General features: G+C 66.4%; 92 protein-coding genes and 1 tRNA gene (1 of these 93 cut by a window edge). 54 read left to right on the top strand and 39 right to left on the bottom strand.

What is annotated here, in order from left to right:
* Positions 1 to 438: 438 nt before the first annotated feature.
* From DND132_RS18875 to DND132_RS12785, 7 genes are all read right to left on the bottom strand, one after another.
* A complete protein-coding gene (locus DND132_RS18875; protein WP_014323175.1) occupies positions 439 to 2,733 on the bottom strand; it encodes a PAS domain S-box protein in 2,295 nt (764 codons plus the stop codon).
* Between the two features lie 102 nt (positions 2,734 to 2,835).
* On the bottom strand, positions 2,836 to 3,711 hold the full coding sequence (locus tag DND132_RS12810; RefSeq protein ID WP_014323174.1) for a zinc dependent phospholipase C family protein: 876 nt from the start codon (positions 3,709 to 3,711) through the stop codon (positions 2,836 to 2,838).
* 137 nt (positions 3,712 to 3,848) lie between these two features.
* On the bottom strand, positions 3,849 to 4,652 hold the full coding sequence (locus tag DND132_RS17770) for a helix-turn-helix domain-containing protein (RefSeq protein ID WP_014323173.1): 804 nt from the start codon (positions 4,650 to 4,652) through the stop codon (positions 3,849 to 3,851).
* 12 nt (positions 4,653 to 4,664) lie between these two features.
* On the bottom strand, positions 4,665 to 5,048 hold the full coding sequence (locus DND132_RS12800) for a cupin domain-containing protein (RefSeq protein WP_014323172.1): 384 nt from the start codon (positions 5,046 to 5,048) through the stop codon (positions 4,665 to 4,667).
* A gap of 65 nt (positions 5,049 to 5,113) precedes the next feature.
* Positions 5,114 to 5,686 carry a GrpB family protein gene (locus DND132_RS12795; RefSeq protein WP_014323171.1) on the bottom strand — a complete coding sequence of 191 codons (573 nt, stop codon included), beginning with the start codon at positions 5,684 to 5,686 and terminating at the stop codon, positions 5,114 to 5,116.
* Entirely contained in the window at positions 5,683 to 6,456 is a 774-nt protein-coding gene (locus DND132_RS18870; protein ID WP_014323170.1) for an HD-GYP domain-containing protein, read from the bottom strand. The genes DND132_RS12795 and DND132_RS18870 overlap by 4 nt, the downstream gene beginning before the upstream one ends.
* A gap of 3 nt (positions 6,457 to 6,459) precedes the next feature.
* Positions 6,460 to 7,320 (bottom strand): NmrA family NAD(P)-binding protein, encoded by an 861-nt coding sequence (locus DND132_RS12785; protein ID WP_014323169.1) that lies wholly within the window; start codon positions 7,318 to 7,320, stop codon positions 6,460 to 6,462.
* Between the two features lie 228 nt (positions 7,321 to 7,548).
* Here DND132_RS12785 and DND132_RS12780 point away from each other — a divergent pair, with 228 nt between their 5' ends.
* A complete protein-coding gene (locus DND132_RS12780; RefSeq protein ID WP_014323168.1) occupies positions 7,549 to 9,252 on the top strand; it encodes a hydantoinase/oxoprolinase family protein in 1,704 nt (567 codons plus the stop codon).
* A 3-nt stretch (positions 9,253 to 9,255) separates the two neighbouring features.
* The gene (locus tag DND132_RS12775; RefSeq protein WP_014323167.1) at positions 9,256 to 10,590 is read left to right on the top strand and encodes a histone deacetylase family protein; all 1,335 of its coding nucleotides are present in this window, start codon (positions 9,256 to 9,258) and stop codon (positions 10,588 to 10,590) included.
* A gap of 627 nt (positions 10,591 to 11,217) precedes the next feature.
* On the opposite strand, the gene sppA is transcribed toward DND132_RS12775, so the two are convergent.
* Positions 11,218 to 12,114 carry a signal peptide peptidase SppA gene (sppA, locus tag DND132_RS12770; protein WP_337998554.1) on the bottom strand — a complete coding sequence of 299 codons (897 nt, stop codon included), beginning with the start codon at positions 12,112 to 12,114 and terminating at the stop codon, positions 11,218 to 11,220.
* 18 nt (positions 12,115 to 12,132) lie between these two features.
* Complete coding sequence (locus DND132_RS12765) at positions 12,133 to 13,977, bottom strand: 30S ribosomal protein S1 (RefSeq protein ID WP_014323165.1); 1,845 nt, start codon at positions 13,975 to 13,977, stop codon at positions 12,133 to 12,135.
* Between the two features lie 361 nt (positions 13,978 to 14,338).
* On the opposite strand from DND132_RS12765, the gene DND132_RS12760 reads away from it, so the two are divergent.
* Both DND132_RS12760 and DND132_RS12755 read left to right on the top strand, forming a co-directional pair.
* Positions 14,339 to 14,887, top strand: coding sequence for a hypothetical protein (locus tag DND132_RS12760; protein ID WP_014323164.1), 549 nt, complete (start codon positions 14,339 to 14,341; stop codon positions 14,885 to 14,887).
* A 6-nt stretch (positions 14,888 to 14,893) separates the two neighbouring features.
* Positions 14,894 to 15,319, top strand: a complete 426-nt coding sequence (locus DND132_RS12755; RefSeq protein WP_014323163.1) for a pyrimidine dimer DNA glycosylase/endonuclease V — start codon at positions 14,894 to 14,896, stop codon at positions 15,317 to 15,319.
* A gap of 502 nt (positions 15,320 to 15,821) precedes the next feature.
* On the opposite strand, the gene DND132_RS12750 is transcribed toward DND132_RS12755, so the two are convergent.
* On the bottom strand, positions 15,822 to 16,763 hold the full coding sequence (locus DND132_RS12750) for a spermine/spermidine synthase domain-containing protein (RefSeq protein WP_014323162.1): 942 nt from the start codon (positions 16,761 to 16,763) through the stop codon (positions 15,822 to 15,824).
* Positions 16,745 to 17,152, bottom strand: coding sequence for an adenosylmethionine decarboxylase (speD, locus tag DND132_RS12745; RefSeq protein WP_014323161.1), 408 nt, complete (start codon positions 17,150 to 17,152; stop codon positions 16,745 to 16,747). The genes DND132_RS12750 and speD overlap by 19 nt, the downstream gene beginning before the upstream one ends.
* 406 nt (positions 17,153 to 17,558) lie before the next feature.
* Here speD and DND132_RS12740 point away from each other — a divergent pair, with 406 nt between their 5' ends.
* Positions 17,559 to 17,975 carry a secondary thiamine-phosphate synthase enzyme YjbQ gene (locus DND132_RS12740; RefSeq protein WP_014323160.1) on the top strand — a complete coding sequence of 139 codons (417 nt, stop codon included), beginning with the start codon at positions 17,559 to 17,561 and terminating at the stop codon, positions 17,973 to 17,975.
* 94 nt (positions 17,976 to 18,069) lie between these two features.
* Positions 18,070 to 18,146 (top strand) — tRNA-Arg (locus DND132_RS12735).
* A gap of 318 nt (positions 18,147 to 18,464) precedes the next feature.
* On the opposite strand, the gene DND132_RS18785 is transcribed toward DND132_RS12735, so the two are convergent.
* The 3 genes from DND132_RS18785 to DND132_RS17765 form a co-directional block, all read right to left on the bottom strand.
* Positions 18,465 to 20,612, bottom strand: coding sequence for a methyl-accepting chemotaxis protein (locus DND132_RS18785; RefSeq protein WP_014323159.1), 2,148 nt, complete (start codon positions 20,610 to 20,612; stop codon positions 18,465 to 18,467).
* Between the two features lie 218 nt (positions 20,613 to 20,830).
* The gene (locus tag DND132_RS12725; protein WP_014323158.1) at positions 20,831 to 21,940 is read right to left on the bottom strand and encodes an NADH:flavin oxidoreductase/NADH oxidase; all 1,110 of its coding nucleotides are present in this window, start codon (positions 21,938 to 21,940) and stop codon (positions 20,831 to 20,833) included.
* A gap of 151 nt (positions 21,941 to 22,091) precedes the next feature.
* On the bottom strand, positions 22,092 to 24,272 hold the full coding sequence (locus DND132_RS17765) for a sensor histidine kinase (protein WP_050813982.1): 2,181 nt from the start codon (positions 24,270 to 24,272) through the stop codon (positions 22,092 to 22,094).
* A 143-nt stretch (positions 24,273 to 24,415) separates the two neighbouring features.
* Here DND132_RS17765 and DND132_RS12710 point away from each other — a divergent pair, with 143 nt between their 5' ends.
* The 5 genes from DND132_RS12710 (at position 24,416) to DND132_RS12690 (ending at position 29,265) form a co-directional block, all read left to right on the top strand.
* Positions 24,416 to 25,831 (top strand): LuxR C-terminal-related transcriptional regulator, encoded by a 1,416-nt coding sequence (locus DND132_RS12710; RefSeq protein ID WP_148266996.1) that lies wholly within the window; start codon positions 24,416 to 24,418, stop codon positions 25,829 to 25,831.
* A 129-nt stretch (positions 25,832 to 25,960) separates the two neighbouring features.
* The gene (locus DND132_RS12705; RefSeq protein ID WP_014323155.1) at positions 25,961 to 26,911 is read left to right on the top strand and encodes a hypothetical protein; all 951 of its coding nucleotides are present in this window, start codon (positions 25,961 to 25,963) and stop codon (positions 26,909 to 26,911) included.
* Positions 26,895 to 27,821, top strand: a complete 927-nt coding sequence (locus tag DND132_RS12700; protein WP_014323154.1) for a hypothetical protein — start codon at positions 26,895 to 26,897, stop codon at positions 27,819 to 27,821. Before DND132_RS12705 ends, DND132_RS12700 begins: the two co-directional genes overlap by 17 nt.
* A 27-nt stretch (positions 27,822 to 27,848) precedes the next feature.
* Entirely contained in the window at positions 27,849 to 28,700 is an 852-nt protein-coding gene (locus DND132_RS12695; protein ID WP_014323153.1) for a hypothetical protein, read from the top strand.
* Positions 28,701 to 28,944: 244 nt separating this feature from the next.
* On the top strand, positions 28,945 to 29,265 hold the full coding sequence (locus tag DND132_RS12690; RefSeq protein ID WP_148266995.1) for a hypothetical protein: 321 nt from the start codon (positions 28,945 to 28,947) through the stop codon (positions 29,263 to 29,265).
* Between the two features lie 56 nt (positions 29,266 to 29,321).
* Here DND132_RS12690 and DND132_RS12685 read toward each other — a convergent pair whose 3' ends face one another.
* From DND132_RS12685 to cooS, 3 genes are all read right to left on the bottom strand, one after another.
* Positions 29,322 to 31,340, bottom strand: a complete 2,019-nt coding sequence (locus tag DND132_RS12685; protein WP_014323151.1) for a methyl-accepting chemotaxis protein — start codon at positions 31,338 to 31,340, stop codon at positions 29,322 to 29,324.
* A gap of 110 nt (positions 31,341 to 31,450) precedes the next feature.
* Entirely contained in the window at positions 31,451 to 32,260 is an 810-nt protein-coding gene (locus DND132_RS12680; protein WP_014323150.1) for an ATP-binding protein, read from the bottom strand.
* 297 nt (positions 32,261 to 32,557) lie between these two features.
* On the bottom strand, positions 32,558 to 34,435 hold the full coding sequence (cooS, locus tag DND132_RS12675) for an anaerobic carbon-monoxide dehydrogenase catalytic subunit (RefSeq protein WP_014323149.1): 1,878 nt from the start codon (positions 34,433 to 34,435) through the stop codon (positions 32,558 to 32,560).
* Between the two features lie 431 nt (positions 34,436 to 34,866).
* On the opposite strand from cooS, the gene DND132_RS12670 reads away from it, so the two are divergent.
* Positions 34,867 to 35,118, top strand: a complete 252-nt coding sequence (locus tag DND132_RS12670) for a glycosyl transferase (protein ID WP_014323148.1) — start codon at positions 34,867 to 34,869, stop codon at positions 35,116 to 35,118.
* Here DND132_RS12670 and DND132_RS12665 read toward each other — a convergent pair whose 3' ends face one another.
* Positions 35,119 to 35,775 carry a Crp/Fnr family transcriptional regulator gene (locus tag DND132_RS12665; protein WP_014323147.1) on the bottom strand — a complete coding sequence of 219 codons (657 nt, stop codon included), beginning with the start codon at positions 35,773 to 35,775 and terminating at the stop codon, positions 35,119 to 35,121.
* A 130-nt stretch (positions 35,776 to 35,905) separates the two neighbouring features.
* Between DND132_RS12665 and DND132_RS12660 the strand changes: the two genes are divergently transcribed.
* The 13 genes from DND132_RS12660 (at position 35,906) to selD (ending at position 45,185) form a co-directional block, all read left to right on the top strand.
* The gene (locus DND132_RS12660; protein ID WP_014323146.1) at positions 35,906 to 36,697 is read left to right on the top strand and encodes a substrate-binding periplasmic protein; all 792 of its coding nucleotides are present in this window, start codon (positions 35,906 to 35,908) and stop codon (positions 36,695 to 36,697) included.
* A 5-nt stretch (positions 36,698 to 36,702) separates the two neighbouring features.
* On the top strand, positions 36,703 to 37,323 hold the full coding sequence (locus tag DND132_RS12655) for a class I SAM-dependent methyltransferase (RefSeq protein ID WP_014323145.1): 621 nt from the start codon (positions 36,703 to 36,705) through the stop codon (positions 37,321 to 37,323).
* A 58-nt stretch (positions 37,324 to 37,381) separates the two neighbouring features.
* Complete coding sequence (locus DND132_RS12650) at positions 37,382 to 38,107, top strand: TerC family protein (protein WP_014323144.1); 726 nt, start codon at positions 37,382 to 37,384, stop codon at positions 38,105 to 38,107.
* A 145-nt stretch (positions 38,108 to 38,252) separates the two neighbouring features.
* Positions 38,253 to 38,786: a TlpA family protein disulfide reductase gene (locus DND132_RS12645; protein WP_014323143.1), complete on the top strand. Its 534-nt coding sequence runs from the start codon at positions 38,253 to 38,255 to the stop codon at positions 38,784 to 38,786.
* A gap of 6 nt (positions 38,787 to 38,792) precedes the next feature.
* Positions 38,793 to 39,251, top strand: coding sequence for an N-acetyltransferase (locus DND132_RS12640; protein ID WP_014323142.1), 459 nt, complete (start codon positions 38,793 to 38,795; stop codon positions 39,249 to 39,251).
* A gap of 16 nt (positions 39,252 to 39,267) precedes the next feature.
* Positions 39,268 to 39,798 carry a hypoxanthine phosphoribosyltransferase gene (gene hpt / locus DND132_RS12635; protein ID WP_014323141.1) on the top strand — a complete coding sequence of 177 codons (531 nt, stop codon included), beginning with the start codon at positions 39,268 to 39,270 and terminating at the stop codon, positions 39,796 to 39,798.
* Positions 39,799 to 39,831: 33 nt separating this feature from the next.
* Positions 39,832 to 41,073 (top strand): DUF3426 domain-containing protein, encoded by a 1,242-nt coding sequence (locus DND132_RS12630; protein WP_014323140.1) that lies wholly within the window; start codon positions 39,832 to 39,834, stop codon positions 41,071 to 41,073.
* Between the two features lie 311 nt (positions 41,074 to 41,384).
* Entirely contained in the window at positions 41,385 to 41,687 is a 303-nt protein-coding gene (locus DND132_RS12625; protein WP_014323139.1) for an AtpZ/AtpI family protein, read from the top strand.
* Entirely contained in the window at positions 41,659 to 42,072 is a 414-nt protein-coding gene (locus tag DND132_RS12620) for an ATP synthase subunit I (protein WP_014323138.1), read from the top strand. Before DND132_RS12625 ends, DND132_RS12620 begins: the two co-directional genes overlap by 29 nt.
* Positions 42,073 to 42,098: 26 nt before the next feature.
* On the top strand, positions 42,099 to 42,821 hold the full coding sequence (gene atpB / locus DND132_RS12615) for a F0F1 ATP synthase subunit A (RefSeq protein ID WP_014323137.1): 723 nt from the start codon (positions 42,099 to 42,101) through the stop codon (positions 42,819 to 42,821).
* A gap of 74 nt (positions 42,822 to 42,895) precedes the next feature.
* Positions 42,896 to 43,204, top strand: coding sequence for an ATP synthase F0 subunit C (locus tag DND132_RS12610; RefSeq protein WP_014323136.1), 309 nt, complete (start codon positions 42,896 to 42,898; stop codon positions 43,202 to 43,204).
* 114 nt (positions 43,205 to 43,318) lie between these two features.
* Positions 43,319 to 43,951 (top strand): redox-sensing transcriptional repressor Rex, encoded by a 633-nt coding sequence (locus DND132_RS12605; protein ID WP_014323135.1) that lies wholly within the window; start codon positions 43,319 to 43,321, stop codon positions 43,949 to 43,951.
* A 184-nt stretch (positions 43,952 to 44,135) separates the two neighbouring features.
* Complete coding sequence (gene selD, locus DND132_RS12600; protein ID WP_014323134.1) at positions 44,136 to 45,185, top strand: selenide, water dikinase SelD; 1,050 nt, start codon at positions 44,136 to 44,138, stop codon at positions 45,183 to 45,185.
* Here selD and DND132_RS17760 read toward each other — a convergent pair.
* The gene (locus tag DND132_RS17760; RefSeq protein ID WP_014323133.1) at positions 45,182 to 48,283 is read right to left on the bottom strand and encodes a PAS domain S-box protein; all 3,102 of its coding nucleotides are present in this window, start codon (positions 48,281 to 48,283) and stop codon (positions 45,182 to 45,184) included. The genes selD and DND132_RS17760 overlap by 4 nt on opposite strands.
* 145 nt (positions 48,284 to 48,428) lie before the next feature.
* Here DND132_RS17760 and rocD point away from each other — a divergent pair, with 145 nt between their 5' ends.
* Positions 48,429 to 49,655, top strand: coding sequence for an ornithine--oxo-acid transaminase (gene rocD, locus DND132_RS12590; protein ID WP_014323132.1), 1,227 nt, complete (start codon positions 48,429 to 48,431; stop codon positions 49,653 to 49,655).
* A gap of 464 nt (positions 49,656 to 50,119) precedes the next feature.
* On the opposite strand, the gene metW is transcribed toward rocD, so the two are convergent.
* From metW to DND132_RS12550, 8 genes are all read right to left on the bottom strand, one after another.
* Positions 50,120 to 50,722, bottom strand: a complete 603-nt coding sequence (metW, locus tag DND132_RS12585; RefSeq protein WP_014323131.1) for a methionine biosynthesis protein MetW — start codon at positions 50,720 to 50,722, stop codon at positions 50,120 to 50,122.
* Positions 50,719 to 51,900: a homoserine O-acetyltransferase MetX gene (metX, locus tag DND132_RS12580; protein WP_041915800.1), complete on the bottom strand. Its 1,182-nt coding sequence runs from the start codon at positions 51,898 to 51,900 to the stop codon at positions 50,719 to 50,721. Before metX ends, metW begins: the two co-directional genes overlap by 4 nt.
* Positions 51,901 to 51,979: 79 nt before the next feature.
* A complete protein-coding gene (locus tag DND132_RS12575) occupies positions 51,980 to 52,390 on the bottom strand; it encodes a MarR family winged helix-turn-helix transcriptional regulator (protein ID WP_014323129.1) in 411 nt (136 codons plus the stop codon).
* Between the two features lie 11 nt (positions 52,391 to 52,401).
* Positions 52,402 to 53,151: a sulfite exporter TauE/SafE family protein gene (locus tag DND132_RS12570; protein WP_014323128.1), complete on the bottom strand. Its 750-nt coding sequence runs from the start codon at positions 53,149 to 53,151 to the stop codon at positions 52,402 to 52,404.
* Positions 53,152 to 53,270: 119 nt separating this feature from the next.
* Positions 53,271 to 53,672 (bottom strand): rhodanese-like domain-containing protein, encoded by a 402-nt coding sequence (locus DND132_RS12565; protein ID WP_014323127.1) that lies wholly within the window; start codon positions 53,670 to 53,672, stop codon positions 53,271 to 53,273.
* Positions 53,673 to 53,675: 3 nt separating this feature from the next.
* The gene (locus tag DND132_RS12560; protein ID WP_014323126.1) at positions 53,676 to 55,088 is read right to left on the bottom strand and encodes a mechanosensitive ion channel family protein; all 1,413 of its coding nucleotides are present in this window, start codon (positions 55,086 to 55,088) and stop codon (positions 53,676 to 53,678) included.
* 22 nt (positions 55,089 to 55,110) lie between these two features.
* A complete protein-coding gene (locus DND132_RS12555) occupies positions 55,111 to 55,974 on the bottom strand; it encodes a 4-hydroxybenzoate octaprenyltransferase (protein ID WP_014323125.1) in 864 nt (287 codons plus the stop codon).
* A 13-nt stretch (positions 55,975 to 55,987) separates the two neighbouring features.
* Positions 55,988 to 56,431, bottom strand: coding sequence for a DMT family transporter (locus DND132_RS12550; protein WP_014323124.1), 444 nt, complete (start codon positions 56,429 to 56,431; stop codon positions 55,988 to 55,990).
* A 216-nt stretch (positions 56,432 to 56,647) separates the two neighbouring features.
* On the opposite strand from DND132_RS12550, the gene DND132_RS12545 reads away from it, so the two are divergent.
* Both DND132_RS12545 and DND132_RS12540 read left to right on the top strand, forming a co-directional pair.
* Positions 56,648 to 57,007, top strand: a complete 360-nt coding sequence (locus DND132_RS12545) for a TraR/DksA family transcriptional regulator (protein ID WP_014323123.1) — start codon at positions 56,648 to 56,650, stop codon at positions 57,005 to 57,007.
* A 48-nt stretch (positions 57,008 to 57,055) separates the two neighbouring features.
* Complete coding sequence (locus tag DND132_RS12540; protein WP_014323122.1) at positions 57,056 to 59,485, top strand: glycosyltransferase; 2,430 nt, start codon at positions 57,056 to 57,058, stop codon at positions 59,483 to 59,485.
* A gap of 257 nt (positions 59,486 to 59,742) precedes the next feature.
* Here DND132_RS12540 and DND132_RS12535 read toward each other — a convergent pair whose 3' ends face one another.
* Together DND132_RS12535 and DND132_RS12530 are read right to left on the bottom strand one after the other, a co-directional pair.
* Complete coding sequence (locus tag DND132_RS12535; protein ID WP_014323121.1) at positions 59,743 to 62,253, bottom strand: cytochrome ubiquinol oxidase subunit I; 2,511 nt, start codon at positions 62,251 to 62,253, stop codon at positions 59,743 to 59,745.
* A gap of 3 nt (positions 62,254 to 62,256) precedes the next feature.
* Positions 62,257 to 63,300, bottom strand: coding sequence for a hypothetical protein (locus DND132_RS12530; protein WP_014323120.1), 1,044 nt, complete (start codon positions 63,298 to 63,300; stop codon positions 62,257 to 62,259).
* A gap of 184 nt (positions 63,301 to 63,484) precedes the next feature.
* Here DND132_RS12530 and DND132_RS12525 point away from each other — a divergent pair, with 184 nt between their 5' ends.
* The 6 genes from DND132_RS12525 (at position 63,485) to DND132_RS12500 (ending at position 74,985) form a co-directional block, all read left to right on the top strand.
* Complete coding sequence (locus tag DND132_RS12525; protein WP_014323119.1) at positions 63,485 to 65,662, top strand: methyl-accepting chemotaxis protein; 2,178 nt, start codon at positions 63,485 to 63,487, stop codon at positions 65,660 to 65,662.
* 95 nt (positions 65,663 to 65,757) lie between these two features.
* Positions 65,758 to 66,528 (top strand): type III pantothenate kinase, encoded by a 771-nt coding sequence (locus DND132_RS12520; protein WP_014323118.1) that lies wholly within the window; start codon positions 65,758 to 65,760, stop codon positions 66,526 to 66,528.
* 333 nt (positions 66,529 to 66,861) lie between these two features.
* Positions 66,862 to 67,683: a hypothetical protein gene (locus DND132_RS12515; protein ID WP_014323117.1), complete on the top strand. Its 822-nt coding sequence runs from the start codon at positions 66,862 to 66,864 to the stop codon at positions 67,681 to 67,683.
* Between the two features lie 47 nt (positions 67,684 to 67,730).
* A complete protein-coding gene (locus DND132_RS12510) occupies positions 67,731 to 67,982 on the top strand; it encodes a hypothetical protein (RefSeq protein WP_014323116.1) in 252 nt (83 codons plus the stop codon).
* A gap of 44 nt (positions 67,983 to 68,026) precedes the next feature.
* The gene (tyrS, locus tag DND132_RS12505) at positions 68,027 to 69,301 is read left to right on the top strand and encodes a tyrosine--tRNA ligase (protein ID WP_014323115.1); all 1,275 of its coding nucleotides are present in this window, start codon (positions 68,027 to 68,029) and stop codon (positions 69,299 to 69,301) included.
* Between the two features lie 170 nt (positions 69,302 to 69,471).
* Positions 69,472 to 74,985: a preprotein translocase subunit SecA gene (locus DND132_RS12500; protein ID WP_014323114.1), complete on the top strand. Its 5,514-nt coding sequence runs from the start codon at positions 69,472 to 69,474 to the stop codon at positions 74,983 to 74,985.
* On the opposite strand, the gene DND132_RS12495 is transcribed toward DND132_RS12500, so the two are convergent.
* The 4 genes from DND132_RS12495 to DND132_RS12480 form a co-directional block, all read right to left on the bottom strand.
* Positions 74,982 to 75,725, bottom strand: a complete 744-nt coding sequence (locus tag DND132_RS12495) for a hypothetical protein (protein ID WP_014323113.1) — start codon at positions 75,723 to 75,725, stop codon at positions 74,982 to 74,984. The two genes, DND132_RS12500 and DND132_RS12495, sit on opposite strands and share 4 nt — an antisense overlap.
* Positions 75,726 to 75,961: 236 nt before the next feature.
* Positions 75,962 to 78,082: a hypothetical protein gene (locus DND132_RS12490; RefSeq protein WP_014323112.1), complete on the bottom strand. Its 2,121-nt coding sequence runs from the start codon at positions 78,080 to 78,082 to the stop codon at positions 75,962 to 75,964.
* Positions 78,083 to 78,088: 6 nt separating this feature from the next.
* The gene (locus DND132_RS12485; protein ID WP_148266994.1) at positions 78,089 to 79,114 is read right to left on the bottom strand and encodes a hypothetical protein; all 1,026 of its coding nucleotides are present in this window, start codon (positions 79,112 to 79,114) and stop codon (positions 78,089 to 78,091) included.
* A 64-nt stretch (positions 79,115 to 79,178) separates the two neighbouring features.
* Positions 79,179 to 80,480, bottom strand: coding sequence for a hypothetical protein (locus DND132_RS12480; RefSeq protein WP_014323110.1), 1,302 nt, complete (start codon positions 80,478 to 80,480; stop codon positions 79,179 to 79,181).
* 334 nt (positions 80,481 to 80,814) lie between these two features.
* Between DND132_RS12480 and DND132_RS12475 the strand changes: the two genes are divergently transcribed.
* Positions 80,815 to 81,990 carry a sigma 54-interacting transcriptional regulator gene (locus tag DND132_RS12475; protein ID WP_014323109.1) on the top strand — a complete coding sequence of 392 codons (1,176 nt, stop codon included), beginning with the start codon at positions 80,815 to 80,817 and terminating at the stop codon, positions 81,988 to 81,990.
* Here DND132_RS12475 and DND132_RS12470 read toward each other — a convergent pair.
* Positions 81,987 to 83,051, bottom strand: coding sequence for a hypothetical protein (locus DND132_RS12470; RefSeq protein ID WP_014323108.1), 1,065 nt, complete (start codon positions 83,049 to 83,051; stop codon positions 81,987 to 81,989). The two genes, DND132_RS12475 and DND132_RS12470, sit on opposite strands and share 4 nt — an antisense overlap.
* 13 nt (positions 83,052 to 83,064) lie before the next feature.
* Complete coding sequence (locus tag DND132_RS12465) at positions 83,065 to 87,564, bottom strand: NACHT domain-containing protein (protein WP_014323107.1); 4,500 nt, start codon at positions 87,562 to 87,564, stop codon at positions 83,065 to 83,067.
* 458 nt (positions 87,565 to 88,022) lie between these two features.
* Between DND132_RS12465 and DND132_RS12460 the strand changes: the two genes are divergently transcribed.
* From DND132_RS12460 to DND132_RS12400, 13 genes are all read left to right on the top strand, one after another.
* Entirely contained in the window at positions 88,023 to 88,760 is a 738-nt protein-coding gene (locus tag DND132_RS12460; RefSeq protein WP_014323106.1) for a hypothetical protein, read from the top strand.
* Positions 88,757 to 89,236, top strand: a complete 480-nt coding sequence (locus tag DND132_RS12455; RefSeq protein WP_014323105.1) for a hypothetical protein — start codon at positions 88,757 to 88,759, stop codon at positions 89,234 to 89,236. Before DND132_RS12460 ends, DND132_RS12455 begins: the two co-directional genes overlap by 4 nt.
* Before the next feature lie 416 nt (positions 89,237 to 89,652).
* Positions 89,653 to 90,228: a hypothetical protein gene (locus DND132_RS12450; RefSeq protein WP_014323104.1), complete on the top strand. Its 576-nt coding sequence runs from the start codon at positions 89,653 to 89,655 to the stop codon at positions 90,226 to 90,228.
* 21 nt (positions 90,229 to 90,249) lie between these two features.
* Positions 90,250 to 91,188, top strand: a complete 939-nt coding sequence (locus DND132_RS12445) for a hypothetical protein (protein ID WP_014323103.1) — start codon at positions 90,250 to 90,252, stop codon at positions 91,186 to 91,188.
* 12 nt (positions 91,189 to 91,200) lie between these two features.
* A complete protein-coding gene (locus DND132_RS12440; protein ID WP_014323102.1) occupies positions 91,201 to 91,575 on the top strand; it encodes a hypothetical protein in 375 nt (124 codons plus the stop codon).
* 9 nt (positions 91,576 to 91,584) lie between these two features.
* Entirely contained in the window at positions 91,585 to 92,193 is a 609-nt protein-coding gene (locus DND132_RS12435) for a MotA/TolQ/ExbB proton channel family protein (RefSeq protein ID WP_014323101.1), read from the top strand.
* Entirely contained in the window at positions 92,190 to 92,648 is a 459-nt protein-coding gene (locus tag DND132_RS12430; RefSeq protein ID WP_014323100.1) for an ExbD/TolR family protein, read from the top strand. Before DND132_RS12435 ends, DND132_RS12430 begins: the two co-directional genes overlap by 4 nt.
* Before the next feature lie 24 nt (positions 92,649 to 92,672).
* Positions 92,673 to 93,584: a hypothetical protein gene (locus DND132_RS12425; RefSeq protein ID WP_014323099.1), complete on the top strand. Its 912-nt coding sequence runs from the start codon at positions 92,673 to 92,675 to the stop codon at positions 93,582 to 93,584.
* A gap of 14 nt (positions 93,585 to 93,598) precedes the next feature.
* Complete coding sequence (locus DND132_RS12420) at positions 93,599 to 94,054, top strand: hypothetical protein (protein ID WP_014323098.1); 456 nt, start codon at positions 93,599 to 93,601, stop codon at positions 94,052 to 94,054.
* 52 nt (positions 94,055 to 94,106) lie between these two features.
* On the top strand, positions 94,107 to 94,715 hold the full coding sequence (locus DND132_RS17755) for a lytic transglycosylase domain-containing protein (protein ID WP_014323097.1): 609 nt from the start codon (positions 94,107 to 94,109) through the stop codon (positions 94,713 to 94,715).
* Positions 94,712 to 95,218 carry a hypothetical protein gene (locus DND132_RS18550; RefSeq protein WP_014323096.1) on the top strand — a complete coding sequence of 169 codons (507 nt, stop codon included), beginning with the start codon at positions 94,712 to 94,714 and terminating at the stop codon, positions 95,216 to 95,218. Before DND132_RS17755 ends, DND132_RS18550 begins: the two co-directional genes overlap by 4 nt.
* Before the next feature lie 41 nt (positions 95,219 to 95,259).
* Positions 95,260 to 96,831: a PcfJ domain-containing protein gene (locus DND132_RS12405; protein ID WP_014323095.1), complete on the top strand. Its 1,572-nt coding sequence runs from the start codon at positions 95,260 to 95,262 to the stop codon at positions 96,829 to 96,831.
* Positions 96,832 to 96,989: 158 nt separating this feature from the next.
* Positions 96,990 to 102,863, top strand: coding sequence for a DUF3320 domain-containing protein (locus DND132_RS12400; protein ID WP_014323094.1), 5,874 nt, complete (start codon positions 96,990 to 96,992; stop codon positions 102,861 to 102,863).
* 219 nt (positions 102,864 to 103,082) lie between these two features.
* Here the strand turns inward: DND132_RS12400 and DND132_RS18340 are convergent, their stop codons facing one another.
* On the bottom strand, positions 103,083 to 103,349 hold the full coding sequence (locus DND132_RS18340; RefSeq protein ID WP_014323093.1) for a hypothetical protein: 267 nt from the start codon (positions 103,347 to 103,349) through the stop codon (positions 103,083 to 103,085).
* 122 nt (positions 103,350 to 103,471) lie between these two features.
* Complete coding sequence (locus DND132_RS12395; protein ID WP_014323092.1) at positions 103,472 to 105,670, bottom strand: ATP-binding protein; 2,199 nt, start codon at positions 105,668 to 105,670, stop codon at positions 103,472 to 103,474.
* Positions 105,671 to 106,101: 431 nt separating this feature from the next.
* Between DND132_RS12395 and DND132_RS12390 the strand changes: the two genes are divergently transcribed.
* The 3 genes from DND132_RS12390 to DND132_RS12380 all read left to right on the top strand — a co-directional run bounded on the left by DND132_RS12390 (position 106,102) and on the right by DND132_RS12380 (position 107,783).
* Positions 106,102 to 106,584, top strand: coding sequence for a hypothetical protein (locus DND132_RS12390; RefSeq protein WP_014323091.1), 483 nt, complete (start codon positions 106,102 to 106,104; stop codon positions 106,582 to 106,584).
* 366 nt (positions 106,585 to 106,950) lie between these two features.
* Entirely contained in the window at positions 106,951 to 107,439 is a 489-nt protein-coding gene (locus tag DND132_RS12385) for a hypothetical protein (protein WP_014323090.1), read from the top strand.
* Positions 107,436 to 107,783 carry a hypothetical protein gene (locus tag DND132_RS12380; protein WP_014323089.1) on the top strand — a complete coding sequence of 116 codons (348 nt, stop codon included), beginning with the start codon at positions 107,436 to 107,438 and terminating at the stop codon, positions 107,781 to 107,783. The genes DND132_RS12385 and DND132_RS12380 overlap by 4 nt, the downstream gene beginning before the upstream one ends.
* Before the next feature lie 121 nt (positions 107,784 to 107,904).
* Here DND132_RS12380 and DND132_RS12375 read toward each other — a convergent pair whose 3' ends face one another.
* Together DND132_RS12375 and DND132_RS12370 are read right to left on the bottom strand one after the other, a co-directional pair.
* Positions 107,905 to 108,903 carry a hypothetical protein gene (locus tag DND132_RS12375; RefSeq protein ID WP_014323088.1) on the bottom strand — a complete coding sequence of 333 codons (999 nt, stop codon included), beginning with the start codon at positions 108,901 to 108,903 and terminating at the stop codon, positions 107,905 to 107,907.
* 18 nt (positions 108,904 to 108,921) lie between these two features.
* Positions 108,922 to 109,146: a hypothetical protein gene (locus DND132_RS12370; RefSeq protein WP_014323087.1), complete on the bottom strand. Its 225-nt coding sequence runs from the start codon at positions 109,144 to 109,146 to the stop codon at positions 108,922 to 108,924.
* A 289-nt stretch (positions 109,147 to 109,435) separates the two neighbouring features.
* On the opposite strand from DND132_RS12370, the gene DND132_RS12365 reads away from it, so the two are divergent.
* The 3 genes from DND132_RS12365 to DND132_RS17750 all read left to right on the top strand — a co-directional run.
* On the top strand, positions 109,436 to 110,524 hold the full coding sequence (locus tag DND132_RS12365) for an AAA family ATPase (protein WP_014323086.1): 1,089 nt from the start codon (positions 109,436 to 109,438) through the stop codon (positions 110,522 to 110,524).
* 2 nt (positions 110,525 to 110,526) lie between these two features.
* Entirely contained in the window at positions 110,527 to 113,565 is a 3,039-nt protein-coding gene (locus DND132_RS12360; protein ID WP_014323085.1) for a HEAT repeat domain-containing protein, read from the top strand.
* A gap of 761 nt (positions 113,566 to 114,326) precedes the next feature.
* Positions 114,327 to 115,343: the 5' portion of a sigma-54-dependent transcriptional regulator gene (locus DND132_RS17750; protein ID WP_014323084.1), read on the top strand. Its footprint extends 561 nt past the window's final position; only the first 1,017 of its 1,578 coding nucleotides appear in the window; it begins with the start codon at positions 114,327 to 114,329; its stop codon lies beyond the right edge, outside the window.

Raw genomic sequence — 115,343 nt, 5'->3', positions numbered from 1 at the left:
ATGCCTTCCGCCGTGCCGGTGTGCGATTTCGTCCGGGAAAAACGGGTGAGAATCTGTGCCGCTTCACGAAACGCCGTGCGCCGTTTCCCCCGCCCGAAATCGCGGAGTTGTTTTTGGGAAGACGCTTACGCCCTGAGACATACCCCTCTGCCGCCGCCCGCCAACCGGACCTGTCCCCCCTTGGAGCGATTCGGGTGGGCAGCACCCGACAGCGGCTCTCTCCCCCGCGCTCGCACGTCGTCAGGCTTTCGAGAGTGGGTCAGCCGTACATTTTCTTCCGAGGGGCTTTCACCGCAGCGTGCCTCAGCTCTTAGGCCGAGCTTGCTCGGTCTTAGAGATGACGACAGCAGCGATAGCCGTCTACGTGAGGATGAAAGCCCCCCGGAAAAAATGTGCGGATGGCCCGCTATCGGAAGCCGCGCCCCCCCCCAATACCAGCTACTGCGGCAGGGTGACGATGACGCTCGTCTCGCCGGGAGTGCCGGTTTCGACGGCGATGTCCCCGCCGTGGGTGCGGGCGATGAGCCGGGCGGAGTAGGTGCCGAGTCCGGAACCGCGGGCGGGGCTGGAGGTGGAGTATTTGTCGAAGAAGGTCTCGCGCACGGACAGGGGCACTTCGCCCTGATTGCGGATGGTGATGGTCAGGTGGTCGGTCCTTTCGAGGACGATGGACACGGAGCCGGATTCCGGGGAGGCCTCCAGGGCGTTGGTGGCGAGGTTGCAGAGCATGGAGCGGAAGAGCTCGGCGTCGGCGGACACGGGCAGGGTGCCGTCCGCCTCGCCGCCGCGCACCTCGATGCCCACGCTGATGCCCTTTTCGATGATGTGCGGCAGGCATTCGGCCTTGATCTGTTCGAGGACGTCGAGGACGTCCACGGTGGTGCGGTCGAGGACGTAGGTGCCGCATTCCATCTTGTAGAGGTCCAGGGAGCGGTTGATCAGCTCAAGCATGGTCGTGCCCGCGCTCTCGATGGTGGCCAGCATGGCCTCCTGGGAGGCGTCGAGGTTGCCGTGACGCCGGATCTCGTCGGGCAGGCCGATGACCGCGCCGAGCGGGGTCTTGAGGTCGTGGCGGGCCATGCGTTCCATGTCCTCGCGCAGGGCCTCGGCCCGCTTGCGGTCCGTGATGTCGCGGCTGACCCCCTGGAGACCGATGCGTTCGCCCTCTTCCGAGAAGAGGATGCCCAGGTGCGATTCGAGCCAGACCGAGGAGCCGTCCGCGCAGGTGAATTCGAGGTCTTCGGTGATGGAGGCGAGCTGGCCCTGGGTCTCGGCCAGGTCGTCGAGCACGCGGAGGGAGTCCTGAAAGCGGGTCTTGGCGGCCGGGGTGAGGAAGTCCCGGATGGGGCGGCCGAGGACGTCGGGCCGCTTGAAGCCGCGCACGGCCTCGTCCGAGGGGCTGACGTAGGTGAAGCGGTAGTCCGCGTCCAGCCCCCAGATGATGTCGGTCACGTTTTCGGCCAGCAGCCGGTACTGCTTTTCGCGCTGGCGCAGGGCCTCTTCCATGAGCTTGCGGTCGGTGATGTCGGTGCCCACGCAGAGCAGGCCGACGGTGGTCCCGTCCTTGGAGCGCACCGAGTCGTTGGCCCAGGCGACCCAGACGATCTCGCCGTTCTTGCGCACGTTCATGGTCTCGTTGAACGGGTGGGCCGAGGGGTTCATGAGCAGCCGGTCGAGGTAGCGGCGCATGGACCGCCCCTCGAGACTCTTGCGCGGGACCAGGGTGCCGACCAGGGGCCTGCCCAGGAGTTCGCCGGGCCCGTAGCCGTAGAAGTCCTCGGCGTACTCGTTGCAGAAGACGATGTCGCCGGCCATGTTGATGCGGATGATGATGGACTTGGCGCTGTGCACGAGCTGGTAATAGCGCTCGCGGTCCTTGAGGCGGCCCATGAGGATCACGCCCAGGGCCCAGAGGCTCATGGGCAGGACGACGATGGCCAGGAGGCCGAAGCCGAGGATGGCGTTGCGGTTGGGCGAGCCGCCCCAGCCGCCGCTCGGCGCCGCGGCCAGGAGCCATTCGCCCGAGGGCACGTGGATGATGCGGACGACCGGGTCCATGTCGAAGACCACGGGGTCGCCCGCGAGCATGGGTTCACGGTCCTCCTCGGAAATCTTCTCGCGCAGGGCCAGAAGCACGTCGCCGGGCACGCCGATACCCACGTTGCGGAACAGGGCCGGACCGTCGAGGTGGACGCTGATCATGCCCCAGTAGCTCGCCGGGAGCGCCTTGTCGGGCAGGAAGACCGGGGCCAGGATGACGATCTCGTCCATGTCCGGGGCGCGTTCGTCCAGGGCCAGGATCTGCCGCCGCCCTGTGGACTTGGCCCGCTTGAGCAGGCTGCGCACGGCCACGGGGCCGGTCTGGGCCAGGGAGCGGCCGAATCCCTTGCCCGCGCTCCAGGAGGGGTAGGCGTGGGAGATGACGTCGTTCCGGGCCAGCTGGAGGGAGCGCACGGCGGACATGTTCACCAGCAGGGCGTCCGCCAGGACCGCGAACTGGGCCTGGCTCGGGTCCGGGTTGACCTTGAGGAAGGCCTCCATGGCGCTGGCCAGGTGGATGCCCGAGCCGATGGCCGAATCCAGACCGGCCTTGGCCTCGTTGAGGGCCTGGACCACCTGGGCGCGGACCTTCTGGCCGTGATTGTCCTGATCCGCACGGTAGCCGACATAAACCATGACGGCGACCATGAGGCCGATGATGGGCGGGATCAGAAAGGTGATGCGTCTGAGCATGGAAACAGCCATCCGTTGTCACGGCCGGGGATCGGGCCGCGTGGCCCCCAGTATAGCAAAAGGGCGGCCGAAAGGAAACGAAGGAGCCGGTTCCGCGATGGGTCAGCCCCCGACACGGGCCAGGGCGTTGTTCCGGTCCACGGCGGGACGCGGGATGGACAGCAGGGATTCGTCCGGGAGGAACGGTCCGGCGGTCCGGCGTTGCAGGCGCAGGTCGCGCACACGGCGGAGGTTGCCGCTGCCGATGGGGTCGAAGGCCACGGCCGGGGAGCGATCCGGTCCGTTGAGAAAATCGAAGACCAGGTTTTCGGACAGGGAGAACATGTCGTCGAGCTGGCGGTTGACCCGTGCGGAGTGAAGCAGCCGTTCGGCCAGGCGCAGGGAGCCGGTCCAGGACTTGCGGCCGGTCACGGACAGGCTGCCCTTGAGCAGCTGCTTCTTGACCAGGAAGGGCAGGCGGCGGCGGTCCATGGCCAGGAGCAGGCTGTCGTCCTGGGCGCGGTTGGGCATGCGCAGCAGGTTGAGCGCGGTCTCCTGCTCGGTCCGGAAGCGGCGGTCGGCCTGGGCCTCCACGTAGACGTGGGACAGGTTGGAGCCGGACTTGATGGCGGCCAGGGCGTTGGGCACGAAATAGTTGTGGGCGACCACGTCGGCGGCCAGGTGGGTCAGGTAGCCGTAGGCGTAGGCCGTGACGCGCGGGGTCGGGGCGGAGCGGAGGAGCTTGAAGCCGGTCACCCAGTTGTGGCTGTGGCCGGGCTTGATCCGGGTGCCCTTGCCGATGAAGATGTCGGCGGACAGGGCGCCGTAGAGAAAGGCGTCGCGGTGGTGCGCGAGGAGCGCGCCCAGGAGCGGCGGCAGGCAGCCCAAGTTGGCCAGCACGGCGTTGCCGAGGGCCAGGTGCACGCCGGGACCCCAGGCAAGGGCCTGGTCGGGCATGAGGGCCACGAAAAGGCAGGCGAGGATCAGGGCAAGCTTCATCGGGTCGGGTCTCTCCGAGGGGAAACGTAAGGTTCTGGCCCGAAAAGTCAACGATAATCGTGCAACGATCCCCCGCCCTCCGGGCCGGGATGCGGGCAACTCCCCGTCCCGGCTGGACAAAGGGGAGGAGCGGATTTTCAGCCTTTTTTCGCGGCGGACACCCCGGCGGCGAAAACCCCGGGCGTCATGCCCATGACCTTGCGGAAACAGCGGGTCATGTGGCTCTGGTCCGAGAACCCCGCCTCGGCCGCGCTCTCGGCCAGCCCCATCCCCCCGCGGATGCACGCCTTGGCCAGGCCGACCCGCCTCAGGACCTGGTACTCGTGGGGAGGCATGCCAACGGTCCGGGCAAAGAGCCGGTTCAACCGGCAGGGGCTGCACCCGGCGAGCCCGGCCAGGTCCTCGAGCCGCACGTCCTCGGCGCAGGCCGCGTCCAGGTGGCGGCGGACCAGGGCGATGCGCTCCGGTTCAGCCGGGTCGACGTCGGACCGGTCGCCTTCACGGCACAGGGGCTCCATGACCGCGAGCAGGGCCGCCTGCCGCTCCAGGTGCGAAGCCGCGCCCCGGGCCAGATCGGCCAGCCGGAGCACGTCCCCGAACCGGGCGGGGTCGTCGATGACGCAGGGGGCGTCCGGGGCCAGGCAGGGGGCCAGCCCGGCGGTTTCGAAACAGGCCGGGGCCAGGCTGACCGTGACGGAGTCGCTCTCCCCGGCGTCCGGGCAGGCGTGGGCCAGCCCGGAGGGGATGACCAGGACCTGCCCGGCCGAGGCCTCGCGGCGGCCGTCAGGCGTCTCGATGGCCCGCACCCCGGACAGGACCGCGCCCACGCACACGGACCGGTGGGCGTGGCGCGCGGTGGTCGGCGGCGGGCCCGCGTGGCGGACCACGCCGACCCCTTTCAGGCCCGGTATCTCGCGGTATTCGGTGCTGCGGTCGGCCATGAACGTCCTCTGTCAGAGCAGGGCGGGTACGAATTTGGCCAGTAGGCAGAGCCCGTCCTCTCCGGCCCGGACACGGTGCGCGGCCTTCAGCGGCATGACCGCGATCCTCCCCGGCACATAGGGGATGGCGCGCCCTTCGAGCAGGCACTCCCCGCTGCCCGAGGCCACCTCGTGCAGCTCCCAGCTGGTCTCGTGGACATGGTCGCCGATTTCCGAACCGGGTTCAAGCCGGACCAGGTGGACGCTGAAGGCGCCGCCGGTCTCGGCCCCGGTGAGCAGGTGCTTGAGGGCCACCCCGGCAAAGGCCGGGTGTTGGTGCCACGGCAGGTCGGCCGCGGATTTGGCCGCGCCGTCCGCGATCACGGCCCCGGTATCGAACAGGGAAAAGAGTTGCATGATGCCTCCTTGGTTTTTCAGGAGGATAGGATACCGGGCGCGACCGGTCTTGCACGATCTTGCCGTCAGTTGCCCGCCGCCCGGGCCAGGGCCACGATCCGCTGCACGAATTCGGTCTTGCCCCCGGTGTAGGCCTCGCGGTCGTCGGGATAACGGGCCAGCAGGTCCCGCTTGAGCCGCTCGTAGTCCGCCGCCGCGTCCGGATGGGCACGGAGGTGGTCGCGGAAGAGCAGCCCCTCCCACAGGGTCGAGTCGGCCACGGTCATGTGGATGTGGTGGGTGCGCTCGCCGATCGGCCCGCGCCGGATGAACCAGGGATAGTGCGGCGGGGTCGCCCCCTCGGGCTGGGGCCGCCAGAACGCGTCGCAGCCCTGCCCCTCCAGGATGGGCATGGCTTCGCGCCGGGCCCGGTCCAGGTCCGCGACCTCCACGAGCACGTCCACCACGGGCTTGGCCCAGATGCCGGGGATGGCGGTGCTGCCGAAGTGCTCCACGCGCACGACCAGCCCCTCGGGCAGGCAGGCGAGCAACCGTGCCTTCTCCTCCTCGAACAGGCGCGGCCAGGCCGGGTCCGGGGGGACCAGCCTGATGCGGTCCCGCAGGACGCGGGCGACCTTCTCTTCCAGGGTCTCGGTCATGCCGCGCCCGCCGGGCCGCCCTCCTCCACCTCGAGGATGAAGGTCTCCACCAGGTCCGGGTCCAGGGCGGTCCCGGCCAACCGGCGCAGGGTCTCGAAGGCCGCCTCGGCGGACCGGCCCCGCTGGTAGGGGCGGTCCGTGGTCATGGCGTCGAAATAGTCGGCCACGCAGAGGATGCGCGCGCCCAGGGGAATGGCCTCGCCCGCAAGCCCGCGCGGGTAGCCCGAGCCGTCCATGAGTTCGTGGTGGGCGTAGACGTATTCCAGGGCCGGGCCCAGGAAGTCGAGGTTCTTGAGGATGTCGCGGCCCCACTCCGGGTGGCGGTGGATCTCGTCGACCATCTCCCGGGTCAGGGGCGTGTCCTCGCTGGAAAAGATGCGGTCGGAAAAGCCGATCTTGCCGATGTCGTGCAGGGTCCCGGCGACGCGGATGCGCTCCACCTCGTCCGCGGGCAGGCCGAGCCGCTGGGCCAGCCGCCGGGCGTAGACGCCGACCCGCTCGCCGTGGCCCTCGGTGTAGGCGTCGCGCGCGCCCAGCGCATGGGCCACGGCCGTGATGGTGTTCACGGTGTCGCGCCGGATCTTGGCCAGGAGCTGCTCCAGCCGGTCCTCCCTGGCCTCGATCTTGGCCAGCATGACGGCCACGGCCTCGGCCAGCTCCTGGATTTCGGGGTCGTACTCCGGACCGGTCAGGGCATGAATGCCGTCGGCGGGACCGCCCGCCGAGATGGTCCGGATGACCCGCAAAAGTTCCTCGCGGCCCTTGGGCACGGGCTACCTCCAGGCGTCCGCGTGTTCAAGCACGAAGCCCTCGAAGGTCCGCGCCGGGGTGCCGGTCAGGTACTCCACGGCCTGGGTCACGTTGCCCATCATGCCGAGCTTGATGACCCGGCTCAGGGACACCAGCATGTTGCGGTTCCACTCGGACACGCCCGCCGCGTCCAGGGCCGCGATGTACGCGTCCTCGTCCACCGGGGCGTACTCCAGCGCGATCCCGGCACCCTCGGCGATGATGGCGGCCACGTCCCCGAGGGTCAGCCCGCGCGGGCCGGTCAGGGCGTAAAAGGCGTTGGTGTACCCCTCGTTGTCGTTGAACAGCCGGGCAGCGCAGGCCGCGATGTCGCGCACGTCGATGTAGCTGACCTTGTACGCCTCCTCGGGCAGGATCAGGGCCCCGGACCGGACCATGGGGGCGAGCACGGTGCTGAAATTCTGCATGAAGGAGTTGGCCCGCAGCACGGTGAACGGGATCTTGGAATCCTCCACGAACTGGTCGATCATGCCCTGCTCGCGGCCCAGTCGCCAGTGGGCGTCCGACGACGCGCCGTACCCGCTCAGGCGGACGATGTAGCCGATGCCCGCCTCCTTGGCCGCATCCACGGCCAGCCGCCCGAACCGGGCCATCTTCTCGTCCATGGGCACGGACAGGAACAGCCGGTCGCACCCGGCCATGGCCGCGACCATGGACGCCTTGTCCGCGAAGTCGTAGACCCGCGCCTCCACGCCCGAGGCCGCCAGGCGTTCGGCCTTGTCCGGGCCGTGCACGCCGGCCACCACGGCCGCCTTGTCGGGAAGTGTATCGATCAGGGCCGAGCCCACGTTTCCGGCCGCGCCCGTGATGAAAATCTTGCTCATGAAACCGCTCCTTCCCCCGGCGGCCGCATCCGGCACGCGGGGATTTTCCTTGTGACGCCCGCACGCTACACGAAGATGGCAGGGAAAGGCAAACCCTCCCCGCCCGTTCCCGGAATCCTTCGGCGACCATTCCCCGAGCCGATTCGACCATTGACCGAATGGACACTTGCGCGGCGCGCCCAAGGGGGGTAACCCCGGAATGAAGCCAGACTAAACCATGGAGTGGAAATGCTACTAGGAATCGACGTGGGCGGCACCCACACCGACGCGGTCGCCATCGACATCGGGGACAGGCCCACGGTGGCCGCCTCCTGCAAGGTGCCCACCCGACACGACGACCTGCTCTCGTCCGTGACCGAGGCCCTGGCCACCATCCTCGAGCGGATCGACCGCAACGCCGTCACCCAGCTCAACCTGTCCACCACCCTGTCCACCAACGCCATCGTCCAGAACAAGACCGAGGACGTGGGCGTCATCGTCTCGTCCGGGCCGGGCATCGACCCGCACAACTTCATGCCCTGCAAGGACTTCCACGTCATCGACGGGTCCATAGACCACCGGGGCAACGAGGTCCGCGCCCTCAGCTCCCGCCAGCTTGCCGAGGCCGTGGACGCCTGCCGCGAGAACGGCGTGCGCGTCTTCGCCGCGGTCTCCAAGTTCTCCACCCGCAACCCGCGCCACGAGAACCTCATCCGGCGCACGGTCTGCAACTGCAAGTCCGTGGACGTCTGCGAACACGCCGACTTCGTCACCCTGGGCCACCAGCTCGGCGGGGCGCTCAACTTCCCGCGCCGGGTGGCCACCGCCTACTTCAACTGCGCGGTCTGGCGGCTGTACAACGCCTTCGCCACGGCCGTGGAAAAGGCCCTGGACGAGATGGGCCTCGGCCACGTCAAGGTCAACGTGCTCAAGGCCGACGGCGGGACCATGCCCCTGCCCCAGTCCCGGACCCTGCCCGTGCAGTCCATCTTTTCCGGCCCGGCCGCCTCGGTCATGGGCATCATCGCCCTGACCGACATCTTCCACGACTCGATCATCCTCGACATCGGCGGGACCACCACCGACATCGCGGTCTTCGCCGACGGCGCGCCGCTCATCGAGCGCGAGGGCATCGACATCGGCTCCCACCCCACCCTGGTCTCGGCGCTCAAGGTCCACTCCATCGGCATCGGCGGCGACTCGGCCATCTCCGTGGTCGGCCCCGAGGTCCGCGTGGGGCCCAACCGGCTCGGCCCGTCCGTGTGCCTGGGCGGCGACCGCATCACCCTGACCGACGCCCTGAACTGCACCGGGGCCTGCAAGGTGGGCGACGTCGAGGCCTCGCGCAAGGCCATGGAGGCCTATGCCTCGGCCCGCACCCTGACCGCCGACAAGCTGGCCGAGGGGGCCGTGACCTACGCGGCGAAGGCCATCCAGGACGCCACCCGCGCCCTGGTGGACGAGATCAACTCCAAGCCGGTCTACACCATCCACGAACTCCTGGAAGGCAAGAAGATCGTGCCCAAGAAGATCTACCTCATGGGCGGCCCGGCCGAGGCCATGAAGGACGAGCTGCGCGACCGCTTCCAGCTGTCCACCGAGGTGCCCGACAACTTCGACGTGGCCAACGCCATCGGCGCGGCCCTGACCCGGACCACCTGGGAACTCGAACTCTTCGCCGACACCCAGCGCCACGTCCTGTTCATCCCCTCCCTGTCCTACCGCGAGAACGTGCCCTCCAGCTACGACCTGGAGGACGCCAAGCGCGACGCCGCCAACCAGCTGACCATGCAGCTCGACTCCATGGGCGTGTTCCTCAAGGGCGAGGACGCCCAGATCACCCACGCCTCGAGCTTCAACATGGTCGAGGGGTACGACCAGGTGGGCCGGAACATCCGCGTCAAGTGCCAGGTCCGTCCCGGCGTAATCAAGACCTTCGGGGAGGGCCGCTAAACCATGCTCAAGTCCAAGAACAGCCTCGGCATCATCTTCTTCCCGGCCTTTGACTGGGCCATCTCGCCCACCCACCCCGAGCGCCAGGAACGGCTTCTCTACACCCAGGACCAGCTGCGCGAGGAGGGCCTCTTCGACATCGAGGGCATCACCGAATACAAGCCCGACGTGGCCGCCGTGGAGGACGTGGAGCGCGTCCACTTCTGCTTCCCGGACGTGCCCTCGGTGGCCACCCGCTCGCACCTCATCTCCGCGGGCGGGGCCATGAAGGCGGGCGACCTGGTCATGGAGGGCAAGACCGACCGGGCCTTCGCCATGGTCCGCCCCCCCGGACACCACGCCATGAAGGTGGTCCACGGCTCGCGCGGCTTCTGCACCATCAATATCGAAGCCATCATGATCGAGCACATCCGGGAGAAGTACGGGCACAAGCGCATCGCCATCGTGGACACCGACTGCCACCACGGCGACGGCACCCAGGACATCTACTGGCACGACCCGGACACCCTGTTCATCTCCCTGCACCAGGACGGCCGGACCCTGTACCCCGGCACCGGCTTCCCGCGCGACCTGGGCGGGCCCAACGCCATGGGCCGGACCCTGAACATCCCCCTGCCGCCCAACACCTCGGACGAGGGATTCCTCATGGCCGTCGAGCGCGTGGTCCTGCCCATCCTGGAAGACTTCAAGCCGGACCTGGTCATCAACTCCGCCGGACAGGACAACCACTTCTCCGACCCCATCACCAACATGAACTTCTCAGCGGGCGGCTACGCGGCCATGAACGACATGCTCAAGCCGGACATCGCCGTGCTCGAGGGCGGCTACTCCATCCAGGGAGCCCTGCCCTACGTCAACCTCGGCATCTGCCTGGCCATGGCCGGGGTGGACTACTCCTTTGTCCGCGAACCCAACTACAACGCCGAACGCATCCGCCAGGACGCCCGGACCACCGCCTACATCGAGGAACTGTGCAAGCAGCTCCCCGCCCTGTACTTCGACCCGCCCGAGTTCGTCTCCAAGGGCGACAGCCGCCAGGGCGTCATCACCGGCGACCGCTACGTCCGCCACAAGCAGATCTACTACGACACCGACGGCATCAACGAGGTCCAGCAGGAATCCGTGACCCTGTGCAAGGAGTGCCGGGGCCTCTACAAGGTCGAGACCCGCGCCGACTCCGGCCCGCTCTGCCTGGGTGTGGAAATCCCGGTCAACGCCTGCCCCGAATGCCGCGCCAAGGGCTACCAGACAGTGGAGGACGCCCAGATCAAGGGCACCTACCGCTACATCCAACTCATCAACCGGCTGGACAAGGAATACCTGCGCTACGGATTCTGACGAAGACATGCGTCGGGGAATGCGTCGGGGGAATGCCTCCGGCGGCCCCTTCGGGGAGACCAGGGCGCTGCCCTGGACCCGGCAGGGAGCAAGGCCCCCTGCACCCCCATCGCCTCGCTTGCGCTCGGGGGCCGTGCGGTGGCGGTGTGCGATTCCGGGCAGAAAAAACGGATGGAACGGCGTGCTTCTTCACCGAAAGAAGCACGCCGTTTTTTCTGCCCGAAATCGCGGGGGTTGTTCTTTTAATGAAGGGGATAGCGCCCCAAGAACCACGACTTTTCCCGGCTTTTACCAACGCCGCGAAACAAATTTAACGGGTTCCGCCGACCTCGTCGGCGGCGTTGGGCAACCGTCCCGAAGGGTTCGCGCCGGACGGCCCTGCGGGGCCCGTGGCCGTCCGGCCAATCCCCCCGCGAAGCAGCACCGGCCCTTCCCACCTCGCTCAACCCGCACGTCTCCCCGCGTCCGCACGCCCCCGCCGAAGGCACACAAAAAGTTTGGGAGCGTCCAGAGAACCCTTTTTAAAGGGTTCTTTGGCGGGGTCGGGGGCAGCGCCCCAGCGGGTCCAGGGCAGCGCCCTGGCGGGGTCCGGGGCGGAGCCCCGGCCGCCGGAGGCATTCCCCGGCTCTATTTGTAGTAGAAGGACCAGCCCTGTTTGAGGCTGGAGGAGAGGTCGATCTTGAGGGCGCCCATGAGTTCCTGGACAAAGGTCCGTTCCTCTACGGGTCCTTCGATGACGGCGGCGCGGCCCTCGATGCCGGTTTCCTTTTTGAGTTCCTCGACGGCGTCGGCTTGGGTGCCGAGGCGATCGATGAGCCCGAGGGCCAGGGCCTGTCGGCCGGTGACGGCGCGTCCGTCGGCGATGGCGGCGATGCGGGCGCGTTCCATGCCGCGCGCCTCGGCCACGTCGTCCACGAACTGGTCGTGGAGGTCCTGCATGAGTCCGAGCATCTGTTCGCGCTGGGCGTCGGTGAGGTTGCGCAGGGGGGTGCCCGCGGCCTTGAATTTGCCGGTGGTCAGGACTTCGGGCCGGATGCCGAATTTCTCCATTGCGTCGGCCACGGTGACGAACTCGGCCATGACGCCGATGGAGGCGGTGATGGAGCCGGAGTTGGCGAAGATGAGCCGGGCCGGGCAGGAGGCGTAGTAGCCGCCGGACGCGGCCACGGTGCCGTAGGAGGCGATGACGGGTTTGACCTGGTTGAGCCGCTTGACGGCGGCGTAAATTTCCTGGGACGGGGCGATGGAGCCGCCGGGGGAGTCCACGCGCAGAAGCACGCCCTTGACCGAGTCGTCCTCTTCGAGGCTACGGATGAAGCGGACCACGCGGGAGGAGTCGAGGATCATGCCCTCGACGTGGACGATGCCGATCTTGTCGCCGGACAGGGCGAGGGAGCCGGGGGTCCAGCCCAGGGCGCGGAAAAAGGCCATGACCCCCGTGATGAGGGCCATGGCCAGTATGATCATCAACACCCCGAACAGGAAGGGGTGGCGCTGGGAGAAACGGTCTTTGGTTCCTGCCATGCGCATGACGTTTTTTCCTTACTTGGACTCTTCTTCCTCGGCAGCGGCCTCTTCGGCCGGAGCTTCGGCAACGGTCTCTTCGACCTGGGCTTCGGCCTCGGCGGCCTCTTCCTCTTCGGCAGCGGCCAGGGCGTCGCCCGCGGCTTCCTCAAGCTTCTCGCGGAGCAGGTCGCCCAGGGTGGAGCCGGCGGACACGCTGTCGCCGCCGAAGGACTTGGACTTGCCGCCTCCGGAGGTGCGGGCGGGCTCTTCCTTGGTCTGCTTGATGGACAGGCCCAGGCGGCGCTCGTCGGCGGACACGTGGATGACCTTGGCTTCGATGGTGTCGCCTTCCTTGAACATCTCGGAGGGGGACTTGATCTTCTTGCGGCTGATCTCGGAGACGTGGACCAGGCCTTCGATGCCTTCCTCGACCTCGACGAAGAGGCCGAAGTCGGTGATGTTGGTGACCGTGCCGGTGACCTTCTGGCCCACGGGGTACTTGGCCGGGACCTGGGTCCACGGGTCTTCGGTCAGCTGCTTGACGCCCAGGGTGAACTTCTCGTTCTCCTTGTCCACGGTGAGGACCTTGGCCTGGACGGAGTCACCGACCTTGTAAACCTCGGAGGGGTGGCGGATCTTCTTGGTCCAGGAGATGTCGGACACGTGGATCAGGCCGTCGATGCCCTCCTCGATGCCGATGAACACGCCAAACTCGGTGATATTCTTGATGGCGCCTTCGAGGACGGTGCCCTCGGGGTACTTCTCGGCGACCACATCCCACGGGTTGGGGGAGATCTGCTTCATGCCCAGGGAGATGCGCTTCTTGTCCGGGTCCACGCCGAGGACGACCACATCGACCTCTTCGCCGACCTTGACCATCTGGGACGGGTGACGGAGCTTGCGGGTCCAGGACATCTCGGAGATGTGGACCAGACCTTCCACGCCGTTCTCCAGCTCGACGAACGCGCCGTAGTCGGCCAGGTTGGTGATGACGCCGGTGAAGCGGGAACCCTCGGGATACTTCTCGGCGATGTTCTCCCACGGATCGGGCACGAGCTGCTTGAGGCCCAGGGAGACCTTCTGGCCTTCGCGGTCGAAGTTCAGGATCTTCAGTTCGAGATCGTCGCCCAGGGAGACCATCTCCTTGGGATGCTTGATGCGCTTCCAGGACATGTCGGTGATGTGCAGCAGGCCGTCGAGACCGCCGAGGTCGATGAACACGCCGTACTCGGTGATGTTCTTGACCTTGCCCTGAACCACCTGGCCCTCTTCGAGGGTCTCGAGCAGCTTTCCGCGCTGTTCGGAACGCATTTCCTCGAGGAGCACGCGGCGGGAGACGATGACGTTGGAGCGGCGGCGGTTGATCTTCAGGATCTTGAAGTCGAACTCCTGGTTGACCAGGGCGTCCATGTCGGGAACGGGGCGCAGGTCCACGTGGGAACCGGGCAGGAAGGCCTCGACGCCGCCGAGATCGACGGTGTAGCCGCCCTTGATGCGGCGGACGATGCGGCCGATGACCTCGCCGTCCTTTTCCTGAAGCTCTTCCAGTTTATCAAAAAGCTGCATCCGCTTGGCCTTGTCGCGGGACAAGTAGATGGTGCCTTCGGCTTCGTTCTTGCGGGCGACGAACACATCGACCTTCTCACCGACGGACACGGACACGGTGCCGTCCGGCTCGGTGAATTCGGAGACCGGGATCTGGCCTTCGGACTTGAAGTTGACGTCGACGAGCACGTAGTCCTTGTCGACCTTGACCACTTCGCCGGAGACGATGGTCCCTTCGTCCAGATCGCCGAAATCGGAGTTCAGATACTCGTCGAGCGCGTCGGCGAAATTCATTTCCATTTCGGGCATTTCAACAGATTCTTTAGTTTTTTCCATGGGTTACCTCCACAACGGACCTCGGACAAAATAGTTTTAACGTATATTTTCAAGATGAGGGTTCCGTGCTGGCGGGTCATCGTTTCCGAGGCAGGCGAGCCCCGTTCGCTCGGTCGGCGCTTGCGGCCGAACCCGACATCTTTACGCTCCGTTAGGGGAAAATGAGCAATTCAAACAAGTTATGAATCAACTCTTCTCCCATACTAAGAAGAGTCATGTACGTAGCGGAAATAGCTCACCCTGTAAACCCTTTTCTGGCAAGGATTCGGCACCGGTTCCGAGCTGTTCCGGAGGCACGCACCCTTTGCCTATCCGGACCGAGTTGTGTAGGGTGCTGTCAGACTGTGACACGGAGGTTGGAATGGACGACACGCGCTTTGAACTCTACCTGACGGAGGCCCGGGCCGGATGGCTGGAGGCCCGTCTGGTGTCGGGCGATTCGCACTACGACCTGAGCGTCAATTCCAATTTTTCCGAGCCCATAAAGGACCTGTTTCGCTGCCTGTGCGACGTGCGCGGGCTGGACGCCCCCACGGACATGGAGGTGGACTACCGGCACACCGAGTTCGAGTGGGGCGGCGAGGGCTGGCTGTACTACTGGGTGGTCACCCCCAGGCCGGACGGCGTGCTCGGCATCAGCGTGGACTTCAAGGGCAAGCGCGAGGTGGACGGCGAGGAGTACCCGGTCTGGAAGATCGAGACCGAGACCACCTGGGAAAAGCTCGCCCGACAGGTCTTCACCCAGGCCTCGGAGATGCTCTGGATGTACGGCTTCACCGGCTACTACGCCCGCTGGCAGAAGGATTTCCCGGCGGGCGACATGATGCGGCTGGGCCACCTGCTCCACGGCCAGCCCGCCGACACCAACGACTTTTCCCGCGAACTGGGCTACCTGGCCGAGACGAGGTAGGCCGCCATGCGGCTGTGGACCGTCCACCCCCGGTTCCTGGACACCAAGGGGCTCACGGCCGTCTGGCGCGAAGGCCTGCTCGCCCGCAAGGTCCTGCGCGGCGAAACCAGGGGCTACACCCGCCACCCCCAGCTCGTCCGCTTCCGCAACCACCCCGATCCGCTCGCGGCCATCGACGCCTACCTGGCCGTCATCCTTGCCGAATCCCGCAACCGGGGCTACCATTTCGACGCCACCAAGATCGACGAACGTGCCCAGGCCGCGCCCATCCGCGAGACCACCGGCCAGCTCGACTACGAGTGGCGCCACCTGCTCAACAAGCTCAAGGAACGCGCCCCGGAACGTTTTGAGGACTCCCGTCTCCTGAAACCGGCCCCGCACCCTCTCTTCGTCCTCGTCCAGGGCGATGTCAGGGAGTGGGAGAAACGGTAGCTGCTTCCGAGAGCGGGCCATCTGCACATTTTTCCGGCCGCGCCAATCCTCACGTAGACGGCTACGCTGCGGTTGTCGCGGCCGGGAAAATGCACAGCTGCCCCACTCTCGACAAATCCGCAGGACAGCGGATTTGGACGTTGCGGTCTTTCCGCAACGCCCCGAAGGGGTGAGCCCCAGGACGGGGCGAATCAAAGCCTAGTTCTAGCGCGGAAAGCCGCTGTCGGGTGGCTGCGCTAGCCGAATCGCTCCAAGGGAAATAACCAAATTAACGGCCTCATGGTGGACTGAAGTTCATTCCATTGCGCCCCACCCCGCGAAGCGGCGATAAAAAGTTTAGGAAGGTGAGGGGGATGGGGGTCCGGGGGAAGGGGGAGAGGGAAACCCTTTTCAAAGGGTTCCCTCTCCCCCTTCCCCCGGCCGCCGGAGGCATCAAAAAAGTCGGGCCTGGCCGGTGCGTGCGCACCGGGCAGGCCCGACTTTTTGCATGTTGCCTTCGGGTCTACGACTTGACGCCGGTGCCGGTGTAGCGGGCGGGGTCGTGGAGGGTGGACAGAGAGTCGCCCTGGGCGACCTTGTCGCGCAGGTATTTGGGCGGGCTCATGAGTCCGCGCAGGGCGATGCCGTCGAAGAACTTGAGCGGGCCGTCCACGTTTTCGGCCAGGAGGGCGTCCACCTTGGCGGGTTCCGGGTCGGTGTCGAGGGGTTTGAGGGAACCCAGGGCGAAGCCGAGCGGGACCACGTAGGTGGGGGTGCAGGAGAAGAAGTGGGTGACGTGTTCGAACACGGTGCCCAGGGTGCGCACGATGCGGGCGTGGCCGTCGTCAAAGGGCGGCGTGACCGGTCCGGCCTGGATGACGAACACGCCGCCGGGGGCCAGGGCCTCGCGGCAGGTGGTGAAGAACTCGCGGGTGAAGAGGTTCATGGCCGGGCTGTCCTCGAGGGGATCGGACAGGTCGCAGATGATCACGTCCCAGGAGCCGCCCTCTTTTTCGAGCACCTCGAAGGCGTCGCCGAAGCGGATTTCGGCGCGGGGGTTCTGGAAGCAGCCCTGGTGGATGGCGGCCAGGTGTTCCTGGCAGGCGTCGTACACGACGCGGTCGATCTCCACCTGGACGGCCTTTTCCACGGACCGCCACTTGAGGACCTCGCGCACGGCCCCGCCGTCCGCACCGCCCAGGACCAGGACGCGCCGGGGCGCGCCGTGCTGGTACAGGGCGGTGTGGACGAGCGGCTCGTGGTAGAGGAACTCGTCGCGTTCGGAGACCTGCCACTTGCCGTCGAGGACCAGGCCGGTGCCGAAGGTCCGGGAACGGACGATGGACATCTCCTGGTATTCTGTGCGCTTGAAGTCGAGGATCTGCTCCACCCCGTGGAGGTGGACGTCGTCCTCGGTCATGTATTCGGTGATCCAGTAATCGCTACTCAGCTTCGAGCCTGCCACAGGGTCGCCTCCTCTTTCGGGGTCAGGGGATGGTGACAGCCGCAGCCGTTGCCTCGCGGCAGCACGGTCAGTGTGTGGTCCGAGGCCTGGAATTCGCGCACGAAGTAGTCGCAGGCGATACGGGGCCGGGCGGTCTGGCCGCAGGTGAAGATATCCACGGCCGCATAGCCCGATTCGGGCCAGGTGTGGATGGAAATGTGGGATTCCGCGAGCAGGGCCAGGGCCGTTACGCCCTGCGGCTCGAACTTGTGACTTGTTATGTCGAGCAGGGTGGACATGGCCCGCTGGGATGCGGAGACCATGGTCTCGAGAATGAATTGCTCGTCGTCGAGCAGATGGGAAGGACAGCCTTTGAGTTCAAGAATGCAATGCACACCGACAGTGTTCATTCATGACACCTCGTGAGTAAATGGTTAGTGACCGAAACACCTCCTAGCCGTACGGGCCGGGCCGTTTGCCCTGCCTTCAACTAAACACATAAAACCCCCTTGGTACGGTTGGCGCGCGCCGACATGGCGCGAACCCGGCGGAAGCCGCGTCCGGGGGGGTGCATACCCCAGGGGCGTTCCGCGCTCCCGCCGCCGCCCGGACAGGTCAATCCGTGCCGCGACAGGCCAATGGATGGAGCTTGTATACAATCATTTCGCGAATGCAAGCATTATTTTCTGCATTCGACGAATCGTGACACGACCCGCGCCGGGCCTGGGTTTGCGCCGCACGGACCACGGCAAGCGCGCCGGACCCAGGCCGCAATTTGCCGTGGTCCCGAAACCCGGATCGTGATAGGAAGGGGGCATGAAATCGTATCGCAAGGAACTCTTTTACGAAATTCCGACGCGGCGCGCCTTCGTGAACATCACCGAAGACGTGGAGGTGTGCCTGCGCGAGTCGGGCATCCGCGAGGGACTGTGCCTGGTCAACGCCATGCACATCACGGCCTCGGTGTTCATCAACGACGACGAGTCGGGCCTGCACCACGACTACGAGGTCTGGCTGGAGCGGCTGGCCCCGCACGAGCCGGTCTCGCAATACCGGCACAACGGGTTCGAGGACAACGCGGACGCGCACATGAAGCGCCAGGTCATGGGCCGCGAGGTGGTGGTGGCGGTGACCGAGGGGCGTCTGGACTTCGGCACGTGGGAGCGCATCTTCTACGGCGAGTTCGACGGCCGCCGCCGCAAGCGGGTCCTGGTCAAGATCATCGGCGAATGACGCATCCCCGGAGAATGAGCCCTCCCCTGCGCATGCCGCCCGGCCGAATATCCTTGACCTCTACGCCCAGCCTTTATTAAGGAGTCTTCCACGCGCGCCAGTAGCTCAGGTGGATAGAGCATCGGCCTTCTAAGCCGACGGCCGTGGGTTCGAATCCTACCTGGCGCGCCACTCAATATTGCGATGCGGCGCCGTCAGCCGCGTTGCCGCAAAGACCTCAGACCCTTGCGTATGATGATACGCGGCGGCCCTGAGGTTTTTTTTGCGCCTTGCTGCCGGCACCGGTTCCGGACCGTCGCGTGCGCCCGCGACCCGTGCCCTGCCCCCATCGTCGGTTTGGTGGCGATCCGGCCGTGGGCATGCGCCGCATCGGTCCGCACGCCGGGGAGGGATGCCCCGAAGGACGGAAAGGCAAGGGGGCGGAACCTTGCGGCCCCGCCCCCGGATGATTGGTTGAATCGGTCTGATTGGTCGGACCGGCCCCTTTGGCTAGAAGCGCTCGAAGTCGTCCCGGCCTTCCGGGTCCATGTCCAGGGCCAGGCCCTGGGGGCGGGCCGGGGCGGACTTGGACTGGGGGATGGCCGCGGGCCTGTTCCTGACCACCTTGGTGGCGGTGCGCGGCATGCCGCGTTCCTCCACGTGGAAGAAGGCCATGACCTCCTGAAGGTGCTTGCCCTGGCCGGCCAGCTCCGCGCTGGTGGAGGCCATCTGCTCGGCCGCCGAGGCGTTCTGCTGGATGACCGTGTCGAGCTGGGCGATGGCATGGTTGATCTGGCCCGCGCCCGCGTTCTGCTCGTTGCTGGCCGCGGTGATCTCCTGGACCAGGGTCGCGGTCTTCTCGATGTCGGGGACCAGGCGCTTGAGCATCTCGCCCGCCTTCTCGGCGACCTCCACGCTGCTGCCGGACAGCTCGCTGATCTCGGCGGCGGCAGCGCCGCTCCGCTCGGCCAGCTTGCGGACCTCGGCCGCCACCACCGCGAAGCCCTTGCCGTGTTCGCCCGCCCTGGCGGCCTCGATGGCCGCATTGAGCGCCAACAGGTTGGTCTGGCGGGCTATTTCCTCGACGATGGAGATCTTCTCGGCGATGCTGCGCATGGACGCCACGGTCTGTTCCACGGCCTCGCCGCTGACCCGCGCGTCGTCGGCCGCCTTGGTGGCCAGGGTGTCGGTCTCCTGGGCGTTCTGGGCGTTCTGGGCGATATTCGAGGTCATCTCCTCCATGGACGAGGTTATCTCCTCGATGGAGGCGGCCTGCGTGGTCGCGCCCTCGGACACGGACTGCGATGACGCCGACAGTTCCGTGCTCCCGGACGCCACGCTCTCGGAGGCGGACTTGACGTCCACGACCACGCCCTTGAGCTTGTCGGCCATGTCCTTCAGGGTCCTCGACAGGACGCCGATTTCATCCTTCTGCTTGACGTCGATGCGGTTGTCCACGAAGTCGCCGCCCGCGATCTTCTCGGCGAAGGCCACGGCCTTGCGCACCGGCGCAACCAGGCTGTTGGCCAGGAACCAGAGGACCAGGCAGGCCAGGAGCACGATGACCGCGCCCGCGCTCACGCCGATGACCACGTTGTTTTGCGAATTTTCGGCCATGACCTCGGCCAGGTGCCGGGCCTCGGCAAAGACCACGTTGCGGTCCACCTCGATCAGGATGCCCCAGGGGGTCCCGGTGCGGCCCAATTCGATGGGGGCGCTGACGTCGACGGTCTTCCTGCCCGGCGTCATGTCGGCATAGGACTTGCTGCCCTGAATGCTGTCCACGATCTTTTTCCAGTCGCCCTGGTAGACGTCCTTGAACGGCCTGCCCACCGAGTCCGGATTACGGCTGTCCGCGACCACGATGCCGAGATAGCTGACGACCTGCACGCGGGCCTCGCCGCCGTACAGGGACTTGGCCACCTCCTCGCTCAGCTGCTGGATGAACTTGAGCCGCAGGTCGGTGCCGGCCACGCCCAGGAACTTCCCGTCGGCCACGATGGGAGCGGACATGGTCGTCAGCCACTCCTGGCGGCCCTGAACGATGTACGGGAAGGGATCGAGAATGTTTTCCCTGCCCCGCTCGCGGGGGAACAGGTACCAGCCGCCCTTGGTCACCCCGTTGGGATGCTTGGAGGCGTCCTCGTACCCGACCAGGGCCTGGCGCGCGATGCGGCCGCTCTCGTCGCGGTTCCAATAGGGCACGAACCGCCCGGTGGCGTCGTGGCCCGACTCCTTGTCCCCGGCGTGGAGGGCGTCCTGCCCGTCCAGGGCCTCGGGCTCCCAGGCGCTGTAGGCCCCCAGAAATTCCGTGTTGTTCTCAAGCACCCTGAGCAGGATGTCGTTGAACGCGGTCCGCAGGTTGAACGAAGCCCCCGCGCCCGAGGCCTTCCTGACCGCATTGAAGGCGTCGGCGATGGTCCTCGCGGTATCCAGGTTGATGTTCAGTTTCCGGCTGATGGTCCCCGCCTCGCGCTGGGCCACGGCCATCAGGCTCTGACTCGTTTCCTTCTCGATCAGTTCGTTGACCTTTTCCCCCACGAACCGGTCCGACCGCGACTGGGAAAACATCTGGATGCCGACCAGCACCACCACGGTCGTCAGGAGACATCCTCCCGCCATGACGACGATCTTTGTCTTGATGGATTTGAACTGCATTTCCTCTCCTGCCGTTAAAACTTCATGTACACTGATCCCTTCCAGGCCAGTTCCCCTCACCGAAGCCATTTGTCCCGACAGTACCCGGACAAAATGTCTTCAGCTATTATTTTAACGCAACGGTAACATGCTATCCCCGCCCCGGCGGCCGCGACGCAAAAACGCCCCGGAGGCCGAGGCTTCCGGGGCGTTGTCCCGCGTGGTCGCGTGCGAACCGTCTACCGCTCGTCGCTGGCCCGGTAACGGTCCAGCCAGTGGGCATAGGACGGGGGGAGGGTCGTCCGGGCCGGGTTTTCGACGCCCAGGGCCCTGGCCAGCTCGTAGGGATAGTGGGGGTTGACCAGGTGCCGGTGGCCGAGCATGACCAGGTCCATCTGCTCGCGGGCCAGGACGTCGCGGACCAGCTCCGGGGTGTCGATGTTCCAGGCCGAGGACACCGGGATGCCCGCCTCGTTGCGGATGCGTTGGGCATAGGGCGCCAGCAGGGCCGGGCCCCAGGGTATGTTCGCGTCCGGGGTGGAAAAGCCCAGGCTGACGTCGAGCAGGTCCAGCCCCAGGGAGCGGAAGTCGCGGGTCAGGCTGACCGCGTCCGCCAGGGTCGCCTCGTCGCGGCCGTCGAATTCGATGACCCCCAGGCGCGCGGTCAGGGGCAGCCGCTCGGGCCAGACCTCGCGCACGGCGGCCACGGTCTCGCGCAGGAACCGGCCGCGCCCGGCCAGGTCGCCGCCGTACTCGTCGGTGCGCTTGTTGGCGTGCACGGACAGGAAGCTTTGTCCCAGGTAGCCGTGGGCGAAGTGCAGCTCCAGCCACTCGAACCCGGCACCCAGGGCGCGGCGCGCGGCCGCGACGAAGTCCGCCTGGACGCGCCGTATGTCCGCCGGAGTCATCGCCCTGGGCACGCGCGGCAGGTTGGCCCCGAAGGGAATGGCCGACGGAGAGATGGTCTCCCAGGCCTCGGGGTCGTCCTCGGCCATGTGGTCGTCGCCCTGCCACGGCACGTGGGCGCTCGCCTTGCGGCCCGCGTGGCCGATCTGGATGCCGGGCACGGCCCCGGACCGCCTGATGGACGCCGCGATCCCGGCCAGGGCCTCGGCCTGGGCGTCGTTCCACAGGCCCAGGCAGGCCGGGGTGATGCGCCCCTCGGGCGAGACCGCCGTGGCCTCGACGATGACCAGGCCCGCCCCGCCCCGGGCCAGGGACGGATAGTGGACCTCGTGCCACTGGTTGGGCATGCCGTCCACGGCCTGGTACTGGCACATGGGCGGCACCACGATGCGGTTTTTCAGGGTGATGTCCTTGAGCGTGAACGTGTCGAATGCATTGGCCATGATTGCCTCCACTCCTGGCAAGAGGGTTGTCGTCGCATGGTGGGGCGGGGTCCGAAAGCCGGGCCGCGAACGGTCCCGTCTTCCAGGATAAGCACGCGGCCGGGTTCTGTCACGGCCCGTGCGGAAAAACCGCGCGGCGGCGGGCGGGGGATCAGGCCTCGGGCAGGAGGATGGAGATGGTCGTCTTGTCGGCCTCGTCCGAGGTGTCGAGGTGCAGGCCGTAGCCCATGACGTCGGCCATGAGCTTGGAGGAGTAGGTGCCCAGGCCGGTGCCGTGCTTCTTGCCCCAGGTCTTGTACTTCTCGAAGAACCGGCCCCGGATCGCCGCCGGGACGGCCCCCCGGTTGCGGATGCGGATGACCCGGCAGGGGACCCCCTCCAGGCGCACGGACACGGTCCCGCCGTCGGGCGAGGCGTCCACGGCGTTGGCGATGAGGTTGGAGAGCATGTGGTAGAGCAGGTCCTTGTCCGAACGGATGCGGCACTCCGGCCCGTCCTCGGCCCGCTCCGTGGACATGTCCAGGGTCACGCCCCTGGCCCGGGCGAGCCCGGCGTGGTCGTTGAGCACCGTGCGCATCACCTTGGCCACGTCCACCTCGGCCGGGACGTATTCGTAGACCCCGGTCTCCATCTTGAACAGATCCAGGGAGTGATCGACCATGCGCAGGATGCGGTATCCCGTGCTCTCGACGAGCCGGACCAGCATCTCCTGTTGCTCGGTCAGGTTGCCGCCCTCCAGGAGCAGCTGTGGGATGCCGATGATCCCGTTGAGCGGGCTCTTGAGGTCGTGACGCATGATCTGCTCCACGTCCTCCTTGAGTTTTTCCAGGTCCTTGCGGTCGGTGATGTCCTCGAAGGTGGCCACGTGGTTGACCAGCGCGCCCCGCCGGTCGGTCACGGGCGCGACGGTGACGTGCTCCCACAGCCGGTCCCCCCTGCCGGTGCGCCGGGACACGTCCCCCTGCCAGACCCGCCCCTGGCCGAGGGCCTCGCGGGCCTCGCGCACGGCGGGGCCGTCCGGGTCGTCGCCCAGGAACAGACCGATGTCGCGGCCCAGGGCGTCCACCCCGATGATCCCCCGGCCCTGGTAGAAGGCCGTGTTGGCGTACTCGACGGCCCCCCCGGCGGAGGTCACGACGATACCGATGGGGCTACTCTCCACGGCCCGCTGGAGCTGTCTGAGCTCAAGCTCGTGCCGCTTGCGCGCGGTCACGTCCCGGTCCACGCCCCGGTAGCCCCCGGTCCGGCCGTCCGGGGCCGGAATGGGCACGCCGCGCGTCTCCATGACCACCTCCCGCCCCCGGCCGTCCAGGAAGACGCTCTCGCGCAGAAGCGGGGCCGCGCTCTCGGCGGCCCGGCGGAAGGCCTCGCCCGCGCCGGCGGCCTGGTCCTCGGGCATGAAGTCGAAGGGCCGCCTGCCGAGCATGTCCTCCGGCGCGTAGCCGAGGATGGCCCGGGCCCGCGGGCTGACGTAGGTGTAGCGCAGCTCCTCGTCCACCTCCCAGATGAGGTCCCGCGAGCTCTCCACCAGCCCCCGGAACTTGGTCTCGGAATCCTGCAGGGCCCGGAACAGGACCGCGTGGGGCGCGGTGATGCCCGTGGCCACCAGGGCACGGTAGATGAAATAGAAGGAGAAGAGCTTGAAGTAGTGGCCCACCAGGTTCGAGAAACCGTAGTTGCTGATGTACACGGTGAAGGCCAGCTCCGAGAGGATGGTGCACCCCAGGGACCAGACCAGCCAGCGGAAGACCACCGGGTCGAACCGGTCGCGCGTGCGGAAGAGCAGCCAGCCCGCCGCCGCGAGGATCAGGCAGATGACGTATTCGCTGATCTTCTTGAACGGGGTCAGGCCGACCCCGTCCACAAAGCAGACCGGGAAGACCTTCCACCAGAAGATTGCGGCCACGATCACGGCCGTGAACGCGAAATAGGCCGAGAACACCCGGACCGCGTTCACGGTCCGGCTCTCCCTCAGGAACCAGAACGCGGCCAGCAGGGAGAGGCTCTCCATGTAGCGCGTGGCGATCCACACCTGGTTGGCGTAGTAGTCGTAGTCCGTGAAGATGCCCATGCCCTTGTAGGACAGGGTGTGCAGGAGGTCGAGGAAGGCCACGAACAGGTAGGCGATGGCCAGGAAGAGCAGGTAGTTGCTCTTGATCACCTGGCGCGAGTTCCAGCCGATGGTGAAGATGCCGAAGGCCACCACGATGGAGAACATCTCGACCATGGTGTGGAAGAGCAGGTAGTTCTTCAGGCTGGCCAGATAGAGCCCGACCAGGACGACGGTGGCCATGGTCAGTTTGAAGAAGATGGATGTGGACGTCGTGCGCACGCGGCTCCCGTGGTCTCCCTGGCCGCCGCTCGGCGCGGTCGGTCTTTTTATTCCCATCGGTTGTACCCAATTGCCGCGTCCGAGACAATGATAACCGGATGGCGATTGCGCGACGTGCGGGGGTTTGGCTGCGGGCGCTTAGTGTGCTACAGGGGCTCATGGCCTGCTGCCGGAACAAACTGGACGCCAACGGTCTGACGGCCGTGCTCGCCTTCGGGCTGCTCGTGGGCTGGGTGGTCTCCCTGCTCTACGAGGGGCCGCTGCTCTATTCCCTGGCCCTGGGCAAGGGCGTGGACGGCGGGGTCATCGACGCGGCCAACCTGCTCCTGCTCGCCGTGGGGCTCCTGGCGGCCATCCCCGTGGCCGTGGCCTCGCCCGAGGCGTGCCGCAGGCTCCTTTTGGGCGCGGCGGCCGCCTGCTTCGCCGGGACCCTGCTGCTGCCGGTCCTGCCCGGCCCGTACCTGTACGGGCTCTTCCCCCTGCTCTCCCTGCTGGCCGGGGCGTCCATGGCGGCCTGGGGCCACCTGCTCAAGAGCGCGGTGCCCAGGCCGGGCCGGCCCCTCATCGCGCCCCTGGCCATGACCCTGGCCTGCCTGGTCCTGACCCCGGCCCACGCCCTGACCGCCCTGGTCGCCCCGCACTGGGGGTTCGCCCTGGCGATCTCGGCCCTGGCCGGATACTGCCTGCTCCTTTCCCGCCTGCGCGTGCCCGCACGCACGGCCTGCCCGCCCGAGCTGGACGCGCCGGGCTACGTCCTGCGCCACTTCCTGGTCCTGTACCTGTCCATCTTCCTGATCACCATGAACGCGGGCTTCATGTTCCAGGCGGTCTACCCCCTGTTCGCCCGGCACCTGGTCCTGTCCAGCCTGTACACCAACGCGCCCTACGTGGCCGCGGTCCTGGTCTGCGCCGCCTTCCCCGGCTTCAAGCGCCTCCAGACCCTGTACGCCGGGCTGGCCCTGTGGGGCCTGTCCCTCATCCTGCTGACCAACCTGGACCAGTCCGTGCCCTCCTTCCTGGCGGTCATCACCGGCATGCTCTTCGCGGCCGGACTGTTCGACTACTTCTGGTGGTCCATCTTCACCACGGACCTCGACTCGGTGAAGAACCCGGCCACCCTGGTGGGGTCCATCCTGGCGGCCACCATCCTCGGCTCCCTGACCGGCGGCCAGCTGACCAACCTGCTGGCCTCGGGCGGCATGCTCCCCTTCGACATGGCCCAGTGGGGGCTCATCGCCATCCTGGCGAACATGGTCCTCATCGGCGCGGTCAACAGGCGGCTGGCCCCCATCCTGGTCAACCAGCAATTCCTGGAGGAGGACCAGGGACCCTCGGCCGAGGAGCTGCGGCTGGGCATGATCCGCGAGAAGCTCTCCCCCCGCGAGATGGACGTCTTCCTGCTCCTGCGCGACGGCTGCGCCAACAAGGACATCTGCGACAGCCTGCACATCTCCATCAACACGGTGAAGACCCACAACCGCAGGATCTTCGCCAAGCTCGGCCTACGCGACCGGGCCGAGCTCCAGCAGCAGTTCCCGCCCACCCGGCTGCCCAATTGACCCCCGACAGCCAAAATATCCAGTAATCATCGTCAAATCACCCCAATTTCACCCTTGTTCCGCTCCGCCCCCTGTGGTTAGTTTCAGGGTGCGGCGGAGTGCCGCGCACACCATCAAGGGAGGTTTTCGATGAAAGACGACGGCTTGAACGGACACCTGCGGCAATGGGCCCCGGTCCTGGCCCTGTCGCTCCTGCTCCTGCTCCCGGCCCGGACCGCTTCCGGCTACGGCGGCGGGGGCGACGTCAAGGGTCTGACGGGCGGCGGCGCCAGCGAATCCTCGACTCCGCCCACGGGCTACACCCCGGCGTCCTTCGAGGGCGCCCTGACCGAGGGCACGCTCTCGGGGGTGACCATCTCCAGCGACTGGGCCGAGGTGGATGCGGAGCAGGCGGCGGCCGAACAGGAGGCCCTGGAGGAACAGGCCGCCCACGAACAGTTCATGGACCTGTACGACGAGGAGGGCATGGAGATCATGCGCCAGGAGGAGGCCGCCGCCTCCCAGACCATGACCGAACAGGAGATCGCCGCCGAGCGGGAGGCCCAGGACATACGCCAGCAGCACATCCTGGAGCAGCTGGCGGACCGCTCTCCCCAAAACATCGCGGCCTTCGTCCACGAATTCCCGACCATGGAGCTCCAGGAGCAATACATCGACATCCGGACCCAAATCCATCACCTGGACGACTTCCAGAGCCTGATCCCCGAGGAGGAATACCAGGAGATGCGCGACGAGCTCGTCGGCCAGATCCAGACGATCCGCCAGGAGGTGGCCCAGCAGCGCGGCGAGGAGGTCATGGGGCAGTTCACCCAGGACGTGGCGGTGAACGTGGGCACCATGGGCCTGGCGACCTACGGCACGCCCGGGGTCATCGCCGGGCACATCGCCAGCGTGGGATACAACTACGTCACCGGCGGCACGCGGGGCGTGGCCACAGGCGTGGGGGGCACGGTGGTCGGGTCCATGATACCCGGCGAACTCGGCCCCGTGGCCGGGGCCCTGATCCAGGGCGGCGTGGATGCGGCCTACGAGGAAGTCAAGGACGCCATGCAGGAGGACGACAGTGAAAGAAAGGAATAGCGGCGCTCTGCGTCACAACGCGGCAAGTCTCCTTCCGGCCGGAGCGCTCCTGCTGCTCTGTCTGGTCCTTCTCCCGGCCGTCCCGGCCTCGGCCGACGGCGCGGGCGACGAGCAGCTCGTCAGGACCGTGCTCATCTCCGAGGCCCTGGGCAAGAGCTTCTCGGGCGAGGAATACCGGTTCACCAACGCCTCGGTGCGTTTCGCCGGCCCGATCAAGCCCAGCGGGTTCCTGACCGCCAACAAGGCCCGCATGACCGGGGCGGCCGTCCGGACCGACGACGGCTCGCGCATGACCGGGTCCCTGTCCTACGCCGATCCGCTGGGCCGCAAGGCCGTCTACCTCTATACCATCGACTACGAGGACCTGGGCAACCACAACTACCGGGTGCGCAAGGTCGGCATCAAGACCTGCGAACCCGTCAGGCCCGTCCCGGAAGGGTACTTCGTCCCGGCGGACGGGATCACCCTGAAGAAGATGAAGGCCATGCCCACGGCCGACCTCCTGGCCTACGCCCGGGAGCACGGCGAACCCGTGGCCCGGGGCGCGCAGCCCTCGCCCGCCGGGGACTATCACGTCCTGGTCTTCTGCATGCACCGGCTCCGGGGCAACCCGGCCTGGACCGTGACCCACAACGGGCAAATGGGCCAATCCTGGTCGCGCGGCGACTGGCACGTGGCCGCCATCGACGCGACCCTGGCCCTGAACGCCGCGCCGGACGAGGTCTTCGCCGTCTACTACGGACCGGGCGAACGGTCGCCCTTCCACGGCAAGATATATCCCATCGGCGGCATCGTCAGCCGCCACGTCCCGTCTCCGGGCGGGCCCGTGGCCGAAGTCGAGGGAACCGAGCGGACGGCCAACCTGCTCCGGGAATACAGGGCCAGGACCCTGGCCAACATGACCCCGTAGGGTGTCGGGAACAAGGGAGAAAAGCACATGAACAAGATTCTGAGACTGCTGACCGTGATCGCCGTCGCCCTGCTGCTGGGCGGCTGCGTCTCCTCAATGCCCCGTTCCGGACTCTCCATGGAGCCCATGGCGCCGACCTACGCGGCCATGCCCGAAACCGACGCGGCCATCGCCACGGCCGTGGCCGTGCAGGGCGCCACTCCGGCGCTGGGCGCCTACGGCCAGGTGCGCTTCGACCCAGGGGCCGCCGGGCTGTCCGAACCGGACCTCGGCCTCCAGGGCTTCGAGTTCACCGAAGCCAAACTCTACGCGGCTAGACCCCCGCGAGGCGGCGCGCCCGGCCTGTCCATGGGCGAGGTCGAGCTGACCGATCCCCTGGGCCGCCGGACTGGCTATCTCTACCGGGCCGAATACGCGCCGGACGGGGCGGCCCTCCGGCTGACCTCCCTGCGCATGGAGCCGATCTACTGCGCCGATCCGCGCGTGGACGTCACCGTGCTCCGGGCCGGGGACCTGCCCAAGGGACCCATGACCTATGCGCAGCTGGTCCGCGTCCTGTCCCGGAAGGGGCTGACCCTGTCCCAGCTGACCGAGGCCGGACCGGGGGACTACGCCATCGTCGCCCTGGGCCGCGACCGGGTCGGTCCCGGCGCGGAGCTGACCATCGCGGTCTCGGCCAAGGCCACGGGTTCGGGCGGCCACAGCGTCGGGTCCGGGTCCTCCCTCCTGGAGGGACGCTGGCCCGTGGCCGTGCTGGTCGGCAACCTGGCCCCCAACGGCAGCAGAAAGCTCTACGCCAAGGTCTCCTTCAAGGCCGAACCGGGCCGTGCCAAGCCCCGCACCATCGGGGTCTACCAGATCGCGGCCTTCGGTAACTAGACACGCCCCCCCGGCGAAGGGGGGCCATCCCCCTTCCCCTCCGGGCGGAGGGACCCCGAACACTCCCGGGGCCCTCCGCCCTTTTTCGCGGCGAAGCGGTCGATTCACGCCTGTTTCCCCCTGTCACCTTCCACTCTCCCGAGCCGTGATGAACAGTGAGGCAATGCGTGTCCCAAGCGACAGGAGATGGATGGAGATGACCCTCGGCAGCACGCCTCGGGGATGGACGGGGATCGGTCCCGGTTTGGCGTTGTTCATCGCGGTCCTGTTTTCCGCCGCGCCGGGCCTGTCCTGCGACGGAGGCGGCGACGCGGGCGGCCATTCGGACAGCGGGTCCAGGACCTCCCCCATGGACGCGCAGATCATCGGCCATTTCTTCGCGGTGCCCATCCGCATGGTCCCGGTGGAGCAGCCGGGCAGGCCGCCCCGCGACATCCCGGTCATGTCCGCCATGTCCGGGAAGACCCGGCGGGCCTTCGACGTCTTCGCCGACCGCTGCCGCCTGCCCGGGGGGTTGTGGACCATCGAGATGCAGCGGTTGTTCTTCCGGGGGACCGGCAGATAGCCCGGTCCGGCCCGGAGGGACCGCGCGGTCCCTCCGGGTTCCCCGGCGGGGCGGGCCTACAGCCTGTCGAACTCTCCGCCCGGCTCCATGTTCAGGTCCACGCCGCCGGCCACGGACCGGCCCTGTCCGGGGCCAGCGGCCGGGAGGGAGCCGCGCGCGGCGCGGCGCACGGACACCGTGGTCCTGCCGCCGCCGGACGCGACCTTGAAGAAGGTCATGGCGTCGGCCAGCATCTGGGCCTGGGCCGACAGCTCCTCGGCCGTGGAGGCCATCTCCTCGGAGGCCGAGGCATTGCCCTGGACCACATCGTCCAGCTGGGTGATGGCCGCGCCGATCTCGGTCACGCCCTTGTCCTGTTCCAGGGAGCTGGCGGCGATCTCCCGGACCAGTTCGGCCGTGCGCCCGATCTGCGGGACCAGTTCGTCGAGCATGCGCCCCGCCCGGTCGGCCACGCCCATGGAGGCCGTGGACAGGCCGCCGATCTCCTCGGCCGCCTTGCCGCTGCGCTCGGCCAGCTTGCGCACCTCGGCGGCCACCACAGCGAACCCCTTGCCGTGTTCCCCGGCGCGGGCCGCCTCGATGGCCGCGTTGAGCGCCAGCAGGTTGGTCTGCCGGGCGATCTCCTGGATGATGGTGATCCGCTCGGCGATGGATTTGAGCGCGTCCAGGGCCTCTTCCACGGCCACCCCGCTCTCGCGGGCCCCCTCGGCGGCCTTGGAGGCGATGGTCTCGGTCTCCTGGGCCGAGCGGGCATTGGCCCGCACCCCGGCGCTCATCTCCTCCATGGACGCGGAAATCTGCTCGATGGACGAGGACTGCTCCACCACGGACTGGGACAGGGACTGGGCCGAGGCCGACAGCTCCTCGCTGCCCGACGACACGCTGTCCGTGGCCGAGTTGACGTCGGCCACCACCCGGTTCAGCTGGTCCGCCATGCCGCTCAGGGCATCGGCCAGCTGGCCCACCTCGTCCTTCTGGTCCAGGTCCACCGTGGCGGTCAGGTCGCCGGTGGACACGGTCTTCGCGAAGTCCATGCCCTTGCGCAGCGGGACCACGATGCCCCTGGCGATGATCCAGGCCAGGAGCACGCCCACCAGGACGGACACGAGGCCGAAGACCATCACGCCCATGCGGGTGGAGGCCGCCTTGGTCAGCATCTCCTGGTCGGTCATGATGTTCGCGGCGATGAGGTCCATGCTCTTGTTGAGCAGTTCCTGGACCTTATTCAGGGCCGGAACCGTGGTCCCGGTATAGACTGCCTTGGCCGCCTCGTAGCCCTCGATCCGGGCGTCGTTCAGGCCGAGCACCCCGTCGATGGCCGCCAGGGTCTCCTCGCCCAGCGGCCCGGTGATGTCCCGGTACCACTCACGGGCGCCGGCCCGGTTGTCCGAGGCCAGCTCCTTGTCGATCTCGGCGGCGGACTCGTGCAGGGAGCGGTGCGGCTCGAAAATCTTCTGGACCAGCGCCCCGAAGGCCGGGTCCTCCTTCATGCGCCGGACCGTGTCGTCGGAATACAGCCACTTGCCGAAGGCGCACTGGTGCGGGTCGGTCTGCACCCCCGTGCCCGTGGCCTGCGGATCGATGAGCGCGTCCTTGACCCGGCCCATCCAGCGCAGGTGGTCGAGCTTCTTGTCCCGCAGGAACGCCCCGAGCTCCACGTCCGCCGGGGCGTACAGCTTGGCGATCTCCACCGCGGATTCGTGCAGTTTGTTGTGGAACCCCTCGATCTCTGCCATGAGCGGCTTCAGCCCCGGCACCAGCTTTTCCGCCTCGGTCCGGGCGTCGCTGTAGAACCACTTGCCGAAGGCGCACTGGTGCGGGTCGGTCTGCACGTGCAGCTCGTGCACGTGGGAATCGGCCAGCAGCTCGTTGACCTTCTCCGACCACTTCAGGTGGTCCACCACCTTTTGCGTGAAATTGCCGCGCAGCTTGTTGCCGGTTATCACCTCGCGCGCGTTGTCCACGATGCCGCTGATGCCGAACAGCGACCAGCCGCCCAGCACCAGCAGCAACAGCAGCACCGAGCCGAAGCCGAAGCCGAATTTGTAGCAGAGTTTACAATCCTTCCATCCCATCGGACACCTCCCGAACACAGGTCATTACATGCCATTCCTCTACCCATGAGCCCGAAAATGTGCCGTGGGGCGAATATATGCAATTATAAATATCAGGGAAGACGCCGGGATTACAGTATGGCTTGCTCGTTACTCCTGTTCACGCGGCCGGCAAGCCGGTCCAGCAGGGTGCGCACCAGCCCGTCCAGGAGTCCGCTCTCGGGCAGCCCGAGCACGGATGCGTCCGTCATCTGGCGTCCGGCCAGCCCCTCGAAAGGCGGCACGGACAGCCGCCATTCGGGCAGGCCGTCCAGCCGGGGCGGCTCCCCGCCCGCGTGCCGGTTCAGGACCAGCACCTGGTTCTCCAGCCCCAGGTCCGCGGCCATGCGCCCGACCTCGGCCCCGGTCATGAGCGAACGCATGCTCGGCTCCGAGACCACCACCAGCCCGTCCACGTGGGCCGCGGTGCCGCGCCCCAGATGCTCCACGCCCGCCTCCAGGTCCACCAGGACCCACTCGTCGCGGTCCATGACGATATGCGCCAGCAGCGCCTTCAACAACGCGTTGGCGTCGCAGGCGCACCCGCCGCCCGCATTGGTCACCGCGCCCATGACGATCAGCCGCTTGCGTCCGGCCGTCACGCCCGGCAACGGCTCGCCGCCCAGGGGCACGTCCACGGCCAGCTCCTCGGGCAGGTCGCCCACCTCGGGATTGAGATTCAGAAAACCGCCCTCGTGGATGCGCTCGCGCACCAGGTCCCCGCGCCGGACCAGCGGCTCGGGCAGCGCGTCCGCGCCCAGCCCCGAGGCCTGGCCCAGCGACAACGCCGTGTCCGCATCCACCAGCCAGACGTTCCTGCCGCTACGGGCCAGCCAGTCCGCCACCCACGCACACAACGAGGTCTTGCCCACCCCACCCTTGCCCGCAAACGCTATTTTCATGAGATGCCTCCGGCGGCCGGGGGAAGGGGAGAGGGAAACTTTTGGAAAAGTTTCCCTCTCCCCTTCCCCCGGACCCCCATCCCCCCTCCTTTCCAAACTTTTTGTGTCGCTTCGCGAGGGGTGTACTGAAGCGGCAAAGTATCCTGACGTACCGACAAAGATAGACACGTTCGGAAACCCCGGCGCTCCCCTCCTTCAACCCGCCGCACACGCCGAAGGCGCGACACAAAGTTTTGAAGGGGAGTCCGGAGGGAAAACTTTTTCAAAAGTTTCCCCTCTGGCCGCCGGAGGCATTCCCTACTCGCCCAGGCCCAGGGCCTTGCGCTTGGTCTTGATGCGTTCGTCGAACATGTCGGCGGCCTTGACCATGTCGCCTTCGATGAAGAAGGTCGCGCCGACCAGGTCTTCGAGCCCGGACACGGCCAGGTTGGTGACCGTTTCCGAACCGAGGATGTTCGGCGGGTGGCCCAGGTGGGTGTAGATGCCCGAGGCCACGGCGTAGAGGCCGATGGCGGCGGCCTTTTCCGAGTACCATTCGGGCGAGGACGCGCCCACGGGCAGGTCCGAGATGTCCACGTTCAGGGCGTTGGCCAGGGCCGCGCAGAGCTGGAGGATGCGGGCGTTGTCCACGCAGGAGCCGTAGTGCAGGACCGGCGGGATGCCCAGCGCGCCGCAGACCTTTTTCAGGCCCGGCCCCGCCTTTTCGATGGCGTCGGGCACGAGCAGCCCGGCCTTGCCCGCGGCCGTGGTCACGCAGCCCGTGACGAGCACCAGGATGTCCTTCTTGATCAGCTCTTCGGCGAGCTTCACGTTCATGGAGTCCTGCTTGATCTTGGGGTTGTTGCAGCCCACGATGCCGACCGCGCCCCGGATGTCGCCCGAGGCGATGGCCTGGACCAGCGGGTCGAGGGAGCCGCCGAGGGCGGCCGTGACCGCCTCGTTGGAGAAGCCGGTCATGATCTCGACGGGCTCGCCGGGGATGTCCACCCGGCCCGGATCGCGCCGGGCGAAGGCCTCGACCGCGATGGACACGATCTCGCGGGCCTGCTTCATGGCCGTCCGGGGCTGGAAGTCGAAGTGGATCGCGCCGGTGAAGCGCGCCTTGTTGGCGGTGTCGATGAACTTGGTGTGGTAGCAGCCGGAGATCTGGACCAGCGAGGGCATGATGCACTGGTAGTCCACCACGATGGCCTCGACCGCGCCGGTGATGATGGCCAGTTCGGTCATCAGGTGGTTGCCCGCCATGGGGATGCCCTGACGCATGAGCAGTTCGTTGCCGGTGCAGCACAGTCCGGCCACGTTGATGCCGGTTGCGCCGAGCTCCCTGGCCCTGGCCAGCAGTTCGGGTTCGCGGGCGGCGGCCAGGATCATCTCGGAGACCACGGGGTTGTGCCCGTGGACCAGGAGGTTGACCTTGTCGGCCTTGATGACGCCCAGGTTGGCCGTGGACATCTTGGGCGTGGGCACGCCGAAGATGACGTCGGACAGTTCGGTGCCGATCATGGAGCCGCCCCAGCCGTCGGCCAGGGCCGTGCGGGCCGCGTGGATCAGGGTGTTGGGCGCGTCGTTGTCACAGCCCATGTGGGTGCGGTGCATCATCTCGGCGATCTCGCGGTCCACGCCGCGCGGGGTCATCTTGAGCCCGGCCCACTTGTCCTTGCGCACCTGCGGCACTCGGGCCAGGAAGGAGACCTCCTTCCTGCGCGAGCCGAAGTCCGCGAAAAAGCACTCCATGACGTCGCGGGCCACGTCCATGACCGGGCGGCCGTCGGTCTCGATGCCGATCTCAGCGGCGATGGCACGCAGCTTGTTCTCGTCGGTGATCCGGTAATCCTTGGTCTCGCCCTCGACGATGGCCTCCAGGACCTCGATCAGGTCTCGGCCGTGGTCGGAGTGTCCGGCCGCGCCGCCGGTCACGAACCGGCCGAAGTTGCGGGCCACGATGACGTCGGCGTCGGCCCCGCATACGCCCAGCGGGTTCTTCTCGCTGACCCGGCACGGGCCCATGGTGCAGTTGCGGCAGGTGGTCCCCAGTTCGCAGAATTTGCAGTGCGGGGTCTGCCGGTCCAGCCGGTCGTGCACGGTCTGGATGCCTTCGGCGCGGGCCTTCCTGAGCATGGCCTTCGCGTCGTCCCAAATGGTCAGTTCCTCGACAGGTCTCGGTTCCTTGGCCACGATGTACCTCCTATCCCTTTTCGCCGGGTCCGATCGAAGCAACCCCCCGGCCGTACGTTTGGTGGTGACGATAGTGGCCTTCAGCCTACCGGACCGGGACGATCCCGTATGTCGGCTGGCCGACAAAACGGGCAAAAAAATCGGGTTTGCCGAAAAAAACCAACGAATATTGGGGTTCCGAATGTGATTTTTTGTAAAATTGACGGAAATTGGCTCAGTTTCAGCCCTGGAAGCGTGAATACATGACAAATCGTTCACCCAAGGAGGGGAACCTCAAGGCTCATGCCGCCGACCGGGAGGGACAATCCGGGAAAAAATGCCGACTTCCATGGTGACACATTGTTCCAAGTGTCATAGGCTGGGCGTAATTCCATCGGCAGAGACACCAGCGAACGAATATCGGCATTGCACATCGAACCGGAGAGAGAGACATGGCGAAATACAATGACCTCAAGGCGGCTCTGAAGTACATTCGCGAAGGATACGGCGAAGGCAAGGAACCCTTCCGTTTCACCGCGTCCCAGCTGGCCGAGGCCCTCGGCCTCTCGGAGAAGAAGACCCGGGAAGTCCTCGGCAGGGTCAACGTCTACGCCCGGTTCTGGAAGGGCCGGTTCCCCGCGAGCGGCCACAACTTCATCGTCAGCTCCCAGGTGTTCGACCGGATCAGAACCAGCTTCGAATAATCAGTCGGCGCTCCCGGCCGCCCGCTCCAGGGCGTCGAGGTCGGGGATGAAATAGACGCCGCGTCCGCGCTTGAACATCAGGCCCGCGCGCTCCATGTCGTTGAGCAGGGTGGACACGGTCTGGCGGGTGGCTCCCATGAGTTGGGACAGCTGCTCGATGGTCAGGTTCAGTTCGACCAGCCGCCCGCCGTTCTCGGGGGTGCCCGAGGTGCGCGCCTCGTGCAGGATGTAGTCCATGAGCCGGTTGTAGATGTCCTTGAAGGCCAGCCCGCCGATGATGGAGAACGAGTTGCGCAGGATGTGGCCGAGGACGCGGACCATGGTCCGGGTGAACAGCGGGATCTCGGTCAGGCACCGCTTGACCGAGCGCACGTCCGTGAGCAGCAGTTCGGCGTCCTCCAGGGCCTGGATGTAGCACCCCGAGTGGGTGGAATAGGGGTCGCCGGGATTGAGGATGGCCAGGGTGAATTCCTTGTCCTCGTAAGCCAGGTAGACCCGCACCCTGCCCTTGCCCACCACGAAGACAAGGTCCTCGGGTCCGTCGGGCCGGAACACGACCTCGCCCTTGTTCACGGACCGCTTGCGAAAGACCGCCCGCAGATCGGCCAGCTCGGGCCGCGCCAATTCGTCGAGCAGATTGACCCCGGTGAATTTCATGCCTTCCCCCTTTGGTCCCGCAACCTAGCATGGCCACCGTTCGGACGTCCAATGGCCACGGCCGGTGCTTCAATCCGACACCGGGCAAGACAGGTGACTTGATTCCGGGGGAATGATAGCATCCCCGATCATGGCACTCCTGCGAACACTCTCCGGCGGTCTGGTCGCCCTGCTCCTGGCCGCGCACATGGCCCTGGCCGCGACCGACGCGCCCATCGCCCCCGAGGACGACTGGTCGCCCGTGCCCGCCTGCGTGTTCGGCATGCCCGAGTCCGGGGACGCGGTGCGCAACGACAACACCGGGTTCGTCACCGAGGTGCTCCGGGCCGCCCTGGCCTCGGCCGGGTACGACCTGATCCACAGGGACATCCCCTACCGCCGCGCCCGCGACGAGCTGGCCGAGGGGCGCATCCAGTGCACCCTGACCGCCAAGGGCGCGTCGGACGCGGAGGGCCAGGCCCGATCGGTCATCGCCGCCTGCGACCTGACCGTGGCCTACGTCCTGGCCAGGGGCTTTTCCGGGCTCCACGACCTGGCGGGCCAGAAGGTCGCCCACCTTTACGGCTACGACTTCCAGCAGATTCTGCCGGTCAAGATCCGGCCCCAGCCCACCTACGACCGGACCTCGGCCATCCACATGCTCGACCGGGGGCACGTCCGCTACGTCGTCGGCGAGGAGACCCTGCTCAAGGACGCCGTGCGCAAGACCGGCCTGCCCCTGACCGAATTCGGCTTCGCCCGGTTCATGAGCATGGATTTGGTCCCGGTCTTCGCGCCCACGGCCGAGGGGTTCCGCCTGCGGGACATCTTCGACCGGCGCATGCGCGAGATGGCCCGGTCCGGCGAGCTGGCGGCCATCTACCACCGCAACGGCCTGCCCGAGGAGCGCATCCGGCACATCCTCTCCCTGGACCGGAACTGAGCCCCATGGACGAATACGGCCGCATCGCCGCCCTGTACGACCCGCTGGTGGGCCCGCCCCTGCGCCCGGTGCACCGGGCCATGGCCGAGGCCCTGGCCCGGTCCGGCAACGCCGTCCTGGACCTGTGCTGCGGCACCGGCCTGCTGACCGGGCAGGCCCTGGCCCTGGGGCTGTCCGTGACCGGCGCGGACCTCTCCCCGCACATGCTCGCCGTGGCCCGCCGCAAGCGTCCCGGCGCGACCTACATCCTGGGCGACGCCGCATCCCTGCCCCTGCCGGACCACGCCTTCGACGCCGCCGCCGTCAGCTTCGCCCTGCACGAAAAGCCCCGGGACAAGGCCCTCGGCATCCTGGCCGAGGCGCGCCGCCTGGTCCACCCCGGCGGGACCGTGCTCGTGGCCGACTACATCCCGTCCGGGCAGGGCCAATCCCGATTCACGGGCCGGGCCATCCGCCTCATCGAGCGGTTGGCCGGGCGCGGCCACCATGCCCGCTTCCGCGAGTACATGGCGAACGGCGGCGCGCTCCCGCTCCTGGCCCGCGCAGGGCTGACCGCCCGCCTGGAGCGCACCTTCATGGGCGGCTGGGTGGGGCTGTACGCGGCCGTGGCCGCACCGGCCGATTGATTTAGCGCCGGGCTTTCTTCATAGTGTCCCCATCGAAAACCCAGACCAAGGGAGCGTCATGTTCGAAGGACTGTGGACCCTGGAAAACCTCATCGCCCTGATCACCCTGGCCGGGCTCGAGATCGTGCTCGGCATCGACAACATCGTCTTCGTGGTGGTGGTCACCAACAAGCTGCCCGAGGCATCGCGGGCCACGGCGCGGCGGCTGGGCATCGGCCTGGCCATGGTCACCCGCATAGCCCTGCTCCTGGCCATCTCGGCCATCATGGGGCTGACCGCACCGCTGTTCACCCTGTTCGGCCACGTGGTCTCGGGCCGGGACGTGGTCCTCCTGAGCGGCGGCCTGTTCCTCCTGGCCAAGGCCACCCACGAGATCCACGACAAGCTCGAGGGCCCGCCGCCCGGCGAGGGCGCGGCCAGGGCCGTGCACTCCTACGCCGGGGCCATCGTCCAGATCGTCCTCCTGGACATGGTCTTTTCGCTCGATTCGGTCATCACCGCCGTGGGCATGGCCCAGCATCTGACGGTCATGATCGCGGCCATCGTCGCGGCCGTGGGGGTCATGCTCCTGTTCGCCGGGCCGGTCTCCGCCTTCGTGTCGGCCCACCCAACGGTGCAGATGCTGGCCTTTTCCTTCCTCCTGCTGGTGGGCATCTTTCTCATGGCCGAGGGCATGCACCGGCACATCGACCGGGGGTACATCTACTTCGCCATGGCCTTCTCCCTGTTCGTGGAGTTCCTGAACCTCAAGGCCGGGAAGCGGCACAGGGCCGCCGCCTCCTAGCCGGGAGGGGCCGGGACGCCGGGAGCCCGCGCCTCGCGAAAGTTTCTTGACCTGCGGCCATGCAAGTGTTTTGAGAGGAGGCCTCTCGCTTCAATTTGGCATCCAACTCTGATAGAGTGTCCTAAATTCACTCCCGAGGTGCTTCATGAAAAAACTGTGGCTCATCACCGCCCTGTCCCTGGGACTGCTGGCCCTGACCGCCTGCTCCGGTGAATCCGGCAACGACGCCAAGACCGGCGGCGCGGCCATGGCCCCGGCCCACGAGACGGCCGCCGCCCCCTCTTCCGGGTCCTTCCCCTTCATGGGGGTGACCGAACTCGACCAATACCTTGAGACCAACGCGGGCAGGCCGACCATGCTCTTCTTCTGGGCCTCCTGGTGTCCGTCCTGCAAGCAGCAGATTCCGGAGCTGGAGGAATTGCGGAAGACCAAGGGCGACAAGATCAACATCGTGGCCCTGTCCGTGGACGAGAACCGGGACGCGCTCACGCGCTACATGGACAAACACCCCATGGACGTGCCCGTGTACTGGGGCGACCAGGCCGTGGCGCGCAAGTTCCGGGTGGAGGCCATCCCCACCCTGGTCATCTTCGACAAGACCGGCAAACAGATCTTCGCCCAGGCTGGCGTCTTCCCCGGCTCCATGCTCGGCGCCATGGCCGACAAGCTCAACCAGTAGGCGGCCATGATTCGCAAAGCACGCATCGGCGACGTCAAGGCCATCCACGGCCTGCTCATGCGCACGGACGAGCACGACGGCCTGGTCCTGCCCCGGTCCTTCAGCCAGCTCTACTCGCACCTGCGCGACTTCGTCATCGCCCTGGACGACGACGGCACGGTCATCGGCTGCTGCGCCCTGAACATCATCTGGGACAACCTGGCCGAGATCCGCTCCCTGGTGGTCAAGTCCTCCCACCGGGGCAAAAACCTCGGGCGCAAGCTGGTCGAGACCTGCCTGTCCGAGGCCGTTACCCTGGGCATCTACAAGGTCTACACCCTGACCGAGGTGCCCGGCTTCTTCGCCAAGGTCGGCTTCGTGCAGGAGGAGATGGACAACCTGAACCAGAAGATCTTCCTGGACTGCCTCAACTGCCCGAGGTTCCCGGACCTGTGCAACGAAGTGGCCATGATCATCAACCTGTAACCCCACACAAAGCGCAATGGCACACAAACTGACCCCGTTCATCACCGCCGCACAGATCGCCGAACGCAACGCGGAGCTGGGACGCGAGATATCCCGGTCCTACCAGGGCGAGAGCTCCCTCGTCTGCATCTGCGTCCTCAAGGGCGCGTTCCTCTTCTTCGCCGACATCATCCGGCGCATCGACCGCGAGATCGAGATCGATTTCGTGAGGTTGGCCAGCTACGGCTCGGCCACCTCCCGGTCCGAGGACATCGTCTTTTCCAAGGATCTGGAGATCGCCATCGAGGGCAAGGACGTGCTGGTCATCGAGGATATCGTGGACACCGGCCACTCCATGGACTTCCTGCTCCACGTGCTCAGGCGGCGGAACCCGAAGAGTTTGAAAATTTGTGCGCTTATTGATAAGCATGAGCGACGGGAAAAAGCCGTGACCGTCGATTTCGCCGGTTTCAAACTGAACGACGGGTTCATTGTCGGCTATGGCCTGGACTATGACGAGCGGTACAGGGAGCTGGACGGCATCTACGAGCTGTCCAACGAGTCTTAGAGCCAACTAACCGGATTTTCTGGAGATCGTGTTATGATCGTCACCTGCCCGAATTGCGAGACCAGCTACAATCTGCCCGATGAGAAGATTCCCGCGGGCGGGGCCAAGGTCAAGTGCTCCAAGTGCGCGCACGTGTTCAAGGTCGAACTGCCCCCGCCGTCTCCCGAAGAGGAGTTCGAGGCCCTGATCGAGGACGAAGGCGGCGACGCGGGCCAGGCCTTTGACAAGACCTTCGACGACGTGGCCGCGGGCGCGGCCGGTGCCGCCGAGACGGCGGCCGAAGCCGCGGCCGAATCGGCGATCGAGGACGTGCCCGAACCCCCGGCGTCCGACCGGGCCGACGAGGTCGTGGAGGACATGCCCGACACGGACGACCTGTTCGACGACGAGGAGCCCGAACCCGAGGCCGGGAAACCCGAGGAGGACGACCTCTTCGCCGACATGGGCGGGGAAGAGGGCGAGTCCGACGATCTCTTCGCCGACGAGGGCGCCGAGGAGGGCGAATCCGACGATCTCTTCGCCGACGAGGGCGAGGAGGACGACGGCGATTTGTTCGAGGACACGGACGAGGCCGAGCCCGACGACTCCAGGGCGCTGTTCGCGGAGGATGAGGAGAGCGAGTCCGAGGAGGACGCGGTCGAGGACGGCCTGGGCGGTAGCCTGGAGCTGGACGAGACCCCCGAGCCCGGCAGCCGCAAGTCCCTGGGCTGCCTGATCGTCCTGCTCGTCCTGGCGCTGGGCATCGGCGCGGCCATCTATTTCCGGGTCTGGACCCTGGCGGGCGTGGACCTGGGCGCCATGCTCAAGAACGTGCCCTTCGTGGGCCAGATGTTCACGGAGAAGCCCGGCGGCGAAGAGGCCGCTCCGGGCGAGTCCCCGGCCGAACGGGTGCGCAAGATCGAGCTCAAGAACGTCAAGCAGTACTACGTGGCCAACGAGAAGGTCGGCAACCTGTTCGTGGTCGAGGGCAAGGCGGTCAACAAGTTCTCCCAGCCCAAGGAGCGGATCAAGGTCGAGGTCATCCTCTACGACGCGGCCAACAACGTCCTGACCTCCCAGTCCTTCCTGTGCGGCAACGTGCTCTCCCAGTTCCAGCTCCAGGTCCAGACCGAGAAGGAAATCACCGACGGCCTGGCCTCGGACGTGGGCATTCTGTCCAACAACACCTTCATCCGGCCCGGCGCGTCCACGCCGTTCATGGCCGTGTTCTTCGCGCCGCCCGAGGGGGTCAAGGAGTTCATGGTCAAGGTGGTGGACGTGGGCGACCCGAAGTAGGCTCCGGGCGTGGAAAACGGAAAACACAGCGGGTGGATGTCGGCATCCACCCGCTTTTTTGCCGGGCGTCGGCAAAAAGCGGGATATTTTTCACATACAGGCCTCATTTGGGGTCTAACCACCTGGAAGACCGGTATTTATGGACAGTGTGAAAGACGTGGAAAAGAACAGTCGTTCCGGAAAAATACGTTGACGGGAATCGACGGCGTGTGCTACTCCTCCTCCACTTGTGAAGGATTGCACGAAATGCCGATACAGGATATTGGACAGCCGTCGGCGCGCGTGGGAAACAATCTTCACGAGGTGCGAACATGCTCTTTTCAAAAGACGACCGGGTAGTCCAGATTACCCAGTTGGGCGGCACCGCCGGAACGATGGGACTGCACATCGTCTCGGCCACCATCGTCGGCCTGACCATCGGGTATTTCCTGGACGACTATTTCGGGACAAAACCGTGGCTGATCATGATCTTCTTCTTTCTGGGGATCATCGCCGGCTTCAAGATGGTCTTCGAGGATTTCCGGCGTTTGCAACGGCGTGTTGAAGAAAAAAAAGCTAGTTCTTTGAAACAGGACGGAGAAAAGAGTGCTGGGCAGGATGAACCAAGGGCTTGAGCGGCTGCTCGTCAAAAGCGGCTTCACCAAGCCGGACGTGCGCATCGTTGTCCGCAATCAGATCTATGTGTCGCTGGGGACCTCTCTAGTGATCATGCTGGTAACACTGTTTTCCCGGTGGTCCTTCGCCTATCTGGCCGGGGCGGTCATCGCCCTCGTCAACTTCTGGACGCTCGCCCGCGTCACCCAGTCGTTGGCCTACGACCGGAAGCACGGACCATACCTCCTGTTTGTCATATTCATGGGAAAAATGACTCTGAGCGGGCTGGCCCTCTGGTGGCTGATCGGAGTCGAACGGGTTCCCCACTGGGGGTTGATAACAGGCCTGGGCACCGTGGTGGTCAACATCACCGCAACCGGCCTGAGTCAGTTGGGGAAGAAATAGCCGAGCTGCTGTAAGGAGGCTTCGACATGGGTTTTTCGGGCGGATTACCGCATCCTCTCTTGTACATGGACATGCTCAAAAGCATCGGCCACTGGGGCGCGCACGTTGAGCAGGCCCTGGGCGTGGACAGCATCAACCACGTGCTCTACATGTGGCTGGTCATGGCCATCATTCTCGGCCTCGGCCTGATGGTCCGCAGCCGTCTGCAGCTTGTTCCCGGCGGTCTCCAGAACGTCTTCGAGACCATCATCGGCGGGCTGGAGGACTTCGTCGTCGCCAACCTGGGCGAGGAAGGCCGTCAGTTCATGCCGCTCCTGATCACCATTTTCATCTTCATCCTGGGCATGAACTGGCTCGGGCTGGTTCCGGGCTGCGACGCGCCCACCGCGAACATCAACACGCCGGCCGCCATGGCCATCATCGTGTTCTGTTTCTACCAGTTCGTAGGCATCAAGAAATGGGGCTTCAAGTACATCAAGCACTTCATGGGCCCGGTCGGCTTCCTGGCCCCGCTCATGCTCATCCTTGAGCCCATCTCCCACCTCGCCCGCCCGCTCAGCCTGACACTCCGTCTCTTCGGCAACATCCGCGGCGAGGAAATCGTCCTGATCCTGATGTTCTTCCTGGCGCCGATCCTCGGCTCCCTGCCGATGTACTTCCTGTTCATCCTGGCGAAGACCATTCAGGCGTTCATCTTCTTCATGCTGACCATGCTCTACCTGCAGGGTGCCATCGAGCACGCCCACTAGGAGCGGTCCGCACAAACTTGGGGAAATGGTCCTTGGACCACAACAATATTACGTATCCATTTTGGAGGATTCACATGAAAATCGCGAAGATTCTGTTCACCACCCTGGCTATGGTTCTGGTCGCTTCCGTGGCCTTCGCCTCTGAAGGCGCCGACCCGGTCATGTCCGCCAAGGCCTACGCCACCGCCATCGGCATGGGCATCGCCGCCGGTCTGTGCGGCATCGGCCAGGGCATGGGCGTGAAGGGCGCCTGCGAAGGCATCGCCCGCAACCCCGAAGCCGGTGGCCAGCTGTCCACCACCCTGATCCTGGGCCTGGCCTTCATCGAGTCTCTGGCCATTTACGCCCTGGTCGTCAACCTGATCCTGCTCTTCGTCGTCTAGTTTCAGGTTTACGAAAGCTTTTGAAGGGGAGGCTTCGGCCTCCCTTTTTCAGCCTCTTTCATGTTAAGAATTTCACATGGCTGAGCCGATCTTGACCGGAAAGAGCCCTAAGATATGAAAAGCGAACACATCCCCAAAGCGACCATCGGACGGCTTGCCGTCTACATTCAGGTCCTCGAAAACCTCCTGCGCGACGGCAACGAGGTCATCTCCTCGGAACGCCTGGCCCGGGCCTGCTCCGTCAACTCCTCCCAGATCCGCAAGGATCTTGCGTATTTTGGAGAATTCGGCGTGCGCGGCGTGGGCTACTACGTCCAGGAGCTGATCACCTCAATCAAGCAGTCGCTCGGCATCGACCGGCAGTGGAAGTGCGCCTTGATCGGCGTGGGCAACATGGGCAGCGCCCTGCTCCGCCACCACGATTTCGAGAAGCGCGGCTTCAAGATCTGCGCGGCCTTCGACTGCGACCCGGACAAGATCGGGCTGGAGTTCGAGGGCATGGAGATCATCTGTCCCACGCACCTCAAGGAGCAGGCCCCGGAACTGGGGCTCGAGATCGGCATCATCGCCACGCCCCCGGATCGCGCCCAGCGCGCGGCCAACCACCTGGTGGAGGCCAACATCCGGGGCATCATCAACTTCGCCCCGTCGAGGATCAACGTGCCCAAACACATCCCCGTGGAATACGTTGATTTCTTCGATCACCTCTACTCCATCGCCTTCCAGATAACCCTGGGCAGCGATTAGGGCGTCCCCCTTTCACGCAGCGGCCGCCCCACGGCCGGACCGCACTCCTTGCGTGCGCCCCTCGGGTGCGCGAAACGGGGCGTATGGCCCCGAGCCGGCGGGTACCTTGCGGCACGCGTCTTCGAGTTCACGCCCCCCTTCCCCTTCCCTCCGCCCTCTGGTAGGAGACATCCAAGGAGATGCCATGGAAAAGTTGAAACTGGTCCAGATGGTCAAGGCCGCGGGCTGAGCGGCCAAGATCACTCCGGGGGACCTGGAGATAGCACTTTCGGGCCTGGGGGTCCGGCCTGACGACCGCGTGCTCGCCGGAGGTCCCGGCGACAACGAGGACGCGGCCATATTGTCCTTTCCCGCGGGCAAGGCCCTGGTCCAGACCGTGGACTTCTTCACGCCGGTGGTCAACGATCCCTACAAGTTCGGGCGCATCGCCGCGGCCAACGCCCTGTCCGACGTCTACGCCATGGGCGGCGAGCCGTGGGCGGCCATGAACATCGTCTGCTTCCCGGCCGACAAGCTGCCCATGTCCGTGCTGGCCGAGGTCCTGCGCGGCGGCAAGGACACCGTGGAGGAGGCCGGGGCCGTGCCCAGCGGCGGGCACAGCGTGGACGACCCGGAGATCAAGTACGGCCTGGCCGTGTCCGGCGTCGTGGACCCGGACCGCTTCGCCTCCAACCGGGGCGTCCGGCCCGGCGACGAGCTGATCCTGACCAAGCCCATCGGCACGGGCGTGCTGGCCACGGCGGTCAAGGGCGAGATGCCCGGCTGCGACGACATGGAGGAGCTGCTGTTCCAGACCTGCGGGCGGCTGAACAAGACCGGCGGCGCGATCATCCACGAACTCGGCCTGACCGGGGCCACGGACATCACCGGCTTCGGCCTGGGCGGGCACATGATCGAACTGGCCGAGGCCAGCCGCGTGACCCTGGAGCTGCGCATGCGCGACGTGCCGCTCCTGCCCGGCGCCCTTGACATGGCCTCCATGGGGCTGCTGCCCGCCGGGTCCATCTGCAACCGCCGCCACTACCTGCCGAGGGTCAAGGCCGCCGACGGGCTCGACCCCGTGCATTTCGACATGATGTTCGACGCCCAGACCTCGGGCGGCCTGCTCCTGGCCGTGCCGCCCGAGCTCGTGGACCGGGCCATGGCCATGCTCGAAGCGGCCGGTGAACCCGCCGCCCTGGTGGGCCGGGCCCTGCCGGCCGGTCCTGGGGACGCCCCCCTGGCCATCGTCTAGGATTCGGATTCGCCGAGCACCCGCTCGATCTCGCGTTGCAGGCTGTCGATCTCGAACGGCTTGGACACGTATCCGTTCATGCCCGCCGCGATAAAGCGGTCGCGGTCGCCCTGCATGGCGTGGGCGGTCAGGGCGATGACCGGAATATCCAGCTTGAGCTCGTTGCGGATGACCCTGGTGGTGGCCACACCGTCCAGGCCGGGCATCTGGATGTCCGTGAGAAAGAGGTCGAAGGACCGCTCCCGCAGGATGTTGAGGGCCTCCTCGCCGCTGCCCACGCACACGGTCCGATGGCCGAGCTTTTCCAGGATGCGCTGGACCACCACGCGGTTGACCCGCTCGTCCTCGGCCACCAGGATGGACAGCGCGCCGTTCTCCGGCCCTGCCGCCGGGCCACCGGCCGGATCGTCCGGCGACTCGATGATCCGGGTCCGGATGGTGAAATACAGGCTCGTGCCCTTCCCTTCCTCGGTGTCCACGGTGATGGAGCCGCCCATGAGCGCGACCAGCCGCCGGACGATGCCCAGCCCCAGCCCGGTGCCCTGGTACTTGCGCGTGGACGAGCCGTCCACCTGGGTGAAGGGGTCGAACACGGTGCTCACCTTGTCGCGGGGGATGCCGATGCCGGTGTCCGAGACCTCGAAGAGCAGGCGGATCGTACCGTCCTCCGCCCCGCTGTCCAGCGGACAGGCGCGGACCTCGATGGACCCGCTCTCGGTGAACTTGACCGCGTTGCCCACCAGGTTGAACAGGATCTGCCGCAGCCGCCCCTTGTCGGCCACGAAATGGCGGGGCAGGGTCTCGTCGATCTCCCAGCGCATGGACACGCCGCGCTCCTCCGCGCAGTGGCGGAAGGTGGAGACCACCTGGTCCAGGACCTCGCCCAGCTCGAAGGGAATCGGCTCCAGCTCCAGCTTGCCCGACTCCACCTTGGACAGGTCCAGGATGTCGTTGAGCACCTGGAGCAGGCTGCGGCCCGAATTCAGGGCCGTGTCCAGATAGTCCCGTTGCAGGGGCGCCAGCTCACTCATCTGCATGAGCTGGAGCATGCCGAGCAGCCCGTTGAGCGGGGTGCGTATCTCGTGGCTCATGTTGGCCAGGAACTCGTTCTTGGCCAGGCTGGCCGCTTCGGCCTTGGCCATGGCCTTTTCCAGCTCGGCGGCCATGGTCTTGATCTCGGTGATGTCCGCGGCCATGTGCATGTGCACCAGCCGCCCCTTGAGCCAGCGGATGGCCCGGTCGTGATTGAGATGCCAGCGCTGGAGCTTCTCGTAGTACCGCTCGGAGACCAGGGTGCCCACGGGCCGGCCGCGCTCGTCCACCAGCTCGGGCTTGGGGCATTGCGGGCAGCGGCTGTCCAGGTCGCGGATGACCTTGTGGCAGGCCATGCCCTCCTCCAGCAAGCCGTAGTGGTCGCGCATGTTGGCGTTCATGAACAGGATGTTGTTGGTCTCGAGATCCGACACGTAGACGTCCGCGCTGATGCCGTCCAGGATGTTCAGCAGCCGCTCGTGGGCCTGCTTGACCTCGGTGATGTCCGCGATCATGGCGAACGCCCCGAGCAGCCTGCCGTCCTCGGCCATGAGCGGGGTGGACGAGATCATGCCCCAGACCTCGGCACCGTCCCGGCGCACGAACCGGCGCTCGTACCGCTCGCGCCGACCCACCTTGCGCTGCTCCATGCGCCGCTCGTTGTCCTCGATCTCGGACGGGGCCATGAAGTCGAGAATGCTCCGGCCGATGACTTCCTCCACGCGGCAGCCGAAGAAGTCGGCCACGATCTTGTTGGCGTAGGTGATCACCTGGTTGGCGTCCAGGCCGAGGATACCCTCGTTGGCCGTCTCCACGATGAGCCGGTACTGCTCCTGGGTCTTCTTGCGCGCCTCCTCGGCGAACCGCGCCTCGGTCACGTCCCGGCCGTAGACCGCGATGGCCGTGGTCTCCTCCCCGTCCAGCACCGGATAGATGATGCCGTCGAGAATCCTCCCGGACCAGACCACCTGCCGGTTCATGGGCGTGTGCGTGTCCACCGCCCGCCGGAAGGTCTCGCGGATCATGGCGTGCTGGCTCCGCGGGATGAAGTCGAAAACGTTCTGCCCGACGGCGGCATCCCCCTGCATGCCCATGAACCGGGCCATGTTCCGGTTCATGGCCAGGACCGTGCCGTCCACCTGGAACAGCCCCACCGAGTCCCCGGTGGCGTTGATCAGGGCCTGAAGAAAATGTTCGCTGGTGCGCAGCCGCTCCTCGATGCGCTTGCGCTCGGTGATATCCCTGGTGGTCCCGATGAAGCCGATGGGATTGCCGTAGGCGTCCCGCAACCGCCGGGCCATGGACTCGCCCCAGATCATGGAGCCGTCCTTCTTGCGCAGACGCACCTCCACCCGCACGGTGGGCGAGGGCGACCGGTCCGATGCCGCCTCGGCCTCGGCCTCGATGCGCTCCCACGCCTTCCGGGTCTCCTCCATGGAATCCGGGCACACGGCGTCCTGGGCGTACATGCCGATCATCTCCTCGGGCGCGAACCCCCGGATGCGCTCCACGGACGGGCTGACGTAGGTGTACCGGCCCTTGTCGTCCATGGTCCAGATCACGTCGGTCGCGTTCTCGGCCAGAAACCGGTATTTCTCCTGATTGTCGCGGGCCCGGTTTTCGGCAGAACGCCGCTCGGTGATGTCGCGGAAAATGCCCCACAGGGCCACGGCCCGGCCCGACTCGTCGTGTTGCAGCCAGCAGCTGGCCTGGACCAACAGATCCCGGCCGTCGGCCGTGAGCAGCCCCTTTTCCATCTCGCGGGACGATTGGCCGGACTTGAGCAGCAGACGGATGGATTCGCGCTCCCGCGCCCGCTCGCTCCTGGGCGTGAAGTCGAGCACGGTTTTGCCGAGCACGTCCTCGCGGGCGTAGCCTATCAGGGTGCAGAAAGCGGCGTTGGCCTCAAGGATGACGCCCTTGACGTCGGTCTTGACCACGCCGTCGCCCAGGGCGTCGCACAATCCCTTGAAGCAGACGGGATCAATGAAGGATTCCCCCCGCTCTGACCGGGATGTTCCCTCTGGGGCCGACGCGCCCCGTTCGTTGGACTCGGATCGGGTCATACCTGTTCCCATATGGTATTACCTGGCATTTACTGGATTCCGCCAAGTATTTCCACTTAAAACACCTCCCCCCGTTTTCACCCCGGGTTGTACAACCCGCCAAGGCAGGGTACCCTGGTTCCGACCTCCCTTCCGGGAGGCCCCCATGACAACCGCAACCGCGAGGAACGCCATGCAATCGGACCGCTACATCCTGCTCGAAGACGAATACGGCGCCCACAACTACAAGCCGCTCGACGTGGTCATCGAACGCGGCCGGGGCATCTGGGTCTGGGACGTGGACGGCAACAGGTACCTGGACTGCCTGTCCGCCTACTCCGCCGTGAACCAGGGCCACTGCCACCCGAAAATCCGCCAGGCCCTCGTCGATCAGGCCGAAAGACTGACCCTGACCTCGCGCGCCTTCCGCAACGACCAGCTCGGTCCGCTCTACAAGGAACTGTGCGACCTGACCAATTCCCACAAGGTCCTGCCCATGAACTCCGGGGCCGAGGCCGTGGAGACCGCCATCAAGGCCGTGCGCAAATGGGGATACCAGGTCAAGGGCGTGCCCGAAAACCGGGCCGAGATCATCGTCTGCCGCAACAACTTCCACGGCCGGACCATCTCCATCATCTCCTTCTCCACCGACCCCGTGTCCACCACCGGCTTCGGCCCGTTCACCCCGGGCTTCAAGATCATCGACTTCGGCGACGCCCGGGCCCTCGAAGAGGCCATCACCCCCAATACCGTGGCCTTCCTCGTGGAACCCATCCAGGGCGAGGCGGGCGTCATCATCCCGCCGACCGGCTATCTCAAGGACGTCCGCCGCATCTGCACCGAAGCGGGCATCGTCCTCATCCTCGACGAAATCCAGACCGGCCTGGGCCGCACCGGCAAGCTCCTCGCCGAACAACACGAGGACATCGAGGCCGACCTGACCCTCATCGGCAAGGCCCTGTCCGGCGGCTTCTACCCGGTCTCCGCCGTGCTCTCCAATACCGAGGTCCTCGGCGTGCTCAAGCCCGGCGAACACGGCTCCACCTTCGGCGGCAACCCGCTGGCCTGCGCCGTGGCCCGCGCCGCCCTCAAGGTCCTGACCGAAGAACACCTCGTCGAAAACGCCCGCCTCATGGGCGACTACTTCCTCCACGGCCTGCAACAAATCCATAACCCCAAGATCAGAGAGGTCCGGGGACGCGGCCTGCTCATCGGCGTCGAATTCCACCCCGACGCGGGCGGCGCGCGGCACTACTGCGAACAACTCAAGGAGGCTGGCCTGCTCTGCAAGGAAACACACCAGACCATCATCCGCTTCGCCCCCCCGCTCGTCATCACCAGGGACGACATCGACTGGGCCCTGGAACGGATCGCGCCGGTGTTGAGCAGGTAGGACGGAGGGGCGGAGTGGGAATGCCTCCGGCGGCCCTCCGGGGGCCCCTTCGGGGGGAGCCCTCGCCGGGCGGGCGCCTCCGGCGGGCAGGGCACCGCCCTGCACCCGCTCAAGGCCGAGGGCCTTGAGAATCCCATGTTCGCTTCGCTCAGGGGCGTGCGGCGGCGGAAGGCTGGCGCGGGACGCCTTCCGCCGTGCCGGTGTGCGATTTTGAACAGAAAAAACGAACCGGACGGCGTGCCTCTTCACGGGAAAAAGCACGCCGTTTTTTCTGCCCAAAATCGCGGGGGTTGTTTTTAAGAGGGAAATAACACTGAAATTCCCCCCGCGTCCGCACGCCCCTGCCGCAGGCACACAGAAAGTTTAGGAGAGTCCAGAGAACCCTTTCCAAAGGGTTCTTTGGCGGGGTCCGGGGCAGCGCCCCGGCCGCCGGAGGCATTCCCCTCCCGCCCCGTAGCCCGGAGCTATTTGCCCTGTCCGAGCATGAAGATGCCGAAGGTGGCGAAGAGGTTGGGGAGGAAGGTGATGACCTTGCCCTGTTCGTCGTGGTGGTGTGTGGAGATGGCGACTTCCTTGACGATGGGCACGCCGAGGTGTTTGCAGAAGCGGCGGAAGTCGATGATGGGGATGACCCGGATGTTCGGGGTGTTGTACCACTCGTAGGGCAGTTCCTTGGACATGGGGGCGCGTCCGGTGAAGAGCATCTGGAGCCGGTTTCTGTAGTGGGTGAAGTTGGGGAAGGAGACGATGCCGAGCTTGCCGACGCGGAGCATTTCTCGGATGAGGGTTTCGGGGTCGAGGACCTGCATGAGGGCCTGGGAGAGGATGACGTAGTCGAAGGCGTTGTCCGGGTAGTCTTCGATCTCCTCGTAGATGTCGCCGTGGATGACGGACAACCCCTTGGCGATGGCGCGGCCCGCGGCCTCCTCGTCGATTTCGATGCCGGTGCCGAGGGTGGCCTTTTGTTCGGCGAGGTGGGCCAGCAGCGAGCCGGTGCGGCAGCCGAGGTCGAGGACGCGGCTGCCGGGTTCGATCCAGGAGGCGATGACTTGGAGGTCGAATCTCATGAGGCGTCTCCGATGCGGCAGTGCAGGCAGATCTTGTTCAGGAAGCCGGAGAGCAGGTCGCTGAGGCGGGTATTGGGGAGCAGGAAGGCGTCGTGTCCCCAGGGGGCTTCGATTTCGCAGAAGGAGACGTCGAGGCTGTTTTTCTTCATGGCCTTGACCATGGTCTTGGACTGGTAGGTGGGGTAGAGCCAGTCCGAGGTGAAGGAGACGACCAGGTAGCGGCAGGAGGCGCGGGAGAAGGCGGCCACCAGGGAGCCGTCGCCGTAGTGGTTTTCGAGGTTGAAGTAGTCGGCGGCCTTGGTCAGGTAGAGGAAGGAGTTGGCGTCGAAGCGGTCGACGAACTTGTTGCCCTGGTAGCGCAGGTAGGATTCCACCTGGAAGTCGGCTTCGAAGTCAAAGGAGAGCTCCACGCGGTCCTGGAGCCGGCGGTCGAACTTGTGGCGCATGGACTCGTCGGACAGGTAGGTGATGTGCCCGACCATGCGGGCCACGGCCAGGCCGTGTTCGGGTTTGGCGGATTCGTAGTAGTCGCCCCGGTTCCAGTTGGGGTCGGCCATGATGGCCTGGCGGGCGACCTCGTTGAAGGCGATGGCCTGGGCCGAGTGCTTGACGGTGGTGGCCAGGGGGATGGCGGCGTGGACGCGGTGGGGGTAGCGCACGGACCATTCCAGGACCTGCATGCCGCCCACGGACCCGCCGACCACGGCGAGCAGGGTGTCGATGCCGAGGGAATCGACGAGTCGGCGCTGGGCGCGAACCATGTCGCCGATGGTGACCACCGGGAAGGACGCGCCGTAGGGGCGGCCGGTGGCGGGATTTTCGGACATGGGTCCGGTGGAGCCCATGCAGCCGCCGATGACGTTGGAGCAGATGACGAAATACTTGTCGGTGTCGATGGGCTTGCCCGGCCCGACCATGAGGTCCCACCAGCCGGGCTTGGGGTCGTTTGCGTCGTAGAACCCGGCCACGTGCGAGTCGCCGGTCAGGGCGTGGCAGACCAGGATGGCGTTGGTCCTGTCGGCGTTGAGGGCGCCGCAGGTCTCATAGGCCAGGGTGACGGGCCCGAGGCTGCGCCCGGACTCGAGGACCATGGGCTCGTCCCCGCCGAAGGTGAAGTACCGTTTCTCGACCAGTCCCACGGACTCGCCGGTCTCGATCTGCTCGATATATTCGCTCATGCCCGAGAAGGTAAGGCAGGCGGCGGGTGCGGTCAATGGCGCACCCATCGCGATGCGTTATGGAAGGGATGGTTCCGGCCTAGAACTGCGCGTTCATGCTGGTCAGGCAGCGCAGGAGGGCCTCGCGGTCCTCGGGCGGGCAGGCGGCGACCAGTTCCTCGGTCAGGCGGTAGTGCAGGCGGTCGTGCTCCTCGAACAGGGCGCGGCCCGCGTCGGTCAGCTCCACGTTGATGGACCGGCGGTCCGTGTCGTGGGGCACGCGGCGGACGCAGTCCTTTTCCGCCAGGCGGTCCACCAGCACGGTCAGGGTGCCGGTGGTGATGCCCATGGCCTCGGCCAGCTCCTTCATGCGCATGGCCCCGTGGATGCCGAGCACCTCCAGGGTGTGCATCTGCGGCAGGGTCATGCCCTTTTCGCGGACCACGTCGTGCTCCCAGGACGAGAGCTTCTCGAAGAACTCCACGATGGCGTGGTTGATTTGGTCGACCATGTCCCCTCCCTCTAGATGGACGTGTACAGGCTGTAGGCCCCGAAGGCGATGGTCATGACCCCGGCGGCGCGCATGACCAGCGGCTCGATCCACGCCCCGGTCAGGGTGCGCATGAGCCCGGCGGCCTTGTAGATGGCGAAGATGATCGCCCCGAGCGTCAGCCCGGTGGCCACGGCGTAGACCCCGAACACGGCCGTGCCCTTGAACACGCTGCCCGAGTCCAGCGCGTAGGTGTACATCAGCGCCACTGTGGGGCAGGGCACGATCATGTTCACGAACCCGATGGTGAACAGCCCCCACACGGTCCTGGACCGGGCCGCGGGCAGGCACCCGTGGCCGGGGCAGGCCGGGCCGTGATGATCGTGGTCGTGGTGGTGATGATCGTGATCAGGGCCGTCGTGGTCGTGATCGTCGTGGTCATGGTCGTGGTCGTGATCGTGGCTGTGCAGCAGGTGCGGCCGGAAGATCAGGACCAGACCCAGGGCGAGCAGGACCGCGAAGGTGGCCACGTCCACGTACAGGGTGAAGGACTCGGGGATGGCCAGGGAGACCGAACCCAGCGTCAGGCCGATGAGCAGGCAGGCCAGGGTTGTCCCGGCGACGAAGGCCAGGGTCAGGGCCAGGACCCGCCCGCCCCGCTTCTCGCCGTAGACGAAGGGGGCCAGGACCAGCCAGGAATGGCCGCACGGGTTGACCCCGTGCACCAGGCCGAGCAGCACGCTCGATTGCAGGGCCACCCAGAATATGGAATCGAATTGCATTGTCCGTCCGTGTTGGTTCGCGTTGATAGTTTGACTATCAAGCTTTCTACTGGCTGGATAGTTTGATTGTCAAGCTAAAATAGTCGACCTCGACAACAGACTGAAATCAAAGGGAAAGCTCACTTGCCGGAGCGGGTCTCGCCGCCGGTGAGCTTCCAGGCGGACATGCCCCAGGTGAGGTTCTTGACGTCGCGGAAGCCGTCGCGCCGGAGGTGTTGCACGGCCGGGGGCGAGCGGTGGCCGGTCATGCAGACCACGACCACGAGGCGGGCCGGGTCGTCCAGGGTGGCGGCCAGGGCCTCGGAGGTGAACGGATACGGCAGGTTGACGGCGCCGGGGATGTGGAAGAGCGCGTATTCCGCCGGGGTGCGCACGTCCAGCACGGTGGGGGGCGAGGGTCTGCGCAGGGCCCGGCGCAGCCCCCAGGGGGACATGGGGCGCACGCCCCGGAGCAGCCACCAGACCGCGTCCCACAGGACCAGGACGGCCAGGACGACGAGGACGGCGGCCAGGACGCGCACGGGCTATGCTCCGGGCTCGCCGGGGTCTTTGTCGGGAACGGGGCCGGGGACGGCGCCCGGGATCATGTCGGACGCCTTGTCCGGGAGTTCGGGGTCCCTGCCCCGGTCCACGGTCACGGCCAGGGAGGAGCCGGGCTTGAGGAGCACGTCCCGCTGCGGGAACGGGAACTCGATGCCGTTTTCGTGAAAGGAGGTCCAGATGCGCCGGAGCACGTCGCTCTTGATGTTGGACACCCCGTCCCTGGCGTCCGCGATCCAGGCCCGCAGCTCCAGGTCCACCGAGCTGTCGCCGAAGCCCATGAGCAGGGCGCGCGGCTCGGGCGAGGTCAGGATGCGGGTCAGGCCCCTGGTGGATTCCTCCATGAGCCGCAGGGCCTTGTCCACATCCGAGCCGTAGGAGACGCCCACCGGGATGCGCAGCCGCACGTCCGCGTCCGAGTATGTCCAGTTGATGACCTCGTTGGTCACGAAGTGCTCGTTGGGGATGAGGTATTCCTTGCCGTCGCGGGTCTTGACCGAGGAGAACCGGCCGTTGACCCCGCTGACCACGCCGAACACCCCGCCCACCTCGATGGTGTCGCCCGGCTTGACGGACCGGTCCATGAGCAGGATGACCCCGGCCACGTAGTTGGAGATGATCGTCTGCAAGCCGAAGCCGATGCCCACGCCCAGCGCGCTGGAGAAGATGGCTAGGCTGGTCAGGTTGATGCCCACCCCGGACATGACCAGGAGGATGGCCACGGTGAACAGGGCGACCTTGATGGACTTGTCGAGCAGGACCTTCACCGAGGGCGAGACCTCGCGCATGGAGGCGATGCGCCCGGAGGCGAAGCGCGACAGGGTGGCCGCCGCATGGAGCAGGATGATGGCCAGGACCAGCCCCTTGAGCGCGCCCAGGGCGGTGAAGGTGGAGCCGCCCATGGTGAAGGAGAGCGTCTCCAGAAAGGCGGTGAACGGCGTGAGCAGGCCGAGGATCTGTAGGGAGACGAAGACCCAGACCACGGTGGCCGTGCTCCGCGCCAGGACCTTGTTGGGCATGGCGAAGGTCAAAAGCCGCAGGATGATTCCGGCCACGGTCAGCTGGCTGACGGCGTTCAGGACCCACGGCGAATAGCCCATGAACCGGGCCGCGGCCGCGCAGAGCTGGGCCAGGCCGATGAACAGGATAAGTTCGCCCGTGGCGCACAGGCCGGTGAGCAGGGCCCGGCCCCACACGGTCCGCGCGCTGGTGTCGCGCCAGTGCGCCAGCCGGGGCCGGACGAGCCGCCACACGGCCTTGGCCAGGAGCAGGGCCGCCAGGGCCGCCGCCCACTGGGCCGCCGTCCGCCAGGTCAGGACGTGGGATTGCAGCCACCCCTCCAGGAATTGGAAAATCTCCGTGACCTTGGCCAGTATCGGCGCGAGCTGTTCCTGCATAAGCCTTCCTGTTCCCGAACTATCAGCCCAGGACCGCCAGATCAACCACCGTGGCCGCGAACAGGAGCACGGAAATGATCCCGTTCATGGTGAAGAAGGCCACGTTCACCCGGCTCAGGTCGTCCGGCTTGACCAGCAGGTGCTCGGCCATGAGGGTCACGCCCATGAGGGCCGCCACCGTGAAGTAGATGCCGCCCAGGCTCGCGGCCCAGCCCGCCAGCAGGAAGAAGGCGGCGGCCACGGCGTGGCTCAGGCTCGACACGCCGAGCGCCGCCGCCACGCCCAGCCGGGCCGGGATGGAATAGAGGCCGTGCTCGCGGTCGAAGTCCGCGTCCTGGCAGGCGTAGAGCAGATCGAACCCGGCCACCCACAGGACCACGCCGCAGAAGAGCAGGACCGAGGGCAGGGAGATGGACGGGGTCACGCAGATCCAGCCCGCCACCGGGGCCAGCCCCAGGACCGAGCCGAGCACGAAGTGGCACCAGTACGTGAACCGCTTGCAGAAGCTGTAGGACGCGGCCATGAACAGGGCCACGGGCGAAAGCATCAGGCAGAGGGTGTTCATCATGGCGCAGGCGGCCACGAAGACCACGGCCGTGCCCGCGATGAAGACCAGGATGAACCGGGTGGACAGCTCGCCCGTGACCAGGGCGCGCCCCTGGGTGCGCGGGTTCTCGCGGTCGATGTCCAGGTCCGCATAACGGTTGAAGGCCATGGCGAAGGAGCGCACGGCCACCATGGCCACGGTCAGCACGACCATGTTGTACAGCCCCGGCCAGCCCCGGGCGGCCAGGAACGCCCCCATGTAGGCGAACGGCAGGGCGAAGACCGAGTGCTCGATCTTGATCATCCGGCACACCAGGCCCAGATCCTTGGCGATACTCATTGTTCTCTCTCGATTAGTATTTGTTGACCAGCACGGCCCCGGCCAGGAGCAGGCAGACCCCGACCACGCGGGGCCAGGACACCGTATGGACCTGATACCCGACCAGGCCGAAGTGGTCCAGCGCCAGGGCGGCCGTGAGCTGGCCAGCCAGGAGCCAGGCCATCATGGTCGTGGCCCCGATCTGCCCGGCCAGGACGATGGTCGCGAAGACGAAAAACGCCCCGAGCGCACCGCCGGTCCAGGCCCAGGCCGGGGCCGTCGCGGCCATGCTCAGGGAGGGCGCGGGCGTGCGCGTGGCCAGCAGGTAGCCGAGCAGGGCCAGGGTGCCCACGCCGAAGGAGACCGCCGCCGCCCAGACCGGATCGCCCAGGGACCCGCGCAGCCGCAGGTTGATGCCCGCCTGGACCGGCATCAGCGCACCGGCCACCAGGGCGAACAGCACGTATATCCACTTCATGGGAGCCTCCCCCCTATTTTTCTAGACTTTTTCAAGAGTCGGTCGCGAACGGTCCCGCATCCGTCGGAAATGGTACCGGGCTTTGCCTGCGGCGTCCACGATTTACGGGCCTCCGATTGCACGGAAATGTCGAAAGGCCGTCACCAAAGCGCCACCCATGGCCGGGGTTATGGGACTAGGAAGGATCAACCCATACTCCAACAGGACGGAGGAATCATGACCAGGAACCAGATCAGGGAAATCAGGTCCCACCTCATGCAGGGACTGCACGCCATGAGCGGCCAGCTGAACACCGGCATCACCGCCCTCGAAAACTGCCCCGACGACACCGACTTCGCCTCCCAGCTCGCCCAGCACGGCCTGTCCGTGGCCATGCAGCGACGCGGCGTGGCCCGCATCCGCGAGATGGAGGCCGCCCTCAAGCGGCTGTCCCAGGCCGACTACGGCGTCTGCGAGGAGTGCGGCGAGGAGATCGGCGTGGCTCGGCTCAAGGCCAACCCCTCGGCCCGCCTGTGCGTGCACTGCCAGTCCGCCATGGAAGACGGGCTCCTGGACCGCGCCCGCCGCTGCGCCTAGGCCGCCGAACGATTTACCACGCGGCCCCCGGCCGCAACGGAGAGAACCATGGCTGACCCCATGTTCAAAGTGGACATGCACGTCCACTCACGCTTTTCCACGCGCCCGTCGCAGTGGATCCTGCAAAAGATCGGCTGCCCCGAGAGCTTCACCGAACCACGCCGCCTCTACGACATCGCCCTGGCCAGGGGCATGGATATGGTCACAATCACCGACCACAACACCATCGCCGGGTCGCTCGAGATCGCCCACCTGCCGAACACCTTCGTCAGCGAGGAGATCACCACCTACTTCCCCGAGGACCGCTGCAAGCTCCACGTCCTGGCCTACGACATCACCGAAGCCCAGCACCAGGACATCCAGCGCTGCCGCGACAACGTCTTCGACCTGGTCCCCTACCTGCGTGAACAGCGCATCCACCACGTCCTGGCCCACCCCCTCTTCGCGGTCAACGACCGGCTCACCCCGGCCCACTTCGAACAGGCCCTGCTCCTGTTCAACACCCTGGAGGAAAACGGCACCCGCGACGCCCGCCAGAACCGGACCCTGCGCGACATCGTGAACCGCCTGACCCCGCTCGATATCGACCGCCTGGCCAATACCCACGGCATCGAACCCTACGGCGACGAGCCCTGGGAAAAGGGCATCACCGGCGGGTCCGACGACCACTCCTCCCTGAACATCGCGCGCATGCACACCCTCTTTCCCGGCCAGCCCACCCTGAAGAACGTCCTGACCGCGCTGACCGAACGCACCTCCCGGCCCGCCGGGACCGCGGCCACGCCCCGGACCATGGCCCACAACCTCTACGGCATCGCCTACCAGTTCTACCGCTCGCGCACCGGCTCCCTCGCGCCCGAGGTCTCCGAGCACCTCTGCTTCCGCTTCATCAAGTCCGCCCTCAACCCCGGCGCCGAACCCAAACCCGGAATCTCCTCGCTGCTGCAACGGATCATCGGCCGGGGCAAGGCCACCCTGCACCGCGAATACGGCCCGTCCGACTCGGTCCAGGACATGCTCCTCAAGGAGGCCGCCGACATCATCGCCCACGACGAGACCCTCATGCGCATCGCCCGGGGCAAGGTCGCCGACGTGGTCGTCCTCGAACGCGAATGGGCCCGCTTCGTCTCCCTGGCCGCCAACCGCGTCCTCGCCCAGTTCGCCGACCGGACCCTCAACTCCGTCATCGGGGCCAACCTCTTCGACGTCTTCCACTCCATCGGCTCGGCGGGCTCCCTCTACGCCCTGCTCGCCCCCTACTTCGTGGGCTACGACCTCTTCTCCACCGAACGGGCCTTCTCCAACGCCTGCCTCGACCGCTTCCGCAAAAAGAACGCCCGGACCAGCGACGACCTCAAGATCGCCCACTTCACCGACACCTTCGACGAGATCAACGGCGTGGCCAGGACCATCCGCCAGCAACTCGAAATGGTCGCCCGCCACGGCAAGGACATGACCGTCATCACCTGCGGGGCCAGGGCCGACGTGCCCGGCGCCGTCTCCTTCGAGCCCGTGGGCCGCTTCGACATCCCGGAATACCCCGAAATCTCCCTGGCCTACCCGCCCTTCCTCGACATGCTCACCCACTGCTTCGAGCAGGAATACGACTGCATCCTCGCCGCCACCCCCGGCCCCGTCGGCCTGGCCGGACTGGCCATCGCCAGGATCCTCAAGCTCCCCTTCCACGGCACCTACCACACCGCCTTCCCCGAATACGTCGGGGCCTTCACCGAAGACGCCGGCCTGGAAGACGGCTGCTGGCGCTACATGTCCTGGTTCTACAACCAGATGCAGGTCATCTACGCGCCCTCCGAAGCGACCAGGTACGAGCTCATCGACCGCGGCATCGACCCCGGCAAGATCGTCACCTACCCGCGCGGCGTGGACACCGAACGGTTCCACCCCGCCAAACGCAACGGCTTCTTCAACCAGTTCGACATCGGCGGCGGCACCAAGCTCCTCTACGTGGGCCGCGTGTCCAAGGAAAAAGGCCTCGACGTCCTGACCGAGGCCTTCCGCAAGGCCGCCCGTATGCGCGACGCCATCCAGCTCATCGTGGTCGGCGACGGCCCCTACCTGCCCGAAATGCGGCGCGCCCTGCGCTCCACCCCCGCCACCTTCACCGGCGTGCTCAAGGGCGAAGCCCTGGCCCAGGCCTACGCCAGCGCCGACCTCTTCGTCTTCCCCTCGGCCACCGACACCTTCGGCAACGTCGTCCTCGAAGCCCAGGCCTCGGGACTGCCCGTCATCGTCACCGACAAGGGCGGCCCCGCCGAAAACGTCCTGCCCAACGAGACCGGCATCATCGTCCCCGCCGGCGACCCCGACTCCCTGCTCCGCGCCATCCTGCACATGGTCGATACCCCCGAACGCATCCAGTACATGCGCCGCAAGGCCCGCTCCCACGTCGAAAACCGCACCTTCGACGCCACCTTCCTCAAAACCTGGGAAATCTTCGGCAACCACGTGGCCGCCTAGGCGCGGCCGCGCCGCACAGAGAGGGGAACGCCTCCGGCGGGCCCTCGCCGGGCGGGCGCCTCCGGCGGCTTAAGAACCTTTTGGAAAAGGTTCTTGAGAATCTCCAAAACTTTTTGGCGCCGCTTCGCGGGGCGGGTCGCGGGGGTGGTGGAGATCGTTGGCGGAAGGCGTCCCGCGCCGAAGCAGCGCCCTGGATTCCCCGAAAAAAAAGGGCGCACCGGCTGTGGTGCGCCCTTTGGGGGTTCGGGGGTGACGGATTATTCGAGTCCCATGCCCGGATGGTGGGCGGGGTATTCCATGGGATCCTTGTGGCAGACGGTGCAGTTGCCGCCCGCGCCCAGGGGCCGGGCCTCGTCCATGTATTGCAGGGGCAGGACGTTGTCGCGCGGCGTGGCCGGATAGATGGCGTGGGGCGAGCCGTGGCAGGCCCCGCAGTGCATGGCGTCCATCTCGTCGCGCCGGGCGGCGAAGAGGGAGTCGGCGTCCTTGGTCCAGGTGTTGAAGGCCGAGTCCACGTCGGGCGCGGCGAAGTCCTTGTGGCAGGTCAGGCAGTCGGGCTCGTTGATCCACGGCTTTCGGGGGTTGATGGCCTCCTTGTTGGGCAGGGTCCGGGGGGTGATTCGGGCCATGATCCGGCCCGCGCCGGGCACGCCGCGTGCCTGTTCGGCCTTGAGCAGGGACACGGCCAGGTCCTCGATCATGCCGTGGCAGTCGGTGCAGGTGAAGCCCACGGCCTCGTGCTGTCCGCGCAGGGTGGACTGGGGGTGGCACTTGAGGCAGGAGCTTTCGGCACCGCGCCCGGCCATGTAGATGGCGTGCACGCCGTGGATGGCGGCGGACAGGTTGGGCTTGTCCGCATTGCCTTCGGCGGACTGAATGGGGTCGTCGTGGCAGGTGATGCACCGGACCTCGCCCTTGGTTTCGGCCAGGCGGGTGGAGTTCATGCGGTCGTGGGTGGCCAGGATGTTCTCCACCGTGGCGGTGGTCACGCCCGAGCCGTCCTGCTTCCACTGGCCGCTGTGGCAGTTGAAGCAGCCCATCTGGTCCGAGGTGGGCGCGGCGAGCCTGGCCGTGGCCAGGACCGCGCCGGAGCCGTCCCTGGCCGTCAGGGTGACGAGGGGCAGGGGGTTGTACGCCCCGTCCTTGACGTAGGGCGGGATGGCCACCCGGGCCTCGAAGCGGCCCGCGTCGGCGTTGAGTTCGAGGGTGCCGGTCAGGGCCTGGTCGGCCTGATCGGGCTCGATGGCGTAGGTGATGGTCACGTCGTCCATGACCCGTTCGGGCGAGGGATCGCGGCGCACGAGCTGGGCGCGGATGACGTTCATGGGCGGCAGCAGGGTCCACTTGTCGTTCTGGGAGAAGAAGCCCATGCCGCGCGAGCACCAGCCCACCAGGGTGTATTCCGAGGTTTCGGGGTCAAAGGGCGCGGACGCGGGCTCGGCCATTTCCGGGGCCGGGGGCGCGGCCGCCGGGGCGTGGCCGTTGAGGTCCTCGGCGATGTACCGGGCCAGGGCCATGCGCTCCTCGGGGGTGCCGATGAACGGGGGCATGTACTTGTTCAGCTTGCCCATGCCGGTCAGGAAGGCGTCCATGCCGTTCACGTCGTACTGGACGGTGCGCTTGGTGATCTCGTTCATGGGGCCGTGCACGGAGTGGCAGGCCGAGCATTCGAGCTGGAAGAGGAACTCGCCCGCGACCTTGACGTTGGCCTCGGTGATGCCGTCGGCCAGTTCGGGCGGGGCCCACTTGGCCGAGGCGATGGCACCGTTCTGGTCGATGACCGGCACGTGGGCCTTGAGGATGGAGGAGGAATAGATCGTATCCCAGATGAGGTACGGCTTGCGGCCCGCCTCGCGGATGAACTCGAAGGAGCCGAACAGCCCCTGGCCGACCAGCAGGACCACCAGGGCCATGGTGAAAGACAGGGCCTTGGGGGTCTTCAGGGCCAGGAGCAGGCCGCCGATGAGGGTGGCCGTGCCGAAGATCCAGAAGTACTGCATGAAGTGGGCGACGCGGTTCGACTTGTAGACGATCATCTCGTACTGCTCGGGCGGCATGGCGGCCACGTACCACCAGCCGGACAGGAACACGGCCAGCACGCCGAGCACGGTCCAGGCCGAGCAGACCCGGACGGTATGCAGCCGGGTGGGTTCGTCCGGGATGCGCGTGGCCGTGACGAAGCCGAACAGCCCCGCGCACACGGCCGAGAAGAAGGAGCGGAAGACCAGGGACGGCCAGAAGGACGGGTTGAAGAAGCCGTCCCAGAAGCTCCTGGTCTCGAGCCACTGGCCCGGGGTGAGCATGAAGCCGATGATCCCGTTGATCAGGAAGAGGGACAGCCAGCCGAACAGGAAGTAGAGCCAGCCCACGATCATGTGGTCGCGGCGGTCCATGCGGTCCCAGGCGTAGTAGTAGATGATCAGGGCCAGAATCTCGCCCAGGAAGCAGACCCATTCTGCGGCCCAGCCGAAGACGAACTGGTGGATCAGGGTGATGGTCGCCTCGGGCGCGAGCAGGGCCACGGTCAGCCAGATGGCCACGCCGGACACGCCGCCGAAGGCCATGGTCAGGAGCAGGAAGAAGCGGGTGTGCTTCCGGGCGTATTCGAGCAGGTGGATGTTGTCGGATTTATAGGCCGCCCGCTCGGTCAGGACCAGGAACAGGCCGCCGCCCACGGCGAAGTGGGCCACGTAGACGTGCAGGGTGGCGATGACGGCGATCCAGAAGCCGCCGCCCAGGGTGGTCAGATGCCAGATGGGATATTCCATGAGCTACGCCCTCCCCTGTCCCGACTTGAAATAGAGCTTGAGCATGTAGGCCATGAGCGCCCCGCCCCCGACCAGGAAGCCGAGGAAGAGGTAGAAGGAGCCGTACTGGTTGGTCACGGGCACGGTGTCCATTGAGAACCACGGGTCCAGGTACAGGACCCGCGCCCAGTGGCGGACGCAGGCCATGAGGAACACGGTGATTGCGGCCCAGGCGGCCACGCGCATGGGCTCCATGCGGAAGCCCGCGTAGAGCAGCACGCCCGCCGAGGCCAGCCCGGCGACCAGGGTCAGGGTGGCGGGCAGGTTGTGGCCCATGAAGGCCAGCATGACCTTGTCCGGCAGGGCCATGAGGAACCACAGCCCCACGGCCAGGTTGACCATGGTGGCCCGGGTGAACCACCACATGCCGGTGCGGACGAAGTCCTCGCTTTGCTTGTGCCGCCCGAGCAGGGCCACGAACAGGCCGCCCACGGCCAGGGCCCCGATCATCATGTGCAGGAACCGGGGATACAGGGCCGGATCGCGCCAGTTGAGGAACCCGGCATAGCCGTCGAAATAGGGCGCCCAGCCCTCGGGCCGGAGCATCAGGGTCATGTTGTTGGAGAACATGAAGCCCACGTAGACGATGCCCAGCACGGACGAGCCGAACAGGGCCAGGCGCAGCCCCGCGCCCATGGTCTCGTATTTGAACTTGTACAGGTAGAAGCCGTAGTAGGAATAGAGGAGCACGAAGATCACGGCCAGCCACCAACCGCCCATGAGCACCGAGCTGACGTAGTCGAAGTTGCCGTAGTTGACCTGGAGGAAGAGCAGCGGGGCCACGCCCATGTTGATGGTCAGGGCGAGCAGCGGCGGCAGCTTCATGCCCACCTCGCGGATGAGCGTGTTCCGGCCGCGCACGGCCTGGACCAGGCCGATGGCCGCGGACCCGAGCATGGCGTTCATGAACAGCACATGGGCCGCGAAGGTGGCGATGAGCAGGACATCGAACCACGCCCAGTGGATGGGTATGGGTTCGGCCATGGGGATCAGGGAAGCGGGATTCACGACGGCACTCCTTGTGTCATGACGGATATATCATCCGTCTATAGGTGATTTCCCGGACGGGCACAACACAACCGGACATTTTGCGGCGGCGAACGGGCGTTCTTCCCGCCGGATTATAATTGTTCATTCCCTTGGAGTTGCTATGGTTGTCCTAAACGAAACCCGAGAACCAAGGGGACGTTTCATGCGCATAGGACCCAAGCTTACACTGCTCGGAACCGCCCTGGTCGGCACCACGGCGGCCTGCATCCTCGGCATCCTCCTGTGGCAGAGCTCCAAGGTCGCCGAGACCCTGACCACCCACTTCGACCTCCAGGCCCAGGCCGAGATGACCCTGGCCGTGGACGACGCCCGCAACCTGCTCGACACCCAGCACGCCACCCTGACCAAACAGCTCGAGAACGACATGCGCGTCGTCCTGGACCTGGAACGGCGCGGCGGCGGGCTGCGCCTGCTGCCCGGAACCGTGGAGTGGCGGGCGGTCAACCAGATCAGCAAGGCCGCCTCGGCCGTGTCCCTGCCCAGGCTGGCCCTGGGGGCCGACTGGCTCGGACAGAACAGCGACCCGGGCACGCCCACCCCCCTGGTGGACGAGATCATGCAGCTGACCGGGACCACCTGCACGGTCTTCCAGACCATGAACGAGTCGGGCGACCTGCTGCGCGTGGCCACCAACATCCTCAAGACCGACGGCAAGCGGGCCGTGGGCACCTTCATCCCCGGCTCGTCGGCCGTGGCCCGGACCGTCAGGGCGGGCGAGACCTACCGGGGCACGGCCTTCGTGGTCAACGCCTGGTACCTGACCCAGTACCGGCCCATCCGGGACGGCTCGGGCAAGGTCATCGGCTGCCTGTACGTGGGCATCCTCCAGGAGGGCGTGGAGCAGCTGCGCCGGGCCTTCAAGAACGTCAAGCTCGGCCGCACCGGCTTCCTGACCGTGTTCGGCGGGTCCGGCTCGTCCGAGGGCGTCATCAAGATGCATCCCGACGACAAGGCCGAGGGCGCCAACATCCTGTCCCAGACCGACGCCTCGGGCCGGGCCGTGTACAAGGACCTGGCCGTGAAGGCCAGGGAGGCGGGCGGCAAGGTGGTCACCCTGGAGACCGGCCTGGCCTCCCCGAGCGGCCCGCGCACGGCCATCCTCAGCGCGGTCTACTTCAAGCCCTGGGACTGGGTCATCCTCGGCACCGGCTATCTCGACGAATTCATGGAGGGCCAGCGGGCCACAGTGTCCGCCCTGGACTCCACCAACTGGTGGACCGTGGGCATCGGCGCGGCCATGCTCCTTCTGGGCGTCCTCGTCTTCATCCTCTTCGCCCGCAAGATGAGTTCGACCATCAACGCCACCGTGACCGTCATGACCGACATCAACCAGGGCGACCTGGACGTGCCGCGACTGCCCGCGCGGACGGGCCGCCTGCGGGACGAGCTGGACGAACTCGGCGAGGCGGTCAACGCCATGGGCCGCAAGCTCCGCGAGGTGGTCGCCCAGGTCCAGGGAGCGGCCGAGTCCGTGACCGCGGGCAGCGGCGAACTGACCGACACCTCCCAGGCCCTGGCCGAGGGCGCGTCCAACCAGGCCAGCGCCGTGGAGGAGGTCTCCGCCTCCATGGAGCAGATGACCGCCAACATCGAACAGAACACGGGCAACGCCCGCGAGACCGAGAAGATCGCCCGCCAGGCCGCGGGCGACGCCGGGGAAGGCGGCCGGTCCGTGACCCGGACCGTGGAGGCCATGCGCCAGATCGCGGACAAGATCGCCATCGTCGAGGACATCGCGCGCCAGACCAACCTCCTGGCCCTCAATGCGGCCATCGAGGCCGCCCGCGCGGGCGAGCACGGCAAGGGGTTCGCCGTGGTCGCGGCCGAGGTGCGCAAGCTGGCCGAACGCAGCGGCGTGGCCGCCGCCGAGATCAGCGGGCTGTCCGTCGACTCCGTGGCCATCGCCGAACAGGCCGGGGCCATGCTCGACAAGATGGTCCCGGACATCACCCGCACCGCCGAGCTCATCCGCGAAATCTCGGTCAGCTCCGACGAGCAGAGCGCGGGCGCCATCCAGATCAAGGACGCCGTCCTCGAACTGGACCGCGTGGTCCAGCAGAACGCGGCCGAGTCCGAACACGTGGCCGCCGCCTCCCACACCCTGACCGGCCACGCCATGCAGCTGCAACAGATCATCGGCTACTTCCGCCTGGGCTCGGCCCGGACCGCGCCCGCCGGGACCACGGTCTCGGTCGGGCCGCGCAAGGCCAGGTCCCTGCCCGCTCCCTCCAGCGGCATCATCGGACCGGATGCGGGCGGCCCGGACGACACCGGCGTGGACCTGGACATGACCGACGACAGCGACTTCGAAAAGTTCTGACGGCCCTTCCGGCCCAAGGCCCGCGTCTTTCCTCCTCGGCGCGGGCCTTGTCTTTTGCCCCGAAAAAGTAGAAACACTCCGAAAGGAGACACGCCATGGGCAAAACGCTGCTGTTCGACGCGGGCAACACCAATACCAAGCTCTGCCTGGCCGACGACCAGGGACTGAACGAGAGCTACACCCTCCCCACCCGCCCGGCCAACACCGACGACGACTGGGGACTCAAGATCGAATCCATCCTCCTGCGCGAAGGCGTGGCCCCCACCGACATCGAGGCCTGCGTCATCTCCTCCGTGGTCCCGCCGCTGGACCCGCTCATCACGAGCATGGCCGCCCGGTTCCTGGAATGCGACTGCCTGTTCGCGGGCCGCGACCTGCCCCTGGACATCGACAACGAATACGCCCACCCCGAACAGGTCGGCGCGGACGTCCTGGTGGGCTGCTACTCCGCCCGCATGACCTACGACGAGAAAAACCTCATCGTCGTGGACTTCGGCACCGCCACTACCTGCGCCTGCATCCAGGACAACGCCTTCAAGGGCGGCCTCATCTGCCCCGGCCTGCTCTCCTCGGCCTCGGCCCTGGCCTCGGGCACCGCTAAACTCCCCAAGGTGGACCTCACGGTCAAGAGCAACACCCTCCACTGGGGCCAGAGCACGGCCGAGTGCCTCAACCAGGGCTTCGTCTTTGGCTTCGCGTCCATGATCGACGGCCTGGTCCAAAAACTCTCCCAGCAACTCAAGGACCCCTTCGTCATCGCCACCGGCGGCCTCGCCCCCACCATCGCCCAACTCTCCGAAACCATAAACGAACTGCGCCCCGACCTGGTCATGGAAGGCCTCTGGATGGCCTACTACAACAGATAGGGGATCAAGGGACGGCCCAAGGCCGAAACCTGCCGAAAGGCACCCTCCACATATCCGCGCCCCCCCGCCATGTTTCCCATCATGGCGGGGGGTTTTTTTTGCGCATGCGGGGTATCCCCCGGATGGCAACACCCGCAAGGCCGGGCGGGCTCCGGCCCGAGGAGGCGGGCGGCACCGCCCCATCCGCCTGGCCGGAAAATCGCAACCTGCTCAATTTAATAGCTAAAAAATAAACATATTCTTTTTTCGAGTTTTTGCGGGTCCAAAGTCGGTTCACCGCCAAAAGGTCTGGTTGAAGCACGATCCGGTCAACCAAACCACAGGAGGTACGACATGACCGCCAATTATGCCTATTCGATGATGCGGAAGGGAGCGGAGGCACTCGGAGACAGGGCGCACAGGCTGACGAACCAGATGCTCGGCGGAAAGGCGCAGACCCGCCTGCTCTTCATGGGGCTGCTTCCCGTCCTGGACGGTTTCTACGTCTCCTCGCTGGGGAGCGGACTGTTCTCCTCGACCTCGGACAGCATCGCCTTCGGGCTGATGGCCTTCAGCGGTGCCGCCTGCATCGTCAGCGCCACGAACCTCGAGGGCTCCCTGCTGTCGCGGACGCTGTGCGCCGTGCGCACCTACCTCATCATCGGCATCGCGGCGGTGCTGGTCGCCGGCCTGGCCACCCCGCTGGCGGCGGTCATCCCGTCCAACATGCGGCTTTTGACCTCGCTCATGGTCATCCTGCTCGGCCTGGTCTTCACCGAAGCCCCCGTCCTGAGCCGCATCGCCCGCATCGCCGGCGGCGACACCATGCCCCGCGTGGTCATGCTCCTCATCGGGATCTGCGCCCTGGCCGCCGACAACGTGGATTGGGCCTGGAGCGCACGGAGCGCCGTCATGTCGAACGTGCTCGCCGCCGTGGGCGCGGGTTTCTGCCTGACCATGACCGGCGTGGTCATCGGCTGGCTCTGCCATTCGCAGGAGGGATTCCGCGAAAACGACTTCAAGCTTGCCGGTGGTCTGGCGCTGGCCATGGTCGGAGCGAACATGTCCGGCCTGATCCGAATTCCCAACTGGCTGATCTTTATGCTCATCATCGGCGGCCTGACCTGGGCGCTGAGCGGCGTGGCCAAGCATCGTCGCTGCCAGTCCGCCCACTGATCGACCGACAAACCCCCGACCGACAACCGACAACCGAAGGAGAGACCATGGTTAGCGCATACCTGACCCGCATCATGTACGAGCTGGTGGAAAACGGCCTCCCGGCCATCGACCCCGAAAAGCTGGAAGGCCACATCGCCGAACGCATCGGAGACACCCCCGACACCACCTACCTCGACGTCCTGGACGGCATGCGCCGACTCCTGGAGCAGACCGGCGAGGTCCTGGACGAAATCAAGGAAGTGGAGATGCGCAAGTCCCAGCGCAAGAACCGGAACCTCATGAAGAGCGCGGCCTGACCGCCGCCCCGAACCTGAACGCAAGACACATGGAGGAAGGAAAAATGCTGATGAACGAACTTGAATGGCGAGGCAACATCCAGGACATGACCGACGCCGAAGGCATCGCACGATTTCTGGGCACCCGGGGCAACGGTGTATACGCCGGATTCGATCCCACGGCCGAAAGCCTGCACGTGGGCAACCTGCTGGTCCTGACCACCCTGGTCCGCATGCAGCGCTGCGGCCTGCGCCCCATCTTCCTGCTCGGCGGGGCCACCGGCATGATCGGCGACCCCTCGGGCAAGGACGTGGAGCGCCAGTTGATCGACACGACCACCGTGGCCGCCCAGGCCGAGATGATCGGCGGCCAGATCGAGGCGTTCGTGCGGCGCAACACCGGAACCGCGCCGGTCCTGCGCAATAACTACCATTGGTTCAAGGACATCAACACCATGGAGTTTTTGCGCGACGTGGGCAAGCACTTCAGCGTCAACGCGATGCTGAACAAGGAATCGGTTCGCGGGCGCATCGACCGGGAAGGCGAGGGAATCTCCTACACCGAGTTCAGCTACATGCTGTTGCAGTCCTTCGATTTCCTGCACCTTTTCCGCGAAGAGGGATGCCGGATGCAGATAGGCGGCAGCGACCAGTGGGGCAACATCACGTCCGGGATCGATCTCATTCGCCGGGCGGCCGGCGGTCGGGCCTTCGGCATCACCCTGCCGCTGCTCACCACCGCCTCCGGCAGGAAGTTCGGCAAGTCCGAAGGCAACGCCGTCTTCCTCAACGCCGAAAAGACCCCGGTGTACCACTTCCACCAGTTCTGGCTGAACACCGAGGACCGGGACGCCATCCGCTTCCTCAAGCTCTTCACCTTCCTGGACCGGACGGTCATCGCCGAACTGGAGGCGGCGGTGGAGGAGCGGCCCCACCTGCGGGAGGCCCAGCGCCGCCTGGCCGATGAGGTCACCTGCATGGTCCACGGTCGCACGGCGCTGGACGCGGTGGTCGGCGCGGCGCAGGCCCTGTTCGGGGACGGCGACCTCCGCGCCGTGGACATGGCCGCTCTGAGAGGCGCGGTGTCCGCCGCGCCCAGCCTGGTGCTGGGACACGGCGTCCCGACCGACCTGTGTTCCCTGCTCGTGGGCCTGGGCATGGCCCAATCGCGCGGACAGGCGCGCCGCGACGCCCAGGGCGGCGGCGTGTACGTCAACAACCGCCGGGTGCGCGACGCCGCCTTTGTCCCGACCGACGCCGACTTCCTGGACGGGGAGATGCTCATCGTCCGCAAGGGGCGGAAAATCCATGGGGTGGTCTCCCGCGCCCGGGCGGCCTGACGCGCCCTTTCCTCCTCCCGCGCAGGGCCGGGCGGCTATGCCGTCCGGCCTTTTTTTACCCTCAAGGGGTTGAGCAATATGCGTTTATTGAATACACGTTGAAGACCGACCGCACTCGACCACTTCGGCCGCCTGACCGCACCACGAAGAGCACACCCAGAGGCACCGCCATGTTCGACCCGCACGCGCTCAAAACGATCTTCGACTCGACCAAACGGGCATTCATCGACACCGGCATCCGCAACGTGGACAGGCAGACCCGCCAGCTTGTCAGCGACATCATCGGTCTTTCCGGAAAGACCAGACGGGACGAACCGGCCCAACCGCTCCCGGAGCTCGCCGACGAGGCGCGGGCCGCCGCGCTGCGCCTCGAGGACTTCCGGAATCTCAAGGACAAGGAGTACCCCCGCCTGCTCGCGCTGCTCAGGATCATCGCCCGGCGCACGCTGGAGGGGAATCTCAACGCCCGGCAGAACCAGATCCAGGCGGCCATCGCCCTCCTCCGGGGGCGGATCATCCAGATGGAAAACGGTGAGGGGAAGACGCTGGCGGCCGCCATTGCGGCGTGCTGCGGCGCGCTCAAGGGCGAACAGGTCCACATCTCCACCTACAACGCCTACCTGGCCAAACGGGACTTCCTGGAGATGTCCCCGCTTTACATGGCCCTCGGGCTGAAAGCGGCCCTCCTCACGGAAAGGCGGATCGGCTGGCTCAAGGAGATGCCGCCGGAGCAGGATACGCCCGAAGACGGGATGTACGACGAATTCAGTTCATTCCTCGACTTCCTGAATGTGGACGAAACGGGGGAGAAGCCGGAGTCCTTCGAAACGGGTGAGACCCATTGCATCGGCGGACGGACGTATGCCTATTGCGAGGCCCCCCGGGACAAAGGGGCGGAAGAGATCCGCACCGCGGACATCGTGTACGGCCGGATCAGCGATTTCATCTTCGGCTACCTGGGCGATCAAACCACGCTCAATTCCGATGAGCTTCTCTTCGACGGCCGCCAGGACTGGCTCATCCTCGACGAAGCCGACGACACGCTGATCGAGGAAGCCAGAAGCGAACACAACATGCTGAACGCGGCGACTGCGGAAGCGGAAGGAACAAACCGGGACTTCATCCGGATGTTCGAGGTGGTCCGGCACTTCGACGAGCGGAGCGGCGACATCCGCCACCTCGGGAAGTGGAGCGCCACGGAGCGGGGACGGCAAAAGGCCTTCGCCGCCTTTGCCGTCGACGAATCCGAGGAGCACTGGGAATACGGCCCCCGGGGCATGGAGGTCCTCCGTCTGCTCGACACGATGGTCAATGCCTGCTTCGGCCTCCAGGACAAGAAGCACTATTACATCGCCGACGACGTCATCAGGCCGGTTTGCCTCAAGACGGGAGAAAACGCCGCCCCCTTCGGCTGGGAAACGGATATCGCCCTCCGCCTCAAGCACGGCCTCGATCTGCCGAAAGTACGCGAAACGATGCGTCGCGTCGGCTTGATCTCCATCCAGCACTATGTCCAACTCTACGGCCGCCTTTCGGGCATGACCGCCACCGCCAGGGAATACGCCGACGAATTCATGCAGTTCTACGGGCTCGTCACCGAGCTGATCCCCAGCGCCACCCCGTGTATCCGAAAAGACGAACCGGACAGGATATATCCCACCACCGCCGACGCCGTTCGCGGCGCCGGGGAGCTGACGCTCGAGGCCTGGCGAACCGGCGCCCCGGTTCTGATCGACTGCCCGTACATCGGCCTGGCTGAGGCGGTCCGGGACTATCTGCTCGCCCGGGGCGTCCGGTCCCGCCTTCTGGTCGCGGGCAACGCCCGGCAGGCGGCCTCCATCCTGGCCACGGCCGGAGAGCCCGGAGCGGTCACCATCGCGGCCAAGCTGGCGGGCAGGGGCACGGACATCAAGGTCAGCCCCGAGGCGCGCGACAAGGGCGGGCTGCTGGTCATCGGCCTGATGCGCAGCATGTCGCCGGCCATCGACGCGCAGGTCAGGGGGCGAACGGCCCGGCGGGGCGCTCCCGGCACGAGCCTCTTCATTCTCTCACTCGACAGCGAGTGGCTAATGCTCACCGCCTCGGCCACGCGGTTGCTCATGCGATCATTCGGCCTGGAGCCCGATGTGCCGATCAGCACCCAAATGGTCGCCAACGCCATCAACAGGGCGCAGGGGAAGCTGTTGGCGGCGGCCTATGAAAAACGAAGGTCGATATACCATATCGACTCGTTCCTGGACGGCCAGCGCACCTTTGTCTACGGCTTCCGGTGCAAATTGCTGCACTTGAACACCGCCATCGAAGGCGACATCGACAGCATGGTCCTCAATTGGGCCACCCAGGTCGTTACGGACCATTACCCCCGCAAGGCGACCCGGTTCTCCGACGCGTTCATCGAAGACGCCTGCGTCTTCGGCGTCTTCGATCCGGAAGACTTGCAGGACTGGGCCGGGTCTTCCCGCCAGACCGTGGCCACGCGGCTCGCCGAGGAATTGCTGTACAGGGTGCACCGCGCACTGCCGCGAATGGGAAACGTGCGGGCGCGCGTGTCGCTCCTCCTGCGACTGGACGCGATGTGGCAGAATCATCTCGCACGGTACCAGGCCCTGCAACAGACCATCCTCGGGAACGCCAGTTCGCCCGATGCGTATTCCCGCTTCCTGTTGGAGCTGGACCGCTGCTTCTGGCTGCAGCTCGGGGAACTGGAGCAATCCTTCATCCACGGGCTCCTGGAATTCCCGCTCGGCGACCCCGATGAAGAGGACGCGCGGCCTGCCGAACGCACCTTCGTGGCGGCCGAGCCCCGGTGGCGGGAGTTGCCGCCGATCAAGGGCGGCATGCTGGATGCGAGTCCGTTGAAACGGCTGGCCGGTCCCGCCAATGATCCCGCCCAGAACCTCAAGATCGGCCTGGTCCTCTTTGCCCTGTTCTTCGGCCTGCTCTACGTCCCGGGCTGGTGGGACGTCTCCGCGTGGCAAAAGGCGTTGTCGAACCCGATCCTCGCCTCCCTGGACGGGCTCCTGACCGGGCGAGCATTGAGCCGAGGCGCGCTCCTGCTGTTCGGCATCCTCCCCGGCCTGCTCCTGCAGCCCCGCAAGTTGTTCAAAGACGCCGACCCGCGTCCCCTGCGCTGGACCCTCGCGGTCCTCGCCGCGGCCGGGGTCCTCTCCTTTGCGGGTGTCGCCCAATGGCAATCCGCCTCGGCCTCCGCCCTGTTCCTCCCCCTCCTGATCTTCCTGCTTCCCTACATCATCCTGCGCAGGAGGGTATCCATCTTTTTCAATCTCAGCCTGCCGTTCTTCGCGGTTCCGCTCGGAACCCTCGCCGTCCTCTTTCTGGTGCGGGAGCTGACGGGTTCGTCCCTGCCCCTTGCCGAAGCTGCGGGAACCCTGATGATCCTTTGCGTGTTGTGGATCGGCATGGGAATGTACCAGTTATACCTGTTGCGGACGAAGCAGATCGTCCTGCCGGTAATCATACTGCTGACGTTGCTGGTTTCGACCTTCGACGCGACCTACGCCGCGTCCAAGCCCCTGATGGCCGTCTATGCCGGGTCGATCATCCTGTTCGCCATGACCGGCGCATGGCTCTTCAAGGCGAAATCCGCTCTGGCCGTCGAACGGTACAGCGGGAACGAACGGCAGGACACCGTCATCGAGATACCCTTCTCCAACGCGCTGTTCTTCTTCTGCCTCGTTCTGTTGACGGTCCCCGCCGGATTGGTCCTCTCGGGCGTGGCGGACATGGTCGCAGCGGCCGTTCCTCCAGCCTTTTCCTTCCTCGCCGGCCTCTGCGCATGGCCGCTGGCCGGGACCTTGACCCTGGGTCTGCTGACGGCCTCCTACACGACCTGGATATATCCCCTGATCACCAGATATGTCTCCACCCCCCTCGTGCTGAGCCTTTTCGAAAAGGGATATCTGCTCAAAAACGCCCGGTCGATCGAGCACGCCGCCCAGGCGATCACGGCCATGACTCTCCGCCGCATCCAGAAGATGAGCCTCTTCCTGATCCTCGGGCTCATCCTGCACGCCGCGCTCCGCGCCACGGCGCTGTTCCTGACCGGCCGGGCCGCGAGCTTCCCCCCGAACCCGCCCCTGTTCCTGTTGGCGGCGGGCTGCTGCGCCTACGTGTTGTCCCGCATCGTCGGCGAATTCACCCAGAGCGTGGATATCGAAACCGCTCGCCTTGGGCGTTTCCGCCACTTCGACGCCCCGGAGACCTCCTTCTCCAATGAGCTGGACAAGGACATCCTCCAGGAGGCCGAGGAGATGTTCCGCGCGGTCATGGCCGACGGCAGGGAGCATGCCGTTCGGAATACCATCGGAAAGTGCTTCTCCTGGGGGTGGAGGCCACGAGGCCCCGTCCCGTTCACGGATGTCCTCCAGGCGGCCCTGCCCGCAGCCATCCTCAGCGCCGTCACCGTCCTGCTCCCGCTGCACGTCGTGAACTCCCTTGTCCCGGCGCTGGGCCTGGGCGCTCCGGTCCAGCTCGGAGCCTCGGCCCTCCTCTTCGCCTATTTCATGGCCCGTGAAGTGAAGAACTGGCTGACGCCGCTTCCGGCGGAGGCCGGGGAACCGGCCCCGGTTCCGGTCGCCGCCGGGGCCGGGCCCGCCGGAGAGACCGAGGCCCCTCCGGTGCTCTACATCTCCTACGACAACAGGCTGGTCCACGTACCCCTGCTGACCAAGGAGGTCAGCCGGGGGTGGCCCAAGCCCCTGTACGCGACCTTCGGCAACCTGCAATGGTGCCCGTCCACGCCCTGGGGCGGCGTGAGCAACGAGGACATCGCCCGGCACGCCATGGAGGCGTTCGAGGCGCTGTTCAAATTCATCACCTTCACGCTCTGCGGGGCCTATCTGCGTTGCGGCCCGGAGAAAAAGAAGCGGGGCGTCATCCGGCAGATCCAGTCCATGGGCCGCCTCTCCCACGGCAGCCTGGGGGAAGCCATGCACTCCAGCCTGGCGGGCCTCGCCGACTGCGACTCCGAGGAATGGGGCTACCTCAAGGCCGTGCTCATCGCCCCACTGCTCGACAGCGAGCCGAGCGCGAACATGCGCCTGCTGCTCGATAAGCTGCCGGACATCCTGCCCGGAGGGGGACGGCCGGACGACAACCCGTACGCAACGGAGGCCGACCCGGCCGTCAGCACGCATGTGTTTCAGGCCATCGGCCAGCTGCGCAACAAAATGAGCCACTTCTCGCTGAACGGCCCCCCAGGCAGGCTGGCCTATCTGCTGACGGGCGCGGTCAACGACCTGTACGCCCTGCTTTCCGACGGCCTGACATCGCTCAGGCTCCTCCATGTGGATTCCGTCACGTATCTCGGAGAGGGGGCCCATTCCGCCCTGTTCCACGACTTCACGGGGCCGGAGCGACGTCCGCTCACCATCACGCTGTCTCCCGGCCAGGACCTGCCCACCCCCGACGATCTGTACCTCGGCAGGGCGGACGGAAGGCCCCTCTTCGACATGGCTCCCTTCATGCGGGTCATCGGCGACGCCTACGACAACCCGACGCCGAGCTTCTTCAACCGCTCCCTGGACAACCAGACGGAATATCACTGTTATGAATCGCCCATCAGCCTGTGTCGGCCGCTCGATTACAAGGAGTGCATCGACGAACTGGCGGCCTCGGGCGAAAGGCCCTTGGGCAGCGACGAGGCGGGGGCCTTGCGAAGCTAGCGGCGGCGGGCCGTTTCGGCCGTTACGCGCAGGCGGAGCCGCTCCAGCGTGAACTCGGCCAGGTGGAGCATGACGGCGTGGCCGGGAAACCGTTGCCGCTCCTCGATGGGAAGGGTCTGAAGGCGGTCGCGGATGGCCACGGCCCGCTTGATGGAATCCGTTCGCCATATCCGCTGCAACCCGGTGCGGACAGGTTCTCCGGCCAACAGCTGGCACACGAGATCGAATCCGAAATTGTTCTGCGTCGCGCCCCGCTCGACCACCCCGGCCCGGATGGTCGCGAGTTCCGTTCGATCCTTCCCCATGATGGCCTCCATGAGCTCGATCTCATCGATGCGCGGCGTCTCCGCAACAACGGCCAGATGCCGGAAGTCGAGCATCATGCGGGGAGCGAAACAGCGGCGTTCCACCCACGCCCACAGCTTTGCCTCCTCGAGGTTGGACAGGTCGGCGACCGCTTCCAGGACCTCGGACAGCCGGGCCTGAAGCGCGTTGAGAAAACCCAGCGCCGCCAGGCTTCGCGGACTGCTTTCGGCGTCCTCGCCCAAAAAACGCAGCACGTCCCCCACCGGCGTCACCTCCCGCGCATAGGCGTCCCGCAGCATTCGCTCGACCTGCGGAGCCAGATGCAGGACAACGGCCCCGGCCGCGCAGCGCTCCTCCAAGACCTCCCTGATTCCCGCCACGACCAATGGTAAATGATTGAACAGGGCCCTCTCCACTCGTTGTTGACGAAGCATTGCGTTCTCCTTTGGTTTGTTGCGGGCGTCGTCCGGCGTCGCGGATTTTCGCCGCGCGCCAACCTCCCTTATGGCGGCCAACGCGTACCGGGTGGAGAACAGGGCCGATAAAATGAAACATGTCGCCCTGATTGCGGGAAAAGGGAGAGGAAAGTCGCCCCGACAGGAGGGGCGCCCGGCAAGGCCGCGCGGCGCAAGACCGCAGACCATCCCGCAGGCGGGGCCTGTCGGGCCGATCAGCGATAGGTGAAGGGGAAAAGGCGGCTTCGCCGGGCCACGACCTCGGCGAGGGCGCGTTGCCAGTCCGGCGCCTCCAGGACGGGGCGGAAATGATCGAGGCACAGTTCGTCGAGTCCCCTGAGCCGGTCCAGGGTCGTCGCCGTCATGCCCTGAAGCGCGTCGTCCTTCATGCCGAGCTCCAGCCGCCAGGAGAGCGGGACCAGGGCCATGGCCTGGACCGTCGCCTCCCCGGCCAGGCTGATTTCCCAGGCCCTGTCGAGCAGGACGCCCGCCCGTTCCCTGTCCTCGCCACGGATGAGGCGCGCCAGCCCGCACAGGATGAGATTCCAGGGATAGCCCGCGAAGAAACCCTCGGGCTCGGAGGCCGAGGCCGCGCGGGCGAAATCGAGCACGCCGGGAAAGCCCCGTCCCGAGTCCACGGCGTAGCGGACAGCGGCGAACAGCTTGAAGACGCGCTGCGGATCGTCCTGGGCCACGGCGTCCAGCGACTCGCCGCCCAGGTATTCCACCAGGGCCTGGCGGGCGGCGGCGTCTTCCCCGGCGTCCAGGGCGGCGAACAGGAGATAGCTCCGGGAACGGTCCGCGGGCAGGAGGTCCGCCCCCTTGAAACAGCGGCGGCAGAGACCCGCGCATCTTTCGACCTGCCCGAAATACTCGGGCCCGCAAAAGGCGAAGTGCTGGGCCAGCGTTCCGTACAGGGCGGCCAGCTCCTCCATGTCCGGCGAGCCGTGCCCGTAGGTCCGCTCGTACAGGGAGCAGACGTTTTCGAGCTTTTCCAGTTCGCCGAGGAAATCCTCCGGCACTTCGGGGGTGAAGTCGTACCGGTTGTGATGCCGGTTGACCAGGCCGCCGTGCAACCGGATCAGCAGCCACTGCCGCCTGTCCCGGGCGCTCAGGTGGGCCGCGTAATCGGCCGACAGGCGGCTCCACCGGTCGCTCTTTGCCGCGTCTCCCCGCATGCTGAACCAGCGCGCTTTCAACTCGCAGAGCTGCGCGGGCGGCAACCCGCCGAGCGCGGCGGTCCCGGCAACGACCTCGCGCGTCAGCCCGTCCATGACCACATGCAGCATGTCGGCATGGTTGGCGTAGTCCAGCACGCCCCGCATCACGATGTCGATCAGGACCTTCAGTCCCATTTCCGAAAAGCCTGCGCTGAAGGACTCGGCCACGAGCCCCTCGTTCCGCTCGATCAGGGCCAGGGCCTCGCCCGGCACCTCGTCCAGCAACTGGGCCACCGCCGTCGCATTGCCCCGGGCGCGGTAGAGCCGATGCAGTTGATCGTCGCAACCGGCCCCGTGAAAGCGGCTGATGAACCGGGCCTCCCGCAGGGTCCCGACGGCATAGGCCCTTGCGCCCGCCCCGTCGCAATCCGGCAGGGCGGCGCCCACGGCCGGGGAATAGAGAAAGGCGTGGCCGGACGGTACGGCCCGGTATTTGCGCCGCAGCCGCTCCACCCCGCCCACGGTCTCGCCTCCGCCCACCACGCCCGTGGCCACCACGCGCGCGTCACCGGGCTCACCGATGAAGCCGAGGTAGGCGGCCAGCCCGAGGGACCCGCCGTCGCACGACTGACGCCGCCGCGAGAACCGCACTTGGGGCCAGAAGAAGAATCGCCGGTCAGCGTGGCCGGGTTGTCGGCGGGCCGCCCGCGCCGCCTCCTCCACCCCCCGAATGGACGATGGACCCAACTTGTCGGCCGCCCAGTACGGGAGCAACGGGCGCTCGTCGCCGTCACCACGCCCGGCCAGGGCGTGAATCAGCCGTCCCCGGCCCTCCGCGCCCACCACGAAGGGGGCCGCCGACCAACTCCAGCGGAACAGTTCCGCCCAGGAAAACGGCAAGCCCACGTCACCGGGCGAAAAGGACGCCGTCAGCCAGTCCGTTGCCCAGGCGGGCGCCCGTTCGGGATGCAGCAACCGGGAAGCCAGCGCCGCACTCCACAGCTGGGCCTGCACGCCGTCCGCCCCCGCCCCGGCCACGGCCTCGGCGCAACGGCGCAGGCCGTCCCCGGTCTCCGGCCACGGACAGGCGGCGACGGCCAGCAGGTCCGCCTCGAAACAGGCGAGCCGTTCCGGAAAGGCGGCCCAGTCGGCCAGCTCCTGAAAACTCCACGCCATCGGAAGCTACACCTCGGCCACGATCCTGAGACGGTCAATGCGCGCCTCGTCCGGCGGCAACTCCGTGAAGACGAGCATGAAGCGCTCTCCGTCCGGTGACAGATCGCTCTTTCCGGGCTCCAGCCCACCGGACGGCGTCGCGTGCCAGGCGGACAGGCGCCTGACAGCGCCCAGGCCGTGCCGGGCGCTGGCGAAGACCACGCCGCCCTGCGGATTCGGCAAGACGCGCAGGGCGACCGTTTTCAACTCGATCTCGATGTCCGGCTGGTCGAGACGGGCCACGACCACCACGGCCAGGTCACCTTCGGCGGCACGGGCCGCGGCCCATTCCGGCGGGAAGATCGCGGAGGCCAGGGCCTCTTCAGCGTTTCGCGCCCCGTCGGCCACCACGGCCCCGACGCCCCGGAGGTAGGCGACGACCCGTTCCAACAGGGACGGACCGGCCTCGACCGGGGCCAGGTCGGCGGCCCGGGCGCCCATTTCGGCTGCGACCGCCCGTTCCAGGCTGCGGAAGAAATACAGCGGCGAATCCTCGGGCGCGTCGTCGTCCGCGACGGCCGCGCGCAGGGTCGCGTCCACCAGCGACGCCGGGACGGAGCCCCAGCAGGCGTCCAGGGCCGCCACGGGGAGACTGAGGCGGTTCCAGCCCTGGGCCAGGCCGTAGTCCGGGCCCAGGTCGACGTCGGCGGGCCCGGCGAGCCCGGCATCCGGACAGAGCTGGGCCGCCTCCACGGCATCCTTCCCACGGCGGAGGATCAGGACCATGGGCGCGTTGTAGTGGCGCGACCGCGCGCCCCAGCCCTCCAGGCGAGGGCTCAGGGACCAGACCTGCCCGGGGGCCGCGTCCGGTCGCGACGGCGAAGCGGCCCGCGCAAGGCCCTCGGCCACAGCCCCCCAGGCGTCCCGCGTCTCCCGGTCCATGGCCCGCCGTTCGCGGCACACGCCGCAGGTCTCGACATGCCGCCGCAGGTCCTCGTTCCCGTCCGGGGCGAACAGAATCCGGTCCGGCGGGCAGAACCGCAATTGGTACATCGTCTCCAGCGCTTCGCGCAATTCGTCGTCATTGAGCATCTTGTCTCTCCATCGCCGCCGCCGGTTATCCGCGCGGGCGGCCACGCCGCCCATCCGCGCCGTTGTCGCCGTCGTCCCGGTCGCTCTCCTGCTGCCTTTCAACAAGGGAACGGAACAGTTGCCGGGCGAATTCGCAGGTCCCGTCCCTGTCTTCGCTCAAGTCGTTCCTGACAAGGAACTCCCGGACCCCCTGACGCACGCTCTTGCGCAAATCCAGATACCGCGTGCCGTTCAGGCCCATGTCCGCCATGATGTCCCTGCGCTGCGCGCCCCGCGAAAAAAGCAGCAGCAGCCTGGCCTCGTCCGGGTCCAGCATCCTGCACAACCGCTCCGCCAGGGCACCGAGCTCCAGGCCGTCCATTTCCGCTTCCAGGCCTTCGCCACCGGGCCGGTCCGGGAGCAACGCGGCGATGTCCCGCGAGCCGCCCTCCTCGTCTCGGGGGCTCCCGCTGTCGATGGTCGCGGTCAGGCCGTCCATGGCCTGCAACCCGTACTGGGCAAACATGTAGTCAACGAAATGCCACAGGGAGACGAGGTACTCTTCGGCCGTCGGCCCGTCGGCCCACAGCCGCTCCCGCGCCTCCTCCCAGAAGAAGAGGCTGCATCGCTTCATGGCCTGGATCGCCAGCTTGGGGGTCTCGGGACTGAACATCGAGAGCGAGACGTCCCGATCCGCCGGCCACTCGCCGTAATGGAGCCCCAGGTAGGCCTCCTCGGCGAGCGCCTTCTCGGCCCCCCGCCCCGCCGGGGCGTACCAGCGTCCGCCCACGACGCCCTTTCGCGCCATATACGTGAAGCGCTCCGCGTCGTTGTTCATGGCGTCGCCCCATTTCCGGTACAGGGCGTGCCTGGTCTGGTCCATGCGCCGCAACGACTTCACGCTGTAGAGGAATCCGCGCTTGATGTTCCGGGCCAGCATGATGCTGTTCCCGCTTCGGGCCAGATGCAGATTCTGCGCGGACCAGGGCACGCTCCGGCGCGGCTCGGACCCGGCCTTTCCGCCCTCTCCCGTTTCCTGCTGCCGTTCGTGCCACTCATCGAGCAACCGGTAGCTGCCGTGCATCAGGTAGTAGACGAGTTCGTTCCATATGTCGTGGAGAAGCTCGACCTTGCGGCGGGAGACGTCCGGGGCGTCCGGACGGGGCAGGTTGTCATGATTGCGGAACCAGTCCAGCTCTCCCCGGCCCAGGGCGACGCCCCCGTAGGGCCAGATTTCCCGATTGTAGCTCCCCTGGCGCATCTCGCAGCACACATCGAGCACGCACTGCTTGATCGGCTTCTTGGCCTCCGGCGAACGCAGCCAGTTGATCCATTCCTCAGACGGCATGCCACTTCCTCTCCAACAGGGGACGCCGGGCAAAAACGCAACGCCCCCGATATGATCCTTTGCAACAACCTCGCCACCGGGCCGTCCCCGCACCCCCGTCCGATGGCGCCTGACAGGCGGGCCGGAACGGAACACGCTGCCGTCCCCGAAAATACACTGTCTTGTGTTAACTCCCAACCAGCGAACATATCAAGCCATTTATGTAAATCACCTGATATCTCCCGCCTGTTTTCCCGACAAAACCGACGCGAGTTTCCGTTGGCCGCCAAAAGGCCCTGGTGTGAGGGGAGGTCCCTCACGCGATGGATCGGAAACAGACAAGGAGGGGGACATCATGATCAGGACCGGCACCAACGAGGCGAGGCTCTTCCGCAATCCGTCCCCGGTCAAGGCGATGATCGGCGAATGCGCCGCCATGGAGCGGGTCCGCGACTTCGCCAAGGTCGCGGCCCTGTCCGACCGTCCCGTCCTGATCCACGGGGAGTCGGGCACGGGCAAGGAGCTCCTGGCCGACCACATCCGGAGCCTGTCCCGATACGGCGGCCGCATCGTCCGCCTCAACTGCGCCGACTTCACCGACGCCCTGTTCTCCTCCGAATTGTTCGGGCACGACAAGGGGGCGTACACCGGCGCCGACAGGGCCACGGACGGCCTGGTCAAGGCGGCGGACGGCGGCTGCCTCTTCCTGGACGAAATCGGCGAAATGCCGCTTTCACAGCAACCCCGGCTGCTGCGGTTCCTCCAGGACGGCAGCTACCGCCGCGTCGGAGGGACCCAGACCTTTCAGGCGGATCTGAAAGTCATCCTGGCGACCAACAGGGATCTCCGGGCGCTCGTCGAGGAAGGACGGTTCCGCGAGGACCTGTTCTACCGGATCTCCGTTCACGAGATGTGCCTGCCGCCGTTGCGCGAACGCGGCGAGGGGGACATCCGCGCCCTGGCCCGGCATTTCCTGAAGTTCCAGTGCGAAAAAATGGACATCGACGGGATGGCCATCTCCGAGGATGCCTTGGAGGCGCTGGCCGGCCACGACTGGCCCGGCAACATCCGGGAACTCGAGAACGTCATGGCCGCGGCCTTCGACTGGGCCCTGCACGAGGGGGACGATCGCATCGGGACGCGGTATCTCAAGATCTGCCCCGATTTCCTCGGCCGCCCCTCCGCCACCGCGACCAAGCTCATCGACGCCCTGCTGCGCGACACCGAGCGCGCCCTGGCCGTCCTGCGGGAGCAGGCGACCCCGGCGGAGGTGGAAACCATGATCCAGGGCATCGAGCCCAGCAGGGCCGACGCCGATTCGAACGCCCTGTGGAAGCGGTACCTGTCCCTGCGCAAGATCACCGAGGAGGGGCTCCGGGGCGAGGACCGCCTCCGGCTCATCGCCTCGGCGCGCAGCCACCTCGCCCATCAGGGGAACCTCAGCTGGAGGCACGTGGGGCTGATCCTGGGCAACAACGCCCAGGCCCTGCGCCGCTGCTGGGCCAGCGGCAAGCGCAAGATCGGACGCTAGGCCGCCGACCCTGGGGAGCGGCTCCACCCGGCCACGTTCTCGGCCACCATGCGGGCGATGTCCCTGAGGATCCGGTTGCCGAAGAAATACACGGAGTAGTGGGCGGACGGGACCATCATCCTGTCCGGCCTGCCGATGGCCTCCCACATGGCCAGCTGATTCTCGGTCCCCACCACCTCGTCGTACATGGAGATGTACTGCTTGATGTACCGGGCCTTGCAGTGCCTGCCCAGAACGCACTCGTCGGTGACGCTCCAGACCCGGGCGAGCTGCTCACGGGTCACGCCCTTGGCCTCCAGGTCCTGCCGGACGTAGGTCGTTATCAGTCCGTCCCAGGTGATGTCCGCCAGGTTCCCGCCGGTGATCATCGGGAACAGGAAGTCCGCCGGTTCGCAATTGGCCGCCAGGGCGGTCTGGAACCCGCCGGAACTCATGCCGATGAACCCGACGTAGTCATACCGCCGCTTCATGTATTGGAACAGCAGCCGCAACTCCGCGGTGTAGAGCCGGAAGTTGGCGATGGTGAAAAAGAGGTTCGCGCTGATCCAGTACTCCCCGGAGAACGAGCCCTGTGGCGTGCGCGCCTGATGGTACGGCACGGTGGTCAGGCCGCAATCGACCCCCATCTCCTGCAATTTGCGGCACCAGACCTCCTCGAAGGACTGGCTGGTCCGTCCCCATCCCGGCGCGAAAAGCAACAGCGTCCGGGATGGTTTTTCCGGGTTGGTGAACCACTTGAACGGCACCAGGTTGTTCTCCTCCCACGGCGAAGGGACCGGCGAATCGAACACCATGTAGCGGAAAGGGGCCTGGGCTTCGGACGTGTCCCGGTGGTGCCGACCGTCCCGGAGGCATATGCCGTCCTCGGGGGCGTAATCGTTGTAGAAACCCAACGGATCGTCGAAATACTTCTTATATCCCTCGTAGAATTCGTCGATGGTGTATACCCGCCCGTCGAAGGGGTCGGGGTTCAGATGCAGGCTGCATGTCTTGTGCTTATTCTTGATGGAAAGATACGTCCTATCAAAACCCTGCATGAATTTTTTGCATAGAAAACTCATATTGGTTCCTGACTCACTGCTGTTTTTCAACCCTGTCCTCGACGTCGGTCCATGGCTCGCCGTCCATCCCGTAGCAGGCGCTCGCCAGACTTTCCGACAACGCTTCCTGTACGGTGAACGTCTTCCGGCGGTCAAGCCCCTCATCCGTAAGGTAGCCGCGGACCAACTCCACGACGAACCGTCGAAATTCCCGCGAGAACTCCGTGACGCTGTTCGACTGGACCAGACCGCCCAGCAACACGCGGCAGGCATAGTGCATCACCTTGGGATTGTCGGTCACCGCGGTGAGGAAGACCTTGTTCCAGGCGCTCTGATAGCTGACCTGGTCCTTGAGCCGAAGCACTTCACCGTCCACGAAGGTCAGCACCTCGGCCTCCAGGGCGCGGCCCTTGCCCGTGCACTCCAGGATGGCCGAGAGCATCTGCGGATCGCGCACCAGCATGGCCGCCAGCACCCGTTTGGCGAACTCGCGACGGTTGTCGGAGGCGTCCGAAAGATACGTCCGCGCCAGATGGGTGGCGATGGTCCGCCCCATTTGCGGCTCGGAATAGAAACACAGGCTGCGCAACGCCTTGGCGAAGGAGAACAGGGCCTCCGGCTTCATCTCCTCCAGCCGCTCGGTCAGTTCGTCCAGGATGACCTTCGCGTCCGGCCACAACTCCTTCATGTCCGCCGCGGCCATGAACAGGAAGCCCAGGTAGCTCTCGCCGTCCTGGTCCTCGCTGACCAGCGCGGGGATGAAGTCCTTCTTCATGATCGGCAACAGGAGGGCGCACCGCTCCACCTTGAGCTGACCCAGGGCCGTCAGCAGGTAGTTGCAGAAGAAAAAGGCCGCCTCGGACTTCCTGGCGAGCAGTTCGTTGACCACGCTCTCCATCTGGCGGTCATCCCGATGCAGGACCGCGGCGAGCACCACCGTGGCCACGTAGCCGATGACGCTGCGCGGCCGGTAGTCGATCAGGGACAGACACGCCTGCCGGAACTCCGAATCGGGCTCCAGGGAGAGCTCGTCGAACTCGCCGTTGCACAGCTGCACGCAGTAGGGATAGAAGTCGTGGAGCACGTCGCGCTGCCGCAGCCCGTCGAATTCCACGAAAAAGCAATTGTTCCCGTGCGGGCCGATGGCCTGGTCCCACTGGTTGAGCCCGACCCCATCCAGCAGGGAAAAGACCCAACTCCTGACTCCCCGCATGATCATCGTGGGAGACTCGTCGAGGCAGGCCCTGAACACGTAGCTGTATTTCCGCGTCAGCAACTCCTTGAGCATCCGCATCTTTTCCCAGTCCACACAGCAGTCCAAGGCGGCCTTGACCGCGAATTTCGTGATCACCTTGAAATAGATGTGCATCTTCGACTTGAGCGCATACAGCCGGGTCGAAGTGGCGACGTCCAGCTTTTCGAGGCTCGGCAGGATGCCGTCCAGAAACTCCAGGACCATCTCCGGCTCCGAGCCGAAACGGGTGGCCAGGAAGTCCCCGAGTTCCCGCAGCAGGACGTCGTCCTCCTCCCTGCCCAGGGACTCTATCAGCGCACGGAAATCGTCCGGCGCAATGTTGGGCCACAGGTAGACCACGTGCTCGGTCAGCAGCCTGCGCAGGGCGAAGCTCCCCTTCCGGCAAAGCCGGGAGTACCATTCGCGCGATGAGACCACCCCCTTTTCGGGCAGTCCGTGCAGGAACATGCCGGTCATGTACCGGACATGCGAGGATTTGGTGTCGGCTATGGCGTTGAACAGGTGGCACAGGTCGTCCTGAATGCGCGGCCGCCCGTCGGACATGATCGAATAGAGCCAGTGGCCCAGCGCGCCGCCCAGGACCATGGCGTCCTGGGAGCGGGCGATCAGGTCCTGGATGTTGGCCACCGTGGTCCGGCGCAGTTCCGGATCGCGGCGCAGCTTCCGAGGACTGGGGCGGCCCAGGATGTCGGACCGGTTGTAGACGGCGCTCAGCCAGTACTGCGTGTACTGGTCGTGGAAAAACTTGTAGGCCCTGCCGAACTTGACCTCGCCGTGGCGGTTGAGTTCGGGCAGGTACACGGACTCGATGAGGCCGACCTGGATCAACGCCTCGAAGATGCTGACGGACGCGCCTTCGACCGGGCCCTTCATGAACTCGCCGAACGCGGGGTTCCGGCTCAGCTCGTCGATCCGCACGGAGTCCCGGCGCTCCCCGGAAATGGCCAGGGGAGAGCTGTCGCCGCCGGCGATGAGCTGGCGATAGATCAGTTCGGCGAAGACGTACAGGCACTCGTCGAACCGCCGCTCCAGCAGGTCGTGCGAGACCTCCCTCTCGGGGAACAACCGTTCGGCATCCGCCATCTTGCGGGGCGTCAGGAGGGAAAACAGTTTAAAATAATTTATCTTCTTCGGTATCTTGCGGCGTTTTCTCCTGCGATGCGAGGCGCCATCCTCCGAGGTGTTGGCGTACACCTCCGCGATCATCCGCATCATGAACGGGGAACAGATCAGTTCCTTCAGCGGCTCTCCCTGCTCCTCGTAGGTGGCGGGAACCAGGTTGAAACAACTCGCATAGCGATCGAAGAGGGTGGCGCGCAGGGTTTCCGACTCGAACCCGTTGACCCGGACGGCCTCGCCCCCCTGGCCCACGAAGACGCTGTCCTCCAGAAGCACCTTGGGGTTGTTGACGGATTTCCGGTACTGCTCCCAGGTTTCCACGCGGCAGGAAAAGACGAACTTGACGTTGGCGAGCGCCGACTGGTCGCGGGCTGCGTCCATGATCTCCTGAATGAGCTTCAGCGGGCCGCCGGGGCCGCCGAACTCGTTGACGGCGTCGATGAAGACCACCAGCCGGACCCCGGCCTCGCCGAGCAACCGGTCCGCGTTCTCCATCCGCCAGTCCCTTCGGGCGCGGACGATGATGCTTTCCTCCAGGAACTCGTCCAGCCTGGCCGAACGGAAACGCCTGGCGTCGAGAAAGACCGCCGGTCGGCCCGCCCTGCGCTCATCCAGGAAAAGGTGGCACAGCAGGCTGGATTTACCGATGCCCGAGCCCCCGACAAAGGCGATGGCCCGCTTCCCGCTCTCATAGAACCCGTCGTAGAAACGGCCCTCCTCCGGGAAGACGAACAGGTCGGGATTGTATTTGTACTGGAACCCGAAACCGGGATTCTCGACGATGCGGTTGCCGTCTTCGTCGTAGTCCTGAACCTGGAGCAGCGCCGCCAGGTGGTTGCACGACACCTGCCAGGTCCGCTTGCGCAGCTGCGCCATGGCGGCGGCCGCTGAGTCGACGCCGGGCGTGGCCGCCTCTTGCGCCGGGGCATGGCCCACGTCGTCGAACAACCCCTCTATGTTCTTGAAGAACAGGCTGTACTTCTCAAAGAAATGCCGGAAACGGTCGTCGCGGGACAGGCAGAACTCCACCTGGCCCGTCAGGGCCAGGTAACGTAAGAACTGCTTGACCTCGTTGTACCGCTGGAGAACGCAGATATCCAGGGGGCGGTCGGCGGACGCTCCGCCGTCGAGGACCTCCTTGTCCAGGGATTCCATGGTGTAGATGACGAACGGCGAAAGACAGAGGTAATCCGTCGGCCCGATGGGCTCGACCGGCTGGGCCCCGCCCATGGTGATGACCTTCGAGTTGTCGATGAGATACAGATCGTTGAGGGCCAGGCGCTCCGAATCCGCGCACGGGGTCCTCGTCAGCTTGAACCGCTTTTCCTTGGGCGCGGCCCCGGCAAAGGAAAGGGCCGTCACGACCGGGTCCGAGGACGGGGCGTTGATCCCGGTCACCCAGTACAGCCCGTATCGTTCGAAAACGCCCAGCAGGCACTTCACCACGTATAAACAGACGCAGGCCATGATGGTATTGACCGGGGCGACCTCGTCCCGTCGCCGCTCGCTGATGAAGGCGTGAAAACTCTTGTTCCGGAACTGGTGGATCAATTGCAGCATCGGACCGAAGGGCTGGGGAAAGACCTCGTCGAACCCGCCCCGCGCCTGGAGCAGCGGATGCAGGATGAAGCTGTCCCCGAGCGCGCCGTGCCGGTCGAGTTTCCGGAAAAGCTTCAGAAGGAGCAGAACGAAGGCGACCTGCTCCCCCTCGTTGAGCGTGGCGTTCTCGTGGAACAACGTCCGGTAGGTCTGCAACACCTCCTGCAACTCGGCCTCGGCGGCCTCCGCCAGCGCCTTGCCGCCCATGCGCTGGATGGCCCCGACGAAAAGAAACGGCAGGAAGTTCAAGACCAGCTTCCACAGCAGGATCAACTTGTCGGCCGCGTCCTTCAGCGCGGCCGCATAGCTGAGGTCGTCCGAGTCCGCCAGGGCGGCCAGCATCTCCTCGGCTTCCTTGTAGGCATTGTACCGGGCCACGAACGGCCGGGGAAAGTACAGATCCACCGCCCGGCTGAGGACGTCCACCTCGTCGAGCAGGCGGCAGGGCAACACCTCCCGTTTGCCGAACACGTTCCGCATGCATTGGCCCAGGCCGCGCACCGTTGGATCGTCGCTCTTCACCAACTGGCCGACCAGGGCCAGGAACTCGTCTCTTTCCATACCCCCCTCTCCATGCCGCCTGCGCACCGGGCCGCGATAGCGAAAACCATGTGCAACATTATCGATTCGCGCAAGCAGGTTGGTCGAACATAGTCAAGAAAGCCAAGGCCGACAACCCCATGCGATGAACCGGAGCATCCGGACAAGGCTTCATCCCCGCAAGGCCATGGCCCCGGCCGCCGCGGCCTGAGGCGGCCCGCTCCCTCCGCACCGAACGCCCCCCCGGAAACGGGCACGCGGCCCACCCGTCCATCCTCACGCCCCGGAACCGTGTGAGCCCGTCCGCTCCCATTGCGCCGGATTCCGGGCTTCCCCCGGGGCTCCAGCGCGCTCGCCTCATGCAACACTACTCATAATTCCAGGCAATTAAATGGAACCTCCCCTTTCCACAGCAACCTGGCATGCTCCTTGATTATGGCGGGGTGGAACCCAACACAAGCACGCAACAAGGAGCCGAGATGCGCGACACGTTTTCCAGGGCTTCGCCCGACCGGACGGAAACCATACGGCTGGCGGCGGCGTATGCCGCGCTGGGCCTGCTGCTGGCCGTAAACGCCGTCTTCTGCCTCGGGCTGTTCACCTCGCCCACCCAGGCGGCGCGTCGGCCCGCGCTGGTGGGACCGGCGGACGGGGCCGCTCTCCTTGATGCTGCCCACGCGCGGATCGACTCCGTGATCGAAGGGCTGCTTTCCGGCAACGAATCGGCGCTCGGACGCATCGACGGCCTGATCACCGAAACGGAGCGGCTCGGAAAGGCCATCCGCGACAACGAGTCCAGGCTCGCCCGGACCGAAGCGGCCCGTGAGGACAACCGGAGGGAATTTCTCCGGCTCATGGACGATCTTCGGACGGGGTCGAACCGTGCTCTCAAGCACGCCGGACGTTACCGGCTCCTCGACCGGACGAACCGGAAGGTGATGGGGCAAGCCGAGGAGATGCGGCGCGAATACGGCCCCCGGCCGACCCCCCTTCCCGCAGGCGCGCGACGACGCATCCCCTTCGACGGAGCGGCTCTCCGCGACGGCCTCCTGCGCCTGCGCGTGTTGCTGCAACTGGAGAACATGCACCTCACCGCCAGCAGGGCCGTGTTCCTGGCCCGCGCCTCGCTCCGCGAATCCGCCCCGGCGGCTGGCGACGACACCCGGCAACCCGGCCCGCCCATGGGCCACAACACCTCATCCGGAGGCATTCCATGAAAAGACTCATTGGTTTCATCACCGGCGTCGCGCTGACCTTCGTGATCCTGATCAGCGCCGTGAACATCCTGGGCAACATGAACCTGCCCGGCTTCCTTTCGGGATGGCGGGGGAGCGCCCCGAACCCGGAACGGGAGGCCGCATCCGCCGCCATGGCCCCCATGCCCGACACCTGGCGGCAGGTCAGGGAAATGAACCGGCGGCTTGCCGAGCGGGACGCCCTGGAAAGCCCGTCCGCCTTCGCCCTGAAGGAACAGGACGGCAAGGGGGAAACCTCCCCGGACGGCGGCGAAACGGCCGAAGCGGGCACGAGCCCCGCCGACGCGGCGATCCGGGAACCCGTCGCCGTTTCCGCCGAGGCCGCCCCCCGCCCGCAAAAGCGGCCCATGGCCGAAGCGCTGGCCAGAAAGGACGCCCCCAGGGAACTGCGCGGCATCCTGCAAAAGAATCTCGAGGCCCTCGGCTACCTCGAATAGCCTCACCGGCCCCTAGGCGGTCTTTCCCCTCCCCCTCTCCTCAGGATGTGGCGCCGTGCCGATGCACGACGCCACATCCCCTTTGGCGGCGCGATCCCCGACACGGGCAGCGCACTGGACGGCCGCATGCGCCGGGCGGCCCCGCCGCCTCCCGATGCCCCATCCGCAGCTCCGCCCCACTCAAACCGCGCCACTCGAACCGCGCCGGGTAAGCGGAGGCGAAAGCACGCCAATCGCAGCCGGGCGGACATGTGTGAGGCCGTCGCCGGGCGTGTGAGAGTCCCGGGCCCTGCATCGTCACGGGACGCCTCGCCGTTCGGCCAATTTAAAAAAATAAGGCAATAAAATCAGTATGTACAATGTAGCCAAAACCTTGGCACGCCTCCTGCTCAACGAGGGGAAAACAGGAGGATTCCATGAGAAGTAAACGCATCGTTCGAATGATGGCCCTGACCGGCGTCATCCTGGCTGCGGGCATCATGCTCAGCGGCTGCACCGCCTTCAACAACTCCCTCGGACAACGCGCCCAGCCCCCGGTCGCGCCCATGGCGCCCGTGGTGGTCAAGGACCAGTCCGAACCCATCGAGGTAAGCAAGGACGTCGAGATCGACGAGGTCCTCCTCACCTCGGCGGAGCTGGGCGTCGATCCGGCCAGGCCGGAACAGATCATCGCCCGCGCCCTGAAGGTCTCGAGGGAAGGCCGCTACGACAACGCCGAACGCCTGTTCGACATGGCGCAGCGGCTGGCCAAGCCCGGCAGCCGGTTCGGCCGCAGCTGCCTCTTCGCAAGGGCGGACATGCTGCTCAGGCTCGGCCGGGGTCCCGAGGCGGCCAAGCTCCTGGAGGAGATCGACCGCTCCCTGGATCCCATCGCCCGGTCCGAGTTGAACCGTGAGGAGCGCGTGTTGCTGGCCATCGGCGACCTGGCGGCGGGCCGTCCCTACCAACCCAATGCTCATCCGGCGGAAACCCGAGAACTGTTCGACCGCTAGGCCGGCCAGAAGGAGTACACCATGGAAATTCGCACCCAACCGAAAACGCTGGTCTTGACGATGGTTCTGAGCCTCGGCGCGCTGCTCCTGTTCGGACAGATCGCCGTTGCCTCCGAAGTCAGCGGCCACGTCATCAAGAACCTCATGCAGCGCCTGGACCAGGGATTCGACGCCCTGGACGAAAAGATCAGCGCCATCGTCCAGGAACGCCACGCGGCCGAGGAGGATCTCAAGCGGCTGGCCGAGGAATACAAGAACGAGAACGACCCGCTGAGGGCCAAGGCCATCGGCGCGGACATCATCGCCCAGAGCGCCCACGTGAACAACGTGTCCATCCGCGAGGTGGACGCCTACATCGGCAGCCTCCAGACCTTTGTTCCCATCTTCGACCAGCTGGCCCGGGAGATCCGGCAGCACCAGGGGAACAATCAGGACAGCCGGGCCCTGGATGCGTACCGCAACCGGTTCCTGGACCGCATCCACTCCTCGGCGATGGTCCTGAGCCGCCTGGAAAAGTACGAAAACGTGAAGGGCATCGACCAGGCGCAGCTGGGGGCCATCAAGAAGACCATCGCCCTGATCTACCGCGCCAATCGGACCTACTCCAAGAGCGCGGGCCACATGAACGCCGACGAGATCGAGTCCACCCGCAAGAACTATGAGCTTATCTGCGCCCAGATGTTCAGCATCAAGCGGCTGCTCGGGCTCGAGAAGGTCTACCTGAAGATGGTCACCATCGAGGAACTGCTCAACGTCCTGGGCCTCAAGAATTCCGTGCTCGCCAAGAAGAGCGCCGGAATCCGCAAGGCGCCCCTGGCCTTCTACGACGGCGTCGAGGAACGCCGGAACACCCTGGAACTCGTCACCCAGGACAGGACCGCCCAGGATGACGGCGACGCCGACGCGGGCGCATACGACGCCACGTTCGACAAGATTCTGAAGAATGAACACCGGTACTAGAAGGAGGACGCCATGAAAAAGACTTGCATCACCATCATCCTGGCCCTGTTCGCCGCCCTGATCGCAACCTCGGCCCTGGCAGACGAAGGCTGGTGGAAGGACAAGTGGCGGCGGGAATACCACCAGGCCACCGTCACGGTCATCGTGGACGGCCTGCGCGACACCCCGGCGGCAACCCGGAACCGTCACACGCTGGAGATGATCCGCCTGGAAATGCAGCTCTCCGCAGTGGGCGAGGTGGGCGACACGTTCTACGGCGACGCCTCCACCAGCGGCGACCCGGACCTGTTCGCATCCGAAATCCTCATGGGATTTCTGAAGACCAAGGGGGTCGAGATATCGCCCGAGGCCTTCTTCGTGGGCAGAACCTTCCACATGGACGACTAGGAGGACGACATGAACAACGCAAACGATATCCGAAAGGAAGCAGCACCCGCCGGGGTGTACCGGGAGCGCGTCCCGGAACCGAGGAAAGCGCGGATCGCGGCCCAGGCGAGGACGAGCTGGAAGACCGACCTCGTCTCCCACTGGAGATACTACTCCGCGGCCATGCTCGTCGGGGCCCTGCTCACCGCGGGCTACATCCTGGCCGGTCCCCGGATCATGGAGGCCGCCAGACACGTGGACATCCTGGAGACCATGTTCCGCAGGGTCGGCGTGGTCGGGATCCTGCTCTACCCCCTGGCCCTCCTGCTGGCATACCTCGTCATCCGGGACATCCGGCACCTGCGGGGGGCCTGCGACACCCCGGCGTGGCCCGCCCTGTACACGGTGATCCTGTGCACGGCCCCCAACGCGGGGCTGCTCGGGACCTTCATCGCCATGCAGGACACCTTCACCTCCATCGACTTCAGCGCCGGGCTGGTCAAGGCATTCTCCGGCATGGCGCTGCAGATCGGCGTGGCGCTGGGCTCCACGATCTTCGGCATCATACTCTTCATCGTCGCCACCATCGCCAAGCTGCTGCTCAACTCCGCCTGCAACCCCAAGGAGCGCCAGTCATGACCGCCAGCGCGAGAACGGCAACGGCCAGGATACGGCAGAGCCTGCCCGACGACATCCCGGCCATGCCCGTATCCCTTTCGGAGATAGGATTCGTCCTTTCGCTGATCTTCATGTGCAGCTTCATCATGATCCTGGCCAACGGGGCCATGATGCAGGAAAAAACGCTGCCCCAGGTGGATCTGACCCAGATGCGGCGGCAGGGAGAAAGCGAGGCCGCGCAGCCTCCGGAAACCAGGATATCCATCACCATGACGGACGGCGCCGCCGACTGTTTCCTCGGCGAACGCAAGGTGCCCATGGACCGGCTTCCGGACGCGCTGCGCGAGGAAAAGGTCCGGGAGGTCGCCATCCGCGCCGACAACCTGGTCACCAACGGAACCATCATGAAGGTCATCCGGGCCTGCCGCCAGGGCGAGGTCCAGTCCTTCACCTTCGTTTACGAAGAAACGCAATAACCCCGAGGGACAAGGAGAGGCGCTATGAAAAACCTCAGGAAATGGCTGAAGGGGTTCGGCTTCATGCTCACCGGGGCGGTGGTCTTCGGCATCGTCGCCCTGCCGTTCGCTCCGCCTCATCCGGCCGGGGGGCCCCTTCCCGAAGACGCCCCGGTCAAAAGGGAGGAGCCGCGCACCGAGCCGTCCGAGACCCGGATAAAGGTCCGTTTCGTCACGGTCAAGGCGGACAAGCCCCGGACCGCGACCAAGTCCGAAGCCAAGGCCCCGGCCAAGGCGACGGCCCCCGCCGTGGCCACCGCCCGGACGCCGAAGACGCCGCCCCCGCCGAAGACGACGCGGCGCACGGAGCGCGAGCGGCACGAGGACGCGGCCAAGTCCGGAGCGCACACCTACGCCTTCCGGCAACAGCTGGCCGAAAAGGGCAAACGGGCGCTGGGCAGCCACGGCGAGCGCATCGGCACCTTCCCGAACATCGCCATCGACACCTCCATGCACCTCGCCTCCGGCGAATACATCGCCGCCATGCGGAGGATCGGCGGGCGCTTCGGCGTGGTCAACCTGAACACGGACAGCCTGGTGGCCCTGCTCGACATCCGGGCCGGACGTCTCGAGCCCCTGCGGAGTCTCTCGGGCATGAGCCCGAAGTCCCGCTTCCTGGAGGGCGAGGCATGGGTCGAGCCCTACCTCGAACAGGCCCGGCGGGAGCACGGTCCCGGCCGCTACAGGGTCGCCCTGCTGCTGCCCATGAACGTGGACCACTACATCGCCGGCGCCGTGGAGGACGCCCTCGGCCGGGACGGCATCGCCACCCGCGACGTGGACTCGATCTCCGGCTGGTACCGGCGGTCCGGCGCCTCCCTGGCCATGGAGCTCCGCGACCTCCGGTTCCGGAACGGGTCCCGCAGGCGGGTGAACATCACCATTCAACTCGGATAGGGAGGGCAACCGACATGCGCCTCATCCACTTCGTCATCATCCTGGCCCTGGGCATCCACCTGTTCGGCTTCCTCCGGACCAACGCCGACCGCTACCCGAACACCCTGCGCTTCGCCCGCGAATTCGCGCAGCGGGTGGACGCGGCATACAAGGAAGGGCTGGAGCGCGGACTGGAGGCGCTGGAGCGGCATCTGACCCCGCAGCGGACCGAAAAGGCCGTTGCGGCCGGCCCGGCCCCGGCGGTCGCCGACGAAGGCGGCCAAGCCGCGCCGCCGAAGGGCGAGTCGCGGGACATGGCCTCCCGGCCCTCCGTGGAGACGGCCCCCGACGGCGCAACCGGCAGCGGATTTGTCGGCGGGACCGGGGATGCCGAAACCGGCGGGGACGCCGAAGCCGTGGAGAGCCTGGCCGAAAAGCTGACGAACATCGTCGAGGCGCTCCAGGAGGAGCGGCCGGGAACCGCCCGCTGACAACCGGAACCGACGGGATGCGAGACGGCGTCGAAAACAACAGGAGCTTCCAATGACAGACAACACGCACCACAGGACAGGCTGGACGGCCTTCGCGCTGCTCGTCGCGCTGCTGATCGTCTTCCCGACGTCGGCCCGGGCGGACTGGTTGCTGGAGATCCGGGACTGCACGGCCTTCATCCGGAACATGACCGTGGGCAAGGAGGCCCGCAAGCCGCGCGCCATCAGGCCCGTCGCCGCGAAACCCGAACGGGACGCAGCGGCCCGGTATCGCCCGATCATCCGCGCGGCCGCCCGGAAATATCGCGTCCATCCCCGATTCATCGAGGCCGTGATCAAGGTGGAGTCCGACTTCAACCCGCGGGCCAAGTCCCCGGCCCCGGCCAACGCCATGGGGCTGATGCAGCTCACGCCCGCGACGGCCGAATACCTGGGCGTCGAGAACCCGTGGGATGCGAGCCAGAACATCTTCGGCGGAACCCGCTACCTTAAGGAACTGCTCGTGGAATTCAAGGACCCGGCCCTCGCCCTGGCGGGCTACAACTGGGGACCCACCCACGTCCGCAGGGGCGAACGCGACTACCCGCTTGAGACCCGGCGGCATATCCGGCGGGTGTTCCGGGAGTTCCACCGCCTGCTGCGGCAGGAGGACAGGCCATGAAGGCCCTGACCATCCTGGCCGTTTCCCTCTCCCTCCTCCTCGGCCTCGTGGTCGTTCACGAGGGACGGGAAGAGGACGCGGGCGTGCTCCGCTCGGCCCGTCTCCTGGACGCGCAGGCCCGGACCTCGGACGAGGTGGCCGAAGGCATCGAACGCCTCGACCTCCTGCGCAGGGAACTGGACGGCCGCATGACGGACCTGAAGCAAGGCCGGAAGGCCGTTTCGGACGTCGGCGAACTCCGCTGCCAACTCGTCGGCGAGGTCCGACACCTCATCGCGGCCCTGGACCCGCCCCGGCCGGAAGGGTCCCCGGGCGCGAAATGGCTGCCCTTCTGGATGGATGCGGCCAAACGGGAGCGGACGGCGAAGTATGCGGCCGCGGCCCGGCGGCGGCTGCGGATCAACGCCGAATTGCGGGAGCACCTCTCGGGCCTGCTCGACCGGCTGGCCGCGCGCGAAGGACGGGAGGACCGCGTTGCGGCCCGCCGGGGACGACAACCTTGAACCGCCGGGACTCCGACCCCGGCGTACCTGGAGATCATGCCATGCTGTTCATTACCCTCTGCTCCCGGCAAAAGGCCCTCGACTCGCCCGTGGAACCGGAGCGGGAGGCCGAACCCACGGCAACCCCGCCGGGGACCGCCCGGCTCCCTCTGACCGAAAACGGCGACGGCTTCCCCGGCCACGGCTTCGGGGGGCGCGAACGCCTCGCCATCCGATGCGGAGCGGCGGATGCGCCCGCCGACGCCGCGCCCATCCCCTCCTGCCCGTCTCCATCACACACCCGGTTTGCCGCGCCCTTCCGCCCGAGCCGGAACAACCCCGCACAAGGCGCCATGCACAAAGGAATCATCCGTCTCTTCCGCCACAGGCACCAACCGGAATATCTGCATCTCCGCTCCGAAACGGACGGCGTCGCCCGGATCACCTCCTGGGCCGACGGGCTGATGTTCGAACGCTGGGGGCGCCTGCACGGCTGGTCCCGGCGGCCGAATTCCGACGCCCCCGCGCCCCGGCGACAGGCGACGGCCCCGTTCTGGGGCTGGTGGCGCGACGAGCGGGACCCGGACCTGCCGCTGCTCGGCCTGCACGGGCTGCCGGTCCCACAGGCGCAATGGCTGGAGGACTTCCTGCGCCCCATTCCGGCCCACGTCAGGGAGGCGGCCGGGCAATTCACATGGCGGCAGTTCACCATCCTCCGGATGATGCGCCGGACCGACTACGCGGTGCAGCTGGCGACAAGCAATCCCACCCTGCTCTGGCTCGTCGCCGCCCGGCTGGTCCGCAATCGCCGCTTGACCGGGGACATACCCGATCTGCTGAAGATGAAGCAGACCGCGCTCATCCGCCTGCTCTTCGGCGACGGGACCGGGGTCACGCCCGCCCTGCTCAGGAAAACCCGCAGCCACAGCTACGACAGCGCCACGTTCCGGGACGCGGAACGGCTCCTGTGCAATGCCGAGGCGGTGGGGCAGCTGCGCCACTATCCGGTCATCGACCTGGACCGGCTCGGCGAGTTGGACGGGCGCTACGACATCCTGGCCGCAAAATTCCTCAAGCGGCGCTTCCTGGCTCCGGAACCCTCTCCCCGGCCCCTCAGCCTGGTCCGAGGGGAATACATGGACACGGTCGGCCTGGGCAAAAGCCTGGGCATCCAGGACGCCGGACAGGTCGTCCGGGCCTGCCCGACCGTGCAGGCCCTGCAACACCTGCACGCCCGCTGGGCGAACGCGGTCCGGCGGATGGCCTGGTTCCGGGAGAACCGGGGCCGGTGGGGAACCGTCTTTCCCCGGCCGCCCTACATGAGCGACGGCGTCATCATCCCCATACGGACGCCGGAGGAGCTCCTGGAGGAGGGCCGGTGGCAGGATCACTGCGTCTGGAACTACGCGGACCTGGTGGAGGCGGGACTGTGCACCATCTATCGCGTCCTCTACCCGCAACGGGCCACCCTGGAGCTGCGGGGAGGCAGGGGCAACGCCCACGTCGGCCAGCTCTTCCTGCGCCACAACGGCGAACCCAGCCCCCGCTGCTGGGCGTATGTCCTCAACTGGCTGGACGAACAGAACCGGCGGGCGAGAGCGGCGAAACCACCCGCCCGTCCCCCGGCGGGCTGAGCGCAAGGCGCGCCGGGGCCGGGACGAAAGGGAATCCGTTCGACGGTCCCTTTTCCCGACGCCCCGCCTTTTCAGTAGAGTCTATATCGTGTATCTTGATTTTTCGGATAACCGACCAGATTTTCGGCACGTAACATCCCGTATCACGAGGGGGAAAAATGGATAGACCGACCACCCCGGATCTGCACATCGCCTACGCTGAATGCGTCAACCACGCCTCCGCGCAAAACATGGTGCCCATCCTGCGCAGCATCACGATCCGCAACACCTCGGACGAGCCCCTTGACGACCTGACCCTGGAACTCGATCCCCATCCCCGATTCTGCCGAGACAAGACCTGGGTCATCGACAGGATCGGCGCCTATGACGAGGTCTCCCTTGCCGATCTGCGGCTGGAGAGCGACTTCGCCTTTTTCGACGGCCTCGACGAGGCGGAACAGGGGCAGCTCGACTTCCGGCTGAGGCGGGGGGACGCGGTCCTGGCGGAACGGACGCTGCCCCTGCGGCTGCTCGCCCGCGACGAATGGGGCGGCGTCGGGGAAATGGCGGGCATCCTCGCGGCCTTCGTCTCGCCCAACGATCCGGCCGTGGCGGGGATCTGCAAGCGGGCGAGCATGCTGCTGGAGGCAAGCGGCCGGAAGGGGGCGTTGGACGGCTATCAGAGCAGGGACCCCAAACGCGCCTACATGCTCGCGGCGGCGATCTGGTCGGCCGTCACGGGGATGACCCTGAGCTATGCGGAGCCTCCGGCCTCGTTCGAGCGAACCGGGCAGAAGATTCGCGGCCCGAAACGGATTCTGGACCAAGGGCTCGTCACCTGCCTGGACGGATCGCTGCTTTTCGCCGGCGCATTGGAGGCGGCGGGGCTCAACCCGGTCGTCATCTTCACCAAGGGACACGCCTTCGCCGGGGTATGGCTCACGGACAAGACCCTGCCTTCCATCGAGGAGCCCGACGTGGTCGAACTCCGGAAGGCCATTGCCGCGCGGGAATTCATCGCCTTCGAGACGACCCTCGTCACGACGCGCCCAGTCGCGGACTTCGCCCAGGCGGTCCGGAACGCCCAGGCCCAGCTCGGCGAGGGAAACGAGACCGACTTCGAACGGGCCGTTGACATCCGGCGGGCCCGCTTCGCGGGCATCACGCCCCTGGCCTCGCACCAGACGGAACGGGCGCAAGCCGGAACCATCGAGGAAACGGCTCCGGCGGCGCTGCCCCCCGAGCCGGACTTCGGGCTGCTGCCGGGCGAAATCGTGGACGAGGCCCCGCGGACGCCTCAGGGCAGGATCGACCGCTGGCAGCGGAAACTGCTCGACCTGACCCTGCGCAACCGGCTGCTCAATTTCAGGGACACCAGGCAGACCGTGCCGGTGCTCTGTCCGAATCTGCCCGAACTCGAGGACATGCTGGCGGAAGGAAAGGCCCTGCGGATCATTTCCCTGAAGGATGAAAATCCCATCGGCGCGCGGGACCCGGAGCTCTACCGCCGACAGCACGGGAAGGACATACACGAGGAGTTCGCCCAAAACGCCCTGGAGCGCAGACAGCTCTGCATCCCGCTCACCGGGAACGACATGCGCAACCGCCTGGTCACCCTGTACCGCAAGGCCAACAGCGAAATGATCGAGGGCGGCGCCAACACCCTCTATCTCGCGGTCGGCTTCCTCAGGTGGAAAAAGACGGAAACCGATCCGACGAGCTGCCGGGCCCCGATCCTGCTGCTCCCGGTCACGCTCAAACGCAGCTCGGCCCGATCCCATTTCTCGCTGACGCACCACGAGGACGACGTGCGCATCAACGCCACGCTCCTGCAATTCCTGCAACGGGACTTCGGGCTCAAGGTCCAGTCGCTCGAGGGGGAACTCCCCGTCGATGACGCGGGCATAGACGTTCCGGCGATCTTCGACCGCATGCGCCGGGCCGTGCGGGACGTCCCCGGCTTCGAAGTCGTGGAGGATGCGGCCCTCTCCACCTTCTCCTTCGCCAAGTACCTGATGTGGAAGGACCTGGTGGACCGGACCGACGACCTGAAAAACAACCGCCTGGTCAAGCACCTCATCGATTCGCCCGAAACGCCCTTCGAGCAGGCGTGCGGCGGGGCCTGCCTCCCCATCCCGGACGAGATCGACAAGAACGTCTCCCCCCGGGAACTCCTGACGCCCCTGCCCGCGGACAGTTCGCAGCTGGCCGCGGTCGTGGCCGCCATGAAGGGATACGACTTCATCGTCATCGGCCCTCCGGGAACCGGGAAGAGCCAGACCATCGCGAACGTGATCGCCCAATGCCTTTCCATCGGGAAACGCGTCCTCTTCGTCGCGGAGAAAGCCGCGGCCCTCGACGTCGTCTACCGCAGGCTGAAGGCCTACGGACTGGGCAGCGTCTGCCTCGAACTCCACTCCAACAAGGCGAACCGCAAACGGGTATTGGCGCAGCTGGGGGCCGCCTGGGAACGGAGCGAAGCCCATTCCGCGAACGCCTGGCATAGCGAGACGGAGCGGCTCCGGGAAACGCGCGACCGCCTCAACGAATACGTCGAGCAGCTGCACGCCCCGGGCAGCCACGGCTTCAGCATCTTCCAGGCCATCGGGATGGCGGTGGGCCGTCGCCGAGAATTCACGGTTACATTCGACAACCCCGGAGCGCACGATCCGGCCATGTTCGCCAGGCTGGAGGACACGGCCGTCCGGGCCGCCAGGGTCTACCCCATCGTCCGCGACTGCCGGGGATTCGACAGCGTCGGGGCTAGGGAATGGTCGTACCGATGGGAGAACGACCTGATGGAGCGCGCCGAGGGCGTCCTTTCCGCGATCCCCCCGCTCAAGGAGGCGGCGGACGCCCTGGCCGACTGCATCGGCCTGCCCGATGCCGGGGAAAACGATCCCGAACGCATCGACAGCCTGCGCCGCTTCCACGAAGTCTGCCGAATCTCCTCCGAGCAGGACTACGGCAACGTCGTTGACGCGGAACTGGGCCGCCTGGAAGAGGCCGCCGCGTCCCTGGACACGGCCATCGCCGCCATCCGCCAGGCGCGCTCCGGCTTGTCGGCCGATTACGAAAACTCCGCATTGCGGCGCCTCCCCATAGAGGACATCGACCGGCAATGGCGGGAGGCCAACGCCCGGATGTGGCCATTCTCCGCCTGGGCGCGCCGCCGGGTCACCCGTCTGCTCCAGGGCTACGCAACGGACGGCAGGGTCGACGTGGCCGGTGAGATAGAGCCCCTGAGGCGGCTCCGCGACAATCTCGAAACCGTCGATCGGAGCGAGTTGGCCAACCTCCCGGTCTTCCGGCACGAGGACACCGACGGAACCCAGGTCGCCGCCTATCTGAGAGAGACGGAAAAACTGCAGCGGGCGCTCGACGATGTGCGGCGGCACGCCTCGGATGCAAATCGTTTCGCGGACACGCTGGAGGCCCTGCTCCGGAGAGACAAACCCGAGGCGGCGCTCCTGGCCGAGAAGTTCCACTCCGCGCTGGCGAGATTCCAGGACGCCCGCGACGCCTACTCGGCCCACGCCGGGGGCGAACCGCACGCGACCTCCCTGGAGGCCCTGGCCGGGGACCTCCGCCTCCTCGTCGACCACAGGGCGCAACTGGCGGACTGGACCCGATGGGCGGCCGTCAGGGAAGAGGCCAGGACGCTGGGGCTCGGCGCCTTCCTGGACGCCCTCCGGGACGGAGAGATAGAGGATGCCCGCGCCGATTTCCGCGCGGCCTACTTCACATGGTGGCTGCCCCTGGCCCTGGACGCCAGCTCCGAACTCCGGGGTTTCCGCCACTGGTCCCACGAGGACCTGATCAAGGAATTCAGGCGGCGCGACAGAACGGTGCGGGCGCTGGCCGCCGACCAGGTCCTGAGGAATGTCTCCCATGACCTGCCCACCAGGAACGCCGTGCCCCGCCGGTCCGAGCTGGGATTGCTGCGCCACCAGCTCGGCCTGCAACGGCCGAGCCTCTCCATCCGCAAACTCATCGAAGGCATGCCGACCACGTTCACCAAGCTGACGCCGTGCATGTTGATGTCGCCGCTGTCCGTGGCGCAATATCTCCCTGCCGATCAAACGCAGTTCGACGTGGTCATCTTCGACGAGGCCTCGCAGATCACGACCTGGGATGCGGTCGGGGCCATCGCCAGGGCGCGGCAATCCATCATCGTGGGCGACCCGAAACAGCTGCCCCCCACCAACTTTTTCGGCCGCACCGACGACGAGGATGCGGAGGACCTGGCCGAATACGAAAAGGACCTGCCGAGCATTCTCGAGGAGGCCGATGCGGCGGGCCTGCCGCCGATCCGGTTGAACTGGCACTATCGCAGCCGCGACGAGTCGCTGATCGCCTTTTCCAACCACCATTATTACCACGGCGAACTCATCACCTTTCCATCGCCCGCGACCGAATCGAAGGCCCTGGTCCTCCACAGGAACGAAGGGACCTATGCGCGGGGAACGGGCCGCACCAACCTTGAGGAGGCGCGGGAGATCGTGCGCTTCGCCCAATCGCGCCTGGAAAGCTGGCTCCAACGGCCCGAGGGGGACCGTCCCACGCTCGGGGTCATCACCTTCAACATCCAGCAACAGGAACTGATCCTCAATCTCTTCGACGAGGCCAGGCGGTCCAACCCGGACCTGGAATGGTATTTCAGCGACGAGCGGGAAGAGCCGGTCATCGTCAAGAACCTGGAGAACATCCAGGGAGACGAGCGCGACATCATGTGCTTCTCCGTCACCTTCGGCCGCGACGGAGCCGGGAAGATGTCGATGAGCTTCGGCGCATTGAACCGCGACGGCGGCGAAAAACGCCTGAATGTCGCCGTGACCCGGGCCCGCCGCGAGATGCACGTTTTCTCTTCCATCGACGCCGACGACATGGATACTTCCAGGACCAACGCCCTCGGCGTGGCCCATCTCAAGAACTTCCTGGAGTACGCCGAGAACGGCCCGATCGCCCTGCCCGCCATGAACGCCGATTCGACGGAGGATGCCGAGAGCCCGTTCGAAGAGGCGGTGATGGCGGCCCTGGAGGCCAGGGGGTGGCAAGTGCGGCCCCGGATCGGGGTCTCCAGGTATCGGATCGATCTCGGAGTGGTCCACCCCGACCATGCCGGGGCCTATCTCGCGGGCGTCGAGTGCGACGGCGCGACCTACCATCATTCCGCAACAGCCCGGGACCGCGACGAAATCCGCGAGGCCGTGCTGCGCAATCTCGGATGGAACATCCTCCGCATCTGGTCCGCGGATTGGTTCATGAATCCGTCCGAAGCGCTGCAACGGGTGCATGAGGAACTGGAGGGACTGCTCAAGGCGTCCCGGCGGCGGGAGGAGGAGGAAGCGGCCCGGGCCGAGAGCCGTTCGGAGGCGCGGCGGGAATGGCCAGACCTTCCCCGTGGGCTCGCCGCCGGCATGGCCGGCCCGACGGTCGCCCCGCCCGCCCCGCAACGGCGGCTCCATGCCGGAATCGGGCGGACGGAGGACCTGTCCCCGAATCCGGTGGGCCCGGAAACGGTCGCCCCTGCGGAACCGGAGCAAACGCCTTCAGCGGACGCCCCGGAGGAAGAGGCCGCCGTCAACCGGCCGGTCCAGCCGGACGCGAACCGGTTTTTCGACCCCGACTACACCCCGATCCTGGCCCGGATGATCGACGTTCTCGTCGCAGCCGAAGGGCCCATCGAGGCCAACCGATTGGCCCGGACCATCTGCAAGGCCCATGGATGGAAACGGACCGGGGCCAGGATCAGGGAGCGGATCGATGCCTGCCTGGACGGAAAAGAACGCCGCCCGGAGGCCGGGACGACCTTCATCTGGGCTCCGGGGAGCTGCCGGGAAACCGTGCCGTTCCGCTCCATAGAGGGCCGAAGCGCCACCGAGATCTCCCGGCACGAGATATTCGGGCTCATCGCCGCCCATCCGGGACTCGCCGCCAGTGACGACAGGGTCCGAGACGTGGCGAACATATTGGGGATCAAACGATTGTCGCGAACCGTGAAAAATCACCTCAACGGCTGCCTGTCCGCATACTTCGGGCCTCGGGACTGAGCCCGAAGGGAGGGGGGAGGACCCGCTTCCTGCGGCTGTGAGGGCGTTGCACCCCCGGCATGACGTGCCGGGGGAAGGCGATCCGTCCGTATGGCGAGGGGAATGCCGGAGACAACCGCCCGGCAACGGGACGCCGCGGCGGCGCGGCCTGTGGGCCGCTTGCGGGACGGACGGCGGTCGAACGACCGGCCCCGGCCCCGCCGAGCGGCAGGGAGAACGCTACTTGCCCTTTTCGAAGACCATCCCGTCCACCAGGTATTCGTCCTCGGAGAGGAAATAGACGAAATCCTTGCCGGAAATGGTCAGCACAAGGAAATCACCGGTCACCAGATGCCCGCGCGCACTCTCAAGAATCTCCAGGGCACCCAGGCCCGTTTCCTCCTGGGCGGCCTTCAGGAACCGTTTGATCGGTTTGCCCAGGATGTTGACATCCTTCTCAAGGTCGACATCTGTGCTTATTTTCTCAAGTATTTCATCTACTTTCATAATTCCACCAGACCGGTTTGAGCGTTCTCTAGAAACAAACTAGACAATCCAGCTCCTGATAATCAAGAATTTTCTATCCCGCGGCGACGCAAAGACCGCCGAGCCGTTCCGGGACCCGCCGCCTAGAATCCGATACAGGGCCGTCTCCGCCGCTTGGCGGCGACCTCCTCTTCGAGCATTTGCAACAACCGTTCGCCGCTGTACGTCCCTCGGGGCTCCAGGACGATCTTGTCGCGAACCACCTTGAAATCGCCCGGCGCGGCGTCGGCCAGTCCGGCCAGGCGGGACCTGGCTGCGCCATTCAGCTTTCCCCGGAAATACGGACCGAGTATCTTGTCGAAGAACACCAGGTTCCCATGGCGGGTCAGGTAATCGACCCGTATCTTGTGGGTGAAGCGTCGCCGGGAAGCGGCGTCAAGCTCGTCGGCCCGGTTGGTCGAACAGATGAGGATGCCCCGGAAGGTTTCCATCTGGGTCAGGAATTCGTTGACGTGGCTGATCTCCCAACGATGCATGGCCTGGTCTCGCGAAGAGATGAAGCTGTCGGCCTCATCCACGAGCAGCACGTGCCCTTCCCGTTCGGCCTCTGCAAAGGCCCGGGCGAGATTCTCCTCGGTCCCGCCCACCCACTTGGAGAGCAGGTCGCTGGCGCGCCGGACGAGAAGCCGCCGTCCCAGACGGGAGGCGACGTACTTGGCGAACGCGGTCTTGCCCGTTCCGGGGGGACCGTACAGCAGGACGTTGCGATTGAGGATCAGGTCGTTGCGCCCGGACTTCAGGTACGCGTCGTACCGTTCGAGATCGCGCATGAGCGCCTTGATGTCGGTGTCGAAGTTGAGTCCGTCGAGGGAGTAGCCCTCTTCCATCTCGAACCGTTTTCCGCCGGGTGCGCGGTCCTCCGCAAGACTCTGCGCGGCGGCCAGCAGTCGGCGCAGCGTCCGGACGAAACGCCCCGCGTCCCGACCGCACATGGCCCGGGCCTGACGGACCGACAGGTCCACCACCCCGGCCGACACGGGGTATTCCCTCACCAGGCCCCGGATCTCCCGCGACGGCACCAGGCTCTTCACCTTGTGCTTCCGCAAAATCCGGTCGAAGAGCACCTCCCGCTGCGCCGCCGTCAGCGGGGTGAATTTCATGTTGTACGAGAAGCGCCGCAGGACCGAATCCTCCACGTCCTCGATGGAATTGGTTATCCAGACGATGCGCACCCCCGGCCGCTCGAGCAACTCATTGAGCCACCCCTTGTCCTGGCGCTCTCCGGACAGGAGATACCCGCGCAGGGTGTTCAGCAGGACGTCGGCCTCGTCCGCGATGACAAGGGCGTTCCTGCCGCCGTTGGTCATGTTCAGGCAGGCCTCGATTCCGGTGGCGCGGGGCATGTCGTCCTTGCCCCGGGAGATGGGCACGTTGTAGGCCGGAACGCCCAGGGCGTGCGCCAGCGAGTGGGCGAAACTCGTCTTGCCCGCGCCGGGCACGCCATGGAGCAGGATGTGGGTCGGGACGTCGCCGGCGTTCCGCAACAATTCCAGTATGCACTCCCGGTCCCCGGCATCCAGGATGTACTCGTCGAGGGGCACGGGATTGCCGGCGAGGGTCTCGAAAAGGGATTCTGCCACGCGCTCGGGTTCGCAGTCCTCGAAGAACCGGCTGTAGAGGGAGTTGAAGACGACCCGGCCGCTGATGTTCCTTTCCAGGATCGCCAGCCGGTCCAGTTTCCCATTCATGACCCGGCGCAGCTTGAAGAGGCTGGTGTCGAGCAGGATGGCCAGGACGGTATGGTTGGTCCTGCCGTTGCACTTCAACGTGTCCTCGAAATACTGTTCGCATTCGCTCCAGGTGGCGAGGACGTAGAGAAAGAGGCAGAGCCGCGTCTCCAGCTCGCTCAGATCGAAGACCTTCTGGAAATTGGTTATGGCGCGCACCAGGTGCATGTCCGGATCAGGATGGAAATCGACCCGGGACAGCATCTCCAATGCGGCCTTGCGCACGGCCAGACGCAGCTCGCCATGGGCGAGGGCCATGATCCTGTCGAAGACGAACAGTCTGGCGTCGCGGTCCTCGGCCTCGGCCAACTCTTCGCCGTTCTTCCGCAAGGCGGGCCGGACGGCGCACCGCTCGCAGGCGACCCGGCAGATGGCCTCTTCCGCGCCGTTGTGTATCCAGCCGAGCAGCCTCAGCATGGACGAATCGAGATTGACCCCCGAGCGCAGAAGGTTCTTCAACCAGCCGCAGGCCATTCCCATGGCGAACCGATCGTCTTCGGAAACCAGGCCGTACTCCTTCAGCGAGAAGGTCGAGTTGGAAAGCATGAATGACATGAACGCAGCTCCCACAGTGCTTCGATACCCGTGAATTGGCACTCCCGATGCATAAGGAGACCGGGAAACGACCCTGTTCTTTCAAGGGCCATGCCAGGCGAGACGACAGGGGCTTGCAAGATTAACTTTATGGTTTTATTGTTTAATTTTATTCGAGCATCGTTCGGGCGTGAGTAAAAACATCACACGGCCCGCCGTGCATCGGGTCCATGCTCACAAGGGCGGCCTCCAAGGCCTTGCCCGACCCGGCCGCCGCAGGGGACGACCCGGCCCGCGCAACGGAGAGACGGGCCGGAGTGGCCGTTCATTGCGAAACAGGATGAAGAAACAAGGCGATACCGTTGGGCCGCTCCGGCATGCGTTCTCTCCGGGTGGGCGGCGGTCCGATCCCTCACGAGCCGCAAGCGGGCGCATCGCCCAAGGAAACGCAAATGAAGACAACCATCCTCACACTGCTCATCACGTGTTTCATGTCGGTCCTCCCGGCCTTCGGGCAGGGATATTCGGATGAAGCCCTCAACCGGATGTCCATGGACGAAAAGATGTCGAGCATCGGGTTCGAGCTCTATGAAAACGCCAAGTCCACGGTGCGGTTCTCCAACATGGACCAAATGCGGCTGTGCGTCGTGGCCACCTCCGCCAAGGAGTTCGTCCGGTTGATGGACACGCTCCACATGCTGCGCACGATCTTCCGCAACACCACGCCCAAGGACCCCGCCTTTCTCAAGGAATGGCGGGTCATGTTCATGGACCTCAAGCTCGGCGGCGAATCCCTCAAGGACGTCATCGCGCAGGTGACGGCCGAAACACCCATCGACCCGTACACCCTCGCCATGCTCAACCAGGGCGCGGACGACTTCGGCCTGCTCATCGACGAGGTCGTCCTGGAGCTGCTCGGCCCGGCGGACGAATGACCCCACCGGGTCGCCCGCGCCGCTGATCCGGCGTCACACGCGTTGCTCCGGCATCACGCGCCGCCTCACACCCGCCAGGCTCCATTTTTTTGTGCAGACAATGAATAGCTCATAAATTCAATATGATATACTCGACATAAATCAATCAACTCCCCTGGCATGGCTATTGCTGCTCCCGACGAAAGACGACGACGCAAAAGGAGGAGCCATGCACCGTTGCACCGTGGTTCAAGGGAACATCGAGTGTCCGCCGGGCCGTGATCCCGGCGGCATCCCCCGGAGGGACCGGGACGCTCCGGCCCCCCGCAGGCGCACCGCAACGTCCGTTCGCGGAGGCAGCGGATTGCGGCGACGGGAGGGATCGAGATGAGGACCGTCCTGTTCACTCTGGCCGTCTGCCTTCTCGTGGCCGGGGCCGTCCTGGCGCGGGAATGGCGGGTTGAGGCCGCCACGGCGGCCGCATCGTCCTCCCTGCTCGACCGGCAACAGTCCATCCGGTCGGAGGTCCTCCGGTCCGGCATACGCATCGTCCTCCTGAAAGGGGAGATACGCCGGCGCATCGAACAGTTGTCCAGGCTCAGGACGCAACTCGAGGAAATCCAGGCCCTCAAGGCCCGGCTCACCGACGAAATGCGGCACATGTGCGTTGTCCTGGACAGCCCGGACAACGCGGAACGGCTTGACGGCAAGTGGCTCCCGTTCTGGCTGGACGGCGCCAAGCGGGAGCGGGTCGTGGAGGACCTGGCCACGGCGCTCCACGACATCCGGGCCAGGGAGCGCCTCAAGGAGGAGATCGAAGCCGCCCTCAGGGGACTCGATTCCTCGACCGGCGCCGGGGAGGAAGCGAAGCTGTGACCGCCCCCGAACTGCGCCTGGACCGCCTGCCCGACCTGAGCGAGCCACGGAGAAGCTATCTCGCCGATGAATGGGGCATCACGGACATCGCCATGCTCACGGTCGTCGCCAGCGACGACCGGTACGGCCGTTCCGGCCTCATCAAGGGCCTGGGCATGAGCGAACTCGACTTCGCGACCATGCTGGGCCGGGCCATCGGCATCCTGCGCGAGGAGTGCTGGTCCTGTCTCCTGCTGCTCGATGGCGGATGGCGTCCCTTCACCGATCATCCCGACGCCCCGCCGATCCCGGCGAACGGACAGGACGACGGCCCTCCGGCGACGCCGGGGGAGCGAAACCGGTGAGACGGACCCCTCCGGGCCGCCTCCATGGGCCCTCGGGACTCCGTCCCCCAGTCATCCGGCCGCCCGTCGTCATCGAGGCGGCCGGGAAATGCCGGAACGAACGCCGAACCCGCCGCCACCGCTATTCCAGACGGCGGAGGAACGCCGGAATCTCCAGCTCCTCCTCGGTCCAGGTGTGGTCGGGTATCCCGCCCCCGGGGACCGGCCCCGGACGTCCCACCTCCACGTGGACAAAGGCCTCGGCCGCCTCGTCCGCGATATCCACGGCCACGACCGACTCGGCAAGGGCGTACCCGAGGGACGGGACGGGCAGCGTGCTGAAAATCGTGTCCGGGCGGGGCTCGTCCGACTCCCACGACGCCGCCCAGATCATGCGTCCGGCCCGGTCCGGGTCGTACGCGTTCAGGTGCACCGCCAGCAGCCTCGCGCCCAACAACACGGCCCGGCCCGGCGCCTTGCCCGGCGTTCCGAAAAATTCGAACCCGTCATCCGCCGCCACGCGGCAATACACGCAGTACCGCCCATGGGACAGCCTCCGGGGCGATGCCGTGGATTCGCGCAGGAAGAACAAGCCGTCGGCCGAGGCCGAGAAGAGCAACTGATCGACGATGACGTCCGTCTCCGGCACGGAACAGGCCGCCGCGCCCGGCTGCGCCTCCACATGCCCCTCGGGGAAGAGGAACACCGAGCCGACGCGCATGGCGATCCTCCTGAGCGACCGGGGCATGGCGCGCTTCCGCTCTCCCCGCCGCCGGGGCAGGACGCAGCTCGCCAGGACGGGTATCCCCGCCCAGGTCATGCGATCCACCACCAGCCTTGAGCAATGACCGAAGGCCGAATCGCCGATGTTCCCGACGACCTGGACGAGCTTGAGCCCCTCCAGATCCACGGGCTGCCGTCCGCCGGGCGAGGCCAGGGAGACCGACAGGGACCGGGAAAACGCCGTATCCGGCCAGGCCTCGACATGCACCCCCTCCCCGTCCGCCGTCCCGACGATCCCGAGTCCGGGGATGCGGCCCGCTGACCGCTCCCAGGTTTGCCGGGCCAGGGCGAAGCCGCACCCCCCGCAACCGATGACGCAGGTGTCGAGGCGGGGAGCAAGTCCCTTTCCGGTCTGCATGGCGGTCATCCCTCGCGCCTATCCATCGCGGTCCGCCTCGCGCGCCCCCGGGTACTCCCGGCTGCGCACAAAGCCCTCGTGCCCGCATTCGGGACAGACCGCCGCCAGGACGCTGCGCTCGTGTTCGCCGTTGGCGGACTGGCAATCCCCGGCCCGAAAATCGTCCGAATCAGGGGCATAGAACAGCTCGGTCCGCCTGTATCCGCAATTGGGGCAGTAAAAATCCACTCGATCCCTGTCCATGTGCAACTCCTTTGCCTGTTGTTTCCTCCCCTTGAATCAAATTGCGCGCCATTTCTTCAACCCGCTGAAATCCCGGACCATCACAGGCCTCCGGTGACGGTGCCCCCGGGCATGCAAGGTTATTCTTTCATCCTCGGAGCCGGCGGCGTCCGTTCCGGGAAACCGTCCGGCGGCAAGCGAATAGATCAATTAAATACAGTATGTTGCGAATCATCGTTTCGCCGTCGCGGAAAAGGAATGCACTTTGCTCGGCGAGCCGTAAAACACGCACAACCAATCGGAGACGAGCATGACAAACGACAACGCCGGGCTGCCCGGCATATTCACCACGGTCTTCCACCTCAACCCGAAACAGGGCCCGTGGCGCTTCAGGGCGAAAAACATCGGCAACAGGCGCGCGCCGAAGGTGATACTCAGCAACGACCAGGCGATCGTTCCGGGCAGTCCGTGCCGGGTCCGGGTCACCCGGATCAAGGGCAGGCCCCGTTCCAGCCGGGGCTACATCGAGGTCCGCCACTTCAGCGAGGCCCGCTTCGGCGGCGACGACTTCTTCTTCCCGGAAGCACTCCTGCGCAAGCTGGAGGTCCTGCTCGAAAACCGCATGAGCATCCTGCTGGACGGCCCCCAGGGATCGGGCAAGACGGTCCTCGCCCGCAAGGTCGCGGAAAGCCTGGGCGTCCGCTTCATCTTCTTCAACTGCAGCGCGGTCTACGACCCCACGGATTTCCTGGCCAGCCTGCAACCGGCCGAGGACCAAAGCAAGCGGACCTTCACCTGGGTGGAGACGGACATTCTCAGGGCGCTCACCGAGGCGGCGGAAAGCAACGAACGCTTCCTGATCTTCCTGGACGAGTTCAACCGCTGCCGGGAAATGGCCCGCAACGGGGTCATGTCCGCACTGGACGCAACCCGCAAGATGTTCAACCCGGTCAACGGCGAGTTCATCCCCATTCCCGAGAACGTGCAGTGGATAGCGGCCATCAACAACGGCGCCCAGTTCACGGGGACCACGGCGGTCGATCCGGCCCAACTCGACCGTTTTGCGCCCCTCAAGGTGGACTACCCGCCGCCCGAAGCCGAGGCCCGGCTCCTCTCCCGGACCTATCCCGATGTCCCGCTCCGGGAAATCCGCCGGGTCGTCAAGGTCGCCGAGGCCATCCGCACCGACCGGGACCTCGACCTGGACCTGAGCATGCGCGCCACCCAGGAGGCGTGCCTGCTCCTGTCCCACCCGATCTACCGGCACGAGTTTCCGGGGGACCCGCTCCCCGAGATACTGAAGGATTCGTTCTGCGCGCGGTATCAGGGGCGCTGGGACGACCCGGGCAGCGATGCCGGCATGGTCTGGCTCAGGGCCAACAGGACGCTGGAGGGTTGACCATGGCCACGGTGAACCCCGAACGGATGGCCCGCCGCAAGGCGGAGGAACTGGTCGAGAGCCTGGGCGGGACGCTGTGTCCCGCCTCGGACTGGGAACGGGTGCGGACGGTCTTCGACTGGTCGCCCGCGGTCGGCGGGGAGATGATCGAACACCTTGCGGAACGCGGCCAGGTCTCCTTCGAGCTGGCCATGCGGGCGGCAAAGGACGACCCCGGAGCGGCGGGCGGCATGCTGCGGGCCATGGCCCGCTGGAATGAGGGATTGCCCCGCACCGGCGAAGCGGTCGACGACGAACTGGACCAGGAGGAACTCGTCGAGTTTCTCGGCGCGGCCTGGGAGTTCGGCGCGGCCAATCCCCGCATCTCGGCCGACGTGCGCCGGGAGATCGAACGAACCCCCTCCATGGCCCTGCACCTGCTCAGGAGAAGAGCGCCGGAGGACGCGGTGCGGCTTTCCCTCCGGCGGTTGGAGGCGATGCGCAACGCCGGAGGCCCCCCTCCCGACGGCGGCGCGTCCGAAGACCAATCCATAGACTACGCCAACGCCGTTCTCAACCTCGCCCTGCTTCCGGAATACGCGGGTCCGTTCGACACCGCCCTTTTCGACTCCCCCCTGTGGAAGCTGGACAAGGATGAGACGAAACTGTTCGCCGAGCTCGCCCGGTTCATGCGCGACTTTTCGGAAAGGAAGGTGGTGGAGCTGATCGTCCGGGCCGAGGAGCGGGCCATGGTCAACGAAGAGACCGGGTTTTTCCTCTGGGCGGTGCTGGAGGTGACGTGCCCCCATCTCCTGATAGACGTGGCCCTCCTGTTCTCGGAAAAGCTGACCATGGGGCTCGAAGACAGCATGGAGGAGACGCTGGAACTGCGCCTGCTCTATCACCTGGCCACGGATTACGCCGAGTTTGCCCCGCTTGTCACCCGCTACCTGATGCCCGGTTCGCACCTGCGGATGGCCGCCATCAGGCATATCGACAGCACCCTGATCGGTGAGCGGATCGCCCGGTTGAGCCCCCTGCCGGGCATGTGTCTCGCCGGGTGCGACACCCTGCGCTGCCTTTACGCCATCCTGGACGATCCCGAGGCCGTTCCCCACCTGATCGCGTTCGCCAGAAAGGACCGCGAAGAGGTCCGCGCCATGGCCCTGACCATGCTCTCGTTCGTGGACGACCCCCGGTGCGCCAACGAATTGCTCGACGCCCTCGGCGATCCGTCCCCGGAGGTGCGGGAGTACGCGGAACGCCTCCTGCTGACGGAACCCCGGCAGCCCGGCTTCATGGAGAACTGGACGCCCGTTCGGAGGGCGGTCTGGGTCGCCGACAGGCTGGCCGCCCTCTCCAGGGCCTACGCGTGGGCGGCCCGGACCGGCTATGAATTGACCGGCCGGGGAACGGAAATAACCCAGTACCGGACCGGCATCGGCCGGACCGTGGCTTCGGCCGACGGCCCCATGCGGATCGAGGTGAGCAGCCTTCCCATAGCCTCCGGGCACCCGCAGGGCGAGGCCGTCGTCAAAGGCATACTCCTCCACGAAATCGGACATCACGTCTTCGACATCGGCGCGAAAGGGGCCAGAAGCGCCAGGGGGCAGGCGCGGCGGCAGGGCGTGACAGAACTGTATGACATCCTCATGGACGAACGGATGGAGCGTCGCCTCCGGAGCAGACGAGACGCCTTCGGCGCGGTCCTCGACCGGACCCTGACCTACGTCTTTGCCGAGCTTCCCGGGAACGCCGTGCCCTTGGACGACCTGGCGCGGGCCCTGGACCGGACGCCGGACTCGTTGCGCCGGGACTTCGAGGACGGCAGGCTCGAAGGCCGCCTGGAGGGACGGATGGTCCGGCTGACCCACCGGGAGCAGGTTCAGCTCGGCGGAACCGTAAGCAGGATGCTCGCCTTCTTCTTCGCCCTGCGCGCGGGGTTCTCGGTCGAGGACCGGCCCGCGGACGCCGCGGTGCGCCGGGCCCTGGCCCAGATCCCGCCGACGTTCCGGAATCTCGGCCACCCACGGATGGTCCACCTGGCGATCAGGATACGGGAGATCCTGGAACTCGAACCATCAACGGACAACGAGATCGCCGAGATACTCAGGCGGCTCCGCCGCATCCTCCCGGCGCTGGACGCCACCCTGAAGCGGCTGAACGAGGTGGGCGGCCATCTCCCGGAGATACTGGAGGACGACGGCAGCGCGAAACGGGGCGACGTGTCCCGCTCCCTGCCCCGGCGCACCGCGCCGCCCGATTTCCGGAAGACCTCTCCGGCGAGGCCGCGTCCCCTGTCCGGCGGGCTCGGCTTCACCCCGCTGGACCGGGTGGTCCCCATGAACCGGAATCCCGCCGCCCAGAACAACGAGCTGCGCAGGGTGCGGCAGTACGTCCGGCCCCTCAGGGCATTCATGGAAAGGGCCGGGACCGGCGTCGTCGAGGACAGGCAGTCGCGCAGGGGCCAGCGGATCGATCCCCAGGGGCTGCGCCGGTCCATGCTCCATCCCGGCACCGGGTTGTTCATCAATCGCGAGGTCCGCATCTATCCCGACGCCTATGTGGGGCTGCTCATCGACCGGTCCGGCTCCATGTGCGGCAGGGGGATGGGACTCGCGCGCTCCTTCGGCGTGCTCCTCGCGGAAGCCCTGAAGGACCTGCCGGGGATCACCGGCCACATCCACGCCTTTGACGACGAAACCCTCTACGATCTCGGCGACTTCCGACGCCACGCCATCGCCATGCTCCAGGCGGGCGGCGGCAACAACGATTGCGGGGCCCTCCACTATGCGGCCCGCCTGGCCCAACAGAGCCGAAAAAGGAACCGGCTGCTCATCATGATCAGCGACGGCCAGCCGACCGACGGATGCTGCCCGGCCTCCCTCACCGGCCTGGTGGACGAGTTGGAGAGCCGTTGGGGCATCAACTGCGTCCAGGTGGCCGTGGAGCCCATCCAGGAGCCGAGCTTCAAGCAGTACTTCGACCTCAGCACCCTGCCCTACGGCGAGGCCGTGGCCCGGTTCGGGCGGCTTGTCGAGAAGTTCGCCCTGGCCTGGTGAGCCGTCCCGGCCGCCCGACGCACAAGGCCTCCCGCATCACGTCGATGCGGGAGGCCGTTTCACGAGGCCTTCCGGTGTAGGCGTCGGCCGCCACGGACAGTCCGATGGCGGCCATCTCCCACCGTTTTCACCATGCCTTCCTGGCCCGCCGCCGGTTCATATCGGCGGCTCGAACCCGAGCCGCGCATCCGGCGGGCCGGAAATCGCCACGTGTGGCCATGGAAATGGTGCGAGCTGTTTCGGGCGTCGGCCAGAGCCTTGACTCCTCCCGCGTTTCAGCGGCGACCTGTCCGGGGCTTCGCGAAGCCCCAAGGCCGATCCCGTCACGGGGCCGCCTCGGCGAACCCGTGGGCCATCCGGGATTGATGAAAACCGCACCGGCGGCTTCACGCCCATGGAGGTGATTCTCGGCAATAAAGCCTGGGGTTCCTCCGGCCCGATCCACCTCTTTCAAATGAAGTGCCAACATGCGCAGCCGCAGAAATTCTTTTGCAACATGCCGTATTAATTAATATTAAAGAGAGCGCCGACAACATCTCCGTTTTGCGGCGGAAAAGCGTGCAAGTTTTTTCTTGGTGAAGGCCGACCGGCGCGAGACACGGACCGCCTGTGAGGAGGGCGCGGCCCGTGTGAGCCCAGGCCCCACGCCCCCACAGTTCGTCGCCTCTGATATTGTTTTTATTTCAGCATATTGGAGCGGGCATGCGGCATCCTTCGCCTGGCACGCACCTTGTAAAAGGGGGGACAACCAGAGCGACCCCATGCACATTGCCATCATAAGCGACACATACGACTTTGCCGACACCTGGCGCGACGTGCTCGAACGCATTGAGCCGGGCCTGGGCGCGTCCGTCCCGGCGCACGGGCCGGACCAGGCCGCGCTTGCGCCTTCCGGTCCGGCAGGGCCGGTGCTGCTCATCATCGAGGTCGGCGGCGGCAACGGGCGGCAGGGACCGGACGACCGCACGCTGGCCCGGCTGTGCGCGCCCGGCGGCGGTCGCCGGATCATCCTTTCGGGCCCGTCCGGCTACAACCCGCCGCGCGCCGTCGTGAAGGCCCTCCGCCGGGGCCGGGCCGTCTTTGTCCCGAGCGACCTCCACCACGGCCTGGCCGAAGCCGCCCGGATCGGCCTGGTCCGGCGGGAGCTCGCCCTCCGCGGGGCCGAGCCCGCCCCCGCCGGGCGGCCGCCCGTCTACACGGCCATCAGCCAACCCCTGCGCCAGTGGGGCGGGCTGCGGTCGTCCGCACCGGTCATGCACCGGCTCTTCCGTTTCCTGGCCAACATCGCCCGGACGGACGACAGCCTCCTCCTCGTCGGCGAGCCGGGCGTGGGCAAGACCTTTCTCGCCCGGACCCTCCACGAGCAGAGTCCCCGCCAAAACGGCCCCTTTGTCGTGGTCAACGCCGGGGCCGTGCCGGACGGCATGGTAGAAAGCGAACTGTTCGGCTACATGCGGGGGGCCTTCACCGGAGCGGTCCGGGACTTTGCCGGGAAATTCATGCAGGCGGACACCGGAACCGTCTTCCTGGACGAGATCGGGGACACCACCCCCCTGTTCCAGGTCAAGCTCCTCTCCTTTCTCACGGACCGGGTCTTCTACCCGCTCGGATCGTCGCGCCTGGCCCGCCCCGACATCCGCATCATCTACGGCACCAACCAGGACATCGACGAGCTGGTCCGGACCGGCCGGTGGCGGGCCGACTTCAGGAGCCGCATCTGCCAGAACGTGGTCATGGTCCCCCCGCTGCGGGAACGGCGGGAGGACATCCCCGATTTC

This window comes from Pseudodesulfovibrio mercurii (assembly GCF_000189295.2).
GTDB classification, from domain to species: Bacteria; Desulfobacterota; Desulfovibrionia; order Desulfovibrionales; family Desulfovibrionaceae; genus Pseudodesulfovibrio; species Pseudodesulfovibrio mercurii.
Note: the sequence above shows the minus strand (reverse complement) of the source record. Positions and strands in the feature narration are given on the sequence as shown.

Coding starts and splice junctions, on each gene's coding strand:
- DND132_RS12795 (WP_014323171.1), bottom strand. CDS start 5,686: ATGACCGAGACCCTGGAAGAGAAGGTCGCCCGCGTCCTGCGGGACCGC.
- DND132_RS12625 (WP_014323139.1), top strand. CDS start 41,385: ATGCTCTTTTCAAAAGACGACCGGGTAGTCCAGATTACCCAGTTGGGC.
- DND132_RS12490 (WP_014323112.1), bottom strand. CDS start 78,082: ATGGCGTGGAGTTTTCAGGAGCTGGCCGACTGGGCCGCCTTTCCGGAA.
- DND132_RS12765 (WP_014323165.1), bottom strand. CDS start 13,977: ATGGAAAAAACTAAAGAATCTGTTGAAATGCCCGAAATGGAAATGAAT.
- DND132_RS12390 (WP_014323091.1), top strand. CDS start 106,102: ATGAAGACAACCATCCTCACACTGCTCATCACGTGTTTCATGTCGGTC.
- DND132_RS12475 (WP_014323109.1), top strand. CDS start 80,815: ATGATCAGGACCGGCACCAACGAGGCGAGGCTCTTCCGCAATCCGTCC.
- DND132_RS12685 (WP_014323151.1), bottom strand. CDS start 31,340: ATGGGATGGAAGGATTGTAAACTCTGCTACAAATTCGGCTTCGGCTTC.
- DND132_RS12650 (WP_014323144.1), top strand. CDS start 37,382: ATGTTCGAAGGACTGTGGACCCTGGAAAACCTCATCGCCCTGATCACC.
- DND132_RS12405 (WP_014323095.1), top strand. CDS start 95,260: ATGCTGTTCATTACCCTCTGCTCCCGGCAAAAGGCCCTCGACTCGCCC.
- DND132_RS12455 (WP_014323105.1), top strand. CDS start 88,757: ATGAAAAGACTCATTGGTTTCATCACCGGCGTCGCGCTGACCTTCGTG.
- DND132_RS12660 (WP_014323146.1), top strand. CDS start 35,906: ATGGCACTCCTGCGAACACTCTCCGGCGGTCTGGTCGCCCTGCTCCTG.
- DND132_RS12395 (WP_014323092.1), bottom strand. CDS start 105,670: ATGTCATTCATGCTTTCCAACTCGACCTTCTCGCTGAAGGAGTACGGC.
- DND132_RS12510 (WP_014323116.1), top strand. CDS start 67,731: ATGGTTAGCGCATACCTGACCCGCATCATGTACGAGCTGGTGGAAAAC.
- DND132_RS12465 (WP_014323107.1), bottom strand. CDS start 87,564: ATGGAAAGAGACGAGTTCCTGGCCCTGGTCGGCCAGTTGGTGAAGAGC.
- DND132_RS12545 (WP_014323123.1), top strand. CDS start 56,648: ATGACCAGGAACCAGATCAGGGAAATCAGGTCCCACCTCATGCAGGGA.
- DND132_RS12610 (WP_014323136.1), top strand. CDS start 42,896: ATGAAAATCGCGAAGATTCTGTTCACCACCCTGGCTATGGTTCTGGTC.
- DND132_RS12485 (WP_148266994.1), bottom strand. CDS start 79,114: ATGTACCAATTGCGGTTCTGCCCGCCGGACCGGATTCTGTTCGCCCCG.
- DND132_RS12605 (WP_014323135.1), top strand. CDS start 43,319: ATGAAAAGCGAACACATCCCCAAAGCGACCATCGGACGGCTTGCCGTC.
- DND132_RS18875 (WP_014323175.1), bottom strand. CDS start 2,733: ATGCTCAGACGCATCACCTTTCTGATCCCGCCCATCATCGGCCTCATG.
- DND132_RS12365 (WP_014323086.1), top strand. CDS start 109,436: ATGACAAACGACAACGCCGGGCTGCCCGGCATATTCACCACGGTCTTC.
- DND132_RS12370 (WP_014323087.1), bottom strand. CDS start 109,146: ATGGACAGGGATCGAGTGGATTTTTACTGCCCCAATTGCGGATACAGG.
- DND132_RS12445 (WP_014323103.1), top strand. CDS start 90,250: ATGGAAATTCGCACCCAACCGAAAACGCTGGTCTTGACGATGGTTCTG.
- DND132_RS12460 (WP_014323106.1), top strand. CDS start 88,023: ATGCGCGACACGTTTTCCAGGGCTTCGCCCGACCGGACGGAAACCATA.
- DND132_RS12655 (WP_014323145.1), top strand. CDS start 36,703: ATGGACGAATACGGCCGCATCGCCGCCCTGTACGACCCGCTGGTGGGC.
- DND132_RS12555 (WP_014323125.1), bottom strand. CDS start 55,974: ATGAGTATCGCCAAGGATCTGGGCCTGGTGTGCCGGATGATCAAGATC.
- DND132_RS12550 (WP_014323124.1), bottom strand. CDS start 56,431: ATGAAGTGGATATACGTGCTGTTCGCCCTGGTGGCCGGTGCGCTGATG.
- DND132_RS12360 (WP_014323085.1), top strand. CDS start 110,527: ATGGCCACGGTGAACCCCGAACGGATGGCCCGCCGCAAGGCGGAGGAA.
- DND132_RS12775 (WP_014323167.1), top strand. CDS start 9,256: ATGCTCAAGTCCAAGAACAGCCTCGGCATCATCTTCTTCCCGGCCTTT.
- DND132_RS12440 (WP_014323102.1), top strand. CDS start 91,201: ATGAAAAAGACTTGCATCACCATCATCCTGGCCCTGTTCGCCGCCCTG.
- DND132_RS12670 (WP_014323148.1), top strand. CDS start 34,867: ATGGCGAAATACAATGACCTCAAGGCGGCTCTGAAGTACATTCGCGAA.
- DND132_RS12630 (WP_014323140.1), top strand. CDS start 39,832: ATGATCGTCACCTGCCCGAATTGCGAGACCAGCTACAATCTGCCCGAT.
- DND132_RS12780 (WP_014323168.1), top strand. CDS start 7,549: ATGCTACTAGGAATCGACGTGGGCGGCACCCACACCGACGCGGTCGCC.
- DND132_RS12755 (WP_014323163.1), top strand. CDS start 14,894: ATGCGGCTGTGGACCGTCCACCCCCGGTTCCTGGACACCAAGGGGCTC.
- DND132_RS12450 (WP_014323104.1), top strand. CDS start 89,653: ATGAGAAGTAAACGCATCGTTCGAATGATGGCCCTGACCGGCGTCATC.
- metW (WP_014323131.1), bottom strand. CDS start 50,722: ATGAGATTCGACCTCCAAGTCATCGCCTCCTGGATCGAACCCGGCAGC.
- DND132_RS12470 (WP_014323108.1), bottom strand. CDS start 83,051: ATGAGTTTTCTATGCAAAAAATTCATGCAGGGTTTTGATAGGACGTAT.
- DND132_RS12525 (WP_014323119.1), top strand. CDS start 63,485: ATGCGCATAGGACCCAAGCTTACACTGCTCGGAACCGCCCTGGTCGGC.
- DND132_RS12515 (WP_014323117.1), top strand. CDS start 66,862: ATGACCGCCAATTATGCCTATTCGATGATGCGGAAGGGAGCGGAGGCA.
- DND132_RS12665 (WP_014323147.1), bottom strand. CDS start 35,775: ATGAAATTCACCGGGGTCAATCTGCTCGACGAATTGGCGCGGCCCGAG.
- tyrS (WP_014323115.1), top strand. CDS start 68,027: ATGCTGATGAACGAACTTGAATGGCGAGGCAACATCCAGGACATGACC.
- DND132_RS12430 (WP_014323100.1), top strand. CDS start 92,190: ATGACCGCCAGCGCGAGAACGGCAACGGCCAGGATACGGCAGAGCCTG.
- DND132_RS12760 (WP_014323164.1), top strand. CDS start 14,339: ATGGACGACACGCGCTTTGAACTCTACCTGACGGAGGCCCGGGCCGGA.
- DND132_RS12495 (WP_014323113.1), bottom strand. CDS start 75,725: ATGCTTCGTCAACAACGAGTGGAGAGGGCCCTGTTCAATCATTTACCA.
- DND132_RS12740 (WP_014323160.1), top strand. CDS start 17,559: ATGAAATCGTATCGCAAGGAACTCTTTTACGAAATTCCGACGCGGCGC.
- speD (WP_014323161.1), bottom strand. CDS start 17,152: ATGAACACTGTCGGTGTGCATTGCATTCTTGAACTCAAAGGCTGTCCT.
- DND132_RS12810 (WP_014323174.1), bottom strand. CDS start 3,711: ATGAAGCTTGCCCTGATCCTCGCCTGCCTTTTCGTGGCCCTCATGCCC.
- DND132_RS17770 (WP_014323173.1), bottom strand. CDS start 4,652: ATGGCCGACCGCAGCACCGAATACCGCGAGATACCGGGCCTGAAAGGG.
- DND132_RS12645 (WP_014323143.1), top strand. CDS start 38,253: ATGAAAAAACTGTGGCTCATCACCGCCCTGTCCCTGGGACTGCTGGCC.
- hpt (WP_014323141.1), top strand. CDS start 39,268: ATGGCACACAAACTGACCCCGTTCATCACCGCCGCACAGATCGCCGAA.
- DND132_RS18550 (WP_014323096.1), top strand. CDS start 94,712: ATGAAGGCCCTGACCATCCTGGCCGTTTCCCTCTCCCTCCTCCTCGGC.
- DND132_RS12785 (WP_014323169.1), bottom strand. CDS start 7,320: ATGAGCAAGATTTTCATCACGGGCGCGGCCGGAAACGTGGGCTCGGCC.
- DND132_RS12500 (WP_014323114.1), top strand. CDS start 69,472: ATGTTCGACCCGCACGCGCTCAAAACGATCTTCGACTCGACCAAACGG.
- DND132_RS12540 (WP_014323122.1), top strand. CDS start 57,056: ATGGCTGACCCCATGTTCAAAGTGGACATGCACGTCCACTCACGCTTT.
- sppA (WP_337998554.1), bottom strand. CDS start 12,114: ATGGCAGGAACCAAAGACCGTTTCTCCCAGCGCCACCCCTTCCTGTTC.
- DND132_RS12725 (WP_014323158.1), bottom strand. CDS start 21,940: ATGGCCAATGCATTCGACACGTTCACGCTCAAGGACATCACCCTGAAA.
- DND132_RS12695 (WP_014323153.1), top strand. CDS start 27,849: ATGAACAAGATTCTGAGACTGCTGACCGTGATCGCCGTCGCCCTGCTG.
- DND132_RS12570 (WP_014323128.1), bottom strand. CDS start 53,151: ATGCAATTCGATTCCATATTCTGGGTGGCCCTGCAATCGAGCGTGCTG.
- DND132_RS12435 (WP_014323101.1), top strand. CDS start 91,585: ATGAACAACGCAAACGATATCCGAAAGGAAGCAGCACCCGCCGGGGTG.
- DND132_RS12800 (WP_014323172.1), bottom strand. CDS start 5,048: ATGCAACTCTTTTCCCTGTTCGATACCGGGGCCGTGATCGCGGACGGC.
- DND132_RS12560 (WP_014323126.1), bottom strand. CDS start 55,088: ATGCAGGAACAGCTCGCGCCGATACTGGCCAAGGTCACGGAGATTTTC.
- DND132_RS18340 (WP_014323093.1), bottom strand. CDS start 103,349: ATGAAAGTAGATGAAATACTTGAGAAAATAAGCACAGATGTCGACCTT.
- rocD (WP_014323132.1), top strand. CDS start 48,429: ATGACAACCGCAACCGCGAGGAACGCCATGCAATCGGACCGCTACATC.
- DND132_RS12425 (WP_014323099.1), top strand. CDS start 92,673: ATGAAAAACCTCAGGAAATGGCTGAAGGGGTTCGGCTTCATGCTCACC.
- DND132_RS12640 (WP_014323142.1), top strand. CDS start 38,793: ATGATTCGCAAAGCACGCATCGGCGACGTCAAGGCCATCCACGGCCTG.
- DND132_RS12385 (WP_014323090.1), top strand. CDS start 106,951: ATGAGGACCGTCCTGTTCACTCTGGCCGTCTGCCTTCTCGTGGCCGGG.
- DND132_RS12520 (WP_014323118.1), top strand. CDS start 65,758: ATGGGCAAAACGCTGCTGTTCGACGCGGGCAACACCAATACCAAGCTC.
- DND132_RS12705 (WP_014323155.1), top strand. CDS start 25,961: ATGAAAGACGACGGCTTGAACGGACACCTGCGGCAATGGGCCCCGGTC.
- DND132_RS12480 (WP_014323110.1), bottom strand. CDS start 80,480: ATGCCGTCTGAGGAATGGATCAACTGGCTGCGTTCGCCGGAGGCCAAG.
- DND132_RS12375 (WP_014323088.1), bottom strand. CDS start 108,903: ATGCAGACCGGAAAGGGACTTGCTCCCCGCCTCGACACCTGCGTCATC.
- DND132_RS17755 (WP_014323097.1), top strand. CDS start 94,107: ATGACAGACAACACGCACCACAGGACAGGCTGGACGGCCTTCGCGCTG.
- DND132_RS12420 (WP_014323098.1), top strand. CDS start 93,599: ATGCGCCTCATCCACTTCGTCATCATCCTGGCCCTGGGCATCCACCTG.
- metX (WP_041915800.1), bottom strand. CDS start 51,900: ATGAGCGAATATATCGAGCAGATCGAGACCGGCGAGTCCGTGGGACTG.
- DND132_RS17760 (WP_014323133.1), bottom strand. CDS start 48,283: ATGACCCGATCCGAGTCCAACGAACGGGGCGCGTCGGCCCCAGAGGGA.
- DND132_RS18785 (WP_014323159.1), bottom strand. CDS start 20,612: ATGCAGTTCAAATCCATCAAGACAAAGATCGTCGTCATGGCGGGAGGA.
- DND132_RS12400 (WP_014323094.1), top strand. CDS start 96,990: ATGGATAGACCGACCACCCCGGATCTGCACATCGCCTACGCTGAATGC.
- DND132_RS12680 (WP_014323150.1), bottom strand. CDS start 32,260: ATGAAAATAGCGTTTGCGGGCAAGGGTGGGGTGGGCAAGACCTCGTTG.
- DND132_RS12535 (WP_014323121.1), bottom strand. CDS start 62,253: ATGGAATATCCCATCTGGCATCTGACCACCCTGGGCGGCGGCTTCTGG.
- DND132_RS12575 (WP_014323129.1), bottom strand. CDS start 52,390: ATGGTCGACCAAATCAACCACGCCATCGTGGAGTTCTTCGAGAAGCTC.
- atpB (WP_014323137.1), top strand. CDS start 42,099: ATGGGTTTTTCGGGCGGATTACCGCATCCTCTCTTGTACATGGACATG.